98 protein-coding genes, 4 tRNA genes, 5 pseudogenes and 1 riboswitch (1 of these 108 running past the window's edge) are annotated in these 115,343 nt (G+C 59.8%); of the genes and pseudogenes, 43 read left to right on the top strand and 64 right to left on the bottom strand.

What is annotated here, in order from left to right; all coding sequences use genetic code 11:
- On the bottom strand, positions 1–467 hold the 5' end (the start) of the coding sequence (gene mgtE / locus ACYYKW_RS08885) for a magnesium transporter (protein ID WP_090285386.1). It extends 976 nt beyond the left edge of the window; the window shows 467 of its 1,443 coding nt (coding positions 1–467); it begins with the start codon at positions 465–467; the stop codon falls past the left edge of the window.
- Between the two features lie 321 nt (positions 468–788).
- Here mgtE and ACYYKW_RS08880 point away from each other — a divergent pair, with 321 nt between their 5' ends.
- Complete coding sequence (locus ACYYKW_RS08880; protein WP_336355216.1) at positions 789–1,307, top strand: cell envelope protein SmpA; 519 nt, start codon at positions 789–791, stop codon at positions 1,305–1,307.
- A gap of 19 nt (positions 1,308–1,326) precedes the next feature.
- Here ACYYKW_RS08880 and ACYYKW_RS08875 read toward each other — a convergent pair.
- The 8 genes from ACYYKW_RS08875 to ltaE all read right to left on the bottom strand — a co-directional run bounded on the left by ACYYKW_RS08875 (position 1,327) and on the right by ltaE (position 7,433).
- A tRNA-Arg gene (locus tag ACYYKW_RS08875) sits at positions 1,327–1,403 on the bottom strand.
- Positions 1,404–1,474: 71 nt separating this feature from the next.
- A tRNA-Arg gene (locus ACYYKW_RS08870) sits at positions 1,475–1,551 on the bottom strand.
- Positions 1,552–1,622: 71 nt separating this feature from the next.
- A tRNA-Arg gene (locus ACYYKW_RS08865) sits at positions 1,623–1,699 on the bottom strand.
- 107 nt (positions 1,700–1,806) lie between these two features.
- A tRNA-Ser gene (locus ACYYKW_RS08860) sits at positions 1,807–1,897 on the bottom strand.
- 62 nt (positions 1,898–1,959) lie between these two features.
- The gene (gene csrA / locus ACYYKW_RS08855; protein ID WP_002554426.1) at positions 1,960–2,148 is read right to left on the bottom strand and encodes a carbon storage regulator CsrA; all 189 of its coding nucleotides are present in this window, start codon (positions 2,146–2,148) and stop codon (positions 1,960–1,962) included.
- 184 nt (positions 2,149–2,332) lie between these two features.
- On the bottom strand, positions 2,333–3,574 hold the full coding sequence (locus tag ACYYKW_RS08850; RefSeq protein ID WP_093099222.1) for an aspartate kinase: 1,242 nt from the start codon (positions 3,572–3,574) through the stop codon (positions 2,333–2,335).
- Positions 3,575–3,664: 90 nt separating this feature from the next.
- A complete protein-coding gene (gene alaS, locus ACYYKW_RS08845) occupies positions 3,665–6,283 on the bottom strand; it encodes an alanine--tRNA ligase (protein WP_464989932.1) in 2,619 nt (872 codons plus the stop codon).
- Positions 6,284–6,428: 145 nt separating this feature from the next.
- On the bottom strand, positions 6,429–7,433 hold the full coding sequence (gene ltaE / locus ACYYKW_RS08840; RefSeq protein ID WP_093099218.1) for a low-specificity L-threonine aldolase: 1,005 nt from the start codon (positions 7,431–7,433) through the stop codon (positions 6,429–6,431).
- A 272-nt stretch (positions 7,434–7,705) separates the two neighbouring features.
- A riboswitch (FMN riboswitch) is annotated at positions 7,706–7,877 on the top strand.
- 101 nt (positions 7,878–7,978) lie between these two features.
- Here ltaE and ACYYKW_RS08835 point away from each other — a divergent pair.
- Positions 7,979–8,488, top strand: a complete 510-nt coding sequence (locus ACYYKW_RS08835; protein ID WP_336355218.1) for a 6,7-dimethyl-8-ribityllumazine synthase — start codon at positions 7,979–7,981, stop codon at positions 8,486–8,488.
- A gap of 122 nt (positions 8,489–8,610) precedes the next feature.
- On the opposite strand, the gene astE is transcribed toward ACYYKW_RS08835, so the two are convergent.
- The 7 genes from astE to ACYYKW_RS08800 all read right to left on the bottom strand — a co-directional run bounded on the left by astE (position 8,611) and on the right by ACYYKW_RS08800 (position 16,477).
- Positions 8,611–9,621: a succinylglutamate desuccinylase gene (astE, locus tag ACYYKW_RS08830; RefSeq protein WP_464989931.1), complete on the bottom strand. Its 1,011-nt coding sequence runs from the start codon at positions 9,619–9,621 to the stop codon at positions 8,611–8,613.
- A gap of 12 nt (positions 9,622–9,633) precedes the next feature.
- Positions 9,634–9,924 carry a hypothetical protein gene (locus tag ACYYKW_RS08825; RefSeq protein ID WP_016773591.1) on the bottom strand — a complete coding sequence of 97 codons (291 nt, stop codon included), beginning with the start codon at positions 9,922–9,924 and terminating at the stop codon, positions 9,634–9,636.
- 57 nt (positions 9,925–9,981) lie between these two features.
- Entirely contained in the window at positions 9,982–11,328 is a 1,347-nt protein-coding gene (gene astB / locus ACYYKW_RS08820; protein ID WP_464989930.1) for an N-succinylarginine dihydrolase, read from the bottom strand.
- Positions 11,329–11,490: 162 nt separating this feature from the next.
- On the bottom strand, positions 11,491–12,957 hold the full coding sequence (astD, locus tag ACYYKW_RS08815) for a succinylglutamate-semialdehyde dehydrogenase (RefSeq protein WP_464989929.1): 1,467 nt from the start codon (positions 12,955–12,957) through the stop codon (positions 11,491–11,493).
- The gene (gene astA, locus ACYYKW_RS08810; protein ID WP_093099208.1) at positions 12,954–13,982 is read right to left on the bottom strand and encodes an arginine N-succinyltransferase; all 1,029 of its coding nucleotides are present in this window, start codon (positions 13,980–13,982) and stop codon (positions 12,954–12,956) included. The genes astD and astA overlap by 4 nt, the downstream gene beginning before the upstream one ends.
- Positions 13,983–14,033: 51 nt before the next feature.
- Positions 14,034–15,053: an arginine/ornithine succinyltransferase subunit alpha gene (aruF, locus tag ACYYKW_RS08805; RefSeq protein WP_059404897.1), complete on the bottom strand. Its 1,020-nt coding sequence runs from the start codon at positions 15,051–15,053 to the stop codon at positions 14,034–14,036.
- 203 nt (positions 15,054–15,256) lie between these two features.
- Entirely contained in the window at positions 15,257–16,477 is a 1,221-nt protein-coding gene (locus ACYYKW_RS08800; protein WP_093099206.1) for an aspartate aminotransferase family protein, read from the bottom strand.
- Between the two features lie 304 nt (positions 16,478–16,781).
- Here ACYYKW_RS08800 and ACYYKW_RS08795 point away from each other — a divergent pair, with 304 nt between their 5' ends.
- Positions 16,782–24,542 (top strand): dermonecrotic toxin domain-containing protein, encoded by a 7,761-nt coding sequence (locus tag ACYYKW_RS08795; protein ID WP_464989928.1) that lies wholly within the window; start codon positions 16,782–16,784, stop codon positions 24,540–24,542.
- A 22-nt stretch (positions 24,543–24,564) separates the two neighbouring features.
- On the opposite strand, the gene argR is transcribed toward ACYYKW_RS08795, so the two are convergent.
- From argR to acs, 7 genes are all read right to left on the bottom strand, one after another.
- Positions 24,565–25,545 (bottom strand): transcriptional regulator ArgR, encoded by a 981-nt coding sequence (gene argR, locus ACYYKW_RS08790; protein ID WP_090285414.1) that lies wholly within the window; start codon positions 25,543–25,545, stop codon positions 24,565–24,567.
- A 248-nt stretch (positions 25,546–25,793) separates the two neighbouring features.
- Positions 25,794–26,558: an ABC transporter ATP-binding protein gene (locus tag ACYYKW_RS08785; protein ID WP_007912705.1), complete on the bottom strand. Its 765-nt coding sequence runs from the start codon at positions 26,556–26,558 to the stop codon at positions 25,794–25,796.
- A gap of 27 nt (positions 26,559–26,585) precedes the next feature.
- On the bottom strand, positions 26,586–27,698 hold the full coding sequence (locus tag ACYYKW_RS08780; RefSeq protein WP_464989927.1) for a succinylglutamate desuccinylase/aspartoacylase family protein: 1,113 nt from the start codon (positions 27,696–27,698) through the stop codon (positions 26,586–26,588).
- A 1-nt stretch (position 27,699) separates the two neighbouring features.
- Positions 27,700–28,398: an ABC transporter permease gene (locus ACYYKW_RS08775; protein ID WP_093099200.1), complete on the bottom strand. Its 699-nt coding sequence runs from the start codon at positions 28,396–28,398 to the stop codon at positions 27,700–27,702.
- Positions 28,395–29,084, bottom strand: a complete 690-nt coding sequence (locus tag ACYYKW_RS08770) for an ABC transporter permease (RefSeq protein WP_007912702.1) — start codon at positions 29,082–29,084, stop codon at positions 28,395–28,397. Before ACYYKW_RS08770 ends, ACYYKW_RS08775 begins: the two co-directional genes overlap by 4 nt.
- 91 nt (positions 29,085–29,175) lie before the next feature.
- Positions 29,176–29,949, bottom strand: a complete 774-nt coding sequence (locus tag ACYYKW_RS08765; protein ID WP_090285420.1) for an ABC transporter substrate-binding protein — start codon at positions 29,947–29,949, stop codon at positions 29,176–29,178.
- 717 nt (positions 29,950–30,666) lie between these two features.
- Positions 30,667–32,622: an acetate--CoA ligase gene (gene acs / locus ACYYKW_RS08760; RefSeq protein WP_090285423.1), complete on the bottom strand. Its 1,956-nt coding sequence runs from the start codon at positions 32,620–32,622 to the stop codon at positions 30,667–30,669.
- Positions 32,623–33,068: 446 nt separating this feature from the next.
- On the opposite strand from acs, the gene ACYYKW_RS08755 reads away from it, so the two are divergent.
- The 5 genes and pseudogenes from ACYYKW_RS08755 to ACYYKW_RS08735 all read left to right on the top strand — a co-directional run bounded on the left by ACYYKW_RS08755 (position 33,069) and on the right by ACYYKW_RS08735 (position 37,636).
- Entirely contained in the window at positions 33,069–33,329 is a 261-nt protein-coding gene (locus tag ACYYKW_RS08755) for a DUF2790 domain-containing protein (protein WP_203419157.1), read from the top strand.
- A gap of 538 nt (positions 33,330–33,867) precedes the next feature.
- On the top strand, positions 33,868–35,115 hold the full coding sequence (locus ACYYKW_RS08750) for a ribonucleotide-diphosphate reductase subunit beta (RefSeq protein ID WP_464989926.1): 1,248 nt from the start codon (positions 33,868–33,870) through the stop codon (positions 35,113–35,115).
- A 174-nt stretch (positions 35,116–35,289) separates the two neighbouring features.
- Positions 35,290–35,570 (top strand): annotated as a pseudogene (locus ACYYKW_RS08745) (BRO-N domain-containing protein); the annotation flags it as partial.
- A 113-nt stretch (positions 35,571–35,683) separates the two neighbouring features.
- The gene (locus ACYYKW_RS08740; protein ID WP_464989925.1) at positions 35,684–36,397 is read left to right on the top strand and encodes an HNH endonuclease; all 714 of its coding nucleotides are present in this window, start codon (positions 35,684–35,686) and stop codon (positions 36,395–36,397) included.
- Positions 36,398–36,649: 252 nt separating this feature from the next.
- Positions 36,650–37,636, top strand: a complete 987-nt coding sequence (locus ACYYKW_RS08735; protein WP_464989924.1) for a hypothetical protein — start codon at positions 36,650–36,652, stop codon at positions 37,634–37,636.
- A 3-nt stretch (positions 37,637–37,639) separates the two neighbouring features.
- Here ACYYKW_RS08735 and ACYYKW_RS08730 read toward each other — a convergent pair whose 3' ends face one another.
- Both ACYYKW_RS08730 and ACYYKW_RS08725 read right to left on the bottom strand, forming a co-directional pair.
- Positions 37,640–38,776 (bottom strand): hypothetical protein, encoded by a 1,137-nt coding sequence (locus tag ACYYKW_RS08730; RefSeq protein WP_464989923.1) that lies wholly within the window; start codon positions 38,774–38,776, stop codon positions 37,640–37,642.
- 66 nt (positions 38,777–38,842) lie between these two features.
- Positions 38,843–39,655 carry a sulfite exporter TauE/SafE family protein gene (locus tag ACYYKW_RS08725; protein ID WP_464989922.1) on the bottom strand — a complete coding sequence of 271 codons (813 nt, stop codon included), beginning with the start codon at positions 39,653–39,655 and terminating at the stop codon, positions 38,843–38,845.
- A 111-nt stretch (positions 39,656–39,766) separates the two neighbouring features.
- On the opposite strand from ACYYKW_RS08725, the gene ACYYKW_RS08720 reads away from it, so the two are divergent.
- Both ACYYKW_RS08720 and ACYYKW_RS08715 read left to right on the top strand, forming a co-directional pair.
- On the top strand, positions 39,767–40,534 hold the full coding sequence (locus ACYYKW_RS08720) for an AraC family transcriptional regulator (RefSeq protein ID WP_464989921.1): 768 nt from the start codon (positions 39,767–39,769) through the stop codon (positions 40,532–40,534).
- 93 nt (positions 40,535–40,627) lie between these two features.
- Positions 40,628–40,945, top strand: a complete 318-nt coding sequence (locus ACYYKW_RS08715; RefSeq protein WP_464989920.1) for an XRE family transcriptional regulator — start codon at positions 40,628–40,630, stop codon at positions 40,943–40,945.
- Between the two features lie 36 nt (positions 40,946–40,981).
- Here the strand turns inward: ACYYKW_RS08715 and ACYYKW_RS08710 are convergent, their stop codons facing one another.
- Complete coding sequence (locus tag ACYYKW_RS08710; RefSeq protein ID WP_093099165.1) at positions 40,982–42,037, bottom strand: MBL fold metallo-hydrolase; 1,056 nt, start codon at positions 42,035–42,037, stop codon at positions 40,982–40,984.
- Positions 42,038–42,249: 212 nt separating this feature from the next.
- Here ACYYKW_RS08710 and ACYYKW_RS08705 point away from each other — a divergent pair, with 212 nt between their 5' ends.
- Positions 42,250–42,858, top strand: a complete 609-nt coding sequence (locus ACYYKW_RS08705; RefSeq protein ID WP_090285457.1) for a TetR/AcrR family transcriptional regulator — start codon at positions 42,250–42,252, stop codon at positions 42,856–42,858.
- A gap of 449 nt (positions 42,859–43,307) precedes the next feature.
- A complete protein-coding gene (locus ACYYKW_RS08700; protein WP_093099159.1) occupies positions 43,308–44,627 on the top strand; it encodes a methyl-accepting chemotaxis protein in 1,320 nt (439 codons plus the stop codon).
- Positions 44,628–44,761: 134 nt separating this feature from the next.
- Here the strand turns inward: ACYYKW_RS08700 and ACYYKW_RS08695 are convergent, their stop codons facing one another.
- A complete protein-coding gene (locus tag ACYYKW_RS08695) occupies positions 44,762–45,703 on the bottom strand; it encodes a LysR family transcriptional regulator (protein ID WP_464989935.1) in 942 nt (313 codons plus the stop codon).
- Between the two features lie 15 nt (positions 45,704–45,718).
- Between ACYYKW_RS08695 and ACYYKW_RS08690 the strand changes: the two genes are divergently transcribed.
- Both ACYYKW_RS08690 and ACYYKW_RS08685 read left to right on the top strand, forming a co-directional pair.
- Positions 45,719–46,423 carry a CTP synthase C-terminal region-related (seleno)protein gene (locus ACYYKW_RS08690; protein ID WP_464989919.1) on the top strand — a complete coding sequence of 235 codons (705 nt, stop codon included), beginning with the start codon at positions 45,719–45,721 and terminating at the stop codon, positions 46,421–46,423.
- Positions 46,423–46,728 (top strand): antibiotic biosynthesis monooxygenase family protein, encoded by a 306-nt coding sequence (locus ACYYKW_RS08685; protein WP_464989918.1) that lies wholly within the window; start codon positions 46,423–46,425, stop codon positions 46,726–46,728. The genes ACYYKW_RS08690 and ACYYKW_RS08685 overlap by 1 nt, the downstream gene beginning before the upstream one ends.
- A 124-nt stretch (positions 46,729–46,852) precedes the next feature.
- Here the strand turns inward: ACYYKW_RS08685 and ACYYKW_RS08680 are convergent, their stop codons facing one another.
- The gene (locus tag ACYYKW_RS08680; protein WP_464989917.1) at positions 46,853–47,179 is read right to left on the bottom strand and encodes a DUF2025 family protein; all 327 of its coding nucleotides are present in this window, start codon (positions 47,177–47,179) and stop codon (positions 46,853–46,855) included.
- 220 nt (positions 47,180–47,399) lie between these two features.
- On the opposite strand from ACYYKW_RS08680, the gene ACYYKW_RS08675 reads away from it, so the two are divergent.
- Both ACYYKW_RS08675 and ACYYKW_RS08670 read left to right on the top strand, forming a co-directional pair.
- The gene (locus ACYYKW_RS08675) at positions 47,400–48,527 is read left to right on the top strand and encodes a glycerophosphodiester phosphodiesterase (protein WP_464989916.1); all 1,128 of its coding nucleotides are present in this window, start codon (positions 47,400–47,402) and stop codon (positions 48,525–48,527) included.
- Positions 48,528–48,681: 154 nt separating this feature from the next.
- Positions 48,682–48,987 carry a PepSY domain-containing protein gene (locus ACYYKW_RS08670; RefSeq protein WP_030142484.1) on the top strand — a complete coding sequence of 102 codons (306 nt, stop codon included), beginning with the start codon at positions 48,682–48,684 and terminating at the stop codon, positions 48,985–48,987.
- A 294-nt stretch (positions 48,988–49,281) separates the two neighbouring features.
- Here the strand turns inward: ACYYKW_RS08670 and ACYYKW_RS08665 are convergent, their stop codons facing one another.
- On the bottom strand, positions 49,282–50,904 hold the full coding sequence (locus tag ACYYKW_RS08665) for a methyl-accepting chemotaxis protein (protein WP_464989915.1): 1,623 nt from the start codon (positions 50,902–50,904) through the stop codon (positions 49,282–49,284).
- Positions 50,905–51,180: 276 nt separating this feature from the next.
- Between ACYYKW_RS08665 and ACYYKW_RS08660 the strand changes: the two genes are divergently transcribed.
- Together ACYYKW_RS08660 and ACYYKW_RS08655 are read left to right on the top strand one after the other, a co-directional pair.
- Positions 51,181–52,203 carry a transporter gene (locus ACYYKW_RS08660; protein WP_090285469.1) on the top strand — a complete coding sequence of 341 codons (1,023 nt, stop codon included), beginning with the start codon at positions 51,181–51,183 and terminating at the stop codon, positions 52,201–52,203.
- A 239-nt stretch (positions 52,204–52,442) separates the two neighbouring features.
- Entirely contained in the window at positions 52,443–54,056 is a 1,614-nt protein-coding gene (locus ACYYKW_RS08655; RefSeq protein ID WP_090285471.1) for an inorganic phosphate transporter, read from the top strand.
- Between the two features lie 124 nt (positions 54,057–54,180).
- On the opposite strand, the gene ACYYKW_RS08650 is transcribed toward ACYYKW_RS08655, so the two are convergent.
- Positions 54,181–55,077, bottom strand: a complete 897-nt coding sequence (locus tag ACYYKW_RS08650) for a LysR family transcriptional regulator (RefSeq protein ID WP_464989914.1) — start codon at positions 55,075–55,077, stop codon at positions 54,181–54,183.
- A gap of 122 nt (positions 55,078–55,199) precedes the next feature.
- Between ACYYKW_RS08650 and ACYYKW_RS08645 the strand changes: the two genes are divergently transcribed.
- Positions 55,200–55,958 (top strand): SDR family NAD(P)-dependent oxidoreductase, encoded by a 759-nt coding sequence (locus ACYYKW_RS08645; protein ID WP_464989913.1) that lies wholly within the window; start codon positions 55,200–55,202, stop codon positions 55,956–55,958.
- Between the two features lie 46 nt (positions 55,959–56,004).
- Here the strand turns inward: ACYYKW_RS08645 and ACYYKW_RS08640 are convergent, their stop codons facing one another.
- Entirely contained in the window at positions 56,005–56,442 is a 438-nt protein-coding gene (locus ACYYKW_RS08640; RefSeq protein WP_090285475.1) for a multidrug/biocide efflux PACE transporter, read from the bottom strand.
- 89 nt (positions 56,443–56,531) lie between these two features.
- Here ACYYKW_RS08640 and ACYYKW_RS08635 point away from each other — a divergent pair, with 89 nt between their 5' ends.
- Positions 56,532–57,386, top strand: coding sequence for a LysR family transcriptional regulator (locus ACYYKW_RS08635; RefSeq protein ID WP_464989912.1), 855 nt, complete (start codon positions 56,532–56,534; stop codon positions 57,384–57,386).
- A 199-nt stretch (positions 57,387–57,585) separates the two neighbouring features.
- Here the strand turns inward: ACYYKW_RS08635 and ACYYKW_RS08630 are convergent, their stop codons facing one another.
- From ACYYKW_RS08630 to ACYYKW_RS08620, 3 genes are read right to left on the bottom strand one after another with little or no spacing between them, the layout of a single operon-like run.
- Positions 57,586–58,827 (bottom strand): RNA polymerase sigma factor, encoded by a 1,242-nt coding sequence (locus tag ACYYKW_RS08630; protein ID WP_464989911.1) that lies wholly within the window; start codon positions 58,825–58,827, stop codon positions 57,586–57,588.
- Entirely contained in the window at positions 58,820–59,164 is a 345-nt protein-coding gene (locus ACYYKW_RS08625; RefSeq protein ID WP_464989910.1) for a YciI family protein, read from the bottom strand. Before ACYYKW_RS08625 ends, ACYYKW_RS08630 begins: the two co-directional genes overlap by 8 nt.
- Before the next feature lie 40 nt (positions 59,165–59,204).
- The gene (locus tag ACYYKW_RS08620) at positions 59,205–59,630 is read right to left on the bottom strand and encodes a YybH family protein (RefSeq protein WP_464989909.1); all 426 of its coding nucleotides are present in this window, start codon (positions 59,628–59,630) and stop codon (positions 59,205–59,207) included.
- A gap of 141 nt (positions 59,631–59,771) precedes the next feature.
- Here ACYYKW_RS08620 and ACYYKW_RS08615 point away from each other — a divergent pair, with 141 nt between their 5' ends.
- Positions 59,772–60,257, top strand: a complete 486-nt coding sequence (locus ACYYKW_RS08615) for a GNAT family N-acetyltransferase (protein ID WP_093099132.1) — start codon at positions 59,772–59,774, stop codon at positions 60,255–60,257.
- A gap of 172 nt (positions 60,258–60,429) precedes the next feature.
- Here the strand turns inward: ACYYKW_RS08615 and ACYYKW_RS08610 are convergent, their stop codons facing one another.
- The 3 genes from ACYYKW_RS08610 to ACYYKW_RS08600 form a co-directional block, all read right to left on the bottom strand.
- Entirely contained in the window at positions 60,430–60,918 is a 489-nt protein-coding gene (locus ACYYKW_RS08610) for a GNAT family N-acetyltransferase (protein ID WP_093099128.1), read from the bottom strand.
- Between the two features lie 85 nt (positions 60,919–61,003).
- Positions 61,004–61,489 (bottom strand): GyrI-like domain-containing protein, encoded by a 486-nt coding sequence (locus ACYYKW_RS08605; RefSeq protein WP_336355246.1) that lies wholly within the window; start codon positions 61,487–61,489, stop codon positions 61,004–61,006.
- A 69-nt stretch (positions 61,490–61,558) separates the two neighbouring features.
- Positions 61,559–62,221 (bottom strand): LysE family translocator, encoded by a 663-nt coding sequence (locus tag ACYYKW_RS08600; protein WP_464989908.1) that lies wholly within the window; start codon positions 62,219–62,221, stop codon positions 61,559–61,561.
- Between the two features lie 138 nt (positions 62,222–62,359).
- Here ACYYKW_RS08600 and alaC point away from each other — a divergent pair, with 138 nt between their 5' ends.
- Entirely contained in the window at positions 62,360–63,577 is a 1,218-nt protein-coding gene (gene alaC, locus ACYYKW_RS08595) for an alanine transaminase (RefSeq protein WP_464989907.1), read from the top strand.
- 177 nt (positions 63,578–63,754) lie between these two features.
- Here the strand turns inward: alaC and ACYYKW_RS08590 are convergent, their stop codons facing one another.
- Positions 63,755–65,107 carry a GntP family permease gene (locus ACYYKW_RS08590; protein WP_093099116.1) on the bottom strand — a complete coding sequence of 451 codons (1,353 nt, stop codon included), beginning with the start codon at positions 65,105–65,107 and terminating at the stop codon, positions 63,755–63,757.
- Between the two features lie 82 nt (positions 65,108–65,189).
- Positions 65,190–65,723: a gluconokinase gene (locus tag ACYYKW_RS08585; RefSeq protein WP_093099113.1), complete on the bottom strand. Its 534-nt coding sequence runs from the start codon at positions 65,721–65,723 to the stop codon at positions 65,190–65,192.
- A 216-nt stretch (positions 65,724–65,939) separates the two neighbouring features.
- Here ACYYKW_RS08585 and gntR point away from each other — a divergent pair, with 216 nt between their 5' ends.
- A complete protein-coding gene (gntR, locus tag ACYYKW_RS08580; protein ID WP_464989906.1) occupies positions 65,940–66,971 on the top strand; it encodes an HTH-type transcriptional regulator GntR in 1,032 nt (343 codons plus the stop codon).
- Positions 66,972–67,130: 159 nt separating this feature from the next.
- Here gntR and ACYYKW_RS08575 read toward each other — a convergent pair whose 3' ends face one another.
- Positions 67,131–68,003, bottom strand: a complete 873-nt coding sequence (locus tag ACYYKW_RS08575; RefSeq protein ID WP_093099107.1) for a LysR family transcriptional regulator — start codon at positions 68,001–68,003, stop codon at positions 67,131–67,133.
- 122 nt (positions 68,004–68,125) lie between these two features.
- Here ACYYKW_RS08575 and ACYYKW_RS08570 point away from each other — a divergent pair, with 122 nt between their 5' ends.
- The 3 genes from ACYYKW_RS08570 (at position 68,126) to ACYYKW_RS08560 (ending at position 70,727) form a co-directional block, all read left to right on the top strand.
- The gene (locus ACYYKW_RS08570; RefSeq protein WP_336355249.1) at positions 68,126–68,566 is read left to right on the top strand and encodes a PACE efflux transporter; all 441 of its coding nucleotides are present in this window, start codon (positions 68,126–68,128) and stop codon (positions 68,564–68,566) included.
- A gap of 125 nt (positions 68,567–68,691) precedes the next feature.
- A complete protein-coding gene (locus tag ACYYKW_RS08565; RefSeq protein ID WP_464989905.1) occupies positions 68,692–70,116 on the top strand; it encodes an MFS transporter in 1,425 nt (474 codons plus the stop codon).
- 236 nt (positions 70,117–70,352) lie between these two features.
- On the top strand, positions 70,353–70,727 hold the full coding sequence (locus ACYYKW_RS08560; RefSeq protein WP_464989904.1) for a hypothetical protein: 375 nt from the start codon (positions 70,353–70,355) through the stop codon (positions 70,725–70,727).
- A gap of 52 nt (positions 70,728–70,779) precedes the next feature.
- On the opposite strand, the pseudogene ACYYKW_RS08555 reads toward ACYYKW_RS08560, so the two are convergent.
- Both ACYYKW_RS08555 and ACYYKW_RS08550 read right to left on the bottom strand, forming a co-directional pair.
- Positions 70,780–71,208 (bottom strand): annotated as a pseudogene (locus ACYYKW_RS08555) (methyl-accepting chemotaxis protein); the annotation flags it as partial.
- Between the two features lie 114 nt (positions 71,209–71,322).
- A pseudogene (locus tag ACYYKW_RS08550) lies at positions 71,323–72,099 on the bottom strand (PAS domain-containing protein); the annotation flags it as partial.
- A gap of 652 nt (positions 72,100–72,751) precedes the next feature.
- On the opposite strand from ACYYKW_RS08550, the gene ACYYKW_RS08545 reads away from it, so the two are divergent.
- Positions 72,752–73,168 (top strand): GNAT family N-acetyltransferase, encoded by a 417-nt coding sequence (locus tag ACYYKW_RS08545; protein ID WP_464989903.1) that lies wholly within the window; start codon positions 72,752–72,754, stop codon positions 73,166–73,168.
- 122 nt (positions 73,169–73,290) lie between these two features.
- Here the strand turns inward: ACYYKW_RS08545 and def are convergent, their stop codons facing one another.
- From def to ACYYKW_RS08530, 3 genes are all read right to left on the bottom strand, one after another.
- Positions 73,291–73,830, bottom strand: a complete 540-nt coding sequence (def, locus tag ACYYKW_RS08540) for a peptide deformylase (RefSeq protein ID WP_336355254.1) — start codon at positions 73,828–73,830, stop codon at positions 73,291–73,293.
- Positions 73,831–73,832: 2 nt separating this feature from the next.
- Positions 73,833–74,783 (bottom strand): YihY/virulence factor BrkB family protein, encoded by a 951-nt coding sequence (locus tag ACYYKW_RS08535; protein WP_090285518.1) that lies wholly within the window; start codon positions 74,781–74,783, stop codon positions 73,833–73,835.
- A 164-nt stretch (positions 74,784–74,947) separates the two neighbouring features.
- Positions 74,948–75,139, bottom strand: a complete 192-nt coding sequence (locus ACYYKW_RS08530; protein ID WP_090285520.1) for a CsbD family protein — start codon at positions 75,137–75,139, stop codon at positions 74,948–74,950.
- Between the two features lie 194 nt (positions 75,140–75,333).
- Here ACYYKW_RS08530 and ACYYKW_RS08525 point away from each other — a divergent pair, with 194 nt between their 5' ends.
- Positions 75,334–75,711: a hypothetical protein gene (locus tag ACYYKW_RS08525; protein WP_007917843.1), complete on the top strand. Its 378-nt coding sequence runs from the start codon at positions 75,334–75,336 to the stop codon at positions 75,709–75,711.
- A 231-nt stretch (positions 75,712–75,942) separates the two neighbouring features.
- On the opposite strand, the gene fadD1 is transcribed toward ACYYKW_RS08525, so the two are convergent.
- Positions 75,943–77,640, bottom strand: coding sequence for a long-chain-fatty-acid--CoA ligase FadD1 (gene fadD1, locus ACYYKW_RS08520; RefSeq protein ID WP_090285522.1), 1,698 nt, complete (start codon positions 77,638–77,640; stop codon positions 75,943–75,945).
- Between the two features lie 355 nt (positions 77,641–77,995).
- The gene (gene fadD2 / locus ACYYKW_RS08515) at positions 77,996–79,684 is read right to left on the bottom strand and encodes a long-chain-fatty-acid--CoA ligase FadD2 (RefSeq protein WP_336355255.1); all 1,689 of its coding nucleotides are present in this window, start codon (positions 79,682–79,684) and stop codon (positions 77,996–77,998) included.
- 200 nt (positions 79,685–79,884) lie between these two features.
- On the opposite strand from fadD2, the gene ACYYKW_RS08510 reads away from it, so the two are divergent.
- Positions 79,885–80,829, top strand: a complete 945-nt coding sequence (locus ACYYKW_RS08510; RefSeq protein WP_464989902.1) for an alpha/beta hydrolase — start codon at positions 79,885–79,887, stop codon at positions 80,827–80,829.
- A 41-nt stretch (positions 80,830–80,870) separates the two neighbouring features.
- The gene (locus ACYYKW_RS08505; protein WP_093099066.1) at positions 80,871–81,341 is read left to right on the top strand and encodes a MaoC family dehydratase; all 471 of its coding nucleotides are present in this window, start codon (positions 80,871–80,873) and stop codon (positions 81,339–81,341) included.
- A gap of 269 nt (positions 81,342–81,610) precedes the next feature.
- Here ACYYKW_RS08505 and ACYYKW_RS08500 read toward each other — a convergent pair whose 3' ends face one another.
- Positions 81,611–82,078 carry a ferritin-like domain-containing protein gene (locus tag ACYYKW_RS08500; RefSeq protein WP_090285529.1) on the bottom strand — a complete coding sequence of 156 codons (468 nt, stop codon included), beginning with the start codon at positions 82,076–82,078 and terminating at the stop codon, positions 81,611–81,613.
- Between the two features lie 203 nt (positions 82,079–82,281).
- On the opposite strand from ACYYKW_RS08500, the gene ACYYKW_RS08495 reads away from it, so the two are divergent.
- Together ACYYKW_RS08495 and ACYYKW_RS08490 are read left to right on the top strand one after the other, a co-directional pair.
- Entirely contained in the window at positions 82,282–82,518 is a 237-nt protein-coding gene (locus tag ACYYKW_RS08495) for a DUF3820 family protein (protein WP_025112833.1), read from the top strand.
- A gap of 31 nt (positions 82,519–82,549) precedes the next feature.
- Positions 82,550–83,731 carry an aminotransferase class V-fold PLP-dependent enzyme gene (locus ACYYKW_RS08490; RefSeq protein WP_093099063.1) on the top strand — a complete coding sequence of 394 codons (1,182 nt, stop codon included), beginning with the start codon at positions 82,550–82,552 and terminating at the stop codon, positions 83,729–83,731.
- Here the strand turns inward: ACYYKW_RS08490 and ACYYKW_RS08485 are convergent.
- The 4 genes from ACYYKW_RS08485 to zwf form a co-directional block, all read right to left on the bottom strand.
- Positions 83,728–84,303: a peptidase associated/transthyretin-like domain-containing protein gene (locus ACYYKW_RS08485; RefSeq protein WP_464989901.1), complete on the bottom strand. Its 576-nt coding sequence runs from the start codon at positions 84,301–84,303 to the stop codon at positions 83,728–83,730. The two genes, ACYYKW_RS08490 and ACYYKW_RS08485, sit on opposite strands and share 4 nt — an antisense overlap.
- A 185-nt stretch (positions 84,304–84,488) precedes the next feature.
- Positions 84,489–85,154 (bottom strand): bifunctional 4-hydroxy-2-oxoglutarate aldolase/2-dehydro-3-deoxy-phosphogluconate aldolase, encoded by a 666-nt coding sequence (locus ACYYKW_RS08480; protein ID WP_090285536.1) that lies wholly within the window; start codon positions 85,152–85,154, stop codon positions 84,489–84,491.
- 17 nt (positions 85,155–85,171) lie between these two features.
- On the bottom strand, positions 85,172–85,885 hold the full coding sequence (gene pgl / locus ACYYKW_RS08475; protein ID WP_464989900.1) for a 6-phosphogluconolactonase: 714 nt from the start codon (positions 85,883–85,885) through the stop codon (positions 85,172–85,174).
- On the bottom strand, positions 85,872–87,338 hold the full coding sequence (zwf, locus tag ACYYKW_RS08470) for a glucose-6-phosphate dehydrogenase (RefSeq protein ID WP_093099054.1): 1,467 nt from the start codon (positions 87,336–87,338) through the stop codon (positions 85,872–85,874). Before zwf ends, pgl begins: the two co-directional genes overlap by 14 nt.
- Before the next feature lie 225 nt (positions 87,339–87,563).
- Here zwf and ACYYKW_RS08465 point away from each other — a divergent pair, with 225 nt between their 5' ends.
- The gene (locus tag ACYYKW_RS08465; RefSeq protein ID WP_169842436.1) at positions 87,564–88,424 is read left to right on the top strand and encodes a MurR/RpiR family transcriptional regulator; all 861 of its coding nucleotides are present in this window, start codon (positions 87,564–87,566) and stop codon (positions 88,422–88,424) included.
- 120 nt (positions 88,425–88,544) lie between these two features.
- Here ACYYKW_RS08465 and ACYYKW_RS08460 read toward each other — a convergent pair whose 3' ends face one another.
- The 11 genes from ACYYKW_RS08460 to edd all read right to left on the bottom strand — a co-directional run bounded on the left by ACYYKW_RS08460 (position 88,545) and on the right by edd (position 102,227).
- Positions 88,545–89,399 (bottom strand): D-hexose-6-phosphate mutarotase, encoded by an 855-nt coding sequence (locus ACYYKW_RS08460; RefSeq protein WP_093099051.1) that lies wholly within the window; start codon positions 89,397–89,399, stop codon positions 88,545–88,547.
- A 107-nt stretch (positions 89,400–89,506) separates the two neighbouring features.
- On the bottom strand, positions 89,507–90,856 hold the full coding sequence (locus ACYYKW_RS08455) for a carbohydrate porin (protein ID WP_090285545.1): 1,350 nt from the start codon (positions 90,854–90,856) through the stop codon (positions 89,507–89,509).
- 222 nt (positions 90,857–91,078) lie between these two features.
- On the bottom strand, positions 91,079–92,239 hold the full coding sequence (locus tag ACYYKW_RS08450) for an ABC transporter ATP-binding protein (protein ID WP_464989899.1): 1,161 nt from the start codon (positions 92,237–92,239) through the stop codon (positions 91,079–91,081).
- A 2-nt stretch (positions 92,240–92,241) separates the two neighbouring features.
- Positions 92,242–93,087 (bottom strand): carbohydrate ABC transporter permease, encoded by an 846-nt coding sequence (locus ACYYKW_RS08445; RefSeq protein WP_090285550.1) that lies wholly within the window; start codon positions 93,085–93,087, stop codon positions 92,242–92,244.
- Entirely contained in the window at positions 93,080–93,988 is a 909-nt protein-coding gene (locus ACYYKW_RS08440; RefSeq protein WP_042607263.1) for a carbohydrate ABC transporter permease, read from the bottom strand. The genes ACYYKW_RS08445 and ACYYKW_RS08440 overlap by 8 nt, the downstream gene beginning before the upstream one ends.
- A gap of 126 nt (positions 93,989–94,114) precedes the next feature.
- Positions 94,115–95,416 (bottom strand): ABC transporter substrate-binding protein, encoded by a 1,302-nt coding sequence (locus ACYYKW_RS08435; RefSeq protein WP_093099046.1) that lies wholly within the window; start codon positions 95,414–95,416, stop codon positions 94,115–94,117.
- 118 nt (positions 95,417–95,534) lie between these two features.
- Positions 95,535–96,794: a D-mannose isomerase gene (locus ACYYKW_RS08430; protein ID WP_464989898.1), complete on the bottom strand. Its 1,260-nt coding sequence runs from the start codon at positions 96,792–96,794 to the stop codon at positions 95,535–95,537.
- A gap of 303 nt (positions 96,795–97,097) precedes the next feature.
- On the bottom strand, positions 97,098–98,567 hold the full coding sequence (locus tag ACYYKW_RS08425; RefSeq protein ID WP_093099042.1) for an ATP-binding protein: 1,470 nt from the start codon (positions 98,565–98,567) through the stop codon (positions 97,098–97,100).
- Complete coding sequence (locus ACYYKW_RS08420; protein WP_090285558.1) at positions 98,557–99,288, bottom strand: response regulator; 732 nt, start codon at positions 99,286–99,288, stop codon at positions 98,557–98,559. Before ACYYKW_RS08420 ends, ACYYKW_RS08425 begins: the two co-directional genes overlap by 11 nt.
- 165 nt (positions 99,289–99,453) lie before the next feature.
- Entirely contained in the window at positions 99,454–100,404 is a 951-nt protein-coding gene (locus ACYYKW_RS08415; protein ID WP_093099040.1) for a glucokinase, read from the bottom strand.
- Positions 100,401–102,227 carry a phosphogluconate dehydratase gene (gene edd / locus ACYYKW_RS08410; protein ID WP_090285562.1) on the bottom strand — a complete coding sequence of 609 codons (1,827 nt, stop codon included), beginning with the start codon at positions 102,225–102,227 and terminating at the stop codon, positions 100,401–100,403. The genes ACYYKW_RS08415 and edd overlap by 4 nt, the downstream gene beginning before the upstream one ends.
- Positions 102,228–102,447: 220 nt before the next feature.
- Between edd and gap the strand changes: the two genes are divergently transcribed.
- From gap to ACYYKW_RS08365, 9 genes and pseudogenes are all read left to right on the top strand, one after another.
- Complete coding sequence (gene gap / locus ACYYKW_RS08405) at positions 102,448–103,449, top strand: type I glyceraldehyde-3-phosphate dehydrogenase (protein WP_203419217.1); 1,002 nt, start codon at positions 102,448–102,450, stop codon at positions 103,447–103,449.
- A 192-nt stretch (positions 103,450–103,641) separates the two neighbouring features.
- Positions 103,642–104,169 (top strand): RNA polymerase sigma factor, encoded by a 528-nt coding sequence (locus ACYYKW_RS08400; RefSeq protein ID WP_464989897.1) that lies wholly within the window; start codon positions 103,642–103,644, stop codon positions 104,167–104,169.
- 141 nt (positions 104,170–104,310) lie between these two features.
- Complete coding sequence (locus tag ACYYKW_RS08395; protein ID WP_464989896.1) at positions 104,311–105,276, top strand: FecR family protein; 966 nt, start codon at positions 104,311–104,313, stop codon at positions 105,274–105,276.
- Between the two features lie 122 nt (positions 105,277–105,398).
- Positions 105,399–107,984: a TonB-dependent receptor gene (locus ACYYKW_RS08390; RefSeq protein WP_464989895.1), complete on the top strand. Its 2,586-nt coding sequence runs from the start codon at positions 105,399–105,401 to the stop codon at positions 107,982–107,984.
- A 110-nt stretch (positions 107,985–108,094) separates the two neighbouring features.
- The gene (locus ACYYKW_RS08385; protein WP_464989894.1) at positions 108,095–108,691 is read left to right on the top strand and encodes a biliverdin-producing heme oxygenase; all 597 of its coding nucleotides are present in this window, start codon (positions 108,095–108,097) and stop codon (positions 108,689–108,691) included.
- Positions 108,692–108,854: 163 nt separating this feature from the next.
- Entirely contained in the window at positions 108,855–109,250 is a 396-nt protein-coding gene (locus ACYYKW_RS08380; RefSeq protein WP_464989893.1) for a YbaN family protein, read from the top strand.
- A 192-nt stretch (positions 109,251–109,442) separates the two neighbouring features.
- A pseudogene (locus ACYYKW_RS08375) lies at positions 109,443–110,723 on the top strand (methyl-accepting chemotaxis protein); the annotation flags it as partial.
- A gap of 102 nt (positions 110,724–110,825) precedes the next feature.
- A complete protein-coding gene (locus tag ACYYKW_RS08370; protein ID WP_430523244.1) occupies positions 110,826–111,581 on the top strand; it encodes a methyl-accepting chemotaxis protein in 756 nt (251 codons plus the stop codon).
- 199 nt (positions 111,582–111,780) lie between these two features.
- On the top strand, positions 111,781–113,127 hold the full coding sequence (locus ACYYKW_RS08365; RefSeq protein WP_464989892.1) for a CoA transferase: 1,347 nt from the start codon (positions 111,781–111,783) through the stop codon (positions 113,125–113,127).
- Between the two features lie 106 nt (positions 113,128–113,233).
- Here ACYYKW_RS08365 and arcD read toward each other — a convergent pair whose 3' ends face one another.
- Positions 113,234–114,661, bottom strand: coding sequence for an arginine-ornithine antiporter (gene arcD / locus ACYYKW_RS08360; RefSeq protein ID WP_464989891.1), 1,428 nt, complete (start codon positions 114,659–114,661; stop codon positions 113,234–113,236).
- 439 nt (positions 114,662–115,100) lie between these two features.
- On the opposite strand from arcD, the pseudogene ACYYKW_RS08355 reads away from it, so the two are divergent.
- Positions 115,101–115,343 (top strand): annotated as a pseudogene (locus ACYYKW_RS08355) (hypothetical protein); the annotation flags it as partial.

Raw genomic sequence — 115,343 nt, 5'->3', positions numbered from 1 at the left:
ACGCGCTCACGCTGCTGATTGTCGAGGCTCTCCATCAATTCATGGACGACGTCTCGCGGCAGCTCGGAAGCCAGGTCAGCGAGTTCGTCGGCGTCCATGTCCTTGGCAGCCGCGAGCAGTTCGTGATCGTCCATGTCGGCGATCAGCGTTTCACGAACGGAATCGGATACTTCGAGCAGAATATCGCCGTCGCGGTCAGCCTTGACCAATTGCCAGAGCGTCAGACGATCGTCCAGCGGCAGGGCTTCGAGAATATAGGCGACGTCGGCGGAGTGCAGATCATCGAGCTTGCGTTGCAGTTCGACGAGGTTTTGCCGGTGAACCAGGTTTTCGACGCGGTCGTGATGCGGACCTTCCTGACGATGAGTCAGGTCCTCGACGACGCGCTGGCGCTGCAGCAGTTCGACCACCTGAGCCAGGCGATCCTGCAGGCTTTCTTGAGTTTTCTTTACTTCGATTTCAGACATAGGCGAACTCCACTCCCAGCAGCGGGGCACGCCGGAAGGATCAATCAGTCAATTCATGATTGGTGAAACGGGGTACTGAGTAACTACTGGGTAAGTCCATGGAATTTTTCCATAAGCCCCGGCGGGGCTGACGGGCGCAATGATACACCGCTTGACGGTTTAAAACGTTAAAAAATCACGGCCGAAACAAGCGCTTGCGAAACAATTCTGAGCGCCGTCCTGAACCCTGCAAATGCGACGACTCATTCTGAAAAGAAAACACACCGGCAGCAGAAAATGTAGCGGCTACGCTTGAAGACAGATCGTCATGGAGGACATCGAATGCTGTTCAACCCCTATGTTTTTCTGCTTCCCGCCTGCCTGCTTTGCCTGCCATCCAGCGCAGCGCCTGTTTCGCTTCATCGTTGCGAGGCCAGCGACGGCAGCGTCACGTTCACTTCAATGAGCTGTGCGCAGGGAGAGCAGCGATCGACGCAAGAAGTACACCCCTACTCGCCCGGATCGGTTGCCGTAATGCCCGAGCACGACCACGAACGCATGACCGAACTGAAGGCCATGAGGCGCGAACCGGCCGTGATTGGTCATGCGGAAGACAACTGCGGAAATCTGATCGATAACCGACAGCGGCGAGAAGCGATCATCAATCGGCGCGTCATCGCCGGCATGAGCCAACAGGACGTCGAAAGCGCGCTGGGCAAACCAGACAAGGTGAGTATCAGAACATCGACCACCCGCTACAGTTACGACCTCAAGCGAGACCGCAGTGCTCAGATCGATTTTGACGAGAGAGGATGCGTGAAGGCAAAAGCCAAATCCCGGACAGCAAAAAGCCCGCGTTAAACGCGGGCTTTTTGGTATATGGTGCACTCGACAGGATTCGAACCTGTGACCGCTCGGTTCGTAGCCGAGTACTCTATCCAGCTGAGCTACGAGTGCATTTGTGTTTTTAGCCCAGACCACAACTGGATGACGCCAAGCCACCTGCATCGCTGCAACTAACTCTTAAATGGTGCACTCGACAGGATTCGAACCTGTGACCGCTCGGTTCGTAGCCGAGTACTCTATCCAGCTGAGCTACGAGTGCATTTGTGTTTTTAGACCAGCTCACATCTGGTTGAAGCCGAGTTACCTGCATCACTGCAATCAACTCTTAAATGGTGCACTCGACAGGATTCGAACCTGTGACCGCTCGGTTCGTAGCCGAGTACTCTATCCAGCTGAGCTACGAGTGCATTTGTTGCGCCGCATTATAGCCCGTCTAATCTCTATTCCAACCACTTTTTCAAGTAAATTCAATCACTTACCGAAAAAGCCAGATTACAACGTACTAAGCAAATAATGGCGGAGAACGGGGGATTCGAACCCCCGACACCCTTGTGAGGTGTACTCCCTTAGCAGGGGAGCGCCTTCGGCCACTCGGCCAGCTCTCCGCAACACGGGGCGTATCTTAACCAACCTTTTCCCCGTTTGCAAACATAAAAATCGATAAAAATTAATGGCTTGGTTCTTCGTCCTTCTCTTTCTTTATACGCAGGTAAATTTCCTCACGGTGCACGGCAACCTCTTTCGGCGCGTTGACGCCGATGCGCACCTGGTTTCCTTTAACGCCAAGCACGGTCACAGTGATTTCGCCATCACCGATAATCAGGCTTTCTGCGCACCGACGAGTCAGAATCAGCATACCTTTCTCCTCACGCAATTCTTTCAGGGACAACAGTCTGCAAAAAAAAGGCACCCGACCTACAACCGGAGCGATCGTAGCCCTACATGCCTGAGTATTGACCAGCACGAGCAAAAGAACAGTTCAGGGCTCGCGCCATTCAAAAATAAAGGGCGCGGTCAGACCGCGCCCTTCAAGAAACGGATTACTCGCCCTGGCGGGCCGGAGCATCCAGTTCGAAAGCCGTGTGCAGGGCGCGCACAGCCAGTTCCAGGTACTTCTCTTCGATCACCACGGAAACCTTGATTTCCGACGTCGAGATCATCTGGATGTTGATGCTTTCCTTGGCCAGCGATTCGAACATGCGGCTGGCAACGCCCGCGTGGGAACGCATGCCGACGCCGACGATCGAGACCTTGGCAATCTTCGTGTCGCCCACCACTTCACGGGCACCGATCTCGCGAGCGGTGTTTTCCAGCACGGTCTGTGCGGCCTGATAGTCGTTGCGGTGCACGGTGAAGGTGAAGTCGGTGGTGTTATCGTGCGCGACGTTCTGCACGATCATGTCGACTTCGATGTTCGCGGCACTGATCGGGCCGAGAATCTTGAACGCCACACCCGGGGTGTCTGGCACGCCACGGATGGTCAGCTTGGCTTCATCGCGGTTGAAAGCGATGCCGGAAATGATCGGCTGTTCCATGGTTTCCTCTTCATCGATAGTAATGAGGGTGCCCGGACCCTCCTTGAAGCTGTGCAGTACGCGCAGCGGAACGTTGTACTTGCCAGCGAATTCGACTGCACGGATCTGCAACACCTTGGAACCGAGGCTGGCCATTTCCAGCATCTCTTCGAAGGTGATCTTGTCCAGACGCTGTGCAACCGGAACAACACGCGGGTCGGTGGTGTAAACGCCATCAACGTCGGTGTAGATCTGGCACTCGTCAGCCTTCAGCGCGGCCGCCAGGGCTACGCCGGTGGTGTCGGAGCCACCACGGCCCAAGGTCGTGATGTTGCCGTGCTCGTCGACGCCCTGGAAACCCGCGACCACAACCACGCGGCCGGCTTTCAGATCGCCACGAATCTTCTGATCATCAATCTGCAAGATACGCGCTTTATTGTGCGCACTGTCTGTCAGGATCCGCACCTGATTACCGGTGTACGACACCGCTGGCACACCGCGCTTGATCAGCGCCATGGCCAACAGGGCAATCGTCACCTGCTCACCGGTGGAAACGATCACGTCCAGTTCACGCGGAACCGGTTGCGTCTCGCCACTGATTTGCTTGGCCAGATCGATCAGACGGTTGGTTTCGCCGCTCATTGCCGACAGCACGACCACCAGGTCATCGCCAGCATCACGGAATTTCTTAACCTTGTCGGCGACCTGCTCGATTCTCTCGACAGTGCCGACCGAGGTGCCTCCAAATTTCTGTACGATCAAAGCCATTTCAAAGCCGCCTCTGCCCATGAAGGGCGCCCAATAATCAATCGAACAGCCGCCCGGCGCGCCACTAGACTGCGGGCCGGGCGAACCGTCTTATAAACCCTGCTCGACGAATGGAACGGTCAGCGCCAGTGCGCCATCCAGCGCGCCGGCATCGACACCGCCGCCCTGCGCCATGTCCGGACGACCACCACCCTTCCCGCCCACTGCCGCAGCAGCCTGCTTCATCAAATCACCGGCTTTGAGTTGGCCAGTCAGGTCCTTGGTTACGCCTGCAACCAGTACGACCTTTTCCTCATGGACACCGCCGAGCAGGATCACTGCGCGGCCGAGTTTGTTTTTCAGCTGATCGACCAGCGCCAGCAGCGCCTTGCCGTCCTGACCGTCCAGACGTGCGGCCAGAACCTTCACGCCCTTGACGTCCACCGCCGAGGCCGACAGATCGTCGCCCGCCGCACTGGCCGCCTTTGCCTGCAACTGCTCGAGTTGCTTTTCCAGCAGGCGGTTGCGTTCGAGCACAGCCGACAGCTTGTCGATCAGATTGTCACGGCTGCCCTTGACCAGGCTGGCCGCTTCCTTGAGTTGTTCTTCGGCAGCGTTCAGGTACGCCAGCGCCGCGGCACCGGTGACGGCTTCGATACGACGCACGCCCGAAGCCACACCGCCTTCGCTGATGATCTTCAGCAGGCCGATGTCGCCGGTACGGTTGGCGTGGATACCTCCGCACAGCTCGACGGAGAAATCGCCGCCCATGCTCAGCACGCGCACACTGTCACCGTACTTCTCGCCGAACAGCGCCATGGCGCCTTTGTTCTTCGCGGTCTCGATGTCGGTTTCTTCGGTTTCAACCGCAGAGTTCTTGCGGATCTCGGCGTTGACGATGTCTTCCAGTTGCTTGATCTGTTCCGGCTTGATGGCTTCGAAGTGGCTGAAGTCGAAACGCAGGCGCTGACTGTCGACCAACGAACCTTTCTGCTGCACGTGTTCACCCAGCACCTGACGCAATGCCGCGTGCAGCAAGTGGGTGGCCGAGTGGTTCAACGCGGTGGCATGACGCACTTCGGCGTCGACGTGGGTTTCCACCGGCGCGCCGATGGTCAGGCTGCCGGACGCCAGCACGCCATGATGCAGGAACGCACCGCCGGTCTTGGTAGTGTCGCGTACGTCGAAACGGCTGCTGCCGGCCTGAATGAAACCGCAGTCGCCAATCTGGCCACCGGACTCGGCGTAGAACGGCGTCTGGTTGAGGACGATCACCGCCTCTTCGCCTTCGCTCAGCACGTCGACCGACTGGCCGTCCTTATAGATAGCCACGATTTTCGCCGAACCGCTGGTGGCGGCGTAACCGGTGAATTCGGTGGCGGCGTCAACCTTGACCAGCGTGTTGTAGTCCAGACCGAACGAGCTGGCGGAACGCGCACGCACGCGCTGGGCTTCCATTTCACGCTCGAAACCGACTTCATCGACAGTCAGGCCGCGTTCGCGGGCGATGTCAGCGGTCAGGTCCATCGGAAAACCGTAGGTGTCGTAGAGCTTGAACACCACGTCGCCCGGCACCACGGTGCCTTTGAGCTCGGCCAGATCCTGCTCGAGAATTTTCAGGCCGTGCTCCAGCGTCTTGGAGAACTGTTCTTCTTCAGCCTTGAGCACGCGTTCGATGTTGCTCTGCTGCTTCTTCAGTTCCGGGAACGCTTCGCCCATCTCGGCCACCAGCGCCGCGACGATCTTGTAGAAGAAGCTGCCGGTGGCGCCGAGCTTGTTGCCGTGACGGCAGGCGCGACGAATGATCCGGCGCAGCACGTAGCCACGGCCCTCGTTGGACGGCAGCGCGCCATCGGCAATCAGGAAGCCGCACGAACGGATGTGGTCGGACACGACCTTCAGCGATGACTGATCACCGTTCTCGCAACCGATCGCTTCAGCCGAAGCCTTCAGCAGGTTCTTGAACAGGTCGATGTCGTAGTTGGAGTTGACGTGCTGCATCACCGCACTGATCCGCTCCAGGCCCATGCCGGTGTCGACCGATGGCGCTGGCAACGGATGCAACACGCCGTCGGCGGTGCGGTTGAACTGCATGAACACGTTGTTCCAGATTTCGATGTAACGGTCGCCATCTTCTTCCGGCGAGCCCGGCGGGCCACCCCAGATGTGCTCGCCGTGATCGTAGAAAATCTCGGTGCACGGGCCGCACGGGCCGGTGTCACCCATGGTCCAGAAGTTGTCGGACGCGTACGGTGCGCCTTTGTTGTCGCCGATGCGGATCATGCGCTCGGCCGGCACGCCGATTTTCTGCGTCCAGATGTCATACGCTTCGTCGTCGGTGGCGTAGACGGTGACCCAGAGTTTTTCCTTCGGCAGCTTCAGTACGCCGGTCAGGAAGGTCCAGGCGAAGGTGATCGCGTCGTGCTTGAAATAATCGCCGAAGCTGAAGTTACCGAGCATTTCGAAGAACGTGTGGTGACGGGCGGTATAACCGACATTTTCCAGGTCACTGTTCTTGCCACCGGCGCGCACGCACTTCTGGCTGCTGGTCGCACGGGTGTAGGCACGTTTTTCCTGGCCCAGGAAGCAGTCCTTGAACTGGTTCATCCCCGCGTTGGTGAACAGCAGGGTTGGGTCGTTGCCCGGAATCAAAGAGCTGGAGGCTACACGGGTGTGGCCTTGCTCTTCGAAGAAGTGAAGGAAGGCTTCACGGATTTCTGCGCTTTTCATTAGGTTCTTCCACGGAGGCTGCGGCCAAAGGCCTGTTCGAAACGTCAGAGACGAAGCGACGGCAAAGGGCCGCATTATATCGGCCCTGCGCGCGGGGTACAGCGTGTTTATACGATAGAAACGGTCAATTGGACGGCTAACGCTGTCACTTGCGTGAAAACTCGACGAATGTCGCGATCACTTGCTCGATTTGTGCGCGGCTGACATCCATGTGCGTGACCATGCGCAGACGTGCAGCAGCGCTGAGCTTGATCCCGCGCTCGGCCGCAAAGGCCTTGAGCGCCTCGGCCCTGTCGCCCATTTGCACATAAACCATGTTGGTTTGCACGGGTTCGACGACGAAACCGGCTTCGCGCAGACCATCGGCCAGCAGCTGCGCGTTGGCATGGTCGTCGGCCAGCCGTCCAACGTGGTGATCGAGCGCGTAAAGCCCCGCCGCTGCCAGCACGCCTGCCTGACGCATGCCGCCGCCGACCATTTTGCGCAAGCGTCGGGCCTTGCCGATCAGTTGTTCAGAGCCGCACAACACCGAGCCGACCGGTGCGCCGAGGCCTTTGGACAGGCACACCGAGACCGAATCGAAATACTGGGTGATTTCCCGCGCATCGACACCCAGTTTGACCGCCGCGTTGTAAAGGCGCGCGCCGTCCAGGTGCAACTGCAGGCCGTGCTGCTGAGTGAAGCGTCGCGCCCGGGCCAGATATTCCAGCGGCAGCACCTTGCCCTGCATGGTGTTTTCCAGCGCCAGCAAGCGGGTGCGGGCGAAGTGAAAGTCGTCCGGTTTGATCGCCGCCGCAACCTGCTCCAGATCGAGAGAACCATCAGCCTGCACTTCCAGCGGCTGCGGCTGGATCGAACCGAGCACCGCCGCGCCACCGCCCTCGTACTTGTAGGTGTGCGCCTGCTGGCCGACGATGTATTCGTCGCCGCGCTCGCAGTGCGCCATCAACCCGAGCAGGTTGCTCATGGTCCCGGTCGGCACGAACAGCGCGGCTGCAAAACCGAGGCGGCTGGCCAGTTCGGCTTCCAGACGGTTGACCGTCGGGTCTTCGCCGTACACGTCGTCACCGGTGTCCGCCGCCAGCATGGCGTCGAGCATGGCGGGAGTCGGTTGGGTGACGGTGTCGCTGCGAAGATCGATAACGCTCATGAACCTGGCCTCTGGTCAGCAGGGGAAATCCCTTTGTGAAGTGGGATTACTGCGGTCATGGCGCGGATTAATCAAGCCTTGAAGAAGGAAAAATCACGGTCTCGCTGAAAAAGCACCATCCCCTGTGTGCGAGCCTGCTCGCGAAAGCGGAGTAACAGCCAGCATCTGCGTTAAACGTGGAACCGCCATCGCGAGCAGGCTCGCTCCTGCACGGTCGGTGCACGGCTGGAAAATATGTGATAAAAACGCTGCGCCACCCGAAGGGGAGGCACAAACGTTCTCAGGGCGGGGTGCAATTCCCCACCGGCGGTAATTGCGCGCAATGCGCATAGCCCGCGAGCGCTTGGCGGCGAACACGGCAATGGCGGTGGTCGACGGCAAGGTCAGCAGACCCGGTGTGATTCCGGGGCCGACGGTCATAGTCCGGATGAAGAGAGAACGGGATCAAAAGCACAGGGCCGTCCGCGTGTTGTCGTGCGTGTGCGAACCCTGGCATCCCTTTCGATTCATAACGCCCTGTTTTTCACACAAACAGGAATCTGAACATGCAACCCACCGCTATCGACAGCAAAAACAAACACCCGCACGGCGAGCGCGTCGCGTTCATCCAGGCTTGCTGGCACAAGGAAATCGTCGACCAGAGCCGCAAAGGCTTCGTCGCTGAAATGCTTGCCCAGGGTTATCTGGAATCGGACATCGACTTCTTCGAAGTCGGCGGTGCTTTTGAAATGCCTCTGCACGCCAAACTGCTGGCCAAGACCGGTCGTTATGCTGGCATCGTCGCTGCAGCTCTGGTGGTGGACGGCGGCATCTACCGTCATGAGTTCGTCGCTCAATCGGTGGTCAGCGGTCTGATGCAAGTGCAACTGGAAACCGAAGTGCCGGTGTTCTCGGTGTCACTGACGCCGCATCACTTCCATTCTGGCGAAGAGCATCAGAAGTTTTTCTACGAGCACTTTGTGCACAAGGGTCAGGAAGCGGCGCGGACATGTGCCGATACGCTGCGCAAAATCCGCGCACTGCGCCGTACCGAGCCGCATGCGGTAGCGGTTTAAACACAAACGCAAAAACTGTAGGAGTGAGCCTGCTCGCGATAGCGGACTGTCAGTGACACCTGTGGTGGCTGACATATTGCAATCGCGAGCAGGCTCACTCCTACATTGGGTCGGCGGCAATCTTAGGCGAGGTTTTCGTCGGTGGTCGGGACGATCAGGATGCCGGCGCGCAGGCCGTTCTTGACCTTCGGGTTGGGGAAAATGATCCGCGCGCCCGGCTCTTCAATGACCCAGCGGGTATTGGCCAGATCTTCGGCCAGCACATACCCCATGTCCAACTCTGAAAAATTTTCGATGTCGGCCGGCAGGTTCAGGCGGAACGCATCGCTGTGCTTGATGATTTCCCGGGCGACGCTGAACAGTTGCAGGCCGTCCAGCCCCTCTTGCGCCATCTCCGGCTCGGTGCCTTCGATGATCTGCTTCAAGCGAGTTTCCAGCAGCGACACGTTGACGCCGTCGTTCTGCCCGAACGGCCGCGCCTTGCCCAGCTCCAGGGTGAAAGCCTCGGCATCAAGCTTGTCATAGGTATAGGAGCTGAACACGATCGACGGCTTGTTCTGCAGCAGCACGGCTTCCATCCCGGCGGCGCGCAGACGCGCCAGTTCAAGGCGCGAATGCTGGCGCCCTTCTTTCCAAGGATAGAGAGCGAACTGCTCGATCTTCGAGCCACGAATCGCCGTGTGCAGGTCGTAGTGCAAACGCTGGCGCTCGGGTTTGCTGAAGAAAATCGCCGCCAGACGCTCCAGCTCACAGGCGCGCAACGCTTCGCTGCCACTGCTTTGTTCATGCCGGCCGTTGAACAGCCGATTGACGTCCTGCTCGATGAAGCGCTCGCCTTTGCGCATCGCCTCGGGATTACCGAACAGGAAAAGAATGCGTGCTCGCGGCTTCAGGTCGCCGCGAGCGATGTCGTGCAGCAACCGGTCGAGCAACTCGATCGGTGCGGTTTCGTTACCGTGGATACCCGCCGACAGCAGCAGGTCCAGGCCATTGTCGCGCGCTTCCGGGGGCCGGACTTCCAGCGCCCCTTCGCTCAACCAGCGCATGCGCACGCCTTCGACAGTCAGTTGAGTCTTCTCCGCCGGTTCGCGGCCGGCGAGGGTCAGTTCAAGCAGTTTGCCGAGGGCGAGCATAGAGCGGTTTCCTTAGTGATCGTGGTTGCAATCCGGGCCGTGTACGTGATCCTCGTCAGCGCCGAGGTCAGCCGGTTCCATTTCCAGTTGCAGACTTACCAGATTAGTCGCCAATGGGCGCAACAGCAGGTTGGCGTATTCTTCGTCACCTTCCTCGACGTCAACGCCGATCAGCAACTGGCCGCGGCCGTCCTGCTGGATCCACAGCTCTTTGCCTTGCCACATGACCGCGACGCGGGTGCACGAGGTTTGCAGTTGCGTGCCGTCGGTGTCTTCAAGGATCAGCTGCAGGGAATCGCTCATGTTTTTACTCTCTTGGGGTGACACGCCGCGCGCCGCGTTCAAGCGGCGCGCCGGCGTTCAATTGATCTGGAAGGGATAAACCGCGCCCAGTTTAAGGATTTGCGTCAGTTCATCCAGTGCCGTCCGGCATTCAAGCAACAATTGCGGATCCGCCAGGTCGCTTTCGCTGAGGCGGTCGCGGTAGTGCTTTTCAACCCATGCGGTCAACGAACCGTACAACGGGGCCGTCATGATAACGCCTGGGTTGACCGCCGCCAGTTCGGTTTCATTCAGCGCCACGCGCAGACGCAGGCACGCCGGGCCGCCGCCGTTCTGCATGCTTTGCTTGAGATCGAAGACTTTCACTTCGCGGATCAGACCGCCGGAACTGGTCAGACTTTGCAGATACGCCCAGACGCGTTCGTTGGCCTGGCATTCCTGCGGCACGATCAGCAGCATCGAACCGTCAGGGCGCGACAGCAACTGGCTGTTGAACAGGTACGAGCGCACCGCGTCATCCACGGTGACCGCCGAACGCGGCACACACACCGACTGGAACTTGCCACCGACCTTGGCCAGTTTGCTTTCCAGCTCAGCGAGCATGTGTTCGGTCTCGAGGAACGCGTCCTCGTGATAGAACAGCACTTCGCCGTTGCCGACAGCGATCACGTCGTTATGGAACACGCCCTGATCGATCACGTTGGGATTCTGCTGGGCGTAGACCACGCCGTCTTCACGCAGACCGTGCAGACGCGCCACGGCCTGCGAGGCTTCGAGGGTCTGCCGCGCCGGGTACTTTTGCGGGGCCGGGTAACGGTTGTCGAACGCACTGCGGCCGAACACGAAGAACTCGACGCCCGCCTCGCCATATTCACGGCAGAAACGCGTGTGGTTGGCTGCGCCTTCGTCACCGAATTGCGCAACCGCCGGCAATGCCGAGTGATGGGCGAAGTGCTGCTGATTAGCGAACATCGCCCCGAGCACGCGACTGGTGGTCGGGTGTTCGATGCTGCGGTGATATTTGCAGTTGAGGTTGGCGGCAGTGAAATGCACGCGGCCGTCAGCGGTGTCTGCGCTCGGGCTGACCGTGGCGGCGTTGGCCACCCACATGCTCGATGCCGAACAACTGGCGACCAGCAGCGGCATGGCTTCTTTGGCGGCGCGCTCGATCACTTGCGCGTCAGTGCCGCTGAAACCCAGGCGGCGCAGTGCGGCCACGTCCGGACGCTCCTGCGGTGCCAATACGCCCTGCTGGAAGCCCATTTCCATCAGCGCTTTCATTTTCGCCAGGCCTTGCAGCGCCGCTTCTTTGGGGCTCGAGGATTGCTGGCTGTTGCTCTGAGAGGCAACGTTGCCGTAGGACAGACCACCGTAGTTATGGGTCGGCCCCACTAGACCGTCAAAATTGACTTCGTAGGATTTCATCAGCGAGGCTCCACGTGAATCTGTTGTTATAGGCTTCAGTAACTATTCAGTACGACCGAGTCGCACCCATCGCTGGCAAGCCAGCTCCCACAGGATTGGTGGTGTTCACAGATTCTGTGGACGACTCGTCCCCTGTGGGAGCTGGCTTGCCAGCGATTGGCATCACGCCATCTTCACGCCGGGTGTCAGGGCCGATGGCAACACCAGGCTCGGGGTTTCCAGCGACGCCACCGGGTACGCGCAGTAATCCGCGGCGTAGTAGGCGCTGGCGCGATGGTTGCCCGAAGCGCCGACCCCGCCGAACGGCGCGCTGCTCGCGGCCCCGGTCAGTTGTTTGTTCCAGTTGACGATGCCGGCGCGGCTTTCCAGCCAGAACTGCTGGTAACGCGCTTCGGAATCCGACAACAGGCCGGCAGCCAGACCGTAGGCGGTATTGTTGGCTTCGACGATGGCAGCTTCGAAATCGACGTAGCGAATGACTTGCAGCAACGGACCGAACAGTTCCTCGTCGGGGCGCTCGGCGACTGCGGTCACGTCGACAATGCCCGGCGTCAGCAATGCCGACTGCGCTTGCGGCTGAGTCATTTCCAGCAGCGCCACTGCGCCGTTGGCAAGCAGATGCTCCTGTGCATCCATCAGCGCTTTCGCTGCGCCGAGGGAAACCACCGAGCCCATGAACGGCGCTGGCTGCTGATCGAACGCGCCGACTTCGATGGTCGCACTGACTTCCACCAGACGCTTGAGCAGGCTGTCGCCCCACGCGCCTTGCGGCACCAGCAAACGCCGTGCGCAAGTGCAACGCTGACCGGCGGAGATGAACGCCGACTGAATGATCGTGTAAACCGCAGCATCGAGATCGGCAACCTCGTCGACCACCAGCGGATTGTTGCCGCCCATTTCCAGCGCCAGGATCTTGTCCGGGCGACCAGCGAATTGCTGATGCAGATGGTTGCCGGTGCGGCTCGAACCGGTGAAGAACAGACCGTCGATGCCCGGGTTCGCCGCCAGTGCAATGCCGGTTTCCCGCGCGCCTTGCAGCAGGTTCAACACACCCGCTGGCAGTCCGGCTTCAATCCAGCACTTGACCGTCAGCTCGGCGACTTTTGGCGTCAGCTCGCTCGGCTTGAACAGCACGCTGTTACCGGCCAGCAGTGCCGGCACGATATGACCGTTGGGCAAGTGGCCGGGGAAGTTGTAAGGGCCGAACACCGCGACCACGCCGTGAGGTTTGTGGCGCAACACGGCGGTGGCGTCGCCCAGCGGGCCGCTCTTTTCGCCGGTGCGCTCACGGTAGCTCTGCACCGAGATGGCAATCTTGTTGACCATGCTGGTGACTTCGGTCGTAGCTTCCCACAACGGTTTGCCGGTTTCCTCGCCGATGGTGCGGGCCAGTTCGTCAGAATGGTTTTTCAGCGCGGCGGCAAACGCTTCGAGCACAATGATGCGTTCGTCCAGCGAACGCCGCGCCCAGCCCGGAAATGCCTGACGTGCGGCCTGCACGGCGGATTCGACCTGAGCGGCGGTAGCGCCCTCGCCCGACCACAATACTTGCTGGGTGACCGGGTTCAACGATTGAAAGGCTTCGCCCTGACCGGCCAGCCACTCACCTGCGATGTATAGCGAATTCATTGTTTCGACTCCCGTGCAGCGGACAACGCCACGGCGCGAACCTGATCGCCGGCGCTGAGTTGAAGACGTTTGGCGGTCTGCGGGTCAACCACCAGCGTGCCGGCGGCCAGACGCGCAGGCGCCGCGGTGATGCGGCAGTCTTCGCGTTTGCGGTTATGGATGATGAACGGCGTGGCGTCGTCGCCCGGCGTGCCAACGGCCAGCACCAGCGCTTCGCTGTCACGCACCGCGCGGATCTTGCCGGTTTCGCATTCGATCGCCGGGCCGGCGTCGAAGATATCGACGTAACCCTGATAGCTGAAACCTTCGCCCTTGAGCATCGCCAGTGCCGGCTCGGTGTCCGGGTGGACCTGGCCGATCACGTTGCGCGCATCCGGCGACAGGAAACAGGTGTACAGCGGGAATTTCGGCATCAGTTCGGCAATGAATGCCTTGTTGCCGACACCGGTCAGGTAATCGGCCTGGCTGAATTCCATCTTGAAGAAGTGCCGGCCCAGGCTTTCCCAGAACGGCGAGCGCCCGGCGTCGTCGGACACGCCGCGCATCTCGGCGATGATCTTGTTGCCGAACAGCTCCGGGAACTCGGCGATGAACAGCATGCGCGCCTTGGACAGCATGCGGCCGTTCAGACCGCTGCGGTAATCGGCGTGCAGGAACAGCGAGCACAACTCGGAATTGCCGGTCAGGTCGTTGGCCAGGAACAGCGTCGGAATCTCGCGATAGATGTTCAGTTCCTGCGAGGCGCTGACGGTCAGGCCGACGCGGAAGTTGTACCACGGCTCACGCAGACCGACCGCGCCAGCGATGGCGGAAATCCCCACCACGCGGCCATTGTCGTCTTCGAGCACGAACAGGTAGTCCGCATCGCCACGGCCGGCTTCGCCGCGAAAGGTCTTTTCGGCCCAGCCGACCCGGTGGGCCAGACGTTCTTCGTTGGCCGGCAAGGTAGTGAGGCCGGTGCCGGTGCTGCGGGCCAGATCGATCAGCGCGGGTAAATCGCTGCTGCGTACGGGACGAACAATCATGCTATCTCCTCAAACGGGCCGCTTGCGCCACCCGTGAAACTCGCTAAGGCGTTAAACCGCCACCAGGCGCACGCTGGCACCTTCACCGACGCCCAGGGCTTCGGCCGCTTCCAGATCCAGAGTCACCGGTTTGCCCGGCGCGTAATCCAGCTCGAGCAACACCGCGCGGTAATCCTGCAACTGCGCGTTGGCCACCAGATACTGGCGCCCGGCGCCTTTGACCGGCTCGCCGATCTTCACCGGTACCACGCGGCTCTGCGCGATCGAGCGGATCCCGGAAACGCGCGCATGCAGGGTCGGTCCACCGTCGAAAATGTCGATGTAGTGATCGGTCTCGAAGCCTTCGCGCATCAGGATGTCGAAGGTGATCTGCGCCCGCGGGTGCACCTGGCCCATCGCTTCTTGCGCGGAGTCCGGCAGCAACGGCACGTAGATCGGGTAATGCGGCATCAGTTCGGCGAGGAACGTGCGGCTTTTCAGCCCGCACAGGCGTTCGGCTTCGGCGTAGTTGAGGTCGAAGAAGTTGCGCCCGATGGCATCCCAGAACGGCGAGTCACCGTTTTCATCGCTGTAACCGACAATCTCGGTCACCACCGAATCGGCGAAACGCTCCGGGTGGCTGGCAACGAACAGCAGGCGACCTCGGGAATTGAGCTCGGCCCACGGCGATCCGACCAGTTCGCGCTGCACGTAGAAACTGGTCAGCAAGCTGTTGCCGGTCAAATCGTGGCACTGCGAGAGCACGTGGATCTTGTTGTGGATCTTCAGTTCGCGCGAGGCGTGGACGAAGGTCTCGTTGCGGAAGCTGTAGAACGGCTCCGAATAACCGGCCGAGGCGACGATGGCCGAGCAACCGACCAGCTTGCCGGTAGCGGAATCTTCGAGGACGAAGAAATAGCTTTCCTCACCGTTGAAGCTTACTTCGGCGGCAAACGACGCTTCGCTCGCGGCGATCTTGTCGCTCAGACGTTCCACGTCATCCGGCAAGGAAGTGACACCAATCGGGCTGTCCGCAGCCAGACGCTGTACCTCGCCCAGATCAGCCATTTGCGCGGGGCGCATCACCAGCATGGTGTCACTCCTTTTCTCTTCAAAAAAATCACAGAAAGAACACCGGACCTTGTAGGAGTGAGCCTGCTCGCGATAGCGGTGTATCAGTCGACATTGATGTGTCTGATACACCCCTATCGCGAGCAGGCTCACTCCTACAGTTGAACGTGCCCGGTATCAAAAATTTTGATCGACGCCCGTATCGTCGGGCGTCGACGGGTCCATCAAGCTTGCGTCAGTGCAGCAGCAGCGCGTTCGAAGCGGTCCAGGCCGGCATCGATATCGGCGTCTTCGACCACCAGGCTCGGGGCGAAGCGGATCACGTCCGGGCCGGCCTGGAGAATCATCAGGCCTTCTTTTTCAGCGGCGTTGAAGATGTCCTTGGCCTTGCCTTTCCAGGCGTCGTTGAGCACGCAGCCGATCAGCAGACCGAGGCCACGCACCTGGGTGAACAAGCCGTATTTCTCACCGATCTGCTCAAGGCGCGCCTTGAACTTGTCGTGCTTGGCATTCACGCCGCTCAGCACCTCAGGTGTGTTGATCACGTCGATCACCGCTTCCGCCACCGCGCAGGCCAGCGGGTTGCCGCCGTAAGTGGTGCCGTGAGTACCGACGACCAGATGCTTGGCCAGCGCTTCGGTGGTCAGCATCGCCGCGATCGGGAAACCGCCGCCCAGGCTCTTGGCGCTGGTGAGGATGTCCGGGGTCACGCCGTAATGCTGGTAGGCAAACAGCTTGCCGCTGCGGCCCATGCCGGTCTGCACTTCGTCGAACACCAGCAGCGAATTGTGCGCGTCGCACAGTTCACGGGCGCCTTGCAGGTACTCAAGCTCTGCCGGCAGCACGCCGCCCTCGCCCTGGATCGGTTCGAGCACGACCGCGCAGGTCTTGTCGGAAACTGCGGCTTTCAGCGCCGCGAGGTCGTTGTAAGGCACATGGGTGATGCCGGTGATTTTCGGGCCGAAACCGTCGGAGTACTTCGACTGGCCACCGACGTTGACGGTGAACAGGGTACGGCCGTGGAAGCTGTTCAGCGCGGCGATGATTTCGTACTTCTCGCTGCCGAAACGGTCGAACGCGACGCGACGGGCCAGCTTGAATGCGGCCTCGTTGGCTTCGGCGCCGGAGTTGCAGAAGAACGCACGCTCGGCGAACGTGGCGTCGATCAGCTTGTGCGCCAGGCGCAGCGCCGGCTCGTTGGTGAACACGTTGGACACATGCCACAGCTTGTTGGCCTGCTCGGTCAAGGCACCGACCAGCGCCGGGTGCGCGTGGCCCAATACGTTGACGGCAATCCCGCCGGCGAAGTCGATCAGCTCGCGGCCGGCCTGATCCCAGACCCGGGAACCGGCGCCACGCACCGGAATGAAAGCGGCAGGCGCGTAGTTGGGAACCATTACCTGGTCGAAATCGGCGCGTTGTACCGCAGCGTGCTCAACGGACATCGGAGTCTCCTGAAAAGGAACACTCGCCGGAAACTGGCGAGCGATTGAGGGGATTGTAAGGACAGTTTTGTGCCCGGCCTTGCCGCCAAGCGACAACTTCTTATAGCGCAAACCCCGGATTTTCCCGGGTTTACGGCAATGCGACATATAGCGTCGCAAAGGCGCAGTTTACCGGGCGCGGCCGATTTGCGGCAGGCCGCGCAGAATAGCAAGTCAGCCCCGCGCCAGAGATATAAATATGTACCGCACGAAGGGCGCGGCCTGCTGGTTTGCTGGAGGTCCTTACCGACGCCAAGGAATGGCCATGCATTTGTCTCAAGCACACCCATCCGTAACCGCTGCTGACACAAACAACGCGCAACATGCGGATGAACATTATCAACCGCTCAAAGAGGCGATCCCGCAGTGGCTGGGCAACACCTCAGCCACCCGGCGCCAAGCGTTGAAGAACAGCGTCCCGCTGCAGCCCGAAGCGCTAAAGTCGGCATCCGCCGAACAGCACACGCAAATGAAACAACTCGCTGGCGCACATATCGATGCGCAGAGTCAGGTCGATAAAAGCCTGGAACATCTGCAGGACGCCGCAGCCTTCGCCGAGCCCTTGCTCAAGGCCGAACTGAAAAGCTGTTTCGATCTGGACCTGGATGTCAGAAACACCTTCGTGCGCCTGTACATCCCGGCGACCACCCCGCTGTTCCCGATCAAGACCGGCGCACGCGTCTGGAGCGTTTCCCTGCTGGAGGCGGCGCTGCATAACTTCGAAGATCGGGAAACCTACGACAACGCCTTCGAGGCGCAATCGACATTCACCACCGCTCCTACGCCAACCGGGCAATTCGAAACCCTGCCCACGATCAAAGCCCGACTGAGCATTCCTGCCTTCACCCAGCTGTGCCGGCGGCTGGACATCGGCGCGAAATACAAAGCCAGCCTGGAAGAAAACCTCGGTTATTCCGATCCGATGGTCGCCACGGTGCTGCGCAACAAACTCGACGCCAGCCAGAAAACCGCTATGAAAGCGGCCCTGCAATGGGCGCGAATGAACCGCGATGTGTCGGAGAGTGCCGTGCGCCTGATCGAGGCCTTCCTCGATGGCATGAAAGGCCTCTATGTAAACGGCGCACCATTGCTCTGTCATGACATGAGCATGCTTTGCTTGCCGCTGACCGGCATCGTCGTGTTCGCCCCGGACCTGTACCTGTCGCGAAACAATGCGCGAGTCGTGGCGTATGTGCCGGATGACCCGGAACATCCGTTCAAGGAGTACACCTCGCCGCTGGAAATGATCGTCGAACTGACGCGCCAGCTGCGCTCGAAGGATTACCAGCGCTTCTTCAGCCGTTTCGTCAATCACGAGCACCGCGGGTTCTTCTTCAGCACCCTTGATAGCCGCCTCAGCGAAATCAAGTGGCATCCGCATGAACCCGGCAGTTCCCTGCCCGCGTGGCGCGAATCACCGGTGGAACGGCCCGATCTGCAGACGGCGCTGGTGCCCTTCCATGACGACATCTGGCAGCACCTGCATCAGGCGAAACTGAACAAGGTCTTCAACGACGCCCGATCCATCGCCGTGCCCACCGCAGTCGTCGATCAAAAAGTACGCTGGGCGTTCTGGGACTCGGTGGCCGAGATCATTTCCACGATCGCCCAGACCGCCGCGCTGATCGTCGCACCGTTCGTGCCGGTGCTGGGCGAAGCGATGATGGCGTACATGGCTTATCAGATGCTCGACGAAGCCTTCGAGGGCATCGTCGAATGGGGCCAGGGCCGCACCACCGAAGCTTTCGAGCATTTGATGGGCACCGTTGAATCGATGATCCAGCTGGGCATGTTTGCCGTGGGCGGCGCGATTGCATCGGCCGAGTTTCGCAAGGTCTTGCCCAAGGAAGTGGTGGCGTTCATTGATCGCTTCAAACCGGTGAAACTGGCCAATGGCACAACCCGCTACTGGGAGCCGGATCTCGAGCGCTACAAACATCCGACACCGCCACCAGCGGATTCGCAGCCGAATCAACGGGGCCTGCATACGCATCAGGGCAAGCAGCTGTTACCCCTCGAAGAGGCGCACTTCTCAGTCAAAGAACATGAGGTGCCCGGGCAATACCGTATCGAACACCCGACCCGCCCCGACGCTTACCAGCCTGTGCTGCGGCACAACGGCGACGGCGCCTGGCACACCGAACTCGAACAACCCATGGAATGGGACGGCGAAACCGCATTGCGGCGCATCGGTCCTGCGGTAGAAGCCTTTACCCCGGCCGAGCGCGAAACCATTCTTCAGGTCAGCGGCAGCAGCGAAGAGGCGTTGCGCAAGATGCACGTCAATCAGGAAAAAACCCCACCGCTCCTGGCCGACAGCATCCAGCGCTTCAAGATCGATCAGCAGTTGCAGCGCTTTATCGATCAGCTGGACAGCGATGTCGCTGAAGATTTTTTGCGCGCCGATCAGGTTACGCAATTGCAATTGCTCAGCGAGCGGGGTCGCTGGCCGAGCAACCAGCGCCTGCGCCTGATCGATCGCAACGGTGAGCTGCTCTGGCAGTCCAGCGCAGACGCAAGCCTGCCCCTGACCGAACTGCGTCAGCATCAGTTGATCGGCGGCGACCTGCTCAAGACTTTGCTTTCGCTTCTCGACGAAACGCACATCAAGGCGTTGCTCGGCGAACCCTTCACCGCCAAGCCACCCCTGGACATTCGCACCCAGACCCTGCGCAAGCAACTGGTCGGCCTAGCGAAGACCCACCGAGGTGCGCTGTTCGAATCGCGCTACCAAGCGTTGCAACACATCGACGATCCGCTGGCGCAACAGCTCAAGGCTCACAATCCCGACCTGCCGGCGAGTGTCACTCGTGAATTGCTCGAAACCGCCACCGGCAACGAACTGCTGCAAATCAACGAGGGGCAACTGCCAGCGCGTCAGCAGGAACTGATGCAACTGGCCAGTCAGGAACTGCGCGTGTCCCGTGCCTATGAAGGGCTTGAGCTTGGCTCAGTGAATAATCCCGATTCGGACTCGCTGGCGCTGCACAGCCTCAAATTGCTGCCGGGCTGGAGCGGCGATGTGCGGATTGAAATCCGCGACGGTCGCTACGAAGGGCCGGTCGTCGACAGCATTGGTCGCGAAGACGCCTCGGAAAAAAAGGTCCTGGTGCGCAGCGATGGCCAGCGCTATCAAGCCTTCGATGACCGTGGCCAGCAACTGCACTCGCTCAGCGATTTCTATTCCAGCGTGCTGTACGCGCTGCCCGACAGTGAGCGCGCCAGCCTCAACATCGGGATTGGCCAGGGCCAGAACCTGAAGGCCGCCATTCGCCAACACAGGCTGGAGCGCCAGGAGCTGCGCGTCGTGCTGCATGAAACGCCCATTCAGCCACCGATAACCGACACGTTACGGCTGCTGGGCAGCGACGGTTTTACTCGGCTTGATCGCACTGAAAGCCTGAACAATGTTTCGCACTCCGACGAGCAGGATATCCGCGCGCTTTACCCGCGGATGACCGATCAGCAAATCGACGCACTGGCGCAAGAGATGCGCGTCAGTGCGTCCGGGCCGCGCGGGGAGATTCAGCGATTGCAAAACGAGTACCTGCAATTGCAAAACGATCTGCACGTCTGGGCCAACGATCCGCCCGCCAGACATCCCGATACCGGTATTGCGCTGACATCGCTGCAAAAGCGCGCAGAGATTCAGAACCGGCGCCTGCTCAGGGAAGAATTGCTCAAGGGCTGGCGCCGCGAATACCCGACCGAGATCAATCAGTACGGCATGGAATCAGGTTATGCCCTGCGGCTTGCGCACCCGATCATCGGCGACTTGCCAACGCTGTCGGCGGACCTCAGCCATATCACCGCGCTATCCCTTGACGGCAGTGTCACCCCGGGTTCTCTGGATGCATTGCTGCAACACTTTCCAGGACTGCAACAGCTCGACGCGCGAAACCTTGAGTTGCCGACCCTGCCCCAGGCGCTCGGCTCAATGCCGTCGCTGCGCGAACTGAGAATGCGCAACTGCGGCCTCAGCCTGTCGATCACCACGCAATCGGTACTCGCTTCCATGCCGCAGCTCACACTACTTGATCTTGAGGGCAACGCTCTGGGTTTACCGCCCGATCTGCACACGATGCCTTCGCTGCGTTACGTCAACCTGTCCAACACTGGCATCCACAGCCTGCCGAACGATCTGCTGAATCATCCACGGCTGATTTCCGGCCAGTTCAACGGCAATCGAATCACGGCCGTGCCCGAAGCTTTCTTCAAGCTGCCCCCCTCCCTGTGTGATGGCTTCACCTTCGCCGACAACCCGTTGTCCCCTGCCGTACGCGAGCGGGTGAAACGCTTCCACGGCCTCACCGGCAAGCACTTCGGCATCCGCCCGGAGCGGGCAGACCTGCAGCGCACCACCACGTTGTTTCCGAGCCTCGACGAGGCGCAAGCCACTGACATGCTGTACCGCTTGCCCGGCACACTGGCAGAGGGTCGGGCACAGCTGACGCGCTGGGAAACCGAGATCAGTCAACTGAACCTGGAGCTCAATCAATGGATCAACCAGGCGGCCACCTTTCACCCCGAGACCGCCGAACGCCTGAGCCAGGCTGAACAGACGCGTGAACTCAATGCCCGACGAGCCTTCGCGCAACAACTCGAGCGCTTCTGGCGTACCCGGGACGCGTTCGACCGCAGTGCAGAATGTGAAGCAACGGCTGCGTTCAGCGGCGACATGCCTGTGCTCAGCGCCAATTTCGAGCATGTTTCGCGACTCAAACTGACCGGCAATGCCAATATTTCGGCCAGTTTGCCCTTCGTGGAATCCTTCCCGAATCTGCTCTCGTTGAGCCTCAATGGCTTCGATCTGGGATTCGGCCCCCTGTCCGGGACCACTCTGCCGCGGCTGACCGACCTGAAACTGAAAAGCTGTGGCGTGGTAATGACGCCGGAAAATCAGGCCGCACTGGTTTCGATGAACACGCTGCAGTCGTTGAACCTGAGTGGCAATCCGCTGGGGACTTTCCCCGACCTGAATCTGCTCCCCGAGCTCACATTCATCGACCTGTCCAACAGTGGCCTCACCGTCGCTCCGCAAGGGCTGGCCAGCCATCCTCAATTGCGAACGGCGGTGCTGACCGGCAACCGCATCACGGACATACCCGACGCGGTATTCGACCTGCCTGCGGAACGCAGTGACGGCCTGTACTTTTCCGACAACCCGCTATCGGCCGCCACACGGGAAAAAATCAAAACCTACTACCGCACCCATCAGCAAGACTTTGACGTTCGGGCTGCTGACCAGGACGTCAGCCTGGCGCAGGAACTGTTCCCGCAGCTGGATCAGCAAGAAGCCAGCGACAGGGTCTACGACCTGCCCGGCAACCTGACCGACAGCCGCGCGCAACTGTTGCGCTGGCAAGCCGAGCTTGCGCAACTGCAGAGCGATCTCGATCACTGGGTACTGGAAACCCCATCCACCCATCCGGCCACAGGGCGGGTGCTATCCGAAAATGAGCGCGCGCAACAGCACTCGGCGCGCACCGCGTTCAAGCAAAACCTGGAAACGTTCTGGCGCCAGACCTCCAGCGAGACCGGCCAGCGCAGCCTGTCCTTTGCGACAGACTTGCAGTTCGTTGGCCAGTTGCCTCGCCTGAGCGCCGACTTCAGCCATGTCTCGAGCCTGAAGTTGACCGGCAGTACAGCGATTGATGGCATCGGGACGTTCGTAGCGTTGTTTCCCGAACTCGAGTCGCTGCAGATGAAAAATTTTGCGCTGAACGAAATACCCGCCTTCATCGGTAGCCTGCGCAACCTGACAAAGCTTCGCCTGGACAGCTGCGCCGTTACCCACACGTCTGCGGGCAGTGATGTGCTCAAGTCGCTGCGCTCACTAACGCGTCTGGACCTGAGCAACAATCCATTGACCGAGGCACCCGATCTGCAGACGTTGCCGACATTGCACGACCTCTCTCTGACCAATAGTGGCCTGACGTCCCTGCCCAAGGGCATTGTCGGGCACCCGGCTCTGCAGACGGTGAACCTCAACAACAACGCCATCACCCAGTTACCGGAGGCTTTCTTCAGCCTCAGTCCCAATCGTGCAGAGGGTCTGCGTCTGGCTGGTAACCCGCTGTCGCTGGCGGCTCGTGAGCAGATCAAGACTTACTACGCCGAACACAATCGCAACTTCGGAATAACGCCCGCCACCGATGAGATAGCGATGGCCCGCAGAGTCTTCCCGCACCTGAACGATTCCATGGCCAGCGACATGATCTATCGGCTCCCTGGCACATTGCAGGCAGGCACCGTGCAACTGATGAATTGGGAAGCGGAAATGACCCGGCTGCTCGGTGACCTGAATACCTGGCAAGAAGGCGTACCGAGTCATGACCCGACAACAGGTCAGCTCTGGACTGCCGAGCAACGCGCAGCACAGCATGAGGCCAGACACCAGTTCAGTGGCAAGCTTGAAGAGTTATGGCGCGCCAGTCGCATCGATATGCCGGATCTGCGCGTCGAAACCTTCAAAGCCAGAATCGCATTCGCTGGCGAGTTGCCGAAGCTTGCCGCCGACTTCAGCCAGATACGGCACCTGGAGATTCAGGGCCATCCACAATCGACTGTTCCCGACGGTTTTCTCGACTGCTTCACTGGATTGGAGGGGCTGGAGTTACCGGGTTTCGCACTGGGCCGGATCCCGCAAGCCCTGGAACACATGCCATCGCTCGAGACACTGATGCTGAGCCGTTGCAACATCACGCTCGATGCTGCCGGACAATCCACTTTGTCGACGCTAAGCCGCCTGACGTCGCTGGATCTTTTTAATAATCCACTGGGCCAGGTGCCCGATGTCTCGACGCTGTCGAATCTGACGTTCATCGACCTGATCCGTACCGGAATAGACAGTGTTCCCGCCGGGCTGGAGCAACTTGCGCACCTGCAAACGGCGTTGCTGAGTGACAACAACATCATCGAATTGCCCGACTCCCTGGCGGCTTATGCCAACCGTGGTGTGGATCTGGGCCCCAACCCACTGTCGGCTACCTCACGCGAACAGATCAAGGCCTGTTATCTGATGAAAGATGACAACTTTGGCGTCTGGCCCGAACAGGGCGACATTGACCTGGCCCAAACGCTGTATCCCCGACTGAGCAGCTTCGATGCCAATGACCTGATCTACCGTCTGCCCGGAACATTGGCGAACGGACGCACCGAGCTGCTGCGTCGGCAAACTGAACTCAGCTCGCTGCTCAACACGCTTGAAACCTGGGTGAATGCGGCACCTGAAGATCCGGTTATCCACGGTGTACCGGAAAGCGACCCACCCCGCGGGCAAATCACGCAGCGTCGGCGCTTCAAGGACAACCTGGAGAAACGCCTGCGGCGCTACCCGGTCTATGGCCTGGACACCGAATTCGACTGCGATCTTTCCTTCACGGGCGAGCTGCCGCAAATGACGGGGCGCTTCGACTACATCAGACAGTTGCAGCTGACCACCACCGCAAGTACGCCCCCACCAGTCGACGCCTTGCTGGAGCTGTTTCCCCAGCTCAGGGTGCTGGATATCCGCGATTACCCGTTACATCGCGTTCCGCCGGCCGTCTTTCGTCTCGAGACATTGAGCAGCCTCAGCCTGTCGGGCTGCCAGATCATGATTACGCCGCAAACCGTAGACGCTTTCGCCAGCTTGATGAACCTCGACACCCTGGATTTAAGCAACAACAGCCGACTTTGGAGAGTCCCCGAACTGGATCACTTTCCCGACCTGCACATGCTTGACGTGAGTAACACCGGCCTGACCAGGGCGCCCGCTGGTTTGTTCAGACTCCCCCGTTTGCGAACAGCGGATCTGTCCAATAACAGAATCAAACGACTGCCCGCAGAATTTCCGTCGCGACCCGACATCAGGCTGACCGAGTACAACTTCAATGGAAATCCATTGGTTTTGGAAAGTCAGCTGCGCCTGGACAGCTACAACAGGGTCCTGGGCGAACACCATATCGAGGCGCGGATGCCGAGCATGCACGAACTTGACGACTTCGTGGATTCGGACTTTTCCGATGGAGAGGAGCTCACATAAACCGGCAATAGCTGAATCGCCGTCAGCCTCGTTCGGGCGGTACTGACGACAATTCGAACGGGCTGCTGCTGCGCCGCTGGTTGCGATCTTCGCGCGGCGTGGCACCGAAGAAGTTGCGGTAGGCGCTGGAGAAATGCGGCCCCGAGGAGAAGCCACACGAGAGGCCGATCTGGATGATCGACTTGCTGGTCTGCATCAACATTTGCCGGGCCTTGTTCAGGCGCAGTTCCAGGTAGTACTGGCTCGGCACACGGTTGAGGTACTGCTTGAAGATCCGCTCCAACTGGCGCCGCGACACGCACACGTGCTGGGCGATTTCGTCGGTGGTCAGCGGCTCTTCGATGTTGGCTTCCATCAGCAACACCGCCTGGGTGAGCTTTGGATGACTGGAGCCGAGACGGTTCTGCAACGGAATACGCTGACGCTCGCCCCCTTCGCGAATGCGCTCGACCACCAGTTCTTCGGACACCGCACCGGCCAGTTCGGCGCCGTGATCACGCGCCAGTACCGCCAGCAGCAGGTCGAGTACCGACATGCCACCGCAGGCGGTCAGGCGATCGCGGTCCCAATCGAACAAGTGACTGGTAGCAATGACTTTCGGGAAGCGTTCGGCAAAATCGTCCTGCCAGCGCCAGTGCACAGCGGCGCGATAGCCATCGAGCAAACCGAGCTGGGCCAACGGGTAGACACCGGCCGACAGACCACCGATCACGCAACCGGCACGCACCAATTGTTTGAGCGCACTGCTCAGCGCCGGCGCCAGTGTGGTCGGCGGCTCGTCAGCGAGCAGGAACAGTTTCTGGAAGTTTTCGAGCTTGCCGGCCCACGCTTCACCGGGCAGTTGCCAGGCACCTTCGGCCGGCGGTTCGGCCTGCAGGAACGACAATTCGTAAACCACGTCGGGGTGCACACGCTGAGCGACACGCAAGGCTTCCTCCGCCAGCGCCAGCGTCAACGCTTTAGTGCTGGGCCAAATCAGGAAACCAATTCGATGGGCAGTCATGGGCGGGCAATCCGAAACGAACAACGGTGATGAAGGCATGGGCCAATGCTAGCCCGTAAATGAACACACATCGCAAACAATGCAGATCCATTGTAGGAGTGAGCCTGCTCGCGATAGCGGTCTTTCAGACAACCATGATGTTGACTGTTACACCGCTATCGCGAGCAGGCTCACTCCTACAGGGGACTTCGTCTGTCCCCGAGGGCTGCGAAGCATGCACTATTGAAGTGCACAACGGCAGCCCTGTTTTATTTCAGGCTACCGGACAGGAACTGCTGCAAACGCTCCGATTGCGGATTGACCAGCACTTCGCGCGGATTGCCGCTTTCTTCGACGACGCCTTTGTGCAGGAACACCAACTGGTTCGACACTTCGCGGGCAAAACCCATTTCGTGAGTGACCACGACCATGGTCCGGCCTTCCTGCGCCAATGCCTGCATGACTTTCAGCACGTCGCCGACCAGTTCCGGGTCGAGGGCCGAGGTCGGCTCGTCGAACAGCATCACTTCCGGTTCCATCGCCAGCGCACGGGCTATCGCCACGCGCTGCTGCTCACCACCGGACATGTGCCCAGGGAACGCATCCTTACGATGGGCAACGCCAACCTTGTTCAGGTAGTACTCGGCTTTCTCGCGAGCTTCGTACTTGGGCACGCCAAGCACGTGCACCGGCGCTTCCATGATGTTTTCAATCGCGGTCATGTGCGACCACAGGTTGAAATGCTGGAACACCATCGACAGGCGCGAACGCATGCGTTGCAGCTGCTTCGGATCAGCGGCCTTCAGCGCACCGTCCTTGTTGGCGACCAGTTTCAGCTCTTCGTTGTTGAGCAGGATCTTGCCCGCGTGCGGCTGCTCGAGCAGGTTGATGCAACGCAGAAAAGTACTTTTGCCGGAGCCACTGGAGCCGATGATGCTGATCACATCGCCGGCGGCCGCTTTCAGGGACACGCCCTTGAGCACTTCGTGACTGCCATAGCGTTTATGCAGGTCTTGGACTTCAAGTTTGTACATGCGGTCGGTTCTCACAAAAACAGTCAGTCAGTCGTTGAGCAAGCGCCCGTGACGCAGCGCTTCGCGCCCCGCCACCTTGGCCAGCCAGAAACCGGGTTGGGCATAACGCAGCCGTTCAATGGCAAACAGCACCCCGGAGGTACCAGCACATACCGTGCTGACCCGATCGGCCACAGGGTCGATCACTTCAAAAATCTCCTCGCCCGCCTCGACCCATTCGCCGGGCTTGCGGGAAAAACTCACCACACCGGGGTGCGGCGCGAACAACAATTCGGTGCCTTCGAACGGCATGCCTTCACATGGCTCGTGCGCCGGATTTGGCCACTCGCCGGTGATCAGGCCCTGCTCGGCGAGGAAGGCGAGAATGCCTTCTGCGTAGGCCTCGGCATCCGCGCGACCGGTGTCGGCCTGACCGCCCAGTTCGATGGTCGTGGCCAGGCACGCCAGCGGAATCTGCGCATCGGGAAACTGCCGCGACAGGCGCAGCCACGGCAGCGAACAGGCTTCGTCGAACGAGCTGCCACCGGAGTCTTCCGCGAGCAAGCCGACCTTCACGTTCAGGTGCGCGGCGAGCGAGCGCCACTGCGGCCAGTGTTGCGGCAGCGCATACATGTGCAGCGCGGCTTCGGCGTCGCAATGCAGATCGAGTACCACATCAGCGCTGCAGGCATGGCTGAGCAATACGCGCTGCATGCCTTGCAATTGGCTGCTCGCGGTTGGCAGCGCGGCCAAATGATCGGCCATTGCCTGACGGATCAGCCGCACATTGGCGTGTGGATCGTCACCGAGCTTGTCGGCCAGCGCGGCGGCAACCGGGGCGCTCAGCTCAACGAAATCACGGTTGAAATTCTTGCCGCTGCCAGCCTCGAAACGGCCCTGGTGATTGCCTTGCAGCAACTGCCCGAGTCCCAACGGATTGGCGACCGGCACCAGCTCGATCACGCCGTTGAGCACGCCTTGGGCTTCGAGTTCGCCGAGGCGCTTCTTCAGCTCCCAGGCGGTGCGCATGCCCGGCAGTTCGTCGGCGTGCAGGCTGGCCTGAATGTAGGCCTTGCGCTCGCCGTGGCCAAAGCGGAACACCGAAACCTTGCGCTCGCTGCCCAGGTGGCTCCACGGCAACACGTGGTCGATGCGTTCCATATCAGTGCTTCCGCGGCGCGAGGTAGCTCAACCAGCGACGCTCGGCCAGCTTGAACAGCTTGACCAGAATGAAGGTCAGGCACAGGTAGAACACGCCAGCGGTGATGTACGCCTCGAACGGCAGGTAGAACTGCGCATTGACGGTACGTGCCGCGCCAGTGATGTCGATCAGGGTCACGATCGACGCCAGACTGGTGGTCTGCAGCATCATGATCACTTCGTTGCTGTACTGCGGCAGTGCCCGGCGCAGGGCCGAGGGCAGCAGGATGCGCTTGTACAGTTTGAAGCGCGACATGCCCATGGCCTTGGCCGCTTCGATCTCACCGTTTGGCGTGGCCTTGAGGCTGCCGGCGATGATCTCGGCGGTGTAGGCGCTGGTGTTGACCGCAAACGCCAGGCACGCACAGAACGTTGCACTGGACAGCCAAGGCCACAGGAAGCTTTCGCGTACTGCTTCGAACTGCGCCAGACCGTAATAGATCAGGAACAGCTGCACCAGCATCGGCGTGCCACGAATCACGTAGGTGTACAGCCACGCGGCGCCGTTGACGACCGGGTTCTTCGAGACGCGCATCAGCCCCAGCGGCAGTGCGGCCAGCAAGCCGAAAAACAGCGACAGCGCGAGCAGTTTGAGGGTGGTCAGCAGGCCGCCGAAGTACAGCGGCAGCGCCTCCCAAATGACGTTGTAGTCGAAGATCATAGATCAGCCGCCCTTACGCCTACCGAGTAGCGCTTCTCAAGTTGACGCAGGATCAGCAACGAAACACTGGTGATCACCAGGTACATCGCCGCCACTGCGAGGAAGAAGGTGAAAGGCTCACGCGTGGCATCCGCCGCCTGCTTGGCCTTGAACATCATGTCTTGCAGACCGACCACGGAAATCAGCGCGGTGGCCTTGGTCAATACCAGCCAGTTGTTGGTGAAGCCGGGAATCGCCAGACGAATCATCTGCGGCACCATCACCCGGAAGAACACCTGAAAACTGCTCATGCCGTACGCCATGCCGGCTTCGGCCTGGCCTTTGGGGATTGCCATGAACGCACCGCGGAAAGTTTCCGACAGGTACGCACCGAAGATGAAACCGAGGGTGCCGATACCGGCGGCCAGCGGGTTCAGGTCGATGTAGTCGTCATAGCCGAGCATCGGCGCGACGCGGTTGAGCAAGTCCTGACCGCCGTAGAAGATCAGCAGGATCAGCACCAGGTCGGGAATCCCGCGGATCACCGTGGAATACAGATCGCCCAGCCAGGCCAGCCAGCGCACCGGCGACAGGCGCAGCGCGACACCGATCAGCCCGAGAACGATGGCCAGAGCCATGGACGACAAGGCGAGCTGAAGCGTCAGCCATGCGCCATCGAGGATGACAGCCCCGTAGCCTTTCAACATGATTCAGGTCCTCGAAAGTTGGGATGAAAAAATGGCGCAAACCGCAGAGATTCTGTTGCTTGCGCCATTTCGGACTTGTCGCAGAGACGTCTTACTTGCCGTAGATATCGAAGGCGAAGTACTTGTCCTGGATTTGCTTGTATTTGCCGTTCTCGCGGATGGCCGCGATGGCGCTGTTGATCTTGTCTTTCAGGGCATCGCCCTTGCGTACTGCGATGCCTACGCCGTCGCCGAAGTATTTGACGTCGGTGAACGCCGGGCCAACGAACGCGAAGCCTTTGCCGGCGTCGGTTTTCAGGAAGCCGTCATCGAGCAGGGTCGCGTCAGCCACGGTACCGTCGAGACGACCGGCAGCCACGTCGAGGTAGATCTCGTTCTGTGAACCGTACGGCTTGATCTCGGCACCCAGTGGGGCCAGGACTTCGCGGGCGAAACGCTCGTGGATCGAACCGCGCTGTACGCCGATGTTCTTGCCTTTGAGCTCAGCCAGACCTTCGCTGACCTGGGTACCGGCCTTCATCACCAGACGCGCCGGGGTGTTGTAGTACTTGTTGGTGAAGTCGACCGACTTCTTGCGGTCTTCAGTGATCGACATGGACGACAGGATCGCGTCGATCTTGCGCACTTTCAGCGCCGGGATCAGACCGTCGAACTCTTGCTCGACCCACACACACTTGACCTTCATTTCTTCGCACAGCGCGTTGCCGATGTCGTAGTCGAAACCGACGATGCTGCCATCCGGAGCTTTCGAGGCGAATGGAGGGTAAGCCGCTTCGATGCCGATCTTCACAGGTTTTTCGTCAGCGACGGCATTCAGCGACAGCACGGACAGTGCCAGGGCGCCAAGCAGCACAAGTTTCTTCATCTTGGGACTCCATCGGTAAAGGGCAAAAACGGCAGAGTGAGCAACAGCCCAATATGCGAATGGGTGAATCAGGAAATCGGTTGCTGCATCGGTGGGAAATTTCCTGTTGAAACCGGCGAAGGTTTCAACGTCAGCCACGATGAGCGAGTGATCGGCATTCTAACGACAGGCCCGAAGCCGATATTTCTTCAATGCGACAACTAATTACAGATGCACAGAGAAAGCGACTTGAGCACATTGACAGCCTTGCAATTTCATGCAAGCGCGAAAGGCAGTGAACCGATCCATGCTGCAAATTGCGGGCCTATTATTCGCAAACCCTTCTAATCCGGCAAGCGCAGCGTTGGGTCTTATTTTTCAGCGGGGGTTTTGAGGCTCTAATACGGGGCGTAGCGTTTCCCTTCGCCCCGTTGCGGGGCGGGCGGTTACACATTGGGTTGTATTGGGTAACAGAGGGAAAGGTCTTACAGTGCAGGTCGATAATTATTGGTTGGGTGGTTTCGGTTTCTGGCAGGGAACTACACCGGTGTCTGACAGATTGCTATCGCGAGCAGGCTCACTCCTACAGTTGATCGCGCTTCTTCAGGTGGAATGCGATCCCTGTAGGAGTGAGCCTGCTCGCGATGAGGCCCGCCCAACGACCACAAAACGTGCAGACACAAAAAAGCCCTGTCCGGCATACACCAAACAGGGCTTTTCAGCACATCAACCTGCTACTCAAGCAACATTCATGGTCTTGTGCGTATCAATCAAATGCTGCACCACACCCGGATCGGCCAGGGTCGAGATATCGCCCAGGCCGTCATATTCCGCCGTGGCAATCTTGCGCAGAATCCGGCGCATGATCTTGCCCGAGCGGGTCTTCGGCAGCCCCGGCGCCCACTGAATCACATCCGGCGAAGCGATCGGCCCGATCTCCTTGCGCACCCAGTTCTTCAGTTCCAGACGCAGTTGCTCGGTCGGCTCTTCGCCATTCTTCAAGGTCACGTAGACATAAATGCCCTGCCCCTTGATGTCGTGTGGCACGCCGACCACAGCGGCCTCGGCGACTTTCGGGTGCGCAACCATCGCGCTCTCGATCTCGGCCGTGCCCATGCGGTGGCCGGAAACGTTGAGCACATCATCCACGCGCCCGGTGATCCAGTAGTAACCATCGGCATCGCGACGCGCGCCGTCACCGGTGAAGTACATGCCACGGAACGTCTTGAAGTAGGTATCGACGAAGCGATCGTGATCGCCGTACAGCGTGCGCGCCTGACCCGGCCAGGAATCGAGAATGACCAGATTGCCCTCGGCCTCGCCCTCGATGATGTTACCGAGATTGTCGACCAGCGCCGGCACCACACCGAAGAACGGCCGCGCCGCCGAACCAGGCTTCAGCGCATGCGCGCCCGGCAATGGGCTCATCATGTTGCCGCCGGTTTCGGTCTGCCACCAGGTATCGACGATCGGGCAACGCGACTTGCCGACATTCTTGTAGTACCAGTCCCACGCTTCCGGGTTGATCGGCTCACCTACCGAACCGAGCAGACGCAGACTGCTGCCATCGGCGCCCTCAACGGCAGCCTGACCGGAAGCCATCATCGCGCGGATCGCGGTCGGCGCGGTGTAGAGGATATTGACCTTGTGCTTGTCGACGATCTTCGCCACCCGGGTGATGTCCGGATAGTTCGGCACGCCTTCGAACAGCAGCGTGGTCGCGCCATTGGCCAGCGGGCCGTAGACGATGTAGCTGTGGCCGGTGACCCAGCCGACGTCGGCGGTGCACCAGTAGATTTCGCCCGGGCGGTAGTCGAACACGCGCTCGTGGGTCATCGCCGCATACAGCAGATAACCGCCAGTGGTGTGCTGCACGCCCTTCGGCTTGCCGGTCGAGCCGGAGGTATAAAGAATGAACAGCGCTTCTTCGGCGCCCATTTCTTTCGGCGCGCAAACGGTGCCCGCGACTTTCATCAGGTCTTCGTACCAGATGTCGCGATGCTGGTTCCACTTGATGTCGCCACCAGTGCGCTTGCAGACGATGACTTTCTGGATGCTGCTGGTTTCCGGGTTGGTCAGCGCGTCGTCGACGTTGGCCTTGAGGGAAATTTTCTTGCCGGCACGAATACCTTCGTCAGCGGTGATCACCACTTTCGAACGGCAGTCGATGATGCGACCGGCCAGGGCTTCCGGCGAGAAGCCGCCGAACACCACCGAGTGAATCGCGCCGATCCGGGTGCAGGCCAGCATGGCGACCACGGCTTCGGGAATCATCGGCATATAAATGGTCACCACGTCGCCGCGGTGCACGTCCTGACCACGCAGGGCGTTGGCCAGTTTGCACACTTGCTCGTGCAGTTCGCGATAGGTGATGTTGCGGCTTTCGGAAGGATCGTCGCCTTCCCAGATGATTGCGACCTGATCGCCGCGCTCGGCCAGATGGCGGTCGAGGCAGTTGTAGGAAACGTTGAGGGTGCCGTCGGCAAACCACTTGATGTCGACGTGGTGATCGTCGAACGACGTCTGTTTCACCGTGGTGAAAGGCTTGATCCAGTCGAGACGCTGGGCTTGCTCGCGCCAGAAGCCGTCAGGGTTGACGACCGACTGTTGGTACATGGCTTTGTAGGTCGCCTCGTCAGTCAGCGTATTGGCCAGAACCTCGGGACGAACGGGATACAGAGAAGCCGCACTCATCTTTCCTACCTCGGTGTAATAGTTGTTTTTGTATGACCCCGTTGTAGCCGGGTGGGCCCCATAGAACCATTCGACGATGGTAGTAACAAGCCCCTACAAAACATCCAGACATCGCTTATCAAAGGCTTACGCAGCTCGCCCAAACACCGCGAATCCCTGTAGGAGCTTGCCTGCAAGCGATGCAAACAACTCGGTGCGCCAGACAATCCACTCCCGCCGATTGTTACCAAATCTGCCAAAAGTGTTTATCAAAACCCGCTCTGTTTACCCTCGCCCCATGTCCTTAAAATTCACCTCGCCAACACGGCAAACGCGATTAACAACGTTACAGCCCCCACGAAGGCCGTTAATCCAGCTCTCGCAGTAAAGATCAAAAACTGAAGTTACACACGCAACCCCAAAAAGGTTGCGTGACCCCTTTCGACCTCAAAAAAGGTAAACAGTAGATGAAAGCTTTAATGTTCCTGGTCCTCAGTAGCCTGTGCGCAACCGCCATGGCCGACCAGACCCCGACTGATGTTGCACAGCAACAACCGGTGGTCGAGGAATACACTTACTCCACGCACCTGGATATCGCCAAAGTTGTATCGATGAGCGAAGTCCCGAATGTCTGTGAAGTAGTGCCGGCAAAAATGGAATACGACGACTCCAAAGGCCAACGCCACATCCTGCGTTACAGCATCATGGGCAACGGCTGCACGAACTGAATCAGACTGCACCGAATTGGATCGCTCAGCACAGATCTGAGGCCCGATTCCAGCCCGACTTCGGTCGGGCTCAGTTGTGTCTGAGGTCGGCAAAAAGGCTTGCAAAACACTAGATGTAGTGAAAAACGTGTTTTTTTGTTCGTTTTTTGAACAAATCCACAACGCCGTGATTTTTACGAAAAAAAATCTTCCCCCGGCAAAGCCCTGTAAACCCTCACTCTCACCGAAAAACCACCCTCCTCGACCGCTTCCTGCGCGGATTCGCCTCAGCACAGCCGTGTTTTTTTCCCTATAATGCCGCCCCATACGGGTCAGCAATATTCCCTTACAGGGAGCATGCGCCATTCTGAAGCCCCGCAACCGTGCTCGACACTGGCTGCGCCCATCAGAGGCTCTCGGAACCCGTCAAAATTTCTGTTTATTTGCCTGCGTGCATCGCTGCAAAAAACGACATCCAACGCGGCTTGTTTGGCCGTGTGAAAAACCAACCCATCAGGTTTCACACGGGCACAAGCCCTCACGCAGGAGACGACACGTCATGCTGAGCTGGGACGAATTCGACAAAGAAGACAGTGAAGTAGTGGTAAAAGGCGCCAACGCCGGCCACGCTTCCGAAGCCAACATGGACCGCCTCGACAACGCCGGCGGTGCCGCCGCCCTCGAAGCCCGCGCCGTGACCGCCGACGACTCGGCCGCCGTGGCCCGCGCCAAGGCTGCACTGAACTCCCTCGACGTCGCCGAAGGCCTCGCGGAACTCGAAGGCGCCGCCGCCCGTGTCGCCGTCGACGAAAAGCGCATGATCAACTGCCGCGCCGACCTCAACCAGCTCGTGCCATTCAAGTACGACTGGGCCTGGCAGAAGTATCTGGACGGTTGCGCAAACCACTGGATGCCGCAAGAAGTCAACATGACCGCCGACATCGCCCTCTGGAAAAATCCGGAAGGCCTGACCGACGACGAGCGCCGCATCGTCATGCGCAACCTCGGCTTCTTCTCCACCGCCGACTCCCTGGTTGCCAACAACCTGGTCCTGGCCGTGTACCGCCTGATCACCAACCCGGAATGCCGCCAGTACATCCTGCGCCAGGCCTTCGAAGAGGCGATCCACACCCACGCGTACCAGTACTGCATCGAATCGCTGGCCATGGATGAAGGCGAAATCTTCAACATGTACCACGAGATCCCATCGGTCGCGAAAAAAGCCGCTTGGGGGCTGAAGTACACCCGCTCGATCTCCGATCCGAAGTTCGAAACCGGCACCCCGGACACCGACAAAGAGTTGCTGCGCAACCTGATCGCCTACTACTGCGTTCTGGAAGGCATCTTCTTCTACTGCGGCTTCACCCAAATCCTCTCCATGGGCCGCCGCAACAAAATGACCGGCGTCGCCGAGCAGTTCCAATACATCCTGCGCGACGAATCCATGCACCTGAACTTCGGCATCGACGTGATCAACCAGATCAAAATCGAAAACCCACATTTGTGGGATGCTGAAATGAAGGAAGAAGCGACCCAGATGATTCTGCAGGGTACGCAACTGGAGATCGAATACGCACGGGATACCATGCCTCGTGGCGTGCTGGGGATGAATGCGGCGATGATGGAGGACTATCTGAAGTTCATCGCTAACCGTCGTTTGTCGCAGATTGGTTTGAAGGAAGAGTATCCAGGGACTACGAATCCGTTCCCTTGGATGAGCGAGATTATGGACTTGAAGAAAGAGAAGAATTTCTTTGAGACGAGGGTGATCGAATACCAAACTGGTGGTGCTCTGAGCTGGGACTAATAGTCTCGCTCGGCACGATTTGACGATTGCAGCCTGAGTCGGCGAGTCGAGAAAGCAAAAAGCCCCGATCTGATCGGGGCTTTTTTATGGGTGATTGGTAACCTTTTAACGCCTACGCCACACCGCTCAGTCTCCTATAGCACTTACAGTCACTTCCCATTGAAGCCTGCTACTGTTCCGGGGAATCGGTTGTTGCGGGATTGGCTGACCAACGAGGTAGGCTCGACCTTGCGCGACGCTGCAGATTCGGGAGATTTAAATCGGCCATTGTTGAGCTTGTTGGATTGGCCGGAGATGTCTTTGAGTTTGCTGCATTGGCAGGATGAGGCTGGATTCGGCTTCGGGATATGCCTTACCTTTTAAACGATCAATCCTCACGGCGGGCTGCGGTAGGAAAACTTTGGTGGCGAAGGTTTTCGCAGGTGTTTCAGTCTTCGAAGCACTCGATGGTTTAGGAACAGGTTTGTAGGCTTCCGCAGGATCCGTCGCTATTTTCTGTAGGATTTTTCGTAGACAGAGGTGATGGCCACTCAGTATCGTCCGAGGGTTTTCAACCCTCGGCGATTGTATGGACACGGATAAAAGTAATAGCGATTGGAGTGAGGTCGAGATTCAGGCGGCAGTCGATGCCTATCTCAAGATGCTTGCACGCGAACAGAGCGGCCAGAAATTCGTCAAGACTGAGGAAAATCGAATCCTGCGTGAAGGCCCGCTAGCCGGTCGGACTAAAGGCTCTGTCGAGTTCCGGATGCAAAACATTTCTACCGTGCTGGTCGAAATGGGTAGACAGCGTATTGAAGGTTACAAACCTGCACAGAATGTTGGTGCGAATGTAGCGCGCAGCATCCGGAAGGCACTTGATGCTTCTACTGTTCTGACGCTTGAAGACTCTGAGCCCGCTGCGGACGAAATATTGCTGGAACAACGCGCCGCTAAATTTGAGCGGAAGCAATTTGATTACGTCCCCAAAGGTAGAAAAACACCTCTCCAAACGACGTCCACCAGAAAAGTTTACTTTCGTGATCCTGAATTGAGGGGCTGGGTTCGGCAGCAGGCCAATGGGATTTGCGAAGGTTGTGGCAAAGTTTCGCCATTTAAAAAGGATGGAAAACCATTTCTGGAAGTTCATCACGTTAAGCATATGTCACAAGAAGGATCAGACCAGCCTTCGAATGTCGTGGCGCTATGTCCTAACTGTCACCAACGTTGCCACCATTCGGACGACAGAGCGGAATTCACTGCTTGGCTTTATGACAACGTTGGAAGACTTGAAGAGGAATAATTTCGGTTTATCTGACTAACTGCATTGGCTGATCTTGGGGCAGCTTCGCTGCCCATCGGGGATAAATCCCCTCACCACATTTGAAACGTGTTGCTGCCGGGCGGGTGTCTGGAATCGACATTGTGTTGATGCCGAGAATCGCCAGCAGGCTGGCTCCCACAGATTCCGCATCACCCCGAAAACAATCAGTGCAACCCGCGCCGCCTCCCGCTATTAATACCCCTCCCCTCACTCAAGGATCCGAGCCCCACCATGAAATTCGATCTCGCCTACTGCCTCAGCCTCGACGACAAGTTGTCGATCTATGACGTTCGCGATCTCAATTTCGATGAGACGGTGGCGTTTGACTCTGCGAAGGAACACTTCCAGTGCCCGAACGATGCCTGTCGTTTGGCGTTCGAGGCTTCCAACGAGTTGGGGACGTTCAATGCCAAGAACGTGAATTACGTGCGCACGCCGCACTTCAAGAATCTGCCCACGACACAGCATGTGGTGGGTTGTCCGTATGTGAATTTGAAGGCGTCGGCGTCTGGCGTTGAGACAGCGGATGGCGAGGTGGATGACGGGCGTGAGGAGCACTTCCCGTCGGAGTTGTTGCTGACGCGGCGTGAGTATGTTCGCAAGCCTGTCGCGCCTGCGGGGGCGGTGGATGTGTTGCGGGATGATCCGGTGCGGGTGGCGGCGGACAGTGGCAAGAAGTCAGCGGGGCGTGAGTCGGCGCCGGACAAGACCAGTGTGTTTGCGCATCCGGTGGAGTGTTTTGTTTCGAACTTCGCTGACAAGGAGCTGCTCAAGCGGATGCCGTTGAAGGTCGGTGAGCATTCGGCGCCGTACTGTTCGTTCTTCAAGAAGATTGAATATCTGACGGACAACAAGGGGCTGATTTACTGGGGGCGGATCAAGAAGATCGAGGACTTCCACAGCGCCAGTTTTCGTATCGACTTCGAAGACAAGGTCTGGTTCAAGAAGCCCGAGGACAGTAAGAAGAGGCCGTACCCGGTCAGCGTTTATCTGAACAAGAAGCTGATCGACAACTACCGCAAGCGCAAGGCGTTTCTGGAAGAGATCAAGCACGCGGTGGACAGCGACAAGGCGTTGTTCTGCTTCTTCTATGGGGTAACGCCGGAGTTGAAGCAGGTGCCTGGCAAGAAGAACCCCGAAAAGCCTTTCGAGGTCTTCAATGCCAATATCGAGAACCTGGATCACTTCATCATTCGTGAAGCGCCGGGCCTGGAGTGACGGTTAGCCTTTGGGTAGTTGCAGTTTGGCTTCGCCACGGTGTTGGTTGACTAGCGAGTACGGCAGCACTGGCCAATCAGGGTTGTCGCAGTTGCGCTGGTATCGGGCGAAGTAAGCGCCGAGATAAATCCCCTTCGGCGTGAAGTGCCAGTTGGAGTAACCCCAAATACTTTCATCGGTGTAGTCGCAGTCGCCATCGTCTTCGGCGGGCTTTTTCATTTCCTCGGGGTACAGCGTGGTGAACTGCTTGACCAGCCACGGCGCCATGACTTTCAGCTGATCGTATTCGGTGGCTGCGCTATCGGGCTCACCAATCCACAGCACGTCTTTGAGCTTCAACAATTCACCGGAGTGCGCATTCAGATTGATCGGTGAACTGCCGAAGTCCGGGTGGGCGCCGCCGCAGCTGTAGCCGGTGGAAATGTCCAGACTGACCACGTCGGCCGAGAGAAACTCCGGCGCAGCACCTTGATCGAACTCGGCGTATTCCCCGCCATCCATCATGCAGCGGTGATAGTCGATGACTTCAGCCCAGAGTCGTCCGAGCAAGTGGTTGTTGATGCGCTGCTGCTCTTCTTTCGGGTAGCCCGACTCGACGCTGAACAGCGAGATCTTCGACTCAGGCTCTGTCCACCATTGCAGGTCGTAGCCCATGAAGTTTTCTTTCTTTCCCGGCTTGAGCTTGAGCCCCTGCAAGCGCAAATACTCGTAGGGATCGTCCTTGGGCAACGTGGCAATGAAGGGCAGCGTTGCTGCGGTGGCCGCAGGAAGTTTGGCTTCGCTCAGTTGCACCGGCAACTTCTTGCCCTTGGGATTTTGCCATTCGCCCTGCCAACCGTTGGCGGTGGATTTTAACTTCAGGGTAGGAAGAGGTTTGTCTTCACTGTAACGGTTGTTGCCTTCGACGAGACTCAGCGTGTTGTCCTGCAGCGAGCCGCTGAGTGCCAGGTCACGGTGATACTTCTCATAGAAATAGCGACCGGTTACTTCATCCTGCTGCGTGGTGTTGAGTTCAACCACAACCGGCATCTTGCCCAACGTACCGGTAAAGACACGCGGGCCTTCTTCGGCATGGGCGATGGAAATCAATGAGAACAGCACAGCAGCGCAGAGTGCCAAGCGCATCAGTCCCTTGAGCATGGATCGATCCTTGAATGAATGAGGCTGCGGAGTATGCAAAGGATGCGCGCAGGAATCGAGGCTCTACTAGAGCAGCATGCTCAGCATCACGATAATCAGCAGCGCGATGTACACCCACGCATGCACCCGATCCGGAATCCGCCCGATCCACGGTGTCGCGAGCCTGATCCCCAACAACGACCCCACCGTCAGCACTGCAAACGCCAGCAAATCCACATACCCAACAAACCAAGCGCCCAGATCCGTCCCGCTGAATCCGGCCAGCGCCATGTACGTCAATGTCCCGGCCACTGCCACCGGCACGCTTAGCGGATTGGCCATCGAGGTCGCTTGCGACATGCTCAGCCCGCAGCGGCGCAACAGCGGCACGGTCATGACGCTTCCTCCTACACCGAGAAAGGTCGCGATGGTGCCGATGCCTACGCCGCCGGCTGAAGTTTCTGTACGGCTGAGTCGGCGTGGGATGACACCTTCGGTGCGGCGAAGAAATCCGCGTCTGACCAGGCAGTCGATAATGGTCACGCCGAGGTAGGCGATGAATGCATAGCGAATCACTTCGCCGCTGACCCACACCGCCGCTATTGCACCTACGACCGCACCCATTCCGATAAACCCACCCAACGGCCAAAGATAATGGCGGATGAGATTGCCGGCGCGGCGATGTTGGTTGGTGGCGATCAGGGCGTTGACGATCATTACGCAGGTCGAGGTGGCGACGGCGATGTGCATGGCCGATTGGCTGATCGGGTCGTCGGCGCCGTGGCTGGCGGTGAGCAGGCGATACAGCAGCGGCACAATGACGAAGCCGCCGCCGAAGCCGAACAGCACGGCGGTGATGCCGGTCAGGCAGCCGAAGAAGGTCAACAGTAGATAGAACATGTCGAGGCGTCCGTGGTGGGAAAGCGCTCGACGATAGAGTTTCGCCGCTTGGCCCGCCTCAGCATGTCAGCCAATAATGTTCGCGTTCACGCCAACCACCGGAAGACGCACATGCGCAATGTTTCGATCAGCCAACTGGATGACACACCGCGCAAGGTGGTGGCGCTCGGTACGGATTATTCCCACGGTCACCTACTGCCTTTTCATACACATCGGCGCGCGCAGTTGTTGTACGGCGCGACCGGCGTGATGCAGGTGCGCACCCATGACGGCAATTGGGTGGTGCCGCCGCAGCGGGCGGTGTGGATTCCGCCGGGGGTGGCGCATGAGGTGTTGATGCTCGGGGTCAGCACGCGCAGTGTGTATATCGAGCCCGGCGCGGTGGATCTGGGCCAGCGCTGCCAAGTGATCAGCGTGTCGCCGTTGATGCGCCATTTGTTGATGGAAGCAGTGGCAGCGCCGCTGATGTACGACCGGGAAGGACGTGACGGCGCGCTGTTCGACTTGTTGTTGCATGAGCTGACACGCAGTGAGGTGCTGCCCCTACATATCCCTATGCCAGCCGAAGGAAAGCTCCTCAGTCTGTGTCAGACCTTTCTGAACAAGCCCAACGCACACCAATCCCCGCAGTATTGGGCCGAGCAGATACACATAAGCTTACGCACCTTTAACAGATTGTTTCGGCAGCAGACCGGGCTCAGCTTTCGTCAGTGGCGGCAGCAGGCCTGCGTAGTGCTGGCGCTGGCGCGACTGGCCGAGGGCGAGGCGGTCACGCGCATTGCGCTGGACTTCGGCTATGAAAGCCCGGCGGCGTTCTCGACGATGTTCCGGCGCGTGCTTGGTCAGGCACCGTCCGTCTGGTTGGAGGCGGCGAAGTAGGGCAAATCTAAAAATGCGTTTGATCCCGGCCGAAAACAACTGTACAAAAACACAGTACATTTTCAATCAGCACTTTTGAGCCCGGAGCACACCATGGCCTCTCTTGCGATGAACCACATTCTCGAACGCATTGCCCTTTTCCAGTTCACCCCGACGCACTGCGTCCAGGCCCGAGCGATGCTGGGCTGGAGCGTGGAACAACTATCGCGCGAGGCGCAGGTGCCGGTTGAAGACATTCAACGGTTCGAGGCGCAGCAAGAGGTGGCGGACGCAGCGCGGCTGGCGCTGGCTTATCGATTTGAGGCGCTGGGGTTGGTGTTTTTTCCGGGATTCAGGCCGGGGCGTAGTGCGAGTGTTCGAGCGGCGGCATCGGAAAGCCTGGAGCGTGGGGGATATGCGATGGCTGAATAAGTCGGTTCGCCACAGGTGCGAACCGACTTCAGCCCATCAGGCATTCTGCGCCACCACCTCACCCTCCCCTTCAACCGCCAGCCACCACGCACTGCCGCGTTGCGGTTGAGCGATGTTGAACGCTTCGCCCATCTGCGGGGTGGTGATGGCGACGCTGCGTTCCCAGGCCAGGGCGAGGATGCGGTCGAAGGGTTCGTGCCAGGCGTGCATGGCCAGGTCGAAGGTGCCGTTGTGGATCGGGAAGAGCCAGCGGCCCTTGAGGTCGATGTGCGCTTGCAGGGTTTCTTCTGGCTGCATGTGCACGTGTGGCCATTCGACGTTGTAGGCGCCGGTTTCCATCAGGGTCAGGTCGAACGGGCCGTACTGTTCGCCGATGCGTTTGAAGCCGTCGAAGTAACCGCTGTCGCCGCTGAAGAAGATGCGGGTGTCGCCGTCGATCATCACCCAGGACGCCCACAGCGTGCTGTTGCCATCGAACAGGCCGCGCCCGGAAAAATGCTGCGAGGGTGTGGCGACGAAGCGAATTCCGGCGATTTCCGCGCCCTGCCACCAGTCGTACTGGCGGACTTTGCTGGCTTCGATGCCCCATTTGATCAGGGTGTCGCCAACGCCCAGCGGCGTGAGAAACAGGTTGGTTTTCGCCGCCAGTCTGAGCACGGCTGCGTAATCGAGGTGATCGTAATGGTTGTGGGACAGGATCACCGCTTCGATCGGCGGCAACTGGTCGATGCTGATCGGCGGCTGGTGAAAGCGTTTCGGGCCGGCCCACTGCACCGGTGATGCGCGCTCGGCGAAGACCGGGTCGGTGATCCAAAATTTGTCGCGCATTTTCAGCAGCAGGGTCGAGTGGCCGAGGCGATAAACGCTGTGGTTCGGTGCGGCCAGCAGATCTTCGCGGGTCAGTGCTTGCACCGGGATCGCGGCGCTGGGCCGGGTAGTGCGCGGTTTGTGGAAGATCATGTTCCACAGGATCCGCAGCATTTTGCGCAGGCCTTCGCGTTGTACCGGTGCGTGATTGCGGAACAGCCCTTGATCCTGGCGCGAGGCTTCAGGCGTGGAAGTGTTATCCGTGAGCGAGACTGGATCGGCCATGACTGAATGACTCCGGAACACCGCGCATTACACGGCTTTCCAACGGTGGGACGGTTGATGGCCAGGCTGCACGCAGAGGCCGAACTGTCGGTTTTGTAAGCGGCGAGGATTAACGCAACATTACACTGACGGGTGTAGTTTCTAGGTTGCATCAAAGCTGCCGCCAAGTAAACTGCCAAGTGTAATTTCCTCTTTTTTGCTTAAGCGACCTTATGACAGCTCCCCAGCGCCTCACCGAGCGTAAACGTGCAGCCATTATCCAGGCGGCGATTGCCGAATTCCGTGCACACGGGTTCGAGATCACCAGCATGGATAAGATCGCTGCAAGCGCTGGCGTGTCGAAGCGCACGGTGTACAACCACTTCCCCAGCAAGGAAGAGCTGTTCGCGGAAATCCTCAATCAATTGTGGGCGCGCATCAGTGCCGAGCAGTCAGTCGCCTACCGCCGCGATCTGCCGTTGCGCGAGCAGCTGTGGCCGCTGCTCCAGGCGAAAGTGCAAATGATGGCCGATGAAAACTTTCTGACGCTGGCACGTGTGGCGATCGCGGCGACCATCCACTCGCCCGAGCGCGCGCAGAACATGATCGAGCGCATGGGCGAGCGTGAAGAAGCACTGACTGTATGGATTCGTGCGGCGCAGGCCGATGGTCGTTTGAAAGCGGTCGATCCGGAATTTGCTGCGCATCAGGTCCAGGGACTGCTGAAGGCCTTTGGTTTCTGGCCACAGATATCGATGGGTCGCGCCGCGCTGGATGCGGAGACTCAGCAGACCGTGGCCGAGTCAGCGCTGGAGATGTTTCTGGCGCGCTATCAGGTCTGAACCCCCTTACCGGACTAACGCGGCCGACGAACGGCTGCCGCCAGCACGATCCTGCAACGTATTTCAGGAACAATCTTGCGTAGATGGTTTCGGCTCCAGTGCACTTGAGTATCGGTGCAAACCGCTGTGTACGTTGTACAAGAATGACGGCAAAGCCCCGCATCCTGCCGTCAACGCGCTGCATATCCCGCCCCACAGGGATTGCACCAAGTTCAAGACGCCATCCGGCCAATCGCTGACCGAGCGGCCCACCCTATAAAACTTATACAAAATTATAAAAACCCACGTTCTTGTACAAGTTTGAGTTTTTTTGTATAAGTAGCACTCTGCCAGCTAAGGAACGCTGGCATTGAGCAGTCACCGCCGAATGCCGCACCGCGCATTCGGTCTGCCGGCGCGGTAATAGGGACTGAATCCTTGATCTTCCCAATTTCCAGAGTACTGCGAGCATGTTCTTCAATCGCCAAAAATCCATTATTGACGACCTTCAGCGAACCCTCACTGAACAATCCGGCCTGCTCGATGCGATCAATCGCTCGATGGCGGTGATCGAATTTGATCTGGAGGGCGTGGTGATGCGCGCCAACGACAACTTCCTCAAAACCATGGGCTACACCGCCGAGCAAGCCATCGGTCAGCCGCATCGGCGTTTCTGCACACCGGAATTCGGCCGCAGCGCGCAATACACTGAACTGTGGTCGCGCCTGAAGAATGGCCAGTTTCAGTCCGGCACGTTTGAGCGGATCAACAGCCAGGGTCAGCCGATCTGGCTCGAAGCCAGCTACAACCCGATCAAGGATGCGTCGGGACGCGTGGTGAAAGTGGTCAAGTACGCCATGGACGTGACCGCCAAGGTGCAACAGGAAAGCGAAGCCAACGCCAAGCTTCAAGCCATTGACCGGGCGATGGCCGTGATCGAGTTCGACCTTGAGGGCAATGTCCTCACCGCCAACCAGAATTTTCTGACGCGCATGGGTTACACACTCGCCGAACTGAAAGGTAAACATCACCGTTTGTTCTGCACCTCGGAGTTGGTCAACAGCGGTGCGTATCAGGATTTCTGGCGTCGCTTGAATCAGGGTGAGCTTTTTCACGGATTGTTTGAACGCGTCGATAAACGCGGGCAAACGGTTTGGCTCGAAGCCAACTACAACCCGGTCTACGACGCCGCCGGGCGCTTGTGCAAAGTGGTCAAGTTCGCCTCCGACGTCACCGCCCGTGTCGTCCAGCATGAGCAGGATGCACGAAGCGCCAGCGCGGCTTATCACATCTCGGTGGCGACCCGTAAAGTCGCTGAGCAAGGCACGCAGGTGATCCAGCAAGCCGCCAGCGAAATGCGCGAGATCGCCGAAGACATCGCCCAGTCATCAACGTTGATTGCGCAACTGGGCGAACGCTCCGAACAGATTACCGCCATCGTCAACACCATCCGTGCGATTGCCGACCAGACCAATTTGCTCGCGCTCAACGCCGCCATCGAAGCCGCTCGCGCCGGTGAACAGGGCCGTGGTTTTGCCGTGGTTGCCGACGAGGTGCGACTGTTGGCCGGCCGCACCAGCGGCTCGACCGCGGAGATTTCCAACATGATCGGCCTGATCCAGAGCGAAACCCGCCAGGCCATCAAGAGTATGGAAGGCACCCGCGGCCGCGCGGCGGAAGGGGTCGAGCTGGCCAATCAGGCGGGCACGGTGATCCTGCAGATTCGCGATGGCGCGAGTGAAGCGGTGGAGGCGGTGAGCATGTTTGCCAATGAGCGGGCGCCGGGGTGAGCCTGATGCCAGAAAGGTAAACCGCGTCGCTGCTTCCGCGAGCAAGCTCGCTCACAGGAATTGAGTTGACCAGACCTTGGGCATTCAACCACCGAGCCATTAGGGCGGGCTTGCGCAATGAAGGCTGGCGCTGATTACGCCACGCGCAAGGCCTGCCCCAGTTCATCAAACAGCGTGACCACCGAGCGCAACGTTCGGCAATCGGGTCGGGTCAGCAGCCATAAGGCGCTGTCATAGCCGTGCAACGGCTCACCCAACGCCTGCAGGCCATCGCCCATCAGAAAGTCCGGCAACGCCGCCACGCCGAGCCCGGCCCGCACCAGTTGCGTCACAGCAAGCATGCTGTTGCAACGATAAGCCGGCGTCACTCCAGGCAACTGCTGGCGGCGCCAGACAACGCTCGGGTGATCGGGCAGAAAGTCGTCCGGAGCGATCCAGGTCAGCGCCGCGAGATCCGACGCATCGATGTTCTGCATATAACTTTCACTGGCGCAGACCCGGTAAACAACCTTCGCCAGTTGCCGGCCGATCAGGTGCTCGGGCGGTGTGCGCGTCAGGCGCAAAGCGATATCGGCATCACGCCGGCTGAGGTTGGCGAAGTCATTGGACGTGCTCAATTCGAGGGTCAGCGCCGGGTATTTGGGCATGAACTGCGCCAACGCCGGTAGCAGCAGGCTGTGTAACACGGAATCGGTACAGGTCAGTCGAACCGTGCCGCTGATCACTTCGCCGCCCTGCTCCACGCCCACGCGTGCGGCCTCCAATGCCTGTTCGGCGCGCTCGGCCTGCTCGGCCAGGGTTCGTGCGAGGGTTGTCGGCAAGTAGCCGGCACGGCTTTTTTCGAACAGTTGCTGGCCTAGCGCAGATTCAAGCCGGCGAACCGCGCGGAACACGGTCGATACGTCAACCTTCAACAACTGTGAAGCACGGCCCAGAGAGCCGGCACGAATCAGAGCAAGAATCAGCGCCAGATCCGGGTAGTCGATCCGATAGTGCGTAGCTGCATTGATCACTTGGGCAAATGCCAATATTGAGTGCGTGGACGCCAATCTATAGTGAGCGCCATCAATCGACAAGCGCAGGGACATCCCATGGAACGCAGCGCCATCCGCATCGCCCTGATCGGCGATCACGACCCGCAAGTCACCGCCCATCAGGCGATTCCCGTCGCCCTCGGGCTGGTTGCCGAACAGCTTGAGCGCGCGGTGCAATTCGAATGGTTGCCCACCGAGCAGGTCCACGCCGATACGCCGCTGCACGCCTTCGACGGTTTCTGGTGCGTGCCGGCCAGTCCTTACAAAAGCGAAGCCGGCGCCTTGCGCGCAATCCGTTTCGCCCGCGAACAACAGCGCCCTTTCCTCGGCACTTGCGGCGGTTTTCAGCATGCCGTGCTGGAATATTCACGCAATGTGCTGGGCTGGGCCGATGCGGCACATGGTGAAACCTCGCCGGAGTCCGGGCGCGCATTGCTTTCGCCACTGACGTGTTCGCTGGTCGAAGCAGTGGACCGCATTCATCTCGTGCCTGGCTCGTTGATCGCCAAGGCGTACGAAACGGCTGAAATTCATGAAGGTTATCGCTGCCGTTATGGGGTGGATCCGCAGTTCACAGAGCGACTCTTAAGCGATCAGCTTCAAGCAGTCGGCCACGATTCAGCCGGGGATTTGCGTGCGGTTGAGCTAACGGGTCACCGGTTCTTTGTCGCGACGTTGTTTCAGCCGGAACGTGCAGCGCTTAAAGGGCAAACGCCGCCGCTGGTACGCGCACTTATCGAAGCCTGCCTGGAGCCACGTTGATGCCTGCCTGCTTTGCGGTGATTTTTACTTCGACCCGAACCGAAGGTGACAATGGTTATGCCGCTGCGGCGCAACGCATGGTCGAGTTGGCGCGTGATCAGCCAGGGTTTCTCGGGATGGAATCGGTTCGAGGCGCGGACGGCATTGGCATCACCGTGTCGTATTGGCAGAGCGAGGCGGCAATTCTGGCGTGGCGAGATCACCCCGAGCACCGGGCGATTCAGGCGCGTGGACGCTCGCAGTGGTATTCGGAGTTCAGCACTCGGGTGTGCCGGATTGAGCGCGAGTATGCATTCGGGCATTAAGGATGGCGGCGCCCAGCAAGCCGCCATCGCCAGCAGGCTGGCACCACAAGGGATACATGGCGTGCACAAAACCCTGTGGGAGCCAGCCTGCTGGCGATGGCGGCAACCGGCTCACCGCAAGGCTTCAGCCCCGCACCAGACTGCGCACCGCGACGATCTCCGGCACTTCCACCTTGCTCATGTAAACGCGCAACGGTTCGGTGATGTTGATTCGGTCGTCGACGTGTTGATCCAGCAGCAACTGGATCAACTCGCGTTTAAGGGTCATGGTCTGTTCGGTTGCGGGGGCCCAGACGAATTCGCTGACAGGGATAATGCCGTCGTCGGCGACGTCCATCCCGAACGAGTCTTCGCTGAATCTGACGATGTATTGACCGGTCTTGCGGTTCAGGCCAACGAAGCCCTTGAGGTCGTCGGCGGCCTGGCAGATGAGTTGGGAGGTGATGCGCATGGTAAACCTCGCGAATGATGATCGATGGTTTACACGCAGGGCCACTGAGCGGCGCACCCTCTGCCGGGGTGTCTGCCGAGGGCTAGCGTACTGCAAACGGCGCCACAAACGTGCAGGAAAATTCGCTTTTAATACGTTTATGTCGGTCCTGCGCTGGCACCCGAGCGCTTCAGTTGTTAAAACAGTGCTCTTTGAAATTGCCTGCGAAAGGAACTCGAACATGCCCGCTACTTTTACCAAAAGCGCTTTGGTCCTGAGTCTGCTGCTCGGCCTCGGTCAGGCGCAGGCCGCCAGCCACAGCGATCCTGAAGCCATTGCCGCAGCCCACGGCATTCCGCACCCGGCAGTAATCGCTCACCGTGGCGCATCGTTCGATGCGCCGGAATCCACCGCCGCCGCTTATCGACTGGCCCGCGACTTGGGCGCCGACTATCTGGAACTGGATTTGCAGCGCAGCAAGGACGGTGTGTTGTTCGCCCTGCACGATGACAATCTGCAGCGCACCACCGACGTTGCGAGCAAATTTCCGGAGCGCAAGGACAGCCCGGCCACCGCGTTCACCATGGCCGAACTGAAAACCCTCGACGCCGGTAGCTGGTTCAACACCAAGTACCCGGATCGCGCGCGCCCGTCCTACACCGGGCTGAAGATTCTGACCCTCGATGAAATCATCGACATCGCCCGCGCCAATCCGCAGCACAAGCCGGGCCTGTACATCGAAACCAAAGAGCCGCAGCTGTTCCCCGGCATCGAACATGACCTCAAGGAAAAACTCCAGGACCGCGGCTGGCTGAGCCCGGCCGGTTCGAAACTGGCGAAAAGCGCGCTCGGCGTTGGCCAGGGCAAAGGCAAGGTGATCCTGCAGACGTTCGACAAGAACAGCCTGCAATTGCTGGAAAAGGAAATGCCGCAAGTGCCGAAGATCCTGCTGTTGTGGGTCGGCGAAGGCAGCATCGAGCCGAAATCGAACGTGACCTTTGCCGCTTCCGGTGAAAAGGACAAGAACGTTTTCTACGGTAAACAGGAACCGAAGTCCGAAGCTGAATTCAAGCAGTGGGTCGACTTCGCCAAGGCACAGGGCGCTATCGGTACGGGTCCGTCGGCCAAGCTGACCCATGGAGGTGACCAGAGTTATTCGGATCTGGTGCAGCCGTGGATGAATCAGTACACCCATGATCAGGGCATGCTCGTGCACGTCTACACCGTCGATGAGCCGGTGGATTACGAGAAAGTCATGGCGGCCGGTGTCGATGGCATCTTTACCAACCGCGCCAGTGAACTGTTGAAATTTTATAAGCGCCCGGCGGCTGGCAGTGTTGATGAGGTGTTGAAGAAGAACGGTTTCTGATTCGTTATCGAGTCGCCTGCTTCGCGAGCAGGCTCGCTCCCAAAGAGCAGTTTTATCGCGAGGCAGAGATTTAAGGGTGAATTAAGTTGCGCTGGTTAATCTGAACTCACTTACACAGATCAACCACTTCAACGCACAACCAAGGAATGAACCGATGAAAACTTTGACTGCCCTGTTTACCGCCGCTGCCCTGACCCTTACCGCTGGCCTGGCTCAGGCCGACGTACGCATCGACCAGATCCCGCAACTGGTGAAAGACGGCAAGATCAAGTCGCTGGAATCGATGAACGCCGAAGCGCTGAAACTGCATCCGGGTGCGACCATTACTGACACCGACCTGGATAACCACTTCAACGGTTATGAGTATGAAGTTGAACTCAAGACCGCTGACGGCAAAGAGTTCGATGTGGACTTTGATGCAACTACCGGCAAGGTGTTGAGCAACAAGCAAGATACTTGATAGAGCGCTGGTAAAGAGCCGCACGATTTAACGATCGTGCGGCTTTTTTGTGGCTGGGGTTTGACGTGAGGTTTGGGGTGACTGGGAAATCGATTCCTCCTCACCCCAGCCCTCTCCCCCAGGAGAGGGAGCCGATTTGCGGGCCGCTCAAACCTGAGTTCGACTCGATATCTTAGGTCGGCGTATGTCCAACACACACCGCGGTCAGTCCCCTCTCCCGTGGGAGAGGGCTAGGGTGAGGGTGAGGGCCAAGCCATCACGCCGAAAAAACTGACGTACCACGCCCCAAACCAATCAAGCACTCAACCGCGCCGTCACTTCATTCAACTGCCCCGACAAACCATGCAGATTCTGGCTGGCACTCTCGGTGCGCTGCACATTATCCAGGTTGGTGCTGGCAATCGCGGTGATCTCGGTGAGGTTGCGCGAGATGTCTTCGGCCACCGAAGTCTGCTCCTCAGCCGCGGTAGCAATCTGCCGGTTCATGTCGCGAATCGCTTCCACTGCATGAGTGATCCGCTCGAGCATCGCGCCAGCCTGGGTCACTTGCTCGACGCTTTCATCGCTGCGCGCCTGGCCGTTGTCGATGGCATGCGCAGCGTCTACCGCGCCGGTCTGCACACTCTGGATGATCTGGTTGATCTCGATGATCGACTCGGCGGTGCGCTGCGCGAGGTTGCGCACTTCGTCGGCGACTACGGCAAATCCACGCCCGGCCTCACCGGCGCGTGCCGCTTCGATGGCGGCGTTGAGCGCGAGCAGGTTGGTCTGTTCGGCGATGCCGCGAATCACTTCCAATACCTTGCCGATGCGCCCGCTATCGGCTTCAAGACGGCGGATCACGGTGGCGGTGTTGGCAATTTCGCCGCGCATCTGGGTGATCGAATGGATGGTGGTCTGCATGACCTTCTCGCCCTGTTGCGCCGACTGATCGGCATCGTCAGCAGCGCGCGCGGCATCAGCGGCGTGGCGCGCGACTTCCTGGGCGGTGGCGGACATTTCGTTCATTGCCGTGGCCACTTGATCGGTGCGGTTGAATTGCTCGTTGGTGCCGCCGGCCATGGTTGTGGCGATGGCGTTCAGCTCACCGCTGGCGCTGTCCAGATCGCTGGCACTGCGCTGCAAACGGGTGAAGGTATCGGCGAGGAAATCGCGCAAGGTGTTCGCCGCGGTGGCGAGATTGCCCAGCTCGTCCTGCCGCTCGTTGGTCACGCGCGCGGCGAGTTGGCCGCGACTCAGTTGGCTCACATAGTCGATGAGTTTGCGGATCGGCTCGACCAGGTTGCGGTTGACCAGCCACAGGCTCAGCAGGCCGATCAACAGCCCCGACGCCAGCATCACCAGCAAGCCGATCCACACAGTGCGATCGGCGCCGGCACTGATCAACGCCGACTGCTCGCTGCCCTGCTGGCGCAGTTCAGCCACCAGTTCGCTCATTTGATCGCTGGTCGCACGGTCGACACCTTTGACTGCTGCGTCGCCCGCCGCCGGATCACCGCCGGCAGCGACATACGCATCGCGGCCCTTCTGATAGGCCGCGCCGAGTTGGCGGTGTTCGTCACGCAGGCGTTCGATGCGGGATTTCAGGCTCGGCTCGATGCCGCTCTGGCTGGCCAGTTCACCGAGGATTTTCTGCACGTCGCGCTGACGCTCTTCGAACTGGCCCCAGTACTTGGCCAGATCCGCCGGCTGCTTGCCGCGCAGCAAGACGTTTTTCCATTCCTGCACCTGCACTTTGAATTGCAGGTTGGCTTCGTCGATCAGTTGCGAGGTGTGCAACGGCCCGGCGAGCAACTGGCTGTAACTCTGTACGCCATTGGACAGGAAATGGAAGCAGGCCAGCGCGATCAACAGCACCGCCAGCAGACTGCCACTCAACAGGGCGAGCATTTGCGCTCTCAGGGATTTTTGCAGCATCGAAGATACTCACGACAGGGGTGGAGCACGCCCGGAACGAGCGTGAAAAATGGCCGGACCTCCCTGTCGGCGAACCTCGGCTCAAAGCCAATGGCGCGCAACCTAACTCAGCTGAGATCGGCGTGCCAGAGCCCTTCTTGAGAAACTTCCGACAGCCGGTAAGGCATTGATTTGACGCCGTTTTACTGTCACATAACGGTCATGTGACATTGCGATGATGCCGCTCAGGTGAACCTGTAAAACCCGCATCAGCCGCCCTCCTCGCAGCGAGCCGCCATGAACCACAGCCTCGATATCAGCCATCGCGATCCAGACCTGTTCGGTTTGCTCTATGGCTTTCGTTTTCTGCCCGGCGAACGCGGGCGCGAAGTCGATTCAGCAACGGCTTTGCGCTGTTTGCAGGACGACAGCGACAGCGGCGAATTCCTCTGGCTGCACTTGAACCTGGCCCACGCAGCGTGCGAGCGCTGGATGAAAAGTCATCTGCAATTGCCGGAAGAATTTTTCGAAGCGCTGCATGAGGGCTCGCGTTCGACGCGCATCGAGCATGTCGACTCGGCATTGCTGGCGGTGGTCAACGATGTGGTGTTCAACCTCAGCAGCATGGTCTCCTCGGACGTATCGACGCTGTGGGTTTGTGTGCGCAGCAAACTGATCGTCAGCGCTCGCCTGCAACCGTTGCACTCGGTGGACAAATTGCGCTCGTCGGTGAAGGCCGGCGAGCGCTTTCGGTCGCCGTCGGAATTGCTCGTGCATCTGCTGCGCGATCAGGGCGAGGTGCTGACGCAGATCGTGCGCAAAACCAGCCTGAGCGTCGATCAGATCGAGGACGAATTGCTCTCCTCGCGGTTGTCGACCAACCGTGCCGAACTCGGCGCCAACCGCCGCGTGCTGGTGCGCCTGCAACGCTTGCTGGCGCTGGAACCGGGTTCGCTGCTGCGCCTGCTCAACCGTCCGCCGCCGTGGTTGCAGAAGGAGGACGTGAAGGAGTTGCGCAAGTCTACCGAGGAGTTCGCGCTGATCATCAACGACCTCACCGCCCTCGGTGAGCGAATCAAATTGCTTCAGGAAGAGATCGCCGCCAACCTCAACGAACAGAGCAACCGCACGCTGTTTACCCTGACCGTGGTGACGGTACTGGCGCTGCCGATCAACATCATCGCCGGTTTCTTCGGCATGAATGTCGGCGGCGTGCCGTTGTCGCAGGACCCGCACGGGTTCTGGGTACTGGTCGCGCTGGTGGCGACATTCACCGTGATCGCCGGGCGCTGGGCGTTTCGCAAGCGTGGGGACTATTGACCACATATGCCACCGTTCCCCTGTGGGAGCTGGCTTGCCAGCGATGGCGGACTGACATTCAACCTGGATGTTGACTGACCTGACGCTATCGCTGGCAAGCCAGCTCCCACAGGGGACTTCGGCGTTCTCAAGATCAATGGTCAGACTAATCAGGCAAACACTGATCTGCCGCAGTCTCTCTGTAACATTCTGCAACGATCATGGGCGACATTCCTTCCCTCGCTCAGGATTGTCCGCTCATGGCTACTCCCTCCCTGACCGCCAGCCCCGCCCCTGCCGCCAGCGGCAGGCCCGCGCTGGACAAGAAACCCGGCCCGTTCACCTATGTGATCTTTTTCGCGGTACTGGCGATGGGCATGCTGTTCACCGCCTACAGCCTGATGCACGACATGCACGAACTCGGCACGGTGGTCACTACCTGGACGCCGTTTCTGCTGCTCGGTGTGGCGTTGTTGATTGCGCTGGGCTTCGAGTTCGTCAACGGTTTCCACGACACGGCCAACGCGGTGGCGACGGTGATCTACACCCACTCGCTGCCGCCGAATGTGGCGGTGGTCTGGTCGGGCTTTTTCAACTTTCTCGGCGTGCTGCTTTCCAGCGGCGCGGTGGCGTTCGGCATCATCGCGCTGTTGCCGGTGGAGTTGATCCTGCAGGTCGGTTCGTCGGCTGGGTTCGCGATGATTTTCGCTTTGCTGATCGCCGCCATTCTGTGGAACCTCGGCACCTGGTGGCTGGGCTTGCCGGCGTCGTCTTCGCACACGCTGATCGGCTCGATCATCGGCGTCGGTGTGGCCAATGCGCTGATGCACGGCCGCGACGGCACCAGTGGTGTCGACTGGGCGCAGGCGACCAAGATCGGTTACGCCTTGCTGCTGTCGCCGCTGGTGGGTTTCGGTTGCGCCGCGCTGTTGCTGCTGGCGCTGCGCGCCTTCGTCAAGAATCGCTCGCTGTACAAGGCACCCGAAGGCAACACCCCGCCGCCGTTGTGGATTCGCGGTTTGCTGATCGCCACTTGCACCGGCGTGTCATTCGCCCATGGCTCCAACGACGGGCAGAAAGGCATGGGCCTGATCATGCTGATTCTGGTCGGCACCTTGCCGATGGCCTACGCCTTGAACCGCACCATGCCGGAAGAACAATCGCTGCAGTTCGCCGCGGTGGCGCAAGTCACCCAGCAGGCGCTGGTGAAAAGCTCACCGCTGCCGGCACCGGCCGATCCGCGACCGGTCCTTTCCGATTACGTGCGCAGCAAGGAAGCCACGCCGCAACTGATTCCGGCCCTCGCCGCGCTGACCGGACACATCGGTGAGCAAGTCAGAGGCTACGGTTCGCTGGCCAAAGTGCCTGCCGAAGCCATGGGCAACGTGCGTAACGACATGTACCTGGCCAGCGAAAGCATTCGCTTGATGGACAAGAACAAGGTCGGCAATTTCGATGCCGACACCAGCAGCAAATTGCAGCTGTTCAAACAGCAGATCGATAACGCCACACGCTTTATTCCGCTGTGGGTGAAGATCGCCGTGGCCATTGCGCTGGGGCTTGGCACCATGGTCGGCTGGAAACGCATCGTGGTGACCGTCGGCGAGAAAATCGGCAAGACCCACCTGACTTATGCGCAAGGTGCCTCGGCGGAAACCGTGGCGATGCTGACCATCGGCGCGGCGGACATGTTTGGTTTGCCGGTCTCGACCACCCATGTGCTGTCGTCCGGTGTGGCCGGGACCATGGTCGCCAATGGCGGCGGGTTGCAGATGAAGACCATCCGCAACCTGTTGATGGCGTGGGTGCTGACCTTGCCGGCGGCGATCCTGCTGTCGGGCAGTCTGTATTGGTTGTTCACCCAGATCTTCTGACCCGATGCAAATCCCCCTGTAGGCCTTCGCCTGCTCGCGATAGCGTCCTTTCAGTCGATACAGATGTGACTGACACACCGCTATCGCGAGCAGGCGAAGGCCTACATTTGATTGTGGTGGCCCGTCAGAGCGTCGACTGAATCACGCCTCCCAGCCAGTCCATGAACACCCGCACCCGCAGCGGTAAATGCCGTTGCCGCGCATACAGCAACGAGATCGCCATCGCCGGTGCGGTGTATTGCGGCAGCACGGTAACCAGTTCGCCGTTTTCCAGATGCGGCTGCATGCCGGTGCGCGGTACCTGAGTCAGGCCGAAACCACCGAGGCACGCCGACTCGTAGGCGTCGGTGCTGTTGACCGTGATGCTGCCGGCCATCGGCAAGCGTCGCACCTGCCCGCCCTCTTCGTAGACGAAACCTTCCGAACGCGAGCCCAGCACGCCGACGTAATGCACCAGCCGATGCTGCGCGAGGTCTTCCAGAGTTTGCGGCACGCCGTAGCGCTCGAGGTACGCGGGGCTGGCGCAGTTGATCATCGAAAAGTCGCCCAAGTGCCGCGCCACCACCGATTGATCCGGTTGCGCGCCGACGCGCAGCACGCAATCGAAACCTTCGCTGAGCAGGTCGACGCGGCGGTCGGTGCTGCTGATTTCCAGTTGTAGATTCGGGTGTTGATGCATGAACTGCGGCAGGCGCGGCATGACCAGACGCCGGGCGAGAATGTTCGGCATGTCGACACGGATGCGCCCGGTCAGCGAGGCCTCGTCCTGGCGGAACAAGCCTTCAATCTCGTCCATGTGCGACAGCAGATCCTTGCTGCGCTCGTACAGGACCAAGCCGTCCTGAGTCGCTTGCACCTTGCGCGTGGTGCGCTGCAACAAGCGCGTGCCAAGCAGGGCTTCCAGCGCCTGCACATGCTCGGACACGGTCGAGCGCGGCAGGCCCAGGCTTTCGCCGGCGAGGGTGAAACTCGACAGTTCGCTGACCCGCACGAAGGTGCGCAGCAGTTCCAGTTTGTTCATTTTGGCGCCCCGCAATTGTTCGGCTGATCCGATCAGTGATTTCGCTTTCACTCTGTTTATCAGCTTGGGGCGGATAAATAAACTTTGGTACATCCCCACTCAACGCAATCGGAGCAAGCCCCATGAACCGTAAAATCGCATTGATCACCGGCGCCAGCCGTGGCTTGGGCAAGAACGCCGCGCTGCACCTCGCCGCGCAAGGCATCGACATCATCGGCACCTACCACAGCCGCGCTGACGAGGCGCAGGCACTGATCGGCGAACTGCAAGCGCTCGGCGCCAAAGCGGTCATGCTGCAACTCGACGTTGGCCGCAGCGACAGCTTTGCCGATTTCAGCGCGCGGGTTGAGCAAGCCTTGCAGCAAACCTTCGACCGTCAGCGCTTGGATTTTCTGGTCAACAATGCCGGGATCGGCGTGCATGCCTTGTTCGCCGACACCACCCCGGAGCAGTTCGATCTGTTGATGAATGTGCAACTGAAGGGGCCGTTTTTCCTGACTCAACAGTTGCTGCCGCTGATCAACGATGGCGGGCGCATCATCAACGTTTCGAGCGGCCTGACCCGCTTCAGCCTGCCGGGCTACGGCGCCTATGCGGCGATGAAAGGCGCGATGGAAGTGCTGACGCGCTATCAGGCCAAAGAGCTGGGCGCACGGCAGATCGGCGTGAATATTCTTGCCCCAGGCGCCATCGAGACTGATTTTGGTGGCGGTGCCGTGCGCGACAATTCGGCGTTGAATGCGATCGTCGCCAGCAACACGGCGCTGGGCCGTGCCGGACAACCGGACGATATTGGCGGCGCGCTGGCGTTGCTGTTGTCCGAGGGTGGTCGGTGGATCAACGGCCAGCGTGTCGAGGCGTCCGGCGGCATGTTTCTCTGATTTGAAACAAAAAAATCGCAGCCTTCAGTGGCTGCGATTTTTGCGTTTAACCCTGACAGACGTTGCGCGATACGAAGCGCTCGCGCAGCACGTCATAACCCCAGTGATAAACGTAGGTGTACGGCAGGAAAAACAGCAGCACGCCGATGTCGAGCAAAAACGCCTGCCACAGGCTGACCGACAGCCACCAGGCGATCAGCGGCACACCCATCACGATCAAACCGCCTTCAAACAGCAGCGCATGCGCCACCCGCACCCAGGCGTTATGGGCAACATTCAGACGCACCAACACCCGATCAAAGAACCGGTTGAACACCACGTTCCAGCCCAGCGCCAGCAGCGCAATCAGCACGGTGACCGCGCCCATGTCGAGCAGCGGCTTTTGCAACAGCCACGCCAGCAACGGCGTGCAGATCAGGATCGCCAACAGCTCGAAACCGATGGCCTGGAAGATACGTTCAGTGATGGATTTGTCGGCAGTCATGGCCTGACTCCTTGAGTGAAGATGGTTGCCATGATCAACCCTTGAACCGATACTTCCTAACCAATAACCATCGATCAAGGCGATAGTTGATGATTTCGCAGGAAGTGCTGTTGGCGTTCGTGCAGGCGGCGACGCAAGGTTCGTTTTCCGCGGCAGCGCGCAAATTGGGGCGCAGTCAGTCGACCATCAGCGCCGCGGTGGCCAGCTTGGAGATCGATCTGGATGTTGTGCTGTTCGACCGCAGCAGCCGCAAACCGACGCTAACCCCGGCCGGGCATGTGCTGCTGCAACGGGCCGAGGCGATTCTGGCGGCGGGCAATCGTCTGGAAATGACCGCACGGCAACTGTCCCAAGGCGTCGAGCCGAAGCTGACGGTGGCGATTTCCGACACCTATCAGTCGTATCGATTCGAGGCGGCGCTGGTGGAGTTCGAGCAGCGCTATCCGGATTTGCAACTGGAATGTCTGATCGCTGAATGCGAGGACTTGATCGAACTGGTCCAGCGCGGCCGCGCGCATCTGGCCTTCGCCGAAATGCAGGAACATTACCCGCCAGATCTGGTGACCTCGACCGTGGCCGAACGCACGGAGATCGCCTTGTTCGTTAATCGCGAGCATGCGCTGGCCAAGCTTGAACAGGTGGATCAGCAACGGCTTGAGGAGCATCGCGAGTTGCGCCTGGCGACCATCGTCAATCCGTATGACAGCCGTGGCAAAGGCCGGGTGTGGTCGGCGCCGAGTTATTTGATGTTGCTGGAAATGGCCGAGAAAGGTTTTGGCTGGGCACCGCTGCCGCGCTGGCTGGCGCAGCGTTATGGCAATGAGTTGCTGGTGGAGTTGAACGTGCGCGGCTGGCCGAAACCAGTGTTTGTCGATGCGCTGTGGTCACGCCTGTATCCGCCGGGGCCGGCGGGGAGCTGGTTGTTGGGAAAGATGCTGGAATAATGGTTGGCTTTGGATAGAAGCCCCTCATCGGAACGCCGCCCGCCCAGCCCTCTCCCAGAGGGAGAGGGAGCCGATCGAGGTGTGCTGCCTCATGCATCGACCTGAATAACCATAGCGATTATGGATTCCAATACAGCCATTCAAGTCGGCGAATTTCCCCAATATCCCCCAATGAGTCCCCTCTCCCTCTGGGAGAGGGTTAGGGTGAGGGCTTTTCCAGCGCCAAAAGCCGACCTTCAATAAACCGCCGCTCCGGCTCCTGCCGGGTCAACGCCAACGCGCGCTGATAGGCCTCGCGCGCCTCATCCACCCGCCCCAACTGCCGACAAAACTCCGCCCGCGCCGAATGCGCCAGGTGGTAATCCTGCAATTCGCCACGCTGCAAAATCCCTTCAATCAGACTCAACCCGGCCAACGGCCCATCGCGCTTGGCCACCGCCACCGCGCGATTCAACTCGATCACCGGCGACGGCAGCGCCCGCAGCAACACGTCATACAGCCCGACGATCTGCACCCAATCAGTTTGCGCCGCATTGGGAGCCTCAGCGTGCACCGCGGCAATCGCCGCCTGCAAACAATACGGGCCGAACCGCCGAGTACTCAGCGCGCGTTCGACCAGTGCACAACCTTCGGCGATCAACCCGGCGTCCCACAAGGCGCGATCCTGATCATCCAGCAACACCAGTTCGCCGCTCGGCGTGGTGCGTGCCGGTCGTCGCGATTCGTGCAGCAGCATCAGCGCCAGCAGGCCCATCACTTCCGGCTCCGGCAGTAATTCCATCAACAGGCGCCCGAGGCGAATTGCCTCGCGCGTGAGATCTTCGCGGGTCAGTTCAAGGCCGATCGATGCCGAATAACCTTCGTTGAACACCAGATAAATCACCCGCAACACGCTGTCGAGGCGTTCGGGCAATTCCTTCAGGCTGGGCACTTGATAAGGGATTTTCGCGTCGCGGATCTTGGCTTTCGCGCGCACGATGCGCTGGGCGATCGCTGCCGGCGCAGAAAGAAAGGCGCGGGCGATTTCTTCGGTCGTCAGGTCGCAGACTTCACGCAAGGTCAGCGGCACTTGCGCATCCGCCGCCAGCGCCGGGTGACAGCAAGTGAAGATCAGCCGCAGGCGATCGTCTTCCACGTCCTCGCCACTCCAGTCGGCCTGTTCGAGTTCTTCCAGTTGCGCCAGCAACAACGGTTGCGAAGCCTTGAACCGTGCGCGCCGGCGCAACACATCAATCGCCTTGAAGCGCCCGGTCGAGACCAGCCAGGTGCGCGGGTTGTCCGGCACGCCGTCGCGCTGCCAGCGCTCGACTGCGACGAAAAACGCCTCATGCAAGGCTTCTTCAGCGAGGTCGAAATCACCGAGCAGGCGGATCAGCGTCGCCAGAATCCGCCGCGAATCCTGGCGGTAGACCTGCTCGACCCGCGCCCGAACGTCAGACATTCAACTGCCGCACCGGTCGCACCTCAACGCTGCCGACCCGCGCTGCCGGAATGTTGCCGGCGACCTGGATCGCTTCGTTGAGATCCTTGGCGTCGATCAGGTAGAACCCGGCCAGTTGCTCCTTGGTTTCGGCAAACGGCCCGTCGGTGATCGACAGTTTGCCGTTGCGCATTCTGACCGTGGTGGCGGTCTGCACCGACTCCAGCGCTTCGGCGGCGACCATGCGCCCGCTGCCCTGAATCGACTCGGCGTAGGCCCAGCACTCGGTGTCTTCGGGGCTGTCGGGCGACGAATGCAGCAGACGCTCGTCGCTGTAGACCAGGCATAAATACTTCATGGCATTCTCCTGACTCGGACAGTTCAACTATGGCTGAAGATCAGGGCTGCACATCGAACAGGGTCGCGCCGCTCATCGGATCGAACGGCGCCGACCAGTGCTCATGGACGATTTTCCACGCCCCGCCGACCTGCCGATAACACGCGGTAACGCGCATCCAGCAGCTCTGGGTTTCGCCTTTTTCATTGGTCCCGCCGCAATTGGCGACCCAGTGGGCGAAGGCAATGTTGTCGGCGCTTTCGATGGCGATTTCCTGAAATTCGAAAATGTGCGGGCCGGGGCACATTTCCATGCACTCCACCCAGTGCGCGCGGTACGCCGCTTTGCCCTTGAATTGCAGGGCCTTGATCGCATCGAACGAGACGATGTCGTCGGCGTACAGGGCCATGACTTTTTCGACGTCCTTGGTCATCACCGCTTCGCGGTAAGTGTTGATCAGGGACTGGATTTCGCTGTGTGCGTTCATGGTGTTCTCCGTGGTTTTTGTGGGAAGACACCCATAGTCGTTTGCCCTTTTCGCAGATCGACAGGTCAAACAAAAAAATGTGCACGGCGACAATATCGATAGAATCCGAGGCTCATTCTTTGTAGGAAAAAGGAAATTCCCGTGTCAGCCAGACTCGTACCGTACGACAGCTTGAATGCCCTGCAGCGTCAGCAAGTCGAGGCGATTGAAATCCACGCCGAGCAGATCAAATTCTCCGGCGATATCCACGGCGCGTTGCACACGCTGCTGTCAAAACCCGGCCCCGGTGTAAAAGGTTTCGCCCTGCTGGCGGACGAGGTGCCGGTCGCGTTCCTGCTGCTTAAACGTCCGCCGGTATTGCCCGACTGGGCCAATGAGCACAGCGCCACATTGCATGCGTTACAGGTTGATCGCCGTGCGCAAGGCAAGGGTTACGGCAAGGCATGCCTGCAAGCGCTGCCCACCGTCGCGCGTGAAGCCTGGCCGGAAATCAAGGGGCTGGAGCTGTCGGTAGACGCCGACAACGAAGCGGCCATCGCGCTGTACGCCAAACACGGTTACGTCGACAGCGGCGAGGCGTACAAGGGCCGGATCGGTTACGAGCGGCGCATGGGGCTGTTTTTCTGAATCTGTGAAATTCCGAATCCGTGAACTCGGGCCAACAACCTCTACTGACACACCATGGTCCTTTGCAGGAGTGAGCCTGCTCGCGATGGCGGTGTGTCAAACAAATTAATGTCGACTGACACTCTGCTATCGCGAGCAGGCGAAGGCCTGCAAGTTAGAGCGGTGTAGCGGGTTAAAGGGTCAGGATCATCTCGTGCCACGCCATGCCGCCGTGGTCGGACTCCGACGGTTTGATATAGGCAAACCCAAACCCGGCATACAGCGGGATGTGTTGCTCCTTGCACATCAGATGAATCGTCGCTTTATCCATCCCACGCATGCGTTCGATGAACTCGGCCAGCAAGCGCTTGGCCAACCCTTGGCCCTGATAATCCGGGTGCACAACCACCGACATGATCACCACGTTCGGCCCTTTTGGGTCGTGGCCGATCAGTTCCTTGAACGCTTCGTCGGACATCTGCACATCGAACGCCGCGCCAGAATTGACGAAACCGGCCACCTCGCCATCCACCTCGGCGACGATAAAACCTTCCGGCCAGGTGGCGATGCGCGTGCCGATCTTCTCGCGGGTCGCGGCTTCGTCGCCTTCGTAGGCAACGGTTTCGATGGCGTAGCAGCGGTCCAGATCGGCGGCGGTGACGTTACGGATGACGGTGTTCATGGCAACTCGAAATCATTGGAATTGAGGCCGCCAAGCATAAAGCAGATCAACCGGGGCGGACATGATCCGCCTCGATGGGTAGCTCTCAGGGTTTGAGTGGCAACCAGATTTCCAGCGTACCGGTGCGCAGTTTCGGATTGAAATCTGCGCTGTAACGCTCGAATTCCGGGGCATCTGCTGCTTCACGGCCCGATTGCGGCAGCCAAGTGTTCCAGATGTACTGAAACGTCTCCGGCAGTTGCTCCAATGGCCCTTTGTGTTCAAAGACCGCGTAATGCTGCGGCTGAATTTCAACCCAACGGTACTTCTCCGGCAGCTCATCAAGCTTGTCGATCTGCACACCAGCGATGTACTCGAAGCCGCCCTCGCCGTCCGCATTGCAGCAGACGCCATAGGTCACTTCATTGACCTGCGCGGGAATTTTTCCCAGGTGCGGAATGAGTTTTTCCCACAGCGCCGGGATGTCTTCGGTGGAATCCTGGGTAAACCGTCCGCCGAATCCAGCGATCAGCAGAAACGGCCCGTGTTCGAAGCGAGGTTCTGCCACTTCGACGCGTGTTTGCTCATCCATGACACGACTCCTTGGTACACAAAAGTGGGTTCGGCTGGGAGTATAGAAAGCCCGAACCGTTTCGCACGATCACAGCGTGTGCAACTGCTCGGCGGCGCCCGAACCGACAAACTCGTTATAGCCGGAAAGGATCACGTAGACCGCGAAATAGCAGAAGATCGCCGCCGATGCCAGGTACGAATAGCGCAACAGCTTGTCGCCCAGCAGCTTGCCACCGTGGCTGGCGGCGAAGCACAGACCGGCCGACCACAGCAGCCCGGCGCAGAGGAACCCGCCGAGAAACAGCGCCGAGCTGAGCGCACCGCCGCCCCCGGAACGAGCGATCAATGTGCCGCCAACCGCCGCAAACCAGAGAATCGCACTCGGCGACGACATCGCGAGAAAGATCCCCCGGAAGAACTCCTTGCGATGGGAGTTGTGCCCCACTTCTGCCGTGGCCGCCAACTGCGCTTCATGGTGAATCGCCGAGTAAATCATCTTCGCCGCGAAATAGATCAACAGCGCCGAACCACCGATCCACAACACCCAGCGCACGGTTTCGTATTGCAGCAAAACGGTCATCCCGGCCAGCGCCAGCACCGCATAAATCAGGTCGCCGACGCAAGTGCCGAGGCCCAGCGCAAATCCCTGAAAATAGCCGCGTTGCATGGCCAGGGTGATCATCGCGATGTTGGCCACGCCGATGTCCAGGCACAGCGAAAGGCTCAACAAGAAGCCGCTGGTGAATTCCATTGACCGATTTCCTTCGGAAAAAATGTTTACAAACAGGCTGGACAGTATGCCATCAGCACCCTTATCGTCCGCCACAGGTCACCGCAGTGACCAGCGTCGCTCGGACGGTTCCGGGCGCTTACGTTATCCGAGGCAACAATGGCCGAACAAGGTTTGCCGCGCCGCTTTGCGCGCATAGATCGACTCCCCCCGTACGTTTTCAACATCACCGCCGAGCTGAAGATGGCTGCCAGGCGTCGTGGTGAAGACATCATCGACTTGAGCATGGGCAACCCCGACGGCGCCACGCCGCCGCACATCGTCGAAAAACTCGTGCAAGTCGCCCAACGCGAAGACACCCACGGTTACTCGACCTCCAAAGGCATTCCGCGCCTGCGCCGGGCGATTTCCAACTGGTACAAGCAACGCTACGAAGTCGATATCGACCCGGAAAGCGAAGCCATCGTCACCATTGGCTCCAAGGAAGGCCTGGCGCATCTGATGCTGGCGACCCTGGATCAGGGCGACACCGTGCTGGTGCCGAACCCGAGCTACCCGATTCACATTTACGGCGCGGTGATTGCCGGTGCCCAGGTGCGTTCGGTGCCGCTGGTGCCGGGCGTGGATTTCTTCGACGAACTGGAGCGAGCGATTCGCGGCTCGATCCCCAAGCCGAAAATGATGATTCTCGGCTTCCCGTCGAACCCGACCGCGCAGTGCGTGGAGCTGGATTTCTTCGAACGGGTGATCGCCCTCGCCAAGCAGTACGACGTGCTGGTGATCCACGATCTGGCCTACGCCGACATCGTCTACGACGGCTGGAAAGCCCCGTCGATCATGCAGGTACCGGGGGCCAAGGACATTGCGGTGGAGTTCTTCACCCTGTCCAAGAGTTACAACATGGCCGGTTGGCGCATCGGTTTCATGGTCGGCAACCCGGAACTGGTCAACGCTCTGGCACGGATCAAGAGCTACCACGACTACGGCACGTTCACCCCGCTGCAAGTCGCCGCAATCGCTGCGCTGGAAGGCGATCAGCAGTGCGTGCGCGACATCGCCGAGCAGTATCGCCAGCGCCGCAACGTGCTGGTCAAGGGCCTGCATGAGCTGGGCTGGATGGTCGAGAATCCGAAGGCATCGATGTATGTCTGGGCGAAGATTCCCCAGGCGTATGCGCACCTGGGTTCGCTGGAATTCGCCAAGAAACTGCTCGCCGAGGCCAAGGTCTGCGTCTCGCCGGGGGTGGGGTTTGGCGAGTATGGCGATGATCACGTGCGCTTCGCGCTGATTGAAAACCAGGACCGCATCCGCCAGGCGGTGCGCGGGATTCGCGGGATGTTCCGCGCGGATGGCCTAGTCGCAAAAACTGGCGTCTAACGCAAGACCTGTAGGAGTGAGCCTGCTCGCGATAGCGGTGTGTCAGTCACCGTAAATGGCACTGACACACCGCTATCGCGAGCAGGCTCACTCCTACATGGGAATGTGTCCGGCCTCTAAATTTCAGGCACAAAAAAACCGCATCGCTGCGGTTTTTTTGTGCCTGCAAGAAGCTGTTTAAACGAACAGCGACAACAGCAGAATAAAGCCCAGGCCGACCACCGACAGGATGGTTTCCATCGCGGTCCAGGTCTTGAAGGTTTCGGCCACGGTCATGTTGAAGTACTGCTTGACCAGCCAGAACCCGGCGTCGTTGACGTGCGACAGGATCAACGAACCAGCGCCGGTGGCGAGCACCAGCAACTCACGGTTGACGCCCGGAATCATCCCTACCACCGGCACCACAATGCCGGCACCAGTGATGGTCGCCACGGTCGCCGAACCGGTAGCGATACGGATCACCGCCGCCACCAGCCACGCCAGCAGGATCGGCGAGATTTGCGCGCTGACCGCCATGTGACCGATCACGTCGCCCACACCGCTGGTGACCAGCATCTGCTTGAAGCCGCCGCCAGCACCGATGATCAGAATGATCGCAGCGGTTGGCGCCAGGCTCGCGTCGAGCCATTTGAGCATCTGGTTGGAACCGATGCCCTGCTTGTAGCCGAAGGTGTACAGCGACAGCAGCAATGCCAGCAGCAGTGCCGAGATCGGGTGGCCGATCATGTCCATCCAGGTGCGGAAGAAGTTGCCGTCCGGCAGCGCCACGTCAGCGAAGGTTTTCAGCAGCATCAGGAACACCGGCAGCAGCACGGTGACCAGGGTGATGCCGAAGCTTGGCAGATCGGTCGAGTCGTTTTCGCGGGCCAGTTGATCGACCAGTTCCTGATTCGGGTGACCGGGAATGTGCTTGGCGATGAACGTACCGAAGATCGGACCGGCGATGATCGCGGTCGGCAGCGCAACGATCAGACCGTAGAGAATGGTCTTGCCAATGTCAGCGCCGAACACGCCGATGGCCAGCAGCGGACCCGGGTGTGGTGGCACCAGACCGTGTACAGCGGACAGGCCGGCGAGCAGCGGGATACCGATCTTGATGATCGACACACCGGTGCGACGCGCCACGATGAACACCAGCGGAATCAGCAGTACGAAGCCGATTTCGAAGAACAGCGGGATGCCGACCAGAAACGCGGCGAACATCATCGCCCACTGGACCTTGTCCTTGCCGAACGCGCGAATCAGGGTCTGGGCAATCTGATCCGCCCCGCCCGATTCGGCCATCATTTTGCCGAGCATGGTGCCCAGCGCCAGAATGATGCCGACGAAACCGAGCACGCCACCGAAGCCGTCCTGGAACGCCTTGATGATGGTGCCGATCGGCATGCCCGAGGTCAGGCCGAGGAACGCGGCCGCAATGGTCAGGGCGATAAAGGGGTGAATCTTGAATTTGGTGATCAGGATAATCAGACCGATTACCGTGACCACTGCATCGAGCAGCAGGAACGTCTCGTGGGACATGCCGAACATTGGGGGTGTCTCCTGGATTGTTGTTGTTATTAAAGCGGGTTGAACAGAAGTCGGGGGGACAGCGCTGTCTTTTTCAACATACTCATACCGCCTGTTTCAGACCGTGGGCCTGCCACCAGACGTGAGCCTGCAGTGCCAGCTCTTCAACGCTGTGTACCGAGGCGTTGAGCGCCAGGGTCAGCGGCTCGCCCTTGGGCGATTCGAGGGTGGCAAACTGGCTTTCGATGAGCGTGGCCGGCATGAAATGGCCCGGACGGTGCGAGACACGTTCGGCGGCGACTTCAGGGGTCAGTTCCAGGAACACGAAGCCCAGTCCTGGCAAGGCGCTGCGCAGGCGTTCGCGATAGATATGTTTAAGGGCCGAGCAGGTCAGCACCGGGCGTTTGCCCGACGCATCGACGCGACGCAGTTCATCGCACAGGCTGTCGAGCCAGCCGGCACGGTCGTCGTCGTTCAGGGGGATCCCCGCGCTCATCTTTTCGATGTTCGCGGCCGGATGAAAAGTATCGCCTTCAATGGCAGTGGCGCCGCTCAAATGGCACAGGGCCTCGCTGACACACGTCTTGCCGCAACCGGCAACGCCCATGATGACCAGGGCGGTGATGGGATGACTCATATAACACCTCAGCGCGCAGACAGCGCTACCTTTGCTAGCTATGACTCTAGTGCACAGGCAGAAGTTGCCGACGCCTTCTTGTCGTTTTTTTGGGTTGCAGCAGGTTCGTTCCCAACGCCAAAGAGCCGAGATCAGGCAGGACCTCGCTCACGCATTTGCAGCTGCATCAGGACAGCGCTACCTTAGTGCCTTGATTTTTGTTTGGCAAGCCGCCCGATGACCTCCCCCAAGAACGATAAAAATACCCGCACCACCGGCCGTCCCACCCTTAATGAAGTTGCCCGCCTGGCCGGCGTCAGCCCGATTACCGCCTCCCGAGCCCTGCGCGGGGTCAGCACCGTGGCCACCGAACTCGTGGAAAAAGTGCAAAAAGCCGCGCTCGAACTCAACTACGTGGTCAACCCGGCCGCCCGCGCGTTGGCCTCGGCGCAGAGCCATTCGGTCGTCGTGCTGGTGCCGTCACTGTCCAACCTGCTGTTCATCGACACGCTGGAAGCCATTCATCGGGTGCTGACGCCCAAGGGCTTCGAAGTGCTGATCGGCAACTTCCATTACTCGCGCGATGAAGAAGAAAACCTGCTGCGCAACTACATGGCCTATCAGCCGCGCGGCTTTCTGCTGACCGGTTTTGATCGCACGGAAAGTTCGCGGCGGATGATCGAAGTCAGCAACATTCCCTGCGTGTACATGATGGAGCTGGACAGTGCTGCCGGAGTGAATTGCGTGGGTTTTTCGCAGTTGAGCGCCGGGGAAACTGCCGCCGAACACCTGCTGTCTCGCGGGCGCAAACGCTTGGCCTACATTGGCGCGCAACTGGATCAACGCACATTGCTGCGCGGTGAGGGGTTTCGCAAGGCACTGCAGAAGGCTGGCCGGTACGACCCGGATCTGGAAGTGCTGACGCCGCGATCCTCATCGGTGGGCTTGGGCGGCGAGTTGTTTCTGCAACTGCTGGCGGCGCATCCGGATGTTGATGCGATTTTCTTTGGCAACGATGACCTGGCTCAGGGTGCGCTGCTGGAAGCCCTGCGCATCGGCATCAAGATCCCCGAACAGGTGGCGATTCTGGGTTTCAACGATTTGCCGATGTCCGAACACATGGTGCCGCGCCTGAGCAGCATCAACACCCCGCGTGAGGCGATCGGCCGGCGCGCGGCAGAGCAGATGCTGACGCTGATGGCGGGCAATAAAGTGCCGCGACCGGTCGAGGACATGGGCTTTGAGCTGAAGATTCGCGAAAGCACATAACCCCCCTTACCGATCACGACCGATCGTTCCCACGCTCTGCGTGGGAATGCCGCAACGGACGCTCCGCGTTCGGCTCTGGGAGGGACGCAGAGCGTCCCGGGCTGCATTCCCACGCGGAGCGTGGGAACGATCGACTCCTACAAAGGATCTCCACCCACTTCAGTGGCTGAGTTGGTCGACCAAGGCCAACGCGCCCTTCTGCAACGGCTGGCTCTTGAGCCACACCGCATGCACCGGCATCACCAGGCCGTTTTCGATGTTGCGGAAATTCAGCCGTTGCAAGCGCCCTGCGTCCAGTCGTGGCTGCACCACCGACAGCGGGAAATTGCCCCAGCCCAAACCCGCCTCGACCATGTCCATCGCCGCTTCCAGGCTGTCGGTGCGCCAATACGATTGCGCCACCAGCGGTCGCGTTTCGCTGATCGGCAGGTCACGGCTGGCAACGATGATCTGCCGCACCTGGACCAGATCTTCGAGAAACACATCCCGCCCCTGCAGCATCGGACTGTCCGCCGCCAGCGTGGCGATCATCCGTTCATTGCCGACAAACTGGAAACGCTCCAGCACGTTCATGCGCAACCCGGCGAACGCCAGGCACAGACCGACTCGACCACTGTGCAACATTGCCAGTACGTCATCCTGCGGCGCTGTCAGCACTTCGATATCGAGTAACGGATAACGCTCGGCAATCACTTTTATCGCCGCGAGCAAACGGCGCCGGTCAATGTCCGCCACCACGCCCATCGACAACTTGCTCTCCAGCCCCAGCGACAACTCCACCGCATGCACCTGCAACTGTTTGAGCTGTTCGGCGATCAATCGCGCGTGCGGTACTAAAGACTGGGCCATCGCCGTGGGTTGCGGTTCGCGATGGCTGCGGTCGAACAACGAGTAACCGAGCTCGGCTTCGAGGTTGGCAATGCCCATGCTCACCGCCGACGGCACCCTGCCCAACTGCCGTGCGGCTGCGGAGAACGAGCCGCGCTCGATCACCGCGAGAAACAACTCGATGCTGTCACTGTTGAAATTCAAATTTCGCACCTATCAATAAAACTGAAAGCTTCTGATTTTTTCTGTCAGCTCCATTGAAGCTATATTTCATCGCTTTCGCCAGCCCTGCTGGCCACTATCCAGCGAGAAAGAGGCAAATCTGCATGCAAGGCGTGAAACGCAAACTGGTCTACGTGTCGCTCTACGAAGTGATCGGCATGACCTTCTCGGCCCTCGGCCTGGCCTTGTTGTCGGGCACATCGCCGGGCAGCACTGGGCCGCTGGCGGTGATCATCACCAGCATCGCCGTGACCTGGAATTTCATCTACACCTCGTTGTTCGAACGCTGGGAAAGCCGCCAGGTATCCCGCACCCGCACGGTTAAACGGCGCATCGCCCATGCGGTCGGCTTTCAACTGACGCTGATCGTGTTTCTGATTCCGCTGATAGCTTGGTGGATGAACATCAGTCTGGTGCAGGCATTCCTGCTGGATCTGGCGCTGATCATCTTTATCCCGTGCTACACGTTCGTGTTCAACTGGCTGTTCGACCGGATCTTCGGCCTGCCGAGCTCGGCGCTGCCCGATTCTGCTGCTGCGGCATAAATCGCTAATTCGTAAGCAGATATTGCGTGAAATCAGCGGTTTAACCGATTTAACCGCCGATATTCACAATCCGTTAACTCCGATAGCAGGCTAAGCTTTTCCATCAATAAAAAATGGATCAGCTTATGACTGCTCACGCATCCGCCGCCGCACACAGTGACGGCATCGACCCGGTCCGCGCTGCGGAGATTTCCGCCCGCATCGATCGGCTGCCCGCCGTCGCCACGATCTGGCGCCTGGTGGCGTTGCTGTCGATCGGTGGATTTTTCGAACTCTACGATCTGTTCCAGACCGCCTACATCAGCCCCGGCCTGATCCGTGATGGCCTGTTTGCCACAGGCAATCAGGGCGTGTTCGGTTTTTCCGATCAGGCGGCGTTCGCCTCGGCGACGTTTCTCGGCCTGTTTCTCGGTGCCAGCCTGCTCAGTCCGTTGGCGGACCGGTTCGGTCGCCGGGCGATTTTCACTTTCGCGCTGATCTGGTACACGGTGGCGACGGTGCTGATGGGCATCCAGACCTCGGCGCTGGGCATCATCGGCATGCGTTTTCTGGTGGGTATCGGTCTGGGCATCGAGTTGGTGACCATCGACGCCTACCTCTCGGAACTGGTGCCCAAACGCATGCGCAGCTCGGCGTTTGCCTTTGCGTTTTTCGTGCAGTTCCTGTCGGTGCCGGCGGTGGCCTTGATGTCGTGGTGGCTGGTGCCGCAGGCGCCGTTCGGTATTTCCGGCTGGCGTTGGGTGGTGCTGGCCAGCGCGGTGTTTGCGCTGTTCATCTGGTGGCTGCGCAAACGCCTGCCAGAATCGCCGCGCTGGCTGGCGCAGCATGGTCGTTTCGACGAGGCCAACCGGATCCTCGACCACCTCGAAGCGCGCTGCGCAAAAGATCACGGCAAAGCGCTGGATGCGCCCGAAGCGGTGCCGGTGGATGTCGAAGGCAAGGGCCGTTTTGCTGATATCTGGCAACCGCCGTATCGCCGCCGCGCGCTGATGCTGATCGTCTTTCACATTTTCCAGGCGATTGGCTTTTTCGGTTTCGGCAACTGGCTGCCGGCGCTACTCTCGGGCCAAGGCGTCAGCGTTACCCACAGTCTGATGTACGCCTTCATCATCACCCTCGCCTACCCGCTCGGGCCGTTGCTGTTTGTGAAGTTCGCCAACCGCTTCGAGAACAAATGGCAGATCGTCGGCTCGGCCCTTGGCGCGATGACTTTCGGCACCCTGTTCGCCCTGCAGACCAGCGCCGTCGGGCTGATCTTCTGCGGGGTGATGATTACCTTCTGCAACGCCTGGCTGAGCTTCAGTTATCACTCGTACCAGAGCGAACTGTTCCCGACCAACATCCGCGCCCGCGCGGTCGGCTTCTGTTATTCGTTCAGCCGTTTGTCGACGGTGTTCAGCAGCTTGTTGATCGGCTTGTTTCTCGACAACTTCGGTACGCCCGGCGTGCTGGCGTTCATTGTTTGCAGCATGCTGATCGTGATGTTGACCATCGGCTGGTTCGGCCCGCGCACGCGTAATCTGGCGCTGGAGAATATTGCCCATCGCTGAAAGGTACCGGTCAGCCTTTGCCGTCTGTCGGCAGCAGATGACCGCTGCAAAAGCTGATTGAAGATTGAACTTTTGCCTGTGCGGCATGGCATTAAAACTCGATAGCGGTTTCCAACCACTCGTCGGATAAGGGCTCTTACCTGTCAGGTTTGACAGTATCGAAACGAGCTAAAGCACTGTTCACTGCACCATTGCAGGAAATTGATTCCTGCACATCACTCGAACAGGAGTTCATCATGAGCACGACAGGCAAACTTTCCGTCATACGTTCTATCGATTCGACAGAAGTGGAGAAACTGGAAACAAATTTCGTCGAAATGGAACTGGCCACCTTTTCAGCGGCAATGAACGGCAAAAATCCAAGCATCAATATTTTTTATGGCGAAGCGTTAAAGGATGAAATCCATAACCTTAATTTGGATCCTGCTACTTGGACAAAGCTGGAATACGTCTCTGCGGAAGGAAAAACTTTCAGCGCAACCGGAACCGTCAAGGTTACGGTCAGTGGGAATCAGTCCCAACAGGTAGGTGAGATCGATGCAATTCTCACTGACACAGACGGTCGGAAATTCCAACTGAAAGGCACTTACGAGGGTAAAAAACCTCTTTAACAAGCATCTCGGCAGTCTTGAAAAAAAGGGTCGTTAATCGACCCTTTTTTTCTTAATTGAGTTGCAACGTCTCATTGAACTGACTGATCGCATCCACCACATGCCGCGAGCCCTGCTGAATCTCCAGGATCACTTCCCCCGCTTCATTCGCCAATTCCACCCCCAGCCCGGTTCGACTCAGGCTCGATTGCATGCTTGAGACTGCGCTCAGCGACAGGTCGTGGTTCCTGCGCACCACGTCGACAATTTCCAGGGTGGCCTGACTGGTCCGCGCCGCGAGGCTGCGTACTTCGTCCGCGACTACCGCGAATCCACGGCCATGCTCGCCGGCGCGCGCAGCTTCGATGGCAGCATTGAGCGCCAGCAGGTTGGTCTGGTCGGCGATGCCGCGAATGGTCTGGACGATGGTGCCGATGATGTCCGACTGTTTGCTCACCGCGTCGATACTCACCGCAGCTTCGTTGAGGTCACGGGAAATGTCCTGAATGATCTGCACGGTCTGCTGCACGACCTGCGAGCCTTTTTGCGCGCAGGCGTCGTTCTGTACCGACGTGCTGTGGGCCGATTCGGCGGCGCGCTGCAAGGTGGTCATCTGGCGGGTGATGTCGCTGGCGAACTTGACCACTTTGTACAAGCGGCCCTTGGCATCGAACAACGGGTTGTACGAGGCTTCCAGGTAAACCATGTGCCCGGACTTGTTCTTGCGCTCGAAGCGGTGCGAGTGATATTCGCCGCGATTGAGCGACGCCCAGAACGCCTTGTATTGCGGCGACTCGGATTCGCTGCGGTGACAGAACAGGCTGTGATGCTGGCCGACGATTTCGTTGAGCGAATACTGCATGGTCTGCAGAAAGTTATCGTTGGCGGCGATGACATTGCCTTCGGGGGTGAACTCGATCACCGCCATCGAGCGGCTGATTGCCGCCAGCATCGCTTCTTCTTCATGTTCCTTGTTGATACGCGCGGTGATATCGGCAGCAACTTTGATCACACTTCTGACTTCTTTGTCTGGGCCAAACACCGGCATGTAACTGGCCTCGAGCCAGATCTCCCGACCGCTCTTGTTCAAACGCAGAAACGTCCCGCTCAGGGGTTCGCCACGGGCCAGGTCGCGCCACAATCTGGCGTAGTCCTCGCTGCGATAGTAACTCTCCTCACAAAAGACCCGATGATGCTTGCCGCGTACTTCCTCGGCGCTGTAGCCCATGGTTTTGCAGAAGTTGTCGTTGGCATCGAGAACGATGCCGTCAGGGCTGAACTCGATCATGGCCATTGAGCGGCTGATCGCGGCCAACTTGGCGTTGGTCTCGGTCAGCGCGCAACTGAAGCGCTCGATTTCCTGCAGGTCAGCCTTGTGATGTAGGTTGAACATGGTTGTATCACCTTCCGCGCGGTCTTCTGATTTGATGAAAGTTCTGGTCTTTCAAGATCCACCACTACGTTCCGTGGAACAGGCACACGCCTTCCTCCACGGGAGGAAGTTGTCAGGTGATAAATGATGATCAATCGGAGCGTCCATGCAGCGACGTTCTAATCAAGACATCCTTCTCTTGATAGCCCGCACGCGGGCCAGCCCTAACGCATTGAAGAACTTCCATGTCGGCGACGCTCCTTGTTGGTTCAGTGTCGGTGCCTTGGGTTGCGCACTCTGGCAGCATGAATCACGGGCCAACGATGTCTGTCAGTCGGATTTTGACATGACGGTCGACATGGTTAGTTACGACAAGCATAGCCAGACCGTCGCCGTGCGCAAGGCCACTAGTCGGCCAGTATCTGGCACTTTTTGCACAAAAAACGGTTCAGCGCACGATTTGAATCGAAGAATGTCGGGATGTACCGCCAACTCACACGATCAAATGTAGGAGTGAGCCTGCTCGCGATGGCGTTTGCTCAGGCGGCGATGTTGCCGGGGAGAATGCTATCGCCAGCACGCTAGCTCCCACAGGGGGAATGTATTGCAAACCGGGCTATCGGTTGGCGCGCGTTCTCTTATAATCGGCGCTTTGCCCAGCACAGCCCTGTTCATGCCCGATACCCATTACACCTTGCTCGACGTGTCGCTCTGGCCGTTGATGAACAAGTTCTACCGCAGCCACCAGTCCTCGATGAAAGCCGTGCGCGATGCGCAATTGTGGGTGGCGCGGCGTGGAGACATTGTCGCGGCGCTGTGCCTGCGCCCGGTGGCGGGCGGGCATTGGTTGACCGGCTTGTTCGTCGATCCGCAGTGCCGCGAACAAGGGATTGCCGCGCAACTGATTGCGGCGGCCACTCAAGCGGTGAGCGAGCCGGTGTGGCTGTTCTGTCATCCGGATTTGCGCGGTTTCTATGAGCGGCGTGGCTTCAGCTTCGACCCGGCACTGCCGCAAGCGATGGCGGAACGCTTGAGCCGGTATGCGCGGAGCAAGCCGATGATTGCGATGGGGCTCAATTCTCCAGCCTGACCACAATCCCCTGTAGGAGTGAGCCTGCTCGCGATAGCGGCGTGTCAGTCAGTGTAAATGTCACTGATATTCCGCTATCGCGAGCAGGCTCACTCCTACAAGGGGTATGTGTTGATCCTGAGCTAGTCGTCAGCGTTGGGATCAAGATCCGGAAACATCACTTCGGTAAAACCGAACTTGCTGAAATCGGTGATGCGCGACGGGTACAGCCGGCCGATCAGATGGTCGCACTCATGCTGCACCACCCGCGCATGAAAGCCTGAGGCCACACGCACGATCGGCTCGCCCTTGGGATCGAACCCCTCGTAACGAATCTGCTGATAGCGATCCACCGCCCCGCGCAAGCCCGGCACCGACAGGCAACCCTCGAAACCCTCTTCCGTGAATGGATTCAACGGTGTGATCAGCGGGTTGATCAGGATCGTCTGCGGCACCGCTTCGGCGTCCGGATAGCGCTCGCTGTGCTCGAAACCAAAGATCACCAGTTGCAGATCGACGCCGATCTGCGGCGCGGCCAGGCCGACGCCGCCGACGCTTTCCATGGTCTGGAACATGTCGTCGATCAGTTGCCACAGCTCGGCGCTGTTGAACATTTCCGGCGGTACCGGCGGGGCAATGCGCAGCAGGCGCTCGTCGCCCATCTTGAGGATTTCACGGATCATGGTCAGACTTCGTCAGTGTCCGGCTTGAGCGAATGATCGCGGCCCAGGCCTGAGACATGTTGTTTGGGATGTTCTTCTGGCTCGCCCGGGTCTTTCTCGCCCTTCTCCTTGCCTTCGCTGGACATGTGCTCGATCACCGCATTCATTTCCGCGCCGAGCAGCAGCACGGCGGCGGAAATGTAGAAATACAGCAACAGCACGATGATCGCCCCGATGCTGCCATACATCGCGTTGTAGTTGGCGAAGGTTTTTACGTAGAAGGCAAACCCCAACGACGCCAGGATCCACACCACCACGGCCAGCACCGAACCTGGGGTGATGAAGCGGAATTCCTGCTTGACGTCGGGCATGACGTAGTAGATCAACGCCACGGCGATCATCATCAGCACCACGATTACCGGCCAGCGCGCGATGGTCCAGATGGTCACGATGACTTCTTCCAGACCGACCTGGGCGGCGATCCAGCCCATCACCTGCGGCCCGAGTACCATCAATGCGGCGGCAATCAACAGCATGCCGGCAATGCCCACGGTGTAGACGATCGACAGCGGAAAGCGCTTCCAGATCGGCCGCCCCTCGACCACGTCGTATGCAGCGTTCATCGCGCTCATCATCAGGCGCACGCCAGCCGAGGCGGTGTACAGCGCGATGACGATACCGATCGAAAGCAGACCGCCCTTGGATTGCTGCAACTGGTCGATCACCGGGTTGACCTGCTCGAGCGCCTGCGGCGGCAAGACCAGTTCCGACTGCAGGCGCAACCAGGAAAAGAAATCCGGCAAGTGCAGGAAACCGATCAGCGCGATCAGGAACAGAATGAACGGGAACAGCGAGAACAGCATCTGGTAGGCCAGTGCCGAGGCATAGGTCGACATTTCGTCGTCGACGAATTCAGTGACCGTGCGCACCATCACCCGGTGCAGGGGCAGACCTTTCATGTTCGGGAAAATCATTCGCGTCTCCTTTCGCCGCAGTACAGGTTGAAGTCGTGGCGACTCAGGGGCCGTTTTTTACATCACGTTAGCCTGTTTGGCGATCTTCGTCGGCATCCGCAGGTTTTTTGATACAAAAACGGCCATCCTTGGATGGCCGCTCGTGTGATTCGTTCAAGGCTGGACTACGCCTTGTCGACGCCTTTCTTCACTGCGTCCTTGGTGTTGCCAACTGCCTGCTGGGCTTCGCCTTTTCTCTCCTGGACCTTGCCTTCGGCTTGCAATCTGGAGTTATCGGTAGCCTTGCCGACGCCTTGCTTGACGTTACCGACGGCTTCGTTGGCCATGCCTTTTACTTTATCGCCTGTGCTACTCATGGTGTTTCTCCGTGACGCATAAGGGGAAGAAAAGTCAGTACGTAACGATTGACTGGCGCGTTTCCCTGCAAGTTTCAATTATTTGCCGCTCATTTCGTCGCGGCGCGCAGGTTGCGCTTTATGTTTGCCGGCGTTGCCTTGAGAATGCGCAGCTATGGGCGCCAGGCGCCAAAGACCGATACCGCAGGAATGTTATGAAACTCGATAAAACGCAAGCCATCGCCCGTCGCAACAAGGAACTGGGCGGCGCCGTGCTTGGCACCAACAACTGCCACTTCGCCGAACTGAACCGCAACCGCAATATCTGGTGGTTCGACCTGCCGGTGTCGCGTCTGGCGATCGGTCAGTACGAGTGGATTCACCTGCTGATGCACACCCCGGCGACCGACGAACTGCTGCACCTGAAAGTGCCGACGGTGTTTCTGCGCGAGAAGCTCGAAGGGCTGGTGATTCGCAACGAAGGCAAGCGCAAGGCGGCGTTGAGCCTGGAGCTGAGTGCGGACAAGGATTCGTACCTGCAGGACATGCGGCCGGCGGGGACCAACGTGAATTTTGCGCCGTTTCGTCAATAGCCCTCACCCTAACCCTCTCCTAGAGGGAGAGGGGACTGACCGAAGTGTCAGGGCGAGGTACGCCGACCTGAAATATCGAGTCGAACTCAGCTTCTGAAAAGCCCCCGCTCGGCTCCCTCTCCCTCGGGAGAGGGCTGGGCGGGCGGCGTTCCGATGAGGGGGCCGCTTCACCCCAGCATCCAAGCCGTACTCAGCACCAACAAAAAGCCCCGCATCTGCGGGGCTTTTTATTTACGCGGCGGACTTGGCCTTGATCTTCTTCAGCTCTTCATCGCGCAATTCGCGGCGCAGGATCTTGCCGACGTTGGTGGTCGGCAGCGCATCGCGGAACTCCACCGAACGCGGCACCTTGTAGCCGGTGACGTTGGCGCGCATGTGGTCCATGACCTGTTCCTTGGTCAGGGTCACGCCCGGTTTGGCGACGATGAAAATCTTGATCGCTTCACCCGACTTGTCGTCCGGCACGCCGATGGCCGCGCATTGCAGCACGCCCGGCAAGGTCGCCAGCACGTCTTCCAGCTCGTTCGGATAGACGTTGAAACCGGAGACCAGAATCATGTCTTTCTTGCGATCGACGATGCGCATGTAGCCGTCCGGCTGGATCAGTGCGATGTCGCCGGTTTTCAGCCAGCCATCGCTGTCGAGCATTTCATCGGTGGCTTCCTGACGCTGCCAGTAACCCTTCATCACTTGCGGGCCCTTGACGCACAATTCACCGATTTCACCCAGCGGCTGCTCGACACCGGCATCGTCGATGACCTTGCACAGGGTCGATGGCACGGGAATGCCGATGGTGCCGATCTGGATGTGCTGGATCGGGTTGACCGTCGCCACCGGGCTGGTTTCGGTCATGCCGTAACCTTCGCAGATGGCGCAGCCAGTCACCGCTTTCCAGCGTTCGGCCGCAGCCAGTTGCAGGGCCATGCCGCCGGACAGGGTGACCTTGAGTGCAGAGAAATCCAGCTTGCGGAATGCTTCGTTGTTGCACAGCGCGACGAACAGGGTGTTGAGGCCGACAAAGCCGCTGAACTTCCACTTCGACAGTTCCTTGACCATCGCCGGCAGGTCGCGCGGGTTGCTGATCAGGATGTTGTGGTTGCCGATCAGCATCATCGCCATGCAATGAAAGGTGAACGCATAGATGTGGTACAGCGGCAGCGGGGTGATCAGGATCTCGCAACCTTCATTGAGGTTGGAACCCATCAGCGCCTTGCATTGCAGCATGTTGGCGACCAGGTTGCGGTGGGTCAGCATCGCGCCCTTGGCCACGCCGGTGGTGCCGCCGGTGTATTGCAGCACCGCGACATCACCGCTGTGGGGATTGGCTTCGGCCACAGGCTGACCGTGGCCCTTGCTCAGCACGTCGTTGAACTTGACGGCTTTGGGCAGGTGATAGGCCGGCACCATCTTCTTCACGTACTTGATGACGCTGTTGATCAGCAGGCGCTTGAGCGGCGGCAACAGGTCGGCGACTTCGGTGACGATGACGTGCTTGACGCCGGTCTTCGGCACCACGGCTTCGGCCAGGTGCGCCATGTTCGCCAGGCACACCAGCGCCTTGGCACCGGAGTCGTTGAATTGGTGTTCCATTTCCCGCGCCGTATACAGCGGGTTGGTGTTGACCACGATCAGCCCGGCGCGAATCGCACCGAAGACAGCGACCGGGTATTGCAGTACGTTGGGCAGTTGCACGGCAATTCGATCGCCGGGCTGCAAATCGGTATGCTGTTGCAGATACGCGGCAAACGCCCCGGACAATTCGTACAATTCACCGTAGGTGATCGTCTTGCCGAGGTTGCTGAAAGCCGGTTTGTTGGCGAAGCGCTGGCAGGATTGCTTCAACACTGCCTGAATGTTCGGATACTCGTCCGGATTGATGTCGGCAGCGATTCCAGCCGGGTATTTATCCTTCCAAAAGTCTTCGATCATGGAAGCCCACTCCTCAGCAACGCGAATTCTTCACCGCATTTGATGCGATTATTATTGGTGTGTGTTTTGTATTGGTGAATCTGGCTTTTACACAGGCCGAGAAGTCACAAAGCGCGCCGAGAGTAGCAGCTTTGCCGAGGGTCGACTAGAGCCAAAAGCGGCCCCTACAGTCATATTGATGACTCAAGACTATCTAGCAGTCATTTTAGAGCAAAAATCCTAGAACCCCTTGAAAGCCCCGGTTTTCATGGGTGCCAAACAAAATCGCGAGCAGGCCCACTCCTACAGAGATTACATACAATCCCTGTAGGAGTGAGCCTGCTCGCGATCCGCGCCGAGCGCGGCCATTCACCGGTCAGGCGATATCCCGCAACTCCCGCCGCAGAATCTTGCCGACAGGCGTCATCGGCAATGACTCACGCAAGACGATGTGTTTCGGCACCTTGTAGGCGGTGAAATTCTCTTTGCAGTAGGCCTTCAGCTCTTCGAGGCTGACACCGTTTTCCCGCGCCACCACAAACAGCTTCACCGCCTCGCCCGAGCGCTCGTCCGGCACGCCGATCACCGCGCAGTTGGCGACTTTGGGGTGGGCCATGACCACGTCTTCGATTTCGTTCGGGTACACGTTGAAGCCGGAGACGATGATCATGTCTTTCTTGCGATCGACGATGCGCACAAAACCATCCGGCTCGATCACCGCGATGTCGCCGGACTTGAACCAGCCTTCGGCATCCAGCACTTCGGCGGTGGCTTCGGGCTTGTTCCAGTAGCCCTTCATGATTTGCGGGCCCTTGATGCACAGCTCGCCGCGCTCGCCCAACGGCTGCTCGGCGCCGTCGTCACTGATCACTTTCAACAGCGTACCGGGCACCGGCAAGCCGACCGTGCCCAGGCGCGATTGGTCGCCGTACGGGTTGGTGCAGGCCACCGGCGAGGTTTCGGTGAGGCCGTAGCCTTCGGTGATGCGGCAACCGGTGACCTGCTCCCAGCGCTCGGCCGTGGCCTTGACCAGCGCGGTACCGCCGGAGTTGGTGAGTTTCAGGCTGGAGAAATCCAGCGTCTTGAAATCCGGGTGTTCCATCAGCGCCACAAACAAAGTGTTCAGGCCCAGCAATGCCGAGAAGCGCCAGTTTTTCAGTTCCTTGATGAAGCCGGCAATGTCCCGCGGGTTGGTAATCAGAACGTTGTGGTTGCCCGAGACCATCATGCACATGCAGTTCGCGGTGAACGCATAGATGTGGTACAGCGGCAGCGGCGCCACCATCACTTCCTGGCCTTCACGCAACAGCGGCTGGCCGTCCGGACCGAGTTGCGCGAGACAGGCGCGCACTTGCTGCATGTTGGCGACGAGGTTGCCATGGGTGAGCATCGCGCCCTTGGCCAGGCCAGTGGTGCCTCCGGTGTATTGCAGCACGGCGATATCGTCGAGCGTCACGTTGAGCGGTTTGATCCCCAGGCCGCGGCCCAGGCGCAGTGCGCTTTTGAAGGAGATCGCCTGTGGCAGCGAGTAGGCCGGGACCATTTTCTTCACTTTGCTGACCACGGTGTTGACCAGCCAGCCCTTGGCGGTGGGCATCAGGTCGCCCATCTTCGCTTCGATCAGGTATTGAATGTCGGTGTCGGGCAGCACTTCCTGGACTTTCTGCCCGAACACGTTGAGGTACACCAGCGCGCGGGCGCCGGAATCCTTGAACTGGTGACGCATCTCCCGCGCGGTGTACAGCGGGTTGGTGTTGACCACGATCAGCCCGGCGCGCAAGGCGCCGAACACGGCAATCGGATAATGCAGAACGTTGGGCATCTGCACTGCAATGCGATCCCCCGGAACCAGATCGGTATGCGCCTGCAGGTAACCGGCGAACGCGGCACTCTGGCGTTCAAGCTCGGCGTAGGTCAGCGTGATGCCCATGTTGCTGAACGCCGGGCGATCAGCGAATTTCTTGCAGGAACGCTCGAACACTTCGATCACCGACTTGAACTCAGTCATGTCGATGTCCAGCGGTACGCCGGCCGGGCGTTTGTCGTTCCAGAAATCAGGTTGCATTGTTGTTGTCCTCTTTACCTGAGCCGATCCGGGAGCCGCTTCTGTCATTTCTGAACAAGCGGAGCTTCACGGACACTAGCAGCTATGGCCATTCAGGCAAATATGAGCAAAGCCGTCATTGATCGTGTGAATCTTCCTGCCGTGGCGTGGGCTGATCAGACGCGCTATACAATGTGCGGACTCTGAGCAAAGGAAGCGCCATGATCCACGACACCTTCTGGCTGGACGCGAGTGACCGCAGCCGGCTCTTCGTCAATCAATGGCTGCCCGCGGGGCCGTTGAAAGCGCTGATTCTCGTGGCCCATGGCATGGCGGAACACAGCGGCCGCTATGCACGCCTCGCTGAAACCTTTTGCGACAAAGGTTATGGCGTATACGCACCGGATTTGCGTGGCCATGGCAGAACCGCCAGCCAAGGCACTCTCGGCCATTACGCCGATGCTGACGGTTGGTGCAAAGTCCTCGGCGATCTGGCCAGCCTCAACCAACACATCGGCCAGCAGCACCCCGGCGTGCCGATCATTCTGCTTGGGCACAGCATGGGCAGCTATCTCGCCCAGGGTTATCTGCTGCACCACAGCGCCAGCCTGCACGGGGCGATTCTCAGTGGCTCGAATTTTCAACCAGTCGCCCTGTACCGCGCCGCCCGGCAGATCGCCCGTCTGGAAAAACTGCGTCAGGGTGGCAAGGGCCGCAGCGCATTGATCGAGTGGCTGTCGTTCGGCTCGTTCAATAACAGATTCAAACCAGTGCGCACACCATTCGACTGGCTCAGCCGTGACCCGGCCGAAGTCGACCGCTACATCAGCGACCCGTTGTGCGGCTTTCGCTGCACCAATCAATTATGGATCGACCTGCTCGGCGGCTTGCAGCAGATCAGCAAAGCGTCCAATCTCGCGCAGATCGATCCGGGCCTGCCGCTGCTGGCCATCGGCGGCGAATGTGATCCGGTGAGTGAGGGCAAGCGTCTGACAGATCTGGCCAACGCCTTGCGCGCGGCCGGCAGCCAGCACCTGCAACTGAAGATCTACCCGCAGGCCCGGCACGAATTGTTCAACGAAACCAACCGCGGCGAAGTGATCGCCGATGTGCTGGCCTGGATCGATCAGGCCCTGAGCCATCCGCGCCCGCAACGCAGCGAATAATTTTTGCGGATTGACTGAATCCGCCACAGGAATCGACACCGATGACCCAGGTTACCAACATCCCTTACGAAGCCCTCGAAGTCGGCCAGACCGCCAGCTACAGCAAGACCGTCGAAGAGCGCGACATTCAACTGTTCGCCGCGATGTCGGGGGATCACAACCCGGTGCACCTGGACGCCGAGTTTGCCGCGGCGAGCATGTTCAAGGAGCGTATCGCCCACGGCATGTTCAGCGGCGCGCTGATCAGCGCGGCGGTAGCGTGCGAGCTGCCTGGACCGGGGACTATTTATATCGGCCAGCAGATGAGCTTTCAGAAGCCGGTGAAGATTGGCGACACGTTGACCGTGCGCCTGGAAATCCTTGAGAAACTGCCGAAGTTTCGCGTGCGCATTGCCACTCGCGTGTTCAACCAGCGGGATGAGTTGGTAGTGGATGGCGAGGCGGAGATTCTCGCGCCACGCAAGCAACAGACGGTGACGTTGCCGACTTTGCCGCCCATCAGTATTGGCTGATGGATGGTGGGGTGTCAGGTAGATTGCTTCCCCCCTCACCCCAGCCCTCTCCCCCAGAGGGGCGAGGGGGAAAGGGAGCCGATCTTCATGGCTTTCAAATCCTGAGTTCGACTCGGTATTTCAGGTCAGCATAACTTTGAAGAGCAGCTCGGTCAGTCCCCTCTCCCTCCGGGCGGTCCGACGTTTCGGGAGGGTTAGGGTGAGGGGCCTTTCAGCCAGGCACAAAAAAACGCCAGACACGCTGGCGTTTTTTATCAGGCGCCTAACCCTTACGAGTTAGCGCGAGCCTGGTTACGCAGGGCTTTCACCTGGTCGTGGTTGCGTTGTACGCCGTGGTACTGACGCTCAACCAGATCCTTGATACCCACCAGGTTGTGCTTGTTGATCTTCTCGATCGCTTCGCGATAAGCCTTCAGCGCATGGTCTTCACCGCGCTCGGCTTCGTTCAATACAGCCTCTTCGTCCTTGCCGGTGAACATGGCTTTGACGTCGACCCAACGACGGTGCAGATCACCGCTCACGCTGGTCGAAGTTTCCGGATCGCCACCCAGCGAACGCACTTGCGCCTGCAACTCGGCAGCGGCAGTGGCGCAGTCGGCGGAGCGCTGCACGAACAGGGTTTTCAGTTCTGGGTGCTTGATGTCTTCGGCGCAAGTCTTGAACCCTTCCTGACCGTCCTTGCAGGTTTCAATCAGGTCGTTGAGTACAGAAATGGCTTCTTTGTTTACGTCAGTCATTTTCCAATTCCTTGCGGTTGGTTGAAGATGCAAGGGATATTGCAGTGTGCGTGCCAGCTTCGCTTTCAAAGATAAATCGTTTGATTTCAGTAAGTTATAAAACTTTGAACCATCTGTATGCTGGTGTTTTGCATGATCTGTCATTTGGCCTGCATGCAGAATGCCTGTATTTTGCAGGTTGCTATGAAGCCAGACGAAAACCGATGAATCCTGAAAAACTCGAATTGCTGATCACCCGCGAAATGCCCTTCGGCAAATACAAGGGGAGGATCATCGCTGACCTGCCGGGCCCTTACTTGAACTGGTTCGCCCGCGAAGGTTTTCCTCACGGCGAGCTGGGTGGTTTGCTCGCTCTGATGCACGAAATCGACCATAACGGCCTCTCCGATCTGCTCGAACCGCTGCGCGCCAAACATGGCAAACCTGCCCCGCGCCACTGATGCGCCCTCCTCTTCTCTGAGCTCGTTGATCATGCCCGATAACACCCGCCGCGCCCGTGACGAAGCCTTCTGGCGAACATTCGCCGACCGTTACGATGTTCAACCTGGCCCCGTGAACCTGGAGAACGGTTATTTCGGGCGCATGTCGCGTACGGTGATCGAGGAATACCAACGCAATATCGAGCTGATCAATACCAGCAATTCGGTGTACGTGCGCCAGCGTTTCGAGCAGCACGACAACCTCGATATCCGTGCACAACTGGCCGAACTGATCGGCGTGCATGCGCAGAGCCTGGCGTTTACCCGCAACGCCACCGACGGCCTGCAATCGCTGATCCGCAACTACAACCGTTTGCAGCCTGGCGATCAGGTGCTGATCAGCGATCTGGAATACGACACGGTCAAAGGCGCCATGCGTTGGCTCGCCAGACAGCGCGGCGCCGAGGTGATCGAGATTGCCCATGCGCACCCGGCCAGTTTCGACAGCCTGCTGGAGACGTACCGCGAGGCGTTCACTCGCCAGCCAAAACTGAAATTGATGGCGCTGACTCACGTCACCCACCGCACCGGTCTGGTCATGCCGGTAGCGGCCATCGCTGCGCTGGCGAAAGAACATGCCGTCGACATCATCCTCGACGGCGCCCACGCCCTTGGCCAGATCGATTTCGATCTCGACGCGCTCGGCATTGCGTTCGCCGGCTACAACCTGCACAAGTGGATCGGCGCCCCGCTGACGCTCGGCTTCCTCTACATCGCGCCGCAACGTCTGGCTGATATAGATCCCGACATGGGCGAGATGCATTTCCCGGCCAACGACGTACGTGCACGCACCTCCTACAGCACGCCGAACATACCGGCGCTGATGACCTTGCCGCTGGTGTTCGAGGAACACGCTGCGCTCGGTGGTGCCGCCGCCAAGGGTGCACGCCTCAATTACCTGCGCAATCTCTGGGTCAGTGCGGTGCGGCATTTGCCGGGCATCGAAGTGATGACCCCGGACGATCCGCGCCTGTATTGCGGCATCACCTCGCTGCGCTTCACCCGCCACGACGATCAACAGGCGATGGCCAAGCGACTGCTCGACGATTACAACCTGTTCACCGTGGTCCGCCACGGCGCCGCCAGCGGACCGAGCATCAGAGTGACACCGGGGCTGACCACCACTGCGGCAGACATGGAGCGGCTGGTACGCGCGCTGCACGAACTGCGCTAGAACGGCGTGATGGGCTGCTTGTCGTAGCCCGCCACGCCGATCTGCGATGACAAGGCAAAGGTGTCGACGCCGATCGTCAGGCTGCCGTAGTGGCCGTCATCCAGGCCATGGTCTGTGATCGGTCGTAGCGCCAGTTGCTCTGCATCTTCATCTGCAACTGCGCAATTACAGACACCGGGTAGATGCACGCGGCCTGCCCAGGCCTCCTGATAGAGCTGCGGTTGTTGATCGTCGCTGGCGATGGCGACACTCAGAGCGAGGCAAGGCAAGGCGCGTTGCCGATCCGGGTAGAGACTGGTGAAACGAACGATGCCCTGACTGTCAGTCGACTGAGCGCCACACAATGTGTCGGCGCCAAGTTGCTGTTCGATCCGCACCAGCGCGCCGACAATCGGCTCGCCGGTCATTGCATCGACCAATGCCAGCCGCAACACCAATGGCGGCCCTTCGAGGCCTCGGCTGATGTTGCGCACGCTTGGCGGGATTGCGTGCTGATAGAAACTGCGAGAAACGGGCAACTGCCGCCGAGGCAGAGATTCGATTGATAAGGCTACAGATTGATGGTCGTCCATGAGGCGTTCTCTCTTCCGTAAGATGAACGCAGATTAGCGCCACGCCAAAACGACCGTGCGGTAACTGTGTATCGCGTGATGTCCTGGCCCTTTTTCAAGGCAAAAAAAACGGTGCACCGACCAAGCGCACCGTAAAGCCGTAGAACACACAACGAAGTGTCAGGTAACAATTGAATCCGGCGGTATCAGTCCAGCAGCGCCAGGGCTTCGGCGGTGCACTCCTGAATACGTGCCCAGTCGCCGTTCTTGATCCATTCCGGATCGAGCATCCAGCTACCGCCCACGCACATGACGTTTTTCAGCGCCATGTAACTCTTGATGTTGGCCGGGCCGACGCCACCGGTCGGGCAGAATTTCACTTCGCCGAACGGACCGCCAAGGGCCTTGATCGCCGCCACGCCGCCGCTGACTTCCGCCGGAAACAGCTTGAAGCGGCGATAACCCAGACCGTAGCCTTCCATGATGCCGGAGGCGTTGCTGATGCCCGGCAACAGCGGAATCGGGCTGTCGACGCTGGCTTCGAGCAGGTCACGGGTAATGCCCGGGGTGACGATGAATTGCGAACCGGCCGCTTCCGCCGCCGCGAGCATATTGCGATCAAGCACGGTGCCGGCACCGGTCATCAGTTCCGGACGCTGTTCACGCAGGATCTGAATCGCCTTGAGGCCGAACTGTGAACGCAGGGTCACTTCCAGCGCGGTCAGGCCACCGGCGGCAAGCGCGTCGGCCAGCGGCAGCACGTCCTGTTCGCGGGCGATGGTGATCACCGGCAGGATCCGCGCCTTGGCGCAGAGGCTGTCGATCAGGGCAACTTTGTCCGCCATGGAAACGGTCGGGGATGCGATTGTCATAGCGGCTGTTCCTTGGCTCATGGGCACCAGTAAATCTCTAACGTAGGTTGCAGGAATGCGCGCACCGGCATGGCCGCGACGTCATCGGATGCCAGCGCGGCATTCAGGGTGGTCAGTTTCGATTGACCGGAAATCGACAGGATCTTGTGTCTGGCCGAAGCCAGCAGCGCCCGGCTCATGGTCAGGCGTTGACGCGGCACACTCGGCGCCAGCATCGGCCAGCAACGGCGCGTGCCGTCGGCCTGCAAGGCTTCGGTCAGATTGGGGCTGTCGGGGAACAGCGACGCGGTGTGGCCGTCGTCGCCCATGCCCAGCACCAGCACGTCGATCGGCGGCAGCTCGGCGAGCAAACGGTCAGCCTGCTCGGCGGCCTGTTCAACGCTGGCTGCCGCGCTGTAGAGGCTGAGGAATTGCGCCTTGGCCGCCGGCCCTTTGAGCAGGTATTGCTTGAGCAGGGCGGCATTGCTGTCGGCGTGCTCGATCGGCACCCAGCGCTCGTCGGCAAGGGTCACGACGACTTTCGACCAGTCCAGATCCGCTTTCGCCAGGTGCTGGAAAAACGCCACCGGACTGCGACCGCCGGACACCACCAATACCGCGTTGCCACGTGCGCCAATGGCTTCGCGCAATTGCGCGGCCACGTTCTGGGCCAGACCTTCGGCCAACAACACCGGGCTGTTGAATTCGTGGGCATTTACGCCCGCTGGCAGTTGCACATCAGATATCGCCATACCACGACCTCCCGTCCCGCGTGATCAGCGCGATGGAGCTCATCGGCCCCCACGACCCGGCCGCGTACGGCTTGGGCGCGTCACCGGATTTTTTCCACCCGGCGATCAACTGGTCACACCACTTCCACGCGGCTTCGATTTCATCTTTACGGACAAACAGGTTCTGATTGCCGTTCATCACTTCCAGCAACAACCGCTCGTAGGCATCGGGGATCCGCGCGCTACGCCAGGTGTCGGAGAAATTCAGTTGCAGCGGCCCGCTGCGCAGTTGCATGCCTTTGTCCAGACCCTGCTCTTTGGTCATCACGCGCAAGGAAATGCCTTCGTCCGGCTGCAGGCGGATGATCAGTTTGTTGCTGATCTGCAGGCGCTGCTCCGGGGCGAAAATGTAGTGCGACGGTTCCTTGAAGTGGATGACGATCTGCGACAGCTTCTGCGGCATGCGCTTGCCGGTGCGCAAATAGAACGGCACGCCGGCCCAGCGCCAGTTGCGGATGTCGGCACGCAGAGCGACGAAGGTTTCGGTATCGCTCTGGGTATTGGAATTCGGTTCTTCGAGGTAACCCGGAACGGATTTGCCTTCGCTGTGGCCGGCAATGTACTGGCCGCGCACCACTTGCGTGGTCAGGCCTTCCGGGCTGATCGGCGCCAGCGCCTTGAGCACTTTCACTTTCTCGTCACGGATGCTGTCGGCGGACAGGTCGGCCGGCGGGTCCATGGCGATCAGGCAGAGCAGTTGCAACAGGTGATTCTGGATCATGTCGCGCAACTGGCCAGCCTTGTCGAAGTAGCCCCAACGGCCTTCGATGCCGACCTTCTCGGCCACGGTGATTTCCACGTGGGAGATGTAATTCTGGTTCCACTGGGTTTCGAACAGGCTGTTGGCGAAACGCAGGGCGATCAGGTTCTGGACAGTCTCTTTGCCCAGGTAATGGTCGATGCGGTAGGTGCGGTCTTCCGGGAAGAACTGCGCCACGGCGTCATTGACCTTGCGCGAAGATTCGAGGTCGGAGCCGATCGGCTTTTCCAGCACCACGCGGGTGTTCTCGGCCAGACCGACTTTTTCCAGGTTCTCGCAGATCGCGCCGTACACCGCTGCCGGTGTGGCGAAGTAGGCAATCATGCGTTGGCTGCTGCCGGCCATTTCCGCCAGCGCAACATAGTCTTCAGCCTTGAGGAAATCGACGTGCAGATAGGTCAGGCGCGCGAGAAAGCGCTCGGCCACGGTTTCGTTCAACTCTTTGCCGACGTAGCGGCGCAGTTCGGCGGCGATGAACGCCATGTGTTGCTGCTCGCTGCCGGCTTCACGGGCCAGCGCGATGATGCGCGTGTCCTCGTGCAACAGGTCGGCGCCATCGAGGTGATAAAGGGCAGGAAACAGCTTGCGCAGGGCGAGATCGCCAAGGGCGCCGAACAAGGCAAAGGTGCACGGTTCAACCGTAATCGAAGGCATGATGTTTGTTCTTTTATCAAGTTAAGCTACAAATACCTTTTTTCAAGGCATCACTCAAGGGAAAATGTAGTAATAACTACAACATTTTCGCAAAATACAGATTCCGAGTGGTGGACGCTCGGACGCATCAGTAGGATAGGCCACCGTTACGGGCCATATCAAAGGCCCAATTTGCATAGCCCGGCGCACCTTGCGTCGGTGAATCAGGAATTCCATATGGACCGCGTGCGAAATTTACTGGAACAGATCCAGAGTCGCCTTGAAGAGCTGAACAAGGCCGAACGTAAGGTCGCCGAGGTGATCCTGCTCAACCCGCAGCAGGCCACCCGCTTCAGCATCGCCGCCCTCGCCCAGGCGGCATCGGTGAGCGAGCCGACGGTCAACCGTTTCTGCCGCTCGTTCGGGGTCAGCGGCTACCCCGAACTCAAGCTGCAACTGGCGCAGAGCCTGGCCAGCGGCGCAGCGTACGTCAGCCGCGCGGTCGAGGCCGACGACAATCCCGAAGCCTACACGCAGAAGATTTTCGGCAGCGCCATCGCCTCGCTGGACAGCGCGTGCCAGGCACTCGACCCAAACCTGATCAGCCGCGCCGTCGACCTGTTGATCCAGGCCCGGCAGATCCACTTCTTCGGCCTCGGCGCCTCAGCCCCGGTGGCGCTGGATGCGCAGCACAAATTCTTCCGCTTCAACCTGGCGGTGACCGCGCATGCCGATGTGCTGATGCAGCGGATGATTGCTTCGGTGGCGCACACCGGTGAGCTGTTCGTGATCATTTCCTACACCGGGCGCACTCGTGAGCTGGTGGAAGTGGCACGTATCGCTCGCGAGAATGGCGCGTCGGTATTGGGCCTGACCGCGGAGAATTCGCCGCTGGCCAAGGCCAGTACGTTGAGCCTGAATATTCCGCTGCCGGAAGACACCGACATCTATATGCCGATGACCTCGCGGATCATTCAGTTGACCGTGCTGGATGTGCTGGCGACGGGGATGACCTTGCGCCGTGGCGTGGATTTCCAGCCGCATCTGCGCAAGATCAAAGAGAGTTTGAATGCCAGCCGGTATCCGGTTGGAGATGAGTTCAACTAATCCGGATTCTCCACGCGCTGATCGACCGCCATCGCGAGCAGGCTCACTCCTACATTTGAAGATGCGTTCCCCTGTAGGAGTGAGCCTGCTCGCGATGAGGCCATCAGCAACAACAGAAAATCAGGCCGCCGTCCACGCCTGCAAACTCAAATGCGCCTTCTCCCCCGGCGCCAGATGCAGGCTGTCCGTCCCGCCCGCCGCCGCTTCCACGCAGACAAACTCGGATATCTCGTCCCAGCTCACCCCGAGCAACGGTCGCGCGCCCGGGTGCCACACCACGGTGTCGCCGCTGTCGCCGGTATCGATGCACAACTCGCGCTGCCAGGCGTGATCCTTGAGCTGCAATTCGCCGTCATGCTGGAACACCCGCTGACAGCCGCCCTCCACGCGCAACTCGCCTTCCTGCTGGCACACCTGGCGATTCAACTGGTCATAACCCTGCGCGCCTTCGAGCCCAGACAGCGCTATCTCACCGACATCGCCAATACGCCAGTAAGCATGCAAAGCCTGGCTCAGCTGGCACGGCATGTCGTCCTGATGCTCGGTGCTCAGGCGTAATTCCATGCGTTCGCCCAGATGTGCATGCAGGTCGACCTGCCAGTCGCACAGTTGCAATTGCCAGTGCAGACGCACGCCATCCTCGGCGCTGCTGCTGTCGAGCAGTTTCCAGTCGAGCAATCGTGCCCAACCATGCGACGGCCACGCATTTTCGCTCGGATGGCGGCCATACCACGGCCAGCACACCGGCACGCCGCCGCGGATCGCGCCGACATGCGGCCACTTCGCCGCGCACCACAACCACGGTTTTTGCCCACGCGGCTGAAAGTGCAGTAATTGCGCGCCCTGCCGACTGAACACCGCCTGGCATAACGGATGATCGATCACCAGCACATCGCGCAGCTGATAGCGTTCCCAGGCGAACACCGGTCGTTCGCGCAGGGATTTGAAGAAGCGTTGCAGCGGATGCTCATGCATTGGCCACGGTCCAAAAATTACGGGCTGCGCCAGCCCTGCAAAAAAAAGCGGACAGCCTGGGCTGTCCGCAAATATGCGCACATAGAGAGGAGCTTATCGCAGACGCGTTAGAACGTTGACTGAATTTTCAGGCCAGCGACCAAAGCGTTGTCCACTTCATCCACACCGCCTGGATGAGTAATGTATTGCAGGTTGGGACGCACGGTCAGCCAGTTGGTGACGTGGAAGCCGTAGTTGAGCTCGTAGTTGTATTCGGTTTCACGAATCGGCGAGAACGCGGCGTTGTCGTAGTCGGAAACACCGTTGGAAGCGTTCAGCAATTCGGCATTGCGCTTCACGTCCTTATTGACGTGGATACGCGCTGCGCCAATACCGATGTCATCTTTCGGACGCGCATCGAACGGGCCTTTGTAGACAAACATCACCGACTGGTAGTTGTCGATGAAGTTGGTGTCCTTGTCGTGGAAGGTCGCGTTGGCGGCGATGTTCAGACCGCGAGTGGCGTCACCGTTGTGGCTGGTGAGTTGCTGTTGCGCGACGAACCAGTAACCGCTTTTGCTGTTGTGCGACTTGTAAGCGTCGCCCGTGGTGGCTGCGTCGAAACCGTTGACGTCCTCACGAACGTCGTCGGCATCAGCCGTGCTCTTGTAGTAACCGACGCGGTATTCGCCCGGCAGGCTGTTTACCTTCGGCGACCAGACCAGTTCGACTGGCAGAACAGTACCCTTGGTGCCGCTGCCGCTGAGTTTGAAGCCGTTGCCGTGTTCCAGCTGCGACGGGTTCTGGTTGTACGCACCGATCTGCGCGTAGAGCTCGTCGTTGATGTTGTATTTCACACGAATCGCGGCCTGGCTGACGGGCCAGTTGTACCAGATGTTGGTTGCCCAGTTGCCCACTTGCGAACCGCAGAACGCGAGGTTCTGGAAGTCGCACGGGAAGGTGTTGAAGTCTTCGCCTTCACCGAAGTAACCGGCCTTGACGTCGAGTTTGTTGTCGAAGAACTGGTGCTGAATCCACAACTGGGTCAGGCGCACCATGTGCCCACGGCCGTAGACTTCCTGCGAGGAGCTGAGGGTGCCGGCACGCGGATCACCAACGCGGTCATTGGAGATGTTGTAGCCGTTACGATTGGTCAGCTGGATCTTCGCCTGGGTGTTATCCCAGCCCCACAGCTTTTGCAGATCGAGTGCCACGCCCAGACCGAACTGGTCAGCGTAACGCGCAGTCTTGTCGTCGTTGTAGCCACCGTTCAGGTTGCCACCGACTTCCCCAACGTAGTCAGCCTTGATGTCGATACCCTGCTCGATCAGCCTGGTCCGCTCACCGCCCCAGTCACCGGTCATCCATTTGGAGTCGGAGCTGAACGCATCCGCCGCCATCGCGTTACCGGCCAGCACCAGTGCTGCCGCCGCAGAAACCTGGCAGATCAACCGGGCATTGACGTGTTTCTTTTTCATCCCTACATCCTCGTCTTTATTGTTATTAACTGTTTTTATCTAACGCGGTTTACATAAAGTGCGACGAATGACAGGCCATTCGCCGCGTGCTCCTTTTTTGTGGAACCGACCCATGTGGGAGCTGGCTTGCCAGCGATGCAGGCAACTCGGTCCCTCGTCGAATCGGGTTGATGCCATCGCTGGCAAGCCAGCTCCCACAGGACAGCATTCCAGCCTTGTTCTTCAGCGGCCTTTGAACTGCGCCACATTCGCCGACCGGGTTTCTGTCTGCATCTGGCCCGCAACGCCCAGGCGCTCACCGGTTTTGGCATCGAACAACAACACTTTCGACGGATCGAATTGCAGCGTCAGGCTCTCGCCCACCTGCGGTGCCACGTCTGGCGCCAGTCGGCAGCAGACTTTGGTTTCATTCAAATTGACGAACACCAGGGTGTCCGGACCGGTCGGCTCGGTGACCTGCACTTCAGCGCGAATGCTCGGCAGGCCATTGCCCTCGCCGTTCGCCAGACAGATCTGCTCAGGGCGCAGGCCGAGGATCACTTCGCGATCTTCAAGCCCGGCGTCCTGCATGCTCATCGGCAATTCGCAACGCGCCTGACCGCTGTCGAGCAGCGCCAGCAAACGGCCGTCCTTGCGCTGCAAGCGCAGCGGAATGAAGTTCATCGGCGGCGAACCGATGAAGCTGGCGACGAACAGGTTGGCCGGTTCGTTGTAGATATCCTTAGGGGTGCCGAACTGCTGAATGATTCCGTCTTTCATCACCGCGACCTTGTCGCCCAGGGTCATCGCTTCGATCTGGTCGTGCGTCACGTAAACCGTGGTGGTTTTCAGACGCTGGTGCATCAGTTTCATTTCGGTGCGCATCTCGACGCGCAGCTTGGCGTCGAGGTTGGACAGCGGTTCGTCGAACAGGTAGATCTTCGGCCGACGTGCCAGCGCACGGCCCATCGCCACGCGCTGTTGCTGCCCGCCGGAGAGCTGGCCCGGCTTGCGATTGAGCAAGTGTTCGATCTGCAGCAGCTTGGCCACGCGCGCGACTTCTTCGTCGATCGCAGCCTGGGGCATCTTGCGGATCTTCAGGCCGAACTCGATGTTCTCGCGCACGCTCATGGTCGGGTACAGCGCGTAGGACTGGAACACCATGGCGATGTCACGATCCTTCGGGCTCATGCCGCTGACGTCCTGATCACCGATCATGATCGCGCCGCCGGTGATGGTTTCCAGGCCGGCGATGCAGTTCATCAAGGTCGATTTACCGCAACCCGACGGGCCGACGAGGATCAGGAATTCGCCGTCCTTGATCGACAGTTCGATGTTCTTCAGGGTGTCCGGCAGACCGGCACCGTAAGTCTTGTTGACGTTGCGAAGTTCGAGCGTTGCCATGATTACCCCTTGACCGCGCCGGCCGTCAGCCCGCGCACGAAATACTTGCCTGCGACCACATAGACCAGCAGGGTCGGCAGGCCGGCGATCATCGCCGCTGCCATGTCCACGTTATATTCCTTGGCGCCGGTGCTGGTATTGACCAGGTTGTTCAGCGCCACGGTGATCGGCTGCGAATCGCCGCTGGAGAACACCACACCGAAGAGGAAGTCGTTCCAGATCTGGGTGAACTGCCAGATCAGGCAGACCATGATGATCGGCGTCGACATCGGCAGAATGATCCGCCGGAAAATCGTGAAGAAACCGGCACCGTCCAGACGCGCAGCCTTGACCAGCGCATCGGGAATGCTCACGTAGTAGTTGCGAAAGAACAGCGTGGTGAACGCCAGACCGTAAACCACGTGAACGAAAACCAGGCCGGTGGTGGTGCTCGCCAGGCCCATCTTGCCGAGGGTGAACGAGGCCGGCAGCAGCACGGTCTGGAACGGCAGGAAGCAGCCGAACAGCAGCAGACCGAAGAACAGTTGCGAACCACGGAAGCGCCACATCGAAAGCACATAACCGTTCAATGCACCGATGGCGGTGGAGATGATCACGGCCGGAACGGTGATCTTGATCGAGTTCCAGAAGTAACCGTCAACCGTGGCCCAGGCCTTGACCCAACCGATGCCGCTGACCACGGTCGGCCAGCTCAGCAGGTTGCCGGTGCTGATGTCTTCGGGCGTTTTGAAGCTGGTCAGCAACATGACCACCAGCGGCACCAGATACAGAATCACCGCGAAAATCAGCACCGCGTAAATGGCGATGCGACTGAAGCTGATCGCAGGTTTGGCAGCGAGACTAGTCATTGCGCTTGGTCCTCAGCTCGGAATACAGGTAAGGCACGATGATCGCGAGGATCGCACCGAGCATCAGAATCGCACTGGCCGAGCCCATGCCCATCTGGCCGCGACTGAAGGTGAACGAATACATGAACATCGCGGGCAGGTCGGAGGAATAACCCGGACCACCGGCCGTCATCGCAGCGACGAGGTCGAAACTCTTGATCGCGATGTGCGCCAGAATCATTACCGCACTGAAGAACACCGGGCGCAGGCTTGGCAGCACCACTTTCCAGTAGATGCGCGGCATGCTCGCGCCGTCGATCTGCGCAGCACGAATGATCGATTGATCTACGCCACGCAGACCGGCGAGGAACATCGCCATGATGAAGCCCGAGGCCTGCCACACAGCAGCGATCACCAAGCAGTAGACCACGCGATCGGGGTCGATCAGCCAGTCGAGACGGAAGCCTTCCCAGCCCCAGTCACGCAACAATTTGTCCAGGCCCATGCCCGGGTTGAGCAGCCATTTCCACGCGGTACCGGTCACGATCATCGAGAGCGCCATCGGGTACAGGTAAATGGTGCGGATAAAGCCTTCGCGACGGATGCGCTGGTCGAGGAATACCGCCAGCAACACACCGATCACCAAAGTGATGCCGATGAACATGCCGCCAAATACCGCAAGGTTCTTGCTCGCCACCCACCAGCGGTCGTTGTCGAACAACCGTGCGTATTGCGCCAGACCGGCCCATTTGTAGTTGGGCAGAAAAGTCGACGTAGTGAACGACAGAATGAACGTCCACAGGATGTAGCCATAGAAGCCCACCAGCACGATGAACATGCTCGGCGCCAGCACCAGTTTCGGTAGCCAGCGCTGCAATGCATCGAACGGCGAGGCCTTGCTGAACACAGCAACAGAACTCATGAGCAAATCCACAAAAGAAAGAGAAGAACAGCTACTAGCTGCAAGCTGCAAGCTGCAAGACCAACGTCGCGCAAGCTTTTAACTTGCAGCTTGAAGCTCGTAGCTTGCAGCTCGCCGCTAAGGCGCCTATTTGGCTGACTGAACCGCCGCGCCGAGTTTCTTCGCCGCATCGGCCGGGTCGGCTTTCGGGTCGTTGATGTAGTTGGTGACTACGTCAAAGAACGCGCCCTGCACCGCCAGCGTGGTCGCCATGTTGTGCGCCATGCTTGGTTGCAGGCCGCCGGACTTGGCGTCCGCGAGGAAGTCCTTGGCAGCGGTCTGGGCGCAGGAGTCGAAGCCGAGCTTGTCCATGTTGTTCAACATGTCGTTGCGTACCGGGATCGAGCCTTTGTTGATGCTGAAGACTTTCTGGAAGTTTTCACCCAGCACGACTTTGGCGATGTCCTGCTGACCGGCCGCGGTGCCCGCGTCCTTCTGCTTGAACACGGCCAGCGAGTCGATGTTGTAGGTGAACGCTTTGTCGGTGCCCGGGAACGCTACGCACTCGTAGTCCTTGCCGGCGACTTTCCTGGCGGCGGTCCATTCGGACTTGGCCCAGTCACCCATGATCTGCATGCCGGCCTTGCCGTTGATGACCTTGGCCGCTTCGAGGTTCCAGTCCTGACCTTTGCCATCAGCGTCCATGTAGGTCGCGACTTTTTTCAGCTCGGTCAGCGCCTTGACCATTTCCGGGCCGGTCAGCGCTTTGTTGTCGAGGTCGACCAGGGCTTTCTTGTAGCCATCCACGCCCATGACCGAAAGCACCACGGCTTCGAACACGGTGCTGTCCTGCCAAGGCTGACCGCCGTGGGCGAGCGGAATGAAGCCTGCGGCTTTCAGCTTGTCGCCGGCAGCGTAGAACTCTTCGAGGGTGGTCGGGTTCTTGGTGATCCCGGCTTTCTTGAACACTTCCGGGTTGATCCACAGCCAGTTGACACGGTGAATGTTCACCGGCACGGCCACGTAATCACCGTCGTACTTGACGGTGTCGGAGACTTTCTTGTCGAGCAGGCTGTCCCACTTTTCCGACTTGGCAACGTCTTTCAAAACGTCGGTGTCGAGCAGGCCGGTCGATGCCCATTCCTGGATATCCGGGCCTTTGATCTGGGCAACGCCCGGCGGGTTGCCGGCAACGGCGCGGCTTTTCAGCACGGTCATGGCAGTCGCACCGCCACCACCGGCGACAGCGCCGTCCTTCCAGGTGAAACCGTCTTTTTCGACTTGAGCCTTGAGCACATCGACAGCGGCTTTTTCGCCACCGGAGGTCCACCAGTGCACGACTTCGACCGAACCTTTGGATTCGGCAGCGGAAACACTGAGCGGCAGGATTGCGAGCGGGAACAGGGAGGCGACAGAAATGACAGTAGCGAGGCGAGAAATCGCATTCATTCGAGATGTACCTTTCTTGTTGTTATGCATTGCAAGTCTGGTGCTTGCGCTGCACGGAGTTTAAACAGAGCGTTTCCCTTCGCAGGTAACGAAGGGACGCGTAAATGTCACGACATGGTTACACAGGACTGCCTTGGGATAACTGCGCCAAAGCCGTGGCCATGCTCGGTGCCAGCGGCAATCGTGGAATCAAAACGGCCTGCCAGGCGTGATACAGATCAGGCTTGCCCGGCCAGATATCGGCACTTGGCTGGTTTTGCGGATTGAGTTCGTGATGCCAGCTGCCGTTGCAGCGGTCGATGAATTGCAGTTCGCAGAATTCCCAGAACAATCGGTACCAGGTCTCGTATTGGGCATCACCGGTGCGCTTGAGCAAGGCGCTCGCGGCGGCGCTGGCTTCGGCGTGGGTCCAGTGCAAACGATGGCGGACCACCGCTTTGTTGTCCCAATCGAGGGTGTAAACGATGCCCGGCGCACCGTCGACGTTCCAGCCGTGGCGGCAGTTGTTCTCGAACAGTTTTTGCGCATCAGTGGCGAGCCAGCCCGGCGTGAGCATGCCGGCCTGGACCCGCGCCGCTTCGAGGTGCAGCAGCAGCCGCGCCCATTCGAACCCGTGGCCCGGCGTGGTGCCGTAAGGACGGAAGCCATCAGCAGGATTGTCGTGGTTGTAATCGCGCAGCGGCTGCCAGTCGCGGTTGAAGTGCTCAATAACCATGTAATCGTTGGCCGCAGCGTGACCATGAATCACGCGTTCAACGATGCGCTGGGCGCGCACCAGCCAGCGCGGGTCTTCGGTGACATCGGCCAACGCGAGGAACGCTTCGGTCGCGTGCATGTTGCTGTTGGCGCCACGGTAGGCTTCCTCTTCGCTCCAGTCGCGGTTGAAGAATTCACGCATGGCGCCCTCTTCTTCGCTCCAGAAATACGTGTCGATGATGTCGATCGCATCATCCAGCAAAGCCTGGGCGCCGGGCCGTTGTGCAACCACGACAGAACTGGCGGCCAACGCGACAAAGGCATGCAGGTAGGCATTCTTGCCGGTGTTGTCGTCGCGGTGTTCGGCGACCGCAAACCAGCCACCGTGCAGCGCATCACGCAACGGCCCGCGCAACGCGGCAATGCCGTGGTCGACCAGTTCGGCAAACCCCGGCAGGCCCTGGATATGCGCCATGGCGAAGCTGTGAGTCATGCGTGCGGTGTTCATGGTTTCGGCTTGCGCATTGGCCGGTAATTGGCCGCGCTCGTCGAGGTTGCCGAAACCTTCGGGAAGTCTTGCTGCCTTGGCGAAATCCAGCAGGCGCAGGCCTTCGGCGGCGAGCCATTGCTGGTGGGCAGGCGCGTTCAGCCAACTGCTGAAGCCTGGGTGAAAGGTGTCCATGGAGTGACCCTTTTTTGTTGTTAGGACTGCCGGCAGTCTAAACAACGGGCCGGGGTGGGCTTGTAACGAAGGGGACGTGGTTTGTCACTGATCCGTGACAAAACGCAGCGAAAGCACCCTCACCCCAGCCCTCTCCCGGAGGGAGAGGGGGCCGAATGGGGGATGCTCGAGAGATGCGCCGAGATGGGAGTTCTTCAGCGAATCCTTAATCGACACGGTGCTTCAGGTCGATGCGTGACGCGAGACAACCCGGTCAGTTCCCTCTCCCCTGGGAGAGGGCTAGGGTGAGGGGCTCTTCAGGGGCTAATCCACAGATCTAGGCAACTGCAACGTCACCCGCAACCCACCCTCACGCAGATTCTGCAACGTCACTTCCCCACCATGGCTGTGGGCAATATTGCGCGCAATGCCCAACCCCAGCCCATAACCCTGCTGTTGCCCGGCCAAGCGAAAATGCGGTTCGAACACCTGCTCCAGACGCTGCTCCGGCACGCCCGGGCCTTCGTCGTCGACATGCAGCACAAACGCGCTTTCATCATCATCGATGTGCAGATGCGCGTTCTGCCCGTACTTGAGCGCGTTATCGATCAGGTTACCGATGCAGCGTTTCAACGCCAGCGGCTTGCCCGGATACGCCGTCAGCGCACGGCCGTGCTGGGTCACGCGACCGTTGCCGTTCGGTGCCAGGTACGGCTCGACCAGACAATCGAGCACATGGTTGAGATCCACCGGTTCGATGTTCTCGTGGATATCGGTGTCCTTGACGCATTGCAGCGCGCCTTTGACCAGCAGTTCCAGCTCATCCAGATCACGGCCGAACTTGGCTTGCAGCTGTTCGTCTTCGAGCAGTTCGACGCGCAAGCGCAAGCGGGTGATCGGCGTGCGCAGGTCGTGGGAAATCGCGCTGAACAACTGGCTGCGCTCGGTCAGGTAGCGGCTGATGCGTTCGCGCATGGTGTTGAATGCGCGGCCCACTTCGACCACTTCGCTGCCGCCGCCCTCGGCCACCGGCTCGACGTCGGCGCCCAGCGACAAATCCCGCGCCGAGCGCGCCAGACGCTTGAGCGGGCGGCTCTGCCAGTGCACCAAAAGCCCAATGAACAACAGCAGAAAACCGCTGGTGAGGACGATGAACCAGACCTGCTGCGACGGCAGGCCTTGTTCTTCGAGACTGGTGTAGGGCTCGGGCAGCAGCGAGGCGATGTACAGCCATTCGCCCGGGGCCATTTGAATCTGCGTGACCAGCACCGGCGGATTGACCGGCTCCAGCGTCAGCGCGTAATGCGCCCACGAGCGTGGCAGCTCATCGAGCTTCAAGCCGGCATTGAAGATGCGCAGGTCCTCGGGGCTGACGAACGTCACCGAAATATCGGTGTCATGGCCCAGGGTCTGGCGCAGCACTTCATCCACCGCTTGCATCACCGCCGCTTTACGCGGGGTGACCGGCAGCACGTCCATGCCCAGCGGTTTGTCATTCAGGGTCACGACGAAACGCGTACCGCCCATGCTGCGCAACTGGTCGAGCACCAGCGGCCGGTACGCCACCGGCAGCGAGCGAAAATAGCTGACGCTGGCGGTCATCGAATGGGCCAGGCTGCGGGCGCTGGTGACCAGCCCTTCGAGCTGCGTCGCGCGCAGCTGCGAAACCCAGATCACGCTCGACAGGGTTTGCGCAAACAGCACTGCGAGCAGGGTCAACAGCAGCATGCGTCCGAGCAGCGAACGCGGCACCGGGACTTTAGCGGCGAGTCTGCGCAGCGACTCAGTGAGCATTGCCGGCAACCACGTTGGCTGCCAGTTGATAGCCGCTGCCGCGCACGGTGCGGATCAGTCGCGGCGGTTTTTCGGTGTCACGCAGACGCTGGCGCAAACGGCTGACGGCCATGTCGACAATCCGGTCGAGCGGCATCAGGTCGCGGCCACGGGTGGCATTGCCAATGGTGTCGCGGTCGAGGATTTCCTGCGGGTGATCGAGGAACAGTTTCAGCAGCGCGAAATCGGCACCGGAGAGAATCACTTCCTCGCCGTCGGTGTGAAACAGCCGATGACTGACCATGTCCAGCCGCCACTCATCAAAAGCCAGCACTTCACTGCCGCTGCGTTCGTGCGCAAATTGCGCGCGGCGCAGCAGAGCCTTGATCCGCGCTTGCAGTTCGCGCGGGCTGAACGGTTTGCCGAGGTAATCGTCAGCGCCGAGTTCCAGACCGATCACGCGGTCGGCTTCGTCGGAACTGGCGGTCAGCATGATGATCGGCACCTGCGCCTGACGCGGATGCTGACGCACCCAACGGCACAGGCTGAAGCCGTCTTCGTCGGGCAGCATGACGTCGAGAATCACCAGATCGCTCGGCGCCTCGTTGAGCGCCTGACGGAAACTGGCCCCGTCGGCGGTGGCGCGTACCTGAAACCCGGCGCGGGTCAGGTAGGTTTCCAGCAACTCGCGTATCTCCTGATCGTCATCGACCAACAATATCGACTTGTTGACTGAGCTCACTTCGAAGGCATCCTTGTTGTTGGAATTGGGGCGGATTATGCCTGATGAACCTTGGAAATTTGTTGTCTGTTCTGGCCTCATCGCTGGCAAGCCAGCTCCCACAAGGATCTGTGTCGTTCACAAATCTGTGGGAGCTGGCTTGCCAGCGATGCAGGCGACTCGGTATCAAGCCTGGTCGAGGGCCACGCCGGCGCCGACCAGGCCAGAGTACGGCGCCGTCACCAGCCACACCGGGATGCCTTTGAAGTAATCGCTCATGCAGCCCTTGTCGGCGAAGCTGCGGGCGAAACCGCTGCTGGCGAAGAAATCGGCAAAGCGCGGAATCACCCCGCCAACGATATACACCCCTCCGCGCGCGCCAGTAGTCAGCACGTTGTTGCCGGCCACGCGACCGAGCCAGCAGCAGAACTGCTCAAGCACTTCGAGGGCAATCGGATCGCCCGCCAGACCGGCCGCGGTAATCGCTTCCGGCGTGTCGAGGGTCGGTTCATGCCCGTCGACTGCGCAGATCGCCCGGTACAGTCGCGGCAAGCCGCCGCCGCTCAATGCGGTCTCGGCGCTGACATGGCCGATCTCGTTGTAGATGTGCTGCCACAGTTGGGTTTCGCGCGGGCTGCTCAGCGGCAGGTCAACATGACCGCCCTCGCCCGGCAATGCCGCGAAGCGACCTCCGCCGAGGTCCAGCAAGGTACCCACGCCCAGCCCGGTGCCCGGGCCGATCACCACCGCCGGGCGCAACGGCTCCGGCGTGCCCTCGCAGATCACCCGGAACTCGCCCGGCTGCAAGCGGGTCATGCCCAGCGCCATCGCCGAAAAATCGTTGGTCAGCAACAATTGCTCGACCTGCAAGGTCTTGCAGAACGCGCTGCGGCTCAGGCGCCAGTGATTGTTGGTGAACTTGAATTCATCGCCGCTGACCGGACCGGCGACCGACAGGCACACCGAGCCGATCGCCCCCGGCGCCAGACCGAGCCCGCTCAGATACAGGCTGATCGCCTCTTCCGGGCTGGCAAAGTCGGCCGTGGCCAGCACCTGAACCGATTGCAGTTGCTGGTTTTGCCACAACGCAAAACGTGCGTTGGTGCCTCCGATGTCACCGACCAAAGCCAGTTTCAATTAAGCGTCTCCAGGGCAGAAGTGAAGGCGCTGGCGCCCTGCTCCGCCGAGCTGAAGGCCATGCGCATGAAGCCGAACAGTTCGCGACCGCTGCCGATGTTGTTGCCCAACAGGCCTTTGGCAGGTTCGCGTGCGGCAAATTCGTCGGCGTCGACCTTCAGTTCCAAGGTGCCTTTGACGCCATCGACGCGGATGATATCGCCCTCTTGCACGCGCGCCAAAGCACCACCGACATAAGCTTCGGGGCTGACGTGAATTGCCGCAGGGATTTTCCCCGACGCGCCGGACATGCGCCCGTCGGTCACCAGTGCCACTTTGAAGCCGCGATCCTGCAGCACGCCGAGGAACGGCGTCATCTTGTGCAGCTCCGGCATACCGTTGGAACGCGGGCCCTGGAAGCGCATCACTGCGACGAAATCCTTCTCCAGCAGACCGGCCTTGAACGCGTCGGCCAGATCCTGCTGATCCTGGAACACCATCGCCGGCGCTTCGACGATCTGGTTTTCCAGCGCCACCGCCGAAACTTTCATTACGCCGCGACCAAGGTTGCCCTCCATCACGCGCAAGCCGCCCTCGGCGGAGAACGCTCGAGAGACTGGACGCAAAATGTTTTCGTCGAGGCTGTCAGTCGGGCCTTCGCGCCAGACCAGCTCGCCGTTATCAAGGAATGGTTCTTTGGTGTATTTGCTCAAACCGTGGCCAAGCACGGTGTTGACGTCTTCGTGCAGCAGGCCGGCGCCGAGCAGTTCGCGGATCAGGAACGACATGCCGCCCGCGGCCTGGAAGTGGTTGATGTCGGCTTTGCCGTTCGGGTAGACGTGGCTCAGGGTCGGGACGACTTCGGAGAGGTCGGCCATGTCCTGCCAGGTCAGCTGAATGCCCGCGGCCATAGCGATCGCCGGCATGTGCAGAGTGTGATTGGTCGAGCCGCCAGTGGCGTGCAGGGCAACGATCGAATTGACCAGCGCCTTCTCGTCGACGATTTCACCGATCGGCATGAAGTTGCCGTTCTGCTTGGTCAGGCGCGTGACCTGATGCGCGGCTTCGCGGGTCAGTGCGTCACGCAGCGGCGTGTTCGGGTTAACGAAAGAGGCGCCCGGCAAGTGCAGGCCCATGACTTCCATCAGCAACTGGTTGGTGTTGGCGGTGCCGTAGAACGTGCAGGTGCCCGGGCTGTGGTAGGACTTCATCTCCGATTCCAGCAGCTCTTCGCGGGTCGCCTTGCCTTCGGCGTACTTCTGCCGCACATCGGCTTTTTCCTTGTTGGAAATCCCCGAGACCATCGGCCCGCCCGGCACAAAAATGGTCGGCAGATGACCGAAGCGCAGCGAGCCCATCATCAGCCCCGGCACGATCTTGTCGCAGATGCCGAGCATCAGCGCACCGTCGAACATGTTGTGCGACAGCGCCACGGCGGTCGACATGGCAATCACTTCGCGGCTCGGCAGGCTCAGTTCCATGCCCGGCTCGCCCTGGGTCACGCCGTCGCACATCGCCGGGGTGCCGCCAGCGAACTGGCCGACCGAGCCGATTTCGCGCAAGGCGTTCTTGATCTGCTGGGGGAAAACTTCGTACGGCTGGTGTGCCGAAAGCATGTCGTTATACGAAGAAACAATGGCGATGTTCGCCGAGTTCATCATCCGCAGGCTGTGCTTGTCTTCGCTGCCGCAACCGGCCACGCCGTGGGCGAAGTTGGCGCATTGCAGCTTGCCGCGCATCGGCCCGTCCGTGGCGGCGCCGCGAATCAATGCAAGGTAAGCCTGACGCGTGGCGCGGCTGCGGGCGATAAGCCGTTCGGTGACCTCAAGAACGCGGGGATGCATGTGTAGAACTCCAGGCTAACGGATGTGGCGACCTGATTGTCTATGCTGATCAAAGGCCGGTGTCGGTGGAATGACAGACGGCTTTTTTGACCATTCGGACCAGTTGATTCAGGTCACTCGTTGTAGATAAAACAAAATATTGCCACTAAAAAGGCTTGTTTTCTATTTTTATGCGAATAATCTTGTAATTCCAACAACAAAACGACGGCGGCGCTGTTCCATGACTCTTCGAATCGCAATCAATGGTTTTGGCCGCATCGGCCGTAATGTCCTGCGCGCACTGTATACCCAAGGCTATCGACAGGATCTGCAGATCGTCGCCATCAACGATCTGGGCGACAGTTCGATCAATGCCCATCTGCTCAAATACGACACCGTTCACGGCACCTTCGACGCCGAAGTGGCGCACGATAACGAGAGCCTGACGGTCAACGGCGACCGCATTGCGGTCAGCGCCATTCGCAACCCGGCCGAACTGCCCTGGGCGGCGGAAAAGATTGATGTGGTATTCGAATGCACCGGTCTGTTTACCGACCGCGCCAAAGCCGCCGCGCATATTAGCGCCGGCGCACGCAAAGTGATTATCTCGGCCCCGGCCAAAGGCGCCGACGCCACCGTGGTTTACGGCGTCAACCACGACATTCTGCGCCAGTCGCACCAGATCATTTCCAACGCGTCGTGCACCACCAACTGCCTCGCTCCGGTCGCGCAGGTGCTGCACCGTGAGCTGGGCATCGAAAGCGGTCTGATGACCACTATCCACGCCTACACCAACGACCAGAACCTCACTGACGTCTATCACACCGACCCGTACCGCGCGCGTTCGGCCACGCAGAACATGATCCCGAGCAAGACCGGCGCCGCCGAAGCGGTAGGCCTGGTGCTGCCGGAACTGGCCGGCAAACTGACCGGTATGGCCGTGCGTGTGCCGGTGATCAACGTGTCGCTGGTAGACCTGACCGTGCAGTTGAAGAAAGAAGCCAGCGCCGACGAAGTCAACGCCCTGCTCAAAGCGGCGAGCCAGCATTCAAAAATTCTGGGTTACAACACGTTGCCGCTGGTTTCCAGCGACTTCAACCACAACCCGCTGTCGTCGATCTTCGACGCCAACCACACCAAATCCAGCGGCAAATTGCTGAAAGTGCTGGCCTGGTACGACAACGAATGGGGCTTCTCCAACCGCATGCTGGATAACTGCCTGGCGTTGTGTAACGCCGAGTAAGCGGCCGATCTTCTGTAGGAGTGAGCCTGCTCGCGATAGCTATCTGTCAGCCAACTAAAATGGTGAATGTGATACCGCAATCGCGAGCAGGCTCACTCCTACAAGGGTTTTGCGAGGTATTCAAAATCAGCGCTTGACCATAGAGCCAGATGATAAGCATTATCATTCGCTTGAAATGAATCAGGTCCTCCCGTGAGTCAATCGCGCTTCAATCATGTCTTCCTTGCCCAGCGCACGTCCCTGCTGCGCACGCTGGAGCGCATGGTCAACAATCACAGCACCGCTGAAGACCTGCTGCAGGAAACCTACCTGCGCGTCACGCGTGCCTTGAGCGAGCGGGCCATCGATCACCTCGAACCGTTTGTGTTTCAGACCGCGCGCAATCTGGCGCTGGATCATCTGCGTGCGCGCAAGATCCACGCGCGCACCATGGTCGATGATGTCCCGGCTGAAATTGTGCACAGCGTCGCCGCCCCCGCCAGCAGCGCCGAAGACGCCGCCCATGCCGAACAGATGCTGGAGCGCCTGAACGTGAGCCTCGGTCAACTCAGCCCGCGCCAGCAGCAGATTTTCATCCTCAGCCGTTTGCACGGGAACAGCTATCAGGAGATCGCTGACGAACTGAACGTCTCCCTCAGCACCGTACAAAAAGAACTGAAGCTGATCATGTCGATCTGCATCGGCGTTGCTGAACGCCTCGACGGCAGCGGCAAGCTATAAGCTTCAAGCGGCAAGTAAAAACGAACAGCAACAACGCATCCAGCTTTGGCTTTGGCTTTGGCTTTGGCTTGCAGCTTGTCGCTTGAAGCTAGAAACTGCTTCGTCAGAAGCCCTGCTTCACCAGAAGCCTGAGGAAACACCGTGACGGACACCCACCGCTCGCCTTCGCCGGATTCGGCGCAGGACGCTGCCAACGCAATGGACCAGGCACTGGACTGGCTCATCGTGCTTGGCAGCCCGGACGAGGAACAGACCCGGCAGTTCCACGCCTGGCTGGCGGCCGATCCGTTGAACGCCGAAGCGTTCGCCAAGGCCCAGGCGATCTGGGACGGTCCGCAAGTGGCGTTGTGCGCGCAGGCCCTGGCGGCAAAACCGGCGAAAGTCACCATCCTTCAGCGCTTGCGCCCGCACTGGAAACCACTGGCCACGGCGGCAGTGCTGGTCCTTGGGCTGTTCAGTTTCAGCAACCTGCCGATGCGCCTGCAAGCCGATCATCTGACCGTGGTCGGCGAGCGCCAGCGCCTGCAACTGGAGGACGGCTCGAAAGTCCTGCTCAACACCAATTCGGCGTTTTCCAGCACGATCAACGATCAGCAGCGCGTGGCCCGGCTGTTTCAGGGCGAGGCGTTTTTCGAGGTTGCCAGTGGCCGCGGTCAGGCGCTGGAAATCGATGCCGGCCCGGTCCGCGCCAGCGTGCGCGACACCGCGTTTGCCGTGCGTTATCTCGACGGGGTTGCGCAGGTCAATGTGCAGCGCGGCGATGTCGATCTTCGCGCTACCCACAACGATGCGCGGGTGCGCCTGAGCGCCGGCGAAAGCATCCGCATCGGCCCCAACGGTTTCGATCAGCCGGCCAAGCTCGACGCCAATACCGATCTGGCCTGGGTGCAGGGTCGTCTGGTGTTCGAGAACTGCCCGCTGAATCAGGTGCTGGCCGAACTGCGCCGCTACTATCCGGGCTGGATCATCAATACCAACGAGCAGTTGGCCGACGTCGCCGTGACCGGTAATTACCGCCTCGATCAGCCGCTCGACGTGGTCCGCTCGCTTGCGCACATCACTTCGGCGCGGCTGCAAGAATTCCCCGCCGTGGTCATCCTGAACTGAATGAGAATTATTTTTACTCGATAGCCCGCGTCAGTACGTCTCGTTATAGCCAATGCAATTGATTCGCATCAAGCGATGCCAATCAGCACCTATAAAGATTCGTGCGACACGGAGCGCTATCGATGTCCTCACGCCTTACCCGCCAGACCGCTTCCCCTTCCCGCGTACTGTCGCTGCTGACCGCGGCCATCCTCATGGCCGGCAGCGCGCCGCTGCTGGCTGCCCCTGAGCAACCGGCGCGCAACATGGGCGATTACGCGTTTGCCATCGGCCAGCAGCCTCTGGTTTCGGCGTTGAACGCTTTTACTGCCGTGACCGGTTGGCAGGTCGGCCTGCCGGCGGAACTGGGCCAGGGCGTGGCATCACCGGGAGTACGCGGTTCGCTGCCGCCGGAGAAAGCCCTCGAGCGGCTGTTGGTGGGGACCAACCTGAGCTTCCGCAAGCTGAGTAACAACAACGTCGTACTGGAAAAGCGCAACAGCAGCGGCACACTGAACCTGGATCAGGTAACCATCAGCGCCACCCGCCAGGAACAGCCGGTCAACAGCGTGCCGGCCACCGTCACCGTGCAGACCCGCGAAGACCTCGATCGCCACAACGTCAACACCATCAAGGAACTGGTGCGCTACGAGCCGGGCGTTTCCGTCGGCGGTGCCGGCCAGCGTGGCGGCATCAGTGGCTACAACATCCGTGGTATCGACGGCGACCGCATCCTCACCCAGGTCGATGGCGTGGAAATCCCCAACGGGTTCTTCAACGGCCCGTACGCCAAGAGCCAGCGCAATTATGTTGACCCGGAAATCGTCAAACGCGTCGAGATCCTGCGCGGCCCGGCCTCGGTGCTGTATGGCAGCAACGCCATCGGCGGCGCGGTTAGCTATTACACGCTGGATGCCGACGACATCATCAAGCCCGGCAAAGACCTCGGCGCCCGCCTGAAAACCGGTTACAGCTCGGCTGACGACAGCTGGCTGAAATCCGCCACCGTTGCCGGGCGCTCCGGTGAATTCGACGGCTTGCTGCACTACAGCCAGCGCGACGGTCACGAAACCGAATCCTACGGCGGCAACAACGGCACCGGCCTTGCGCGCACCGCCGCCAATCCGGAAGACGTGCGCGCGACCAACGTTTTAGCCAAGCTCGGCTGGAACTACAACGACGATTCGCGTCTGGGCCTGACCTACGAAAAGTACAAGGACGACCGCGATACCGATCAGAAAAGCGCCTACGGCGGCCCGTACTTCAATGGTGCGCCGACCATCCCCGCCAGCGTACTGCCCGGCGGCATGTACCAGTGGCGCACCGGCAACGACACCATCAGCCGTGAGCGCTTTGGCCTCGAGCACACGTTCGCCCTCGACAGCCTGCTGGTCGACAACGTGAAGTGGAGCCTCAATTACCAGATCGCCAAGACCGACCAGAGCACCGAAGAATATTACTACCCGATCACCCGCAAAGTGCGGCGCACCCGCGACACGATCTACGAAGAAAAACAGTGGGTCTTCGATGCGCAACTGGACAAGGCCTTCACCCTCGGCGCCACCGATCATGTGCTGACCTACGGCACCACGATCAAGCAGCAGAAAGTCACCGGCTCGCGCAGCGGCGACGGCACCTGTCTGGCCGTCGGCCGTGGTTGCACGGCAATTGGCGCGACCAGTGCGGCGGACGTGCTGGCCAAGGCCAGCGATTTCCCCGATCCGACCATCAACACCTACAGCCTGTTCGCGCAGGACCAGATCAGCTGGAACGACTGGACCTTCCTGCCGGGGCTGCGCTACGACTACACCCAGCTCAAGCCGCACATCACCCGGGAATTTCTCAATACCGTGGCCGCCGACGGCCAAGGCACCGTCAGCGACAAGAACAAGACCTGGCACAAAGTCTCGCCGAAATTCGGCCTGACCTATGCCCTGACGGAAAACTACACCTGGTACGGCCAGTACGCCGAAGGTTTCCGCACCCCGACGGCAAAATCGCTGTACGGACGCTTCGAGAACAGCACCACCGGTTACACCGTCGCGCCGAACTCCGATCTTGAACCGGAGAAAAGCAAAAGCTTCGAGACCGGTCTGCGCGGCCATTTCGAGCACGGCTCGTTCGACGTGGCGGTGTTCTATAACAAGTACCGCGATTTCATCAACGAAGACGCGGTCAAGCCGGGCGACGATCAACTGACCTTCCAGAGCAACAACATCAAGCGCGCCACGATCAAGGGTGCGGAAGTCAAAGGCCGCTTGAATCTCGATGCGTTCGGCGCGCCGCAAGGCCTGTACACCCAGGGCTCGATCGCCTACGCCTACGGTCGCAACAACGACAGCGGCGAGCCGATCAACAGCGTCAACCCATTGACCGGCGTGTTCGGCCTCGGTTACGACCAGGACCATTACGGCGGCTTGCTGAGCTGGACCGTGGTGAAGAAAAAGGACCGCGTCGACGACAGCAACTTCAAGTCGCCGGACGGCGTCAGCAGCCAGTTCAAGACGCCGGGTTTCGGCATTCTCGATCTGGCCGGGTATTACAAGGTCAGCGACGACGTCACCGTCAGCGGCGGCATCTACAACCTCACCGACAAGCAGTACTGGCTGTGGGATGACGTGCGCGGTTACGACAGTGTCGGCGAAGCCTCGGTCACTCAACCGGCCAACCTTGATCGCCTGACCCAGCCGGGCCGCAACTTCGCGATCAACCTGATCTGGGATATCTGATCCGGCCGACCTCACTGCGTGTGCGATACGCCGCGCAGTGAGGTTTTTTTACTCTCCGGCATCCGCCCGTACGTCTTGTTATCAAGCGCCTCATTTATCAAGGACACCCCATGACTGCCTCGGACAAAGCCCTGCGTTCGCAACGCCTGAACCAGATCACCCATGAGCCGCACAGCAAGCTCGACGCGTTGGTGAAAGCCCACGCACCGTTCGAGACTCGCGCCAGCTTCGGCCGTTTTGTCGTTGCGCAGTACCTGTTCCAGTCGGAACTGGTCGCGCTGTACAACGATGCCGAACTCACCGCGATCATCCCTGACCTGCCGGCCCGTTGCCGTGCCGAAGCTGCCAAGGCTGACCTCGCCGACCTCGACACCGAAGTGCCGGCGCCGGTGGCCGGTGCCGTGACCAAACCGAGCAAGGCGCGCGCACTGGGCTGGCTCTTCGTCTCCGAAGGCTCCAAGCTCGGCGCGGCGTTTTTGATCAAACGTGCGGTGGCGCTGGAGCTGAACGAAAGCTTTGGCGCGCGTCATCTCGGCGAGCCAGAAGGCGGCCGTGCCGAAGGCTGGAAGAGCTTCGTGCGCACCCTCGATGCACTGCAATTTACGGCTGAAGAAGAAGCCGAAGCCGAGCAAGGCGCGCTCGATGCGTTCAATCGCTTTACCGTGCTGCTGGAGCAGGCTTACGCCACAGAGGCCGAACCTGCCTGACTGATACAACACAAGACCCTGTGGGAGCTGGCTTGCCAGCGATGGCGATAGATCAGTCAATACGATGTCGACTGTTCCACCGTTATCGCTGGCAAGCCAGCTCCCACAGGGATCTCTGCAAGCCTGTAGAATCCCCGTTTCGCCTCACTGCAATACCGAGCCCATGCCCGCACCCGCCCCCTCAAAACTCGCCCGCCTGCTGTTCGGCCTGCTCGCCTATGTCAGCCTCGGCATCGGGCTGGTCGCGATTGTCGTGCCCGGTCTGCCGACCACCGAGTTCATCCTGCTCGCCGCGTGGGCGGCGACGCGCAGTTCGCCGCGTCTGAGTGCCTGGCTGGAAAACCATCGCCTGTTCGGGCCGATCCTGAGCAACTGGCGCAACGGCAAGATCATCGCGCGCAAGGCCAAGGTCAGTGCCACCGTCAGCATGCTGCTGTGCGCAACGATGATGCTGGTGCTGCTCGAGCATGGCTGGCCGGTCTATCTGGCGATCGCCGGCATGGCGCTGGGCAACCTGTGGATCTGGTCGCGCCCGGAAAACCTCCCCGCTGCATACTGAAACATCCCTGTAATTATTCTTGTTTTCGGCACAATCCCCTGCGCAAACGTTTAGCGCTGACCGTTCGTCGGCAGCGGCCTCATGCCGTCTCGTTGCGCGCCGATGAGCAGACATGGCGCTGAATGGATTTGGCGAACCGGGTAGTTCATTTGCCCGACAGTCACTTTCCTTATCCATTTACGAGATCGCCCGATGTTCGCCTCTCTGTCCATTCGCCTGAAAATCGTCCTGCTCAGCGGCTTGTGCCTGCTCGGTGTGGTCGCGCTGATTGTTGGCATGAACATGTACCAGACCAATCAGAACGATGAACTGGTCAGCACTTCCAGCAACCAGTTGCTCACCGCCAGCGTGCAGAATTTGCTGCAGGCCAAAGCCGCCGAACAAGCGGTGCGTGTGCAGAAAACCTTCGGCGAAAGCCTGCTGGTGATCACCGCGCTGGCCGACCAGATCAAGGACTTGCGCGTCATGGCTACCAAGCGCTCGCTCGACGCCGGTGCCCTGCGGGAAGAGTTGAACCAGAGCCTGAAAACCGCGTTCGAGCGCAACGACAAGGTGCTGGGCATCTGGCTGGCCTTCGAACCCAACGGCCTGGACGGCAAGGACAGCGAATTCGTCGATGACGCCGCGCGCCAGTCCAACGAAGCCGGGCGCTTCGCCACTTACTGGAGCCGCGCCGGCGGTGCGGCGCTGAACACGATCATGGTCGAAGAAGACCTGACCAAAACCACCCTCAGCGTCAGCGGCACGCCCTACAACAGCTGGTACACCTGCCCTCGCGACAACAAGCGCACCTGCCTGCTCGATCCGTATGCCGACACCGTCGGGACCAAGGAAATGCTCATGACGACCATTTCCGTACCCTTGATGGTCGACGGCAAAGCCCTCGGCGTGGTCGGTATCGACATTGCCCTCGATGCCTTGCAAGCCACCGCCGTCGAGTCGCAGCGCAACCTGTTCAACAACGCCGGGCACATGCTCATCGTCTCCGGCAGCGGCGTGCTCGCGGCGGACAGCGCCGATGCGAGCAAGGTCGGCAAGAAGATCGGCGACACGCCGGGCGTCGACAGCAAGGACGTGCTGCCACTGCTCACCGCCGGTACGCCGAAAATCCTCGAACAGGGCGATTTGATCCGCGCGGTGTATCCGGTTGACCCGATCGGCAATTCGCGCGCCTGGGGCGTGGTCATCGACTTGCCGAAACACGTGCTGCTGGCCGACTCGGTGAAGCTGCAAGCGGTGCTCGACGACGCCCAGGAAACCGGTGTGATCACTGCGCTGCTGGTCGCTGTGGTTGCGGGTGTGGTCGGCCTGTTGCTGATCTGGCTCACCGCTTCGGGCGTTACTCGCCCGATCAACAGCGTCGCCGACATGCTGAAGAACATCGCCAGCGGCGAAGGCGATCTGACCCAGCGGCTGAACTACAGCAAAAAAGATGAGCTGGGCGAACTGGTGAACTGGTTCAACCGCTTCCTCGACAAGCTGCAACCGACCATCGCCCAGATCAAGCAAAGCATCACCGAAGCCCGTGGCACCGCCGACCAGTCTTCGGAAATTGCCCGGCAAACCAGCGAAGGCATGCAGGTGCAGTTCCGCGAAATCGACCAGGTCGCCACCGCGTCGAACGAAATGAGCGCCACTGCCCACGACGTCGCCAACAGCGCCTCGAACGCCGCCAATGCGGCGAAAGGCGCCGATCAATCGGCCAAGGACGGTATGGCGATCATCGAGCGCAGTACCCGCGACATCAATCAACTGGCCGACGAAGTCAGCAAAGCGGTGACTGAAGTCGAAGCGCTGGCCGTCAACAGCGAGCAGATCGGCTCGGTGCTGGAAGTGATCCGCAGCATCGCCGAGCAAACCAACCTGCTCGCCCTCAACGCCGCCATCGAAGCCGCCCGTGCCGGTGAGAGCGGCCGTGGTTTCGCCGTGGTCGCCGACGAAGTGCGCAACCTCGCCAAGCGCACTCAGGATTCGGTGGAGGAAATTCGCCTGGTGATCGAGCGCATCCAGACCGGCACCCGTGGCGTGGTCGCGACCATGCATTCGAGCCAGACCCAAGCGCACAACAACGCCGGGCAGATTCGTCACGCCGTCGATGCGCTGGGCAAGATCAGCGACGCGGTGACGGTGATCAGCGACATGAACCTGCAGATCGCCAGCGCCGCCGAACAGCAAAGCGCCGTGGCCGAAGAGGTCAACCGCAACGTCTCGGCGATCCGCACCGTGACCGAAACCCTCACCGGGCAAGCCACTGAATCGGCCGCGATCAGCAGCCAGCTCAACAGCCTGGCGAGCCAGCAGATGAAATTGATGGATCAGTTCCGCGTCTGACACAAGAACTGACAACATCACATAACCCTGTGGGAGCTGGCTTGCCAGCGATGGCGGCAGATCAGTTGACCATTCTGTGGCTGACACACCGCTATCGCTGGCAAGCCAGCTCCCACAGGGGTGAGTGTTGATCCTGCGGTTTCATCTAAACCGCGATTCTTTTGCACTATCATCGCCCTCTCGCTCCGGAGGGTTTTCGATGACTGACTTGCTCACCTCCCTGCAAGCCGCACTGGGCTTGCCCACCGCGTCAATCGCCTTCAACGGCCGTGGCGCCCTGCCCTCGGCGTTCGCCGTCACCGATCTGGCCTGCGCCAGCCTCGCTGCGGCCGGTCAGTCGGTCAGCGAATTGATCTGTCAACAAAGCGGTGAATTACCGACCGTCACCGTCGATCGACGTCTGGCGTCGTTCTGGTTCAGTTCTTCGATCCGCCCGATCGGCTGGAAAGTCCCGCCGCTGTGGGACCCGGTCGCCGGTGACTACGCCACCGCAGACGGTTGGATTCGCCTGCACACCAACGCCCCACATCACCGCGCCGCCGCTGAACGGGTGCTTGGTGCCTGCGCCGACCGTGCGGCGATGGCGGCCAAAGTCGCAAAATGGACCGGCACGGCGCTGGAGCAAGCGGTGGTCGAAGCCAACGGTTGCGCCGCCGAAATGCGCAGCTGGGCGCAGTGGCAGCAGCACCCACAAGGGCTGGCGGTGAATGCCGAGCCGCTGGTGCATTTCACTGAACAAGCGCATCAGAAAACCCTGCCATGGCAAGGCTCGGCCGCGCGCCCGCTGGCCGGGATCAAGGTGCTGGACCTGACCCGCGTGCTGGCCGGCCCCACGGCCAGCCGCTTTCTCGCCGGATTCGGCGCGAATGTGTTGCGCATCGATTCACCGACATGGAACGAACCCGGCGTCGTCCCGGAAATGACCCTGGGCAAACGCTGCGCGCGGCTGGATCTGCATGACGCGGCGGATCGCATGTTGTTCGAAAGCTTGTTGAAGGACGCCGACTTTCTGCTGCACGGCTATCGCGCCGATGCCCTGGAACATCTCGGCTTCGGCTTTGAACGTCGGCAGCAACTGGCGCCGGGGTTGATCGACGTCAGCCTGAATGCCTATGGCTGGAGCGGCCCGTGGCGCAACCGGCGCGGCTTCGACAGCCTGGTGCAAATGAGCGGCGGCATCGCCGAAGCCGGGATGCGCTGGCAGCAGGCGGATAAACCGACGCCGTTGCCGGTGCAGGCGCTGGATCATGCGACCGGGTATTTGATGGCGGCGAGTGCGCTCCGGTTGCTGACTGAACGCCTGGCCAACGGACGCGGGGGTTCGGCGCGGTTGTCGCTGGCGCGTACGGCGAAGCTGTTGGTCGAGCACGGGCCGGGGACAGATGAGCCGTTGCGGGTTCAGGATGAGCGGGATCAGGATCCGGCGATTGAACAGACGGCGTGGGGGGCGGCACGGCGGTTGCGCGTGCCGGTAGAGATTGGCGGGACGCCGGTCTGGTGGGATTTGCCGGCCACAGATCTGGGTTCACACCGCCCACGGTGGTGAATTTGAAACCGCTATCGCGAGCAGGCTCACTCCTACAGGGGAACGCGTTCCAAATGTAGGAGTGAGCCTGCTCGCGATGAGGCCTGACCTGCCAAAGCAAACCACCCTACAAACTCAACACCCCGCTATACAACCCATACGCCGCCAACCCCGCGCAAATCACCACACAGGCAAAAATCCCCTTCTCCACCGTGGTAAACAACGGCTCGCCCGCCTCACGCTTGGCCTTGGCAAACAGAATCACCCCCGGCGCATACAACAGCGCCGACAGCAGCAGGTATTTGACCCCGCCGGCGTACAGCAACCACACCGCATAGACCAAGGCGATGCCGCCGATCAGCAGGTCCTTGCGGCGTTCGGCCGAGGCCTGTTCGTAGGTTTCGCCACGCCCGCTGAGCAGCACCGCGTAGGCCGCCGACCACAGGTACGGCACCAGAATCATAGACGAGGCCAGGTAGATCAGACTGGTGTACGTGCCCGCCGAAAACAGCGTGATCAACAGGAAAATCTGGATCATCGCGTTGGTCAGCCACAGCGCGTTGACCGGCACATGGTTCTTGTTTTCCCTGGTCAGGAACGCCGGCATGGTCTTGTCTTTGGCGGTGGCGAACAGGATCTCGGCGCAGAGCAAGGCCCACGACAGCAACGCCCCGAGCAGCGAAATCGCCAGGCCGACGCTGATCAGCAGCGCGCCCCACGGCCCGACAATGTGCTCAAGCACCGCCGCCAGTGAAGGGTTCTGCAGATTGGCCAGTTCCGGTTGGGTCATGATCCCCAGCGACAGCACATTGACCAGCACCAGCAGCGCCAGTACGCCGATAAACCCGATCACCGTGGCGCGACCGACGTCGCTGCGTTTTTCCGCCCGCGCCGAATACACACTGGCGCCTTCGATGCCGATGAACACGAACACAGTGACCAGCATCATGTTGCGCACCTGATCCATCACCCCGCCGAAATTCGGATTGCTGGCGCCCCAGATGTCGCGGGTGAATATATCGGCCTTGAACGCCACCGCGGCGATGACGATGAACATGATCAGCGGCACGACCTTGGCGACGGTGGTCAACTGGTTGATCAGCGCCGCCTCCTTGATCCCGCGCATCACCAGAAAATGCACCGCCCACAGCAGCACCGAGGCGCAACCGATGGCGATCGGCGTGTTGCCCTGACCGAACACCGGAAAGAAATAGCCGAGGGTGCTGAACAGCAGCACGAAATAACCGACGTTGCCCAGCCAGGCGCTGATCCAGTATCCCCAGGCCGAGGAAAAGCCCATGTAATCGCCAAACCCGGCCTTGGCATACGCGTACACGCCCGAGTCCAGCTCCGGCTTGCGATTGGCCAAGGTCTGGAAGACGAAAGCCAGCGTCAGCATGCCGACGGCAGTGATGCCCCAACCGATCAGAATCGCTCCGGCATCGGCGCGCGCGGCCATGTTTTGCGGCAGCGAGAAAATTCCCCCGCCGATCATCGACCCCACCACCAGCGCAATCAGCGCGCCCAGTCGCAGCTTCTGTGTGGGTTGCGACATGCAAGTCTCCTTGAAAAACAGTGGCGAAGTTTATTTGTAACAACGACCGGCTAAAAATCTGGAAGGTAGATGATGCTTATCAGATAAAGGTTCAGCTAACCCCCTTATATATAGCCGACGACGATAACGCATAGCACGTTAAGACATTTCTGTGCGCTGATCCTGATTAATCAATTCTGTACTGAAAACAGCAGCGGAAAATTTGCCAAACGCCAGAAAAGAACTAGCGTGATAATTCGAAAGTAATAATAGCCATTCCCAAACACATAGCCACAAAGCCTCTAGAACGGGCCTCGCAGACTAAAGCCTTATGCCACCAGTGATTGCCTAAGTCATTCATTAACAATGGAATGTGACCATGGACTGATCTACGTCAGCTGTTTGAACAGACAACAGATTTACGCTGTGATCTCTTCTCTCCTGCAATGGAGTCATGCAAATGTCTGAAGCGCCCGGAAAACTAAGACTCGGTGCACTGGTTGCACTGGTAGTCGGTTCAATGATCGGTGGCGGGATATTTTCGTTGCCACAAAACATGGCCGCCAGTGCTGACGTCGGTGCAGTGCTGATCGGCTGGGCCATCACCGCAGTCGGCATGCTCACCCTCGCTTTTGTCTTTCAGACTCTCGCCAATCGCAAGCCAGTGATTGGAATCCTTACCCTTGGTTGGTCCGCCGCACGT

It is taken from the genome of Pseudomonas sp. 15C (genome assembly GCF_055484735.1).
This window is presented reverse-complemented; position numbering and strand designations above follow the sequence as displayed.

Coding starts and splice junctions, on each gene's coding strand:
- ACYYKW_RS08655 (WP_090285471.1), top strand. CDS start 52,443: ATGGCTACTCCCTCCCTGACCGCCAGCCCCGCCCCTGCCGCCAGCGGC.
- fadD2 (WP_336355255.1), bottom strand. CDS start 79,684: ATGCAACCTGATTTCTGGAACGACAAACGCCCGGCCGGCGTACCGCTG.
- ACYYKW_RS08460 (WP_093099051.1), bottom strand. CDS start 89,399: ATGCATGAGCATCCGCTGCAACGCTTCTTCAAATCCCTGCGCGAACGA.
- ACYYKW_RS08700 (WP_093099159.1), top strand. CDS start 43,308: ATGTTCTTCAATCGCCAAAAATCCATTATTGACGACCTTCAGCGAACC.
- zwf (WP_093099054.1), bottom strand. CDS start 87,338: ATGCCTTCGATTACGGTTGAACCGTGCACCTTTGCCTTGTTCGGCGCC.
- ACYYKW_RS08370 (WP_430523244.1), top strand. CDS start 110,826: ATGCAGGTGCAGTTCCGCGAAATCGACCAGGTCGCCACCGCGTCGAAC.
- ACYYKW_RS08825 (WP_016773591.1), bottom strand. CDS start 9,924: ATGAGCGATTCCCTGCAGCTGATCCTTGAAGACACCGACGGCACGCAA.
- ACYYKW_RS08380 (WP_464989893.1), top strand. CDS start 108,855: ATGCCCGCACCCGCCCCCTCAAAACTCGCCCGCCTGCTGTTCGGCCTG.
- ACYYKW_RS08560 (WP_464989904.1), top strand. CDS start 70,353: ATGAGCACGACAGGCAAACTTTCCGTCATACGTTCTATCGATTCGACA.
- ACYYKW_RS08670 (WP_030142484.1), top strand. CDS start 48,682: ATGAAAACTTTGACTGCCCTGTTTACCGCCGCTGCCCTGACCCTTACC.
- ACYYKW_RS08450 (WP_464989899.1), bottom strand. CDS start 92,239: ATGGCAACGCTCGAACTTCGCAACGTCAACAAGACTTACGGTGCCGGT.
- alaC (WP_464989907.1), top strand. CDS start 62,360: ATGGCCGAACAAGGTTTGCCGCGCCGCTTTGCGCGCATAGATCGACTC.
- ACYYKW_RS08570 (WP_336355249.1), top strand. CDS start 68,126: ATGCAAGGCGTGAAACGCAAACTGGTCTACGTGTCGCTCTACGAAGTG.
- ltaE (WP_093099218.1), bottom strand. CDS start 7,433: ATGAGCGTTATCGATCTTCGCAGCGACACCGTCACCCAACCGACTCCC.
- ACYYKW_RS08480 (WP_090285536.1), bottom strand. CDS start 85,154: ATGACAATCGCATCCCCGACCGTTTCCATGGCGGACAAAGTTGCCCTG.
- ACYYKW_RS08485 (WP_464989901.1), bottom strand. CDS start 84,303: ATGGACGACCATCAATCTGTAGCCTTATCAATCGAATCTCTGCCTCGG.
- ACYYKW_RS08490 (WP_093099063.1), top strand. CDS start 82,550: ATGCCCGATAACACCCGCCGCGCCCGTGACGAAGCCTTCTGGCGAACA.
- ACYYKW_RS08685 (WP_464989918.1), top strand. CDS start 46,423: ATGCCTGCCTGCTTTGCGGTGATTTTTACTTCGACCCGAACCGAAGGT.
- ACYYKW_RS08590 (WP_093099116.1), bottom strand. CDS start 65,107: ATGTTCGGCATGTCCCACGAGACGTTCCTGCTGCTCGATGCAGTGGTC.
- astB (WP_464989930.1), bottom strand. CDS start 11,328: ATGAAATCCTACGAAGTCAATTTTGACGGTCTAGTGGGGCCGACCCAT.
- ACYYKW_RS08500 (WP_090285529.1), bottom strand. CDS start 82,078: ATGACTGACGTAAACAAAGAAGCCATTTCTGTACTCAACGACCTGATT.
- ACYYKW_RS08565 (WP_464989905.1), top strand. CDS start 68,692: ATGACTGCTCACGCATCCGCCGCCGCACACAGTGACGGCATCGACCCG.
- ACYYKW_RS08650 (WP_464989914.1), bottom strand. CDS start 55,077: ATGAACAAACTGGAACTGCTGCGCACCTTCGTGCGGGTCAGCGAACTG.
- ACYYKW_RS08710 (WP_093099165.1), bottom strand. CDS start 42,037: ATGGCCGATCCAGTCTCGCTCACGGATAACACTTCCACGCCTGAAGCC.
- ACYYKW_RS08835 (WP_336355218.1), top strand. CDS start 7,979: ATGCAACCCACCGCTATCGACAGCAAAAACAAACACCCGCACGGCGAG.
- ACYYKW_RS08800 (WP_093099206.1), bottom strand. CDS start 16,477: ATGTCCGTTGAGCACGCTGCGGTACAACGCGCCGATTTCGACCAGGTA.
- gntR (WP_464989906.1), top strand. CDS start 65,940: ATGACCTCCCCCAAGAACGATAAAAATACCCGCACCACCGGCCGTCCC.
- ACYYKW_RS08765 (WP_090285420.1), bottom strand. CDS start 29,949: ATGAAGAAACTTGTGCTGCTTGGCGCCCTGGCACTGTCCGTGCTGTCG.
- ACYYKW_RS08680 (WP_464989917.1), bottom strand. CDS start 47,179: ATGCGCATCACCTCCCAACTCATCTGCCAGGCCGCCGACGACCTCAAG.
- ACYYKW_RS08440 (WP_042607263.1), bottom strand. CDS start 93,988: ATGAGTTCTGTTGCTGTGTTCAGCAAGGCCTCGCCGTTCGATGCATTG.
- ACYYKW_RS08435 (WP_093099046.1), bottom strand. CDS start 95,416: ATGAATGCGATTTCTCGCCTCGCTACTGTCATTTCTGTCGCCTCCCTG.
- ACYYKW_RS08430 (WP_464989898.1), bottom strand. CDS start 96,794: ATGGACACCTTTCACCCAGGCTTCAGCAGTTGGCTGAACGCGCCTGCC.
- ACYYKW_RS08585 (WP_093099113.1), bottom strand. CDS start 65,723: ATGAGTCATCCCATCACCGCCCTGGTCATCATGGGCGTTGCCGGTTGC.
- ACYYKW_RS08770 (WP_007912702.1), bottom strand. CDS start 29,084: ATGTTGAAAGGCTACGGGGCTGTCATCCTCGATGGCGCATGGCTGACG.
- gap (WP_203419217.1), top strand. CDS start 102,448: ATGACTCTTCGAATCGCAATCAATGGTTTTGGCCGCATCGGCCGTAAT.
- ACYYKW_RS08715 (WP_464989920.1), top strand. CDS start 40,628: ATGGCCTCTCTTGCGATGAACCACATTCTCGAACGCATTGCCCTTTTC.
- ACYYKW_RS08525 (WP_007917843.1), top strand. CDS start 75,334: ATGAAACTCGATAAAACGCAAGCCATCGCCCGTCGCAACAAGGAACTG.
- ACYYKW_RS08635 (WP_464989912.1), top strand. CDS start 56,532: ATGATTTCGCAGGAAGTGCTGTTGGCGTTCGTGCAGGCGGCGACGCAA.
- ACYYKW_RS08780 (WP_464989927.1), bottom strand. CDS start 27,698: ATGGAACGCATCGACCACGTGTTGCCGTGGAGCCACCTGGGCAGCGAG.
- ACYYKW_RS08495 (WP_025112833.1), top strand. CDS start 82,282: ATGAATCCTGAAAAACTCGAATTGCTGATCACCCGCGAAATGCCCTTC.
- ACYYKW_RS08665 (WP_464989915.1), bottom strand. CDS start 50,904: ATGCTGCAAAAATCCCTGAGAGCGCAAATGCTCGCCCTGTTGAGTGGC.
- ACYYKW_RS08740 (WP_464989925.1), top strand. CDS start 35,684: ATGGACACGGATAAAAGTAATAGCGATTGGAGTGAGGTCGAGATTCAG.
- ACYYKW_RS08605 (WP_336355246.1), bottom strand. CDS start 61,489: ATGGATGAGCAAACACGCGTCGAAGTGGCAGAACCTCGCTTCGAACAC.
- ACYYKW_RS08600 (WP_464989908.1), bottom strand. CDS start 62,221: ATGGAATTCACCAGCGGCTTCTTGTTGAGCCTTTCGCTGTGCCTGGAC.
- arcD (WP_464989891.1), bottom strand. CDS start 114,661: ATGTCGCAACCCACACAGAAGCTGCGACTGGGCGCGCTGATTGCGCTG.
- ACYYKW_RS08785 (WP_007912705.1), bottom strand. CDS start 26,558: ATGTACAAACTTGAAGTCCAAGACCTGCATAAACGCTATGGCAGTCAC.
- csrA (WP_002554426.1), bottom strand. CDS start 2,148: ATGCTGATTCTGACTCGTCGGTGCGCAGAAAGCCTGATTATCGGTGAT.
- def (WP_336355254.1), bottom strand. CDS start 73,830: ATGATCCGTGAAATCCTCAAGATGGGCGACGAGCGCCTGCTGCGCATT.
- ACYYKW_RS08545 (WP_464989903.1), top strand. CDS start 72,752: ATGCCCGATACCCATTACACCTTGCTCGACGTGTCGCTCTGGCCGTTG.
- ACYYKW_RS08425 (WP_093099042.1), bottom strand. CDS start 98,567: ATGCTCACTGAGTCGCTGCGCAGACTCGCCGCTAAAGTCCCGGTGCCG.
- ACYYKW_RS08675 (WP_464989916.1), top strand. CDS start 47,400: ATGCCCGCTACTTTTACCAAAAGCGCTTTGGTCCTGAGTCTGCTGCTC.
- ACYYKW_RS08690 (WP_464989919.1), top strand. CDS start 45,719: ATGGAACGCAGCGCCATCCGCATCGCCCTGATCGGCGATCACGACCCG.
- argR (WP_090285414.1), bottom strand. CDS start 25,545: ATGACTGCCCATCGAATTGGTTTCCTGATTTGGCCCAGCACTAAAGCG.
- ACYYKW_RS08610 (WP_093099128.1), bottom strand. CDS start 60,918: ATGAACACCGTCATCCGTAACGTCACCGCCGCCGATCTGGACCGCTGC.
- ACYYKW_RS08850 (WP_093099222.1), bottom strand. CDS start 3,574: ATGGCTTTGATCGTACAGAAATTTGGAGGCACCTCGGTCGGCACTGTC.
- ACYYKW_RS08645 (WP_464989913.1), top strand. CDS start 55,200: ATGAACCGTAAAATCGCATTGATCACCGGCGCCAGCCGTGGCTTGGGC.
- ACYYKW_RS08725 (WP_464989922.1), bottom strand. CDS start 39,655: ATGTTCTATCTACTGTTGACCTTCTTCGGCTGCCTGACCGGCATCACC.
- pgl (WP_464989900.1), bottom strand. CDS start 85,885: ATGGCGATATCTGATGTGCAACTGCCAGCGGGCGTAAATGCCCACGAA.
- ACYYKW_RS08720 (WP_464989921.1), top strand. CDS start 39,767: ATGCGCAATGTTTCGATCAGCCAACTGGATGACACACCGCGCAAGGTG.
- ACYYKW_RS08535 (WP_090285518.1), bottom strand. CDS start 74,783: ATGATTTTCCCGAACATGAAAGGTCTGCCCCTGCACCGGGTGATGGTG.
- edd (WP_090285562.1), bottom strand. CDS start 102,227: ATGCATCCCCGCGTTCTTGAGGTCACCGAACGGCTTATCGCCCGCAGC.
- acs (WP_090285423.1), bottom strand. CDS start 32,622: ATGAGTGCGGCTTCTCTGTATCCCGTTCGTCCCGAGGTTCTGGCCAAT.
- ACYYKW_RS08365 (WP_464989892.1), top strand. CDS start 111,781: ATGACTGACTTGCTCACCTCCCTGCAAGCCGCACTGGGCTTGCCCACC.
- ACYYKW_RS08795 (WP_464989928.1), top strand. CDS start 16,782: ATGCATTTGTCTCAAGCACACCCATCCGTAACCGCTGCTGACACAAAC.
- astA (WP_093099208.1), bottom strand. CDS start 13,982: ATGATTGTTCGTCCCGTACGCAGCAGCGATTTACCCGCGCTGATCGAT.
- ACYYKW_RS08730 (WP_464989923.1), bottom strand. CDS start 38,776: ATGCTCAAGGGACTGATGCGCTTGGCACTCTGCGCTGCTGTGCTGTTC.
- ACYYKW_RS08750 (WP_464989926.1), top strand. CDS start 33,868: ATGCTGAGCTGGGACGAATTCGACAAAGAAGACAGTGAAGTAGTGGTA.
- ACYYKW_RS08880 (WP_336355216.1), top strand. CDS start 789: ATGCTGTTCAACCCCTATGTTTTTCTGCTTCCCGCCTGCCTGCTTTGC.
- ACYYKW_RS08705 (WP_090285457.1), top strand. CDS start 42,250: ATGACAGCTCCCCAGCGCCTCACCGAGCGTAAACGTGCAGCCATTATC.
- ACYYKW_RS08625 (WP_464989910.1), bottom strand. CDS start 59,164: ATGAAGTATTTATGCCTGGTCTACAGCGACGAGCGTCTGCTGCATTCG.
- ACYYKW_RS08385 (WP_464989894.1), top strand. CDS start 108,095: ATGACTGCCTCGGACAAAGCCCTGCGTTCGCAACGCCTGAACCAGATC.
- ACYYKW_RS08640 (WP_090285475.1), bottom strand. CDS start 56,442: ATGACTGCCGACAAATCCATCACTGAACGTATCTTCCAGGCCATCGGT.
- ACYYKW_RS08505 (WP_093099066.1), top strand. CDS start 80,871: ATGACCCAGGTTACCAACATCCCTTACGAAGCCCTCGAAGTCGGCCAG.
- ACYYKW_RS08775 (WP_093099200.1), bottom strand. CDS start 28,398: ATGATCTTCGACTACAACGTCATTTGGGAGGCGCTGCCGCTGTACTTC.
- ACYYKW_RS08630 (WP_464989911.1), bottom strand. CDS start 58,827: ATGTCTGACGTTCGGGCGCGGGTCGAGCAGGTCTACCGCCAGGATTCG.
- ACYYKW_RS08755 (WP_203419157.1), top strand. CDS start 33,069: ATGAAAGCTTTAATGTTCCTGGTCCTCAGTAGCCTGTGCGCAACCGCC.
- astD (WP_464989929.1), bottom strand. CDS start 12,957: ATGAATTCGCTATACATCGCAGGTGAGTGGCTGGCCGGTCAGGGCGAA.
- astE (WP_464989931.1), bottom strand. CDS start 9,621: ATGCTCGCCCTCGGCAAACTGCTTGAACTGACCCTCGCCGGCCGCGAA.
- ACYYKW_RS08735 (WP_464989924.1), top strand. CDS start 36,650: ATGAAATTCGATCTCGCCTACTGCCTCAGCCTCGACGACAAGTTGTCG.
- ACYYKW_RS08445 (WP_090285550.1), bottom strand. CDS start 93,087: ATGACTAGTCTCGCTGCCAAACCTGCGATCAGCTTCAGTCGCATCGCC.
- ACYYKW_RS08510 (WP_464989902.1), top strand. CDS start 79,885: ATGATCCACGACACCTTCTGGCTGGACGCGAGTGACCGCAGCCGGCTC.
- ACYYKW_RS08620 (WP_464989909.1), bottom strand. CDS start 59,630: ATGAACGCACACAGCGAAATCCAGTCCCTGATCAACACTTACCGCGAA.
- alaS (WP_464989932.1), bottom strand. CDS start 6,283: ATGAAAAGCGCAGAAATCCGTGAAGCCTTCCTTCACTTCTTCGAAGAG.
- ACYYKW_RS08390 (WP_464989895.1), top strand. CDS start 105,399: ATGTCCTCACGCCTTACCCGCCAGACCGCTTCCCCTTCCCGCGTACTG.
- fadD1 (WP_090285522.1), bottom strand. CDS start 77,640: ATGATCGAAGACTTTTGGAAGGATAAATACCCGGCTGGAATCGCTGCC.
- aruF (WP_059404897.1), bottom strand. CDS start 15,053: ATGCTGGTGATGCGCCCCGCGCAAATGGCTGATCTGGGCGAGGTACAG.
- ACYYKW_RS08530 (WP_090285520.1), bottom strand. CDS start 75,139: ATGAGTAGCACAGGCGATAAAGTAAAAGGCATGGCCAACGAAGCCGTC.
- ACYYKW_RS08455 (WP_090285545.1), bottom strand. CDS start 90,856: ATGAAAAAGAAACACGTCAATGCCCGGTTGATCTGCCAGGTTTCTGCG.
- ACYYKW_RS08660 (WP_090285469.1), top strand. CDS start 51,181: ATGAACCACAGCCTCGATATCAGCCATCGCGATCCAGACCTGTTCGGT.